A 114,537-nucleotide genomic window follows, 5' to 3' on the forward strand; every position below is an offset into this window, starting at 1 on the left:
GTGAAAGCGGCCGAGCGAGAACCGAAGTCGTCGTGGAACGTGCCTGTGGACGCGGCGAGGATTCGCGCGATGTCGGCATCGGCGCTGCCCGCCGAGATCGTGGTCAGATCGACCACGGCCTGTCGCGCCGCTTGCAGATACGCTGCGCGATCGGCTTGTTCTCTCGTCGCGGTGCGATGTTGGAGCACGAGTGTCGCCGTGATGGCCGCCAGCGCGACGATGACGACGGCGGCTGCGACCCGGGTCAGCATTCGCCTGCTGAGCATTCGGCGTAGACGGCCAGAGCGATCCGCAGACTCGGATGCGCCGTCGGTGCCGTCCGTGCTGGAGGGTCGGACTGATTCCGTGGACTGCGCTGATTCCGTGGCTGTATCGGTCGCTTCCGGGGACAATGACTCCTCGGACCGGTCAGCGGTTGCGGAACGCACCCGCCTCGCTGCGTCCTCGGCAACCGCCGCGTCGATGGAGTCGTCGGACGCTGCCAAATCGGTCGAGTCATCGGCGGCGACCGCGCCGGAGGAGTCCTGGGACGCTGCCGCGTCGGAAGGTTTCGCCTGCTTCGGCTCGTCGGCGTCGTCGTTGTCCGCCATCCGCAACTCTCCAATACATACTCTGGTGTACCGTCTGTGCGTACTATAAAGTACGGTCCGCGATTGCGACGCAGATCGCACCGACGTGGATCGCATTTTCGGTGGGAAAAAGATCAGGAGGCCGACGTTGGCCGGAACTGTCGAAGAACACTTCCAGCGCATGCCGTATCGCCCGGCGCAGGACGGGAAGGTGGAGATCCACTCCGGACTGAGCCGTCACTATCCGACCCTGCACGGCAATCTCGTGACGCCCCAGGGGTTCTCGCGTGATCTCGTGGTACTGATGGCGCATCCCGCGTCGAATTTCCTGTCCCACTTCCTGCTCGACGCGTTCGCCTCGGCCGGGATTCCGATCATGGGCATGAACACCCGCTACTCGTCCAATGAGCCCGCACTGCTGATGGAGCGTGCGGCGGAGGATCTCGGGACGGGCGTGCGGTGGCTGAAGGAGCGGCACGGCTTCGAGCGTGTGGTGCTGCTGGGATTCAGCGGCGGTGGGCCGCTGGTGTCGTTCTATCAGGGGCAGGCGGAGCGGCCGACCATCACGCAGACTCCCACGGGAGAGCCTGTCGCGCTGCAGGATTCGATTCCGGCGGACGGCGTGATGTTGGTCGGCGCACATGCCGGGCGCGCACGGGTGCTGCGGAACTGGATCGATCCGGCCGTGGTCGACGAGTCCGATCCGTATCGCACCGATCCGTCCCTGGATCTCTACGACCCCGCCCGGCAGCTGCCGCTGGATCGGGACTGGGTGGCGCAATATCGGCAGGCCCAGCTTCGCCGCATCGAGCGCATCGACGCCTGGGCACTCGAACAGTTGGAGCTCTCCAAGGATCGGCCCGGCGCTGATCCCGGACGTGTGGTGCACCGCACGGTGGCCGATCCGCGCTTCGTCGACTCGACGCTCGACCCCAGCGACCGCAAGCCCGGGAGTATGTACGGCGATCCGAGCATCGCCAATCAAGGAGCAGGTGGGCTGGCCCGGTTCGTCACCGCGCGCAGCTGGCTGAGTTCGTGGAGTGTGAACCATTCGCGCGCCGACGCACTCACCGATCTCACCTCGGTGCACGCGCCGACGGTGGTGATGTGCCTGCGCGGCGATCAGGCCGCCTTCGTCAGCGATTCGCGCGACATGCACGCCGCCAGTGCGGATCCCGACGCGGAGCTGATCGAGATGGCCGATCTGAACCACTACCTGGTCGATCAGCCCGAGGGTCTGCCGACGATCGTGCGGCGACTGCGGTCCTGGCTCGACGACCGTGTTCTGAGCCCGTCATCGACGGTGGCACAGGGTAACTGAGATGCAAACCGAATCCGAGGAGGATCCGATGACGGTGCAGGCCCAGCCCACCCGGGCCGGGGAGCCGACGCGCTGCCCGAGTGCCTTCCGCTACTGGGAGGCGCGCCGCACCCCCGGCGTGCGGCGGCTCGAGCGAATCTTCGCCTCGCTCACCGGCCGAGCGCTGTTCCCGACCGACGACCAGGCGCGTGCGCTGTGCGCGGACCTGTTCAGCGGCGATCCGGTCGCCGAACGGTTCGTCGCGGAGGTCATGCACGGCGAGACCGGAGCCCAGCGCGGTCGCGAGATGCTCAACCAGGCACTGAGCACCGGAATCGCCACGGTGCCCGACGCACCCGAGGCCATGCGCGAGCTGTTCGCCGAATTCGAGACCGTGCCGGACTGGGTGCGGCCGGAGCTGGTCGAACAGGGTGCGGCCATCTGGCGGCGTTGGGGCACCATGCTTTTCAGCTTCGCCGGTGCGGAAACCCTGGAGATGTACACCGAATCGGCCGTCGCCACGCCGTTATCGCTGGCCGGTGGATACGCCGGTGACAGTGCGCTGCGCCGGTTCCTGGAGACCTGCCGATTCTGGATGGACGTCTCCGAGCCCGGTGGTCTGCTCACCCTCGGCGCGCAGGGCCGCGCGACGGCGCTGCGGGTGCGCATCATGCACGTCTCGGTGCGCGCCCGTGTCGCCGAGCATCCCGAATGGGATATCGAGAGGTGGGGTCTGCCGATCAGCCAGACCTATCAGCTGCTGACCCTGCTCGGCGGCAGCGTCACGCCCGGACTCGGCCTGTGGGCGTTGGGATACCAGACCACGCCGTCGGAAATCCGTGCGCTGCTGCACTTTCAGAAGTACATGGGTTATCTGCTGGGCGTGCGGGTGGCCTGGTATCCCGAAACGGTGCTGGACTCACTGCGGGTGCTGGCCATGACCATCGCCTCGCGCTCGTACGACGCCGGACAGCACGGCGCGGAGCTGATCGAGTCCTATCCGTCGGCCTTCGCGCCTCGCGACGGCCACCGCGGGCTGACCAGGCTGCGCGAGATGTACAACTTCCGGATCAACTCGGTGTATTCGGCGATGTACATGGCCCCGGGCACCCGGCGCAAATACCGTATGCCACCGGCATTTCCGTGGATCGCCATCCCGATCGCCCGATTCCCGCTGATCACGGCCATGGAGCTGGCCCGCCGGGTCAGTCCGGCGTTCGCGCGGCAGCACGAGAAGCTCATGCTGTGGCATCGCGAGAACTGGTACCGGGCCCAGATGCGGGGCCGCGAGGCGAAATTCGACGCCAGCGGCGCACTGCGGCGATGAATCCGATTCTCTCCCGACGAAAGTGACCATGCGTACTACGGACATCATCGAAGCGTGGAACGGTCCGGGTCGCCGCGACGGCGAGCTGACCGCGGTCGAACCGCGCCACAACGCATTACATCCCTCGGCCAGCAAGCTGGCCTTCGAGCACTGGTATTTCGATGCTCGGCTGGACACCGGACACGTGGTGGTCGGATTTCTGACCAAACGCCGTCCCGAGGATCTGCCCGGGGCCAAGCCGTGGGTCGAGCTGATCGTCTACGGTCCCGACGGGGATCGGCGGCAGGTGGCCAAGCGGTATCCGCGCACCGCGGCGAGTTTCGGCGAGGACTTCTTCGACGTGCGCATCGGAGACAACCACGCGCACACCGAATTCCGGGACGACGGACTTCCGGTCCATCACGTGCATCTGGCCGAGGACGGTCTGGTGTTCGATCTGCAGTTCCACAACGAGCTGCCGAGTTGGATGCCGGGCAAGGGCGAGACGCAGTTCGACGCGCAGAACTCCTTCGGCTGGGCGGTCGGTGCGCCGCGCGCCCGCGTCACCGGAACCGTGCGGATCGACGATACGGTCCTGTCGGCCGACGGGCGCGGATATGCCGACCACAACTGGGGCGTCGGCGACATGAAGAAGATCATCGACCGCTGGCACTGGGGCAGGCTGTACGACGAGGAGTACTCGCTGCTGTTCGCCGACGTGCTGACCCAGCCGCGGCGCGGATCGCACGAGATCGCGCCGCTGATGCTGGCCCGCGACGGGCAGATCGTCCTGTCCACGGGCGAGACCGTACTGACCGAGGGCCCCAAGCGATTTCATCCGGTCGCGGGCCGGGAATTTCCGGAGTGGATCGAACTGCGCGTGCCGGATCGGCTGGATCTGCGGCTCACGGTCGAATCGGTCATCCACGCCCACGACATCATCGACGATTTCCCGATCGTGCGATCGCGGCTGATCAAACCGCTGGTGTATCGGGCGATCGGGCATCCGGCGTACTTCCGCTTCCAGTCCGCGTTCGAACTGTCCGTGCACGAGGACGGGCACACCGAGGTGCGCAAGGGGACCACCCTGCACGAACTGGTGGCGTTGAAATGACCGCTCCTGACGAGAGCGCCCGCGCGGGTCTGCGGTATCTCGCCGGATTCGGTAATCAGCATCAGACCGAGGCCGTCGAGGGTGCGCTGCCGCGCGGGCAGAATTCCCCGCAGCGCGCGCCCTACGGGCTCTATGCCGAGCAGATGTCGGGCACCGCGTTCACCGAACCTCGGGCGGTGAACCGGCGCAGCTGGCTGTATCGCATCCGGCCCTCGGCCGCTCATCCGCCGTTCCAGCGTGTCGAAAGTCGGACTTTCCGCAGCGCACCGCTCGAGGGCGTCGCCAATCCGAATCGGCTGCGCTGGGATCCGCTGCCGCGCAACGGTTCCGGGGTCGATTTTCTCGACAGTGTGTACACCGTCGCGGCGAACGGCGATGTGCTGCGACGGCAGGGCATCGCGGTCCACCTGTACTGCGCCACCGCGTCCATGGGCAAGCGGTACTTCGGCAATGCCGACGGTGAGTTGCTGATCGTCCCGCAGGACGGGGACATTCTGCTGCACACCGAATTCGGCCGACTGCTCCTCGCGCCGGGACAGTTCGCCGTCGTGCCGCGAGCGGTTCGCTTCCGGGTCGAGATTCTGGATTCGGTTGCGGCGGGATATATCTGCGAGAACTACGGCAGCCCGTTCACCCTGCCCGAACTCGGTCCCCTCGGCGCGAACGCGCTGGCGCACGCCCGGCACTTCCGCTATCCGGTCGCGGCGTACGAGGACGTCGAGGACCGGGTCGAGGTGGTGCAGAAGTTCGGCGGGAACCTGTGGTCGGCCGAATACGACCACTCACCCCTGGACGTGGTCGCCTGGCACGGCTCGCACGCGCCCTACCTGTACGACCTGGAGGATTTCAATGCCTTCGGCACCGTCGGCTACGACCATCCCGATCCCTCGCTGTACACCGTGCTGACCTCACCGTCGGATACCCCCGGTCAGGCGAATGTGGATTTCGTGGCCTTCCCGCCGCGCTGGATGGTGCCCGAGCACACCTTCCGCCCGCCGCATTTCCATCGCAACGTGATGACCGAATTCATGGGTCTGGTTCGCGGCGTGCATGATTCGAAGGCAGAGGGTTTCGTGCCGGGCGGCGCCAGCCTGCACAACATGTGGGCCGCGCACGGGCCCGACCGCGAAACCTTCGAGACCGCCAGTGCCGCCGAATTGCGGCCGCAGAAGCTCGAGGGCTCGCTGCCGTTCATGTTCGAGACCCGCTGGCCGTTGATCGTCACCGAGCACGCCTTCGACGCGTCGCATCGCCAGCGCGACTACGACACCTCCTGGGCCGGTCTGCGCCGGCACTTCCAGGCACCCGACTGAATCATCAAGCCCCCCAATATTTCTGCGATTTCCCGGAGCGCCACATGACCGCGACCCGTCCCACCTACGAACTGCCCGACCCGACGCTGCGGATCGGGGGCCGCAACCTCGACGCCCGGGATCGGAAGACATATCGGTCCCACAACCCGGCCACCGGTGATCTGGTCGTCTCCATCGCCGCGGCCCAGCCCGAGGACGTGGACGATGCCGTGGCCACGGCTCGCCTCCAGTTCGAGGAGGGCGAGTGGTCGCGCATCAGCGGCGCCGAACGCGGCCGGATCCTCACCCGCGCAGCGGATCTGATCGAACAGGACGCGGAGAATCTCGCGGCCCTGGAGGCGATCGAGATGGGCAAACTGTTCCACGATTCGGTGGCCGGTGACATCCCCTGTGCCGCACAGGCATTCCGCCATTTCGCCGGATGGGCGGACAAGGTCACCGGAACCACGGCGCTGCTACCGGATTTCGGTCCGCAGAAGCGATTCGGCTACACCCTGCGGCAACCGCTCGGCGTTCTGGGCGCGATCACGCCGTGGAACAATCCGGTGCTCATCGCGGCCTGGAAACTCGCCCCCGCCCTCGCGGCCGGGTGCACCGCCGTGGTGAAACCCGCCGAGGACGCGTCGCTGTCCACCATTCGTCTGGCGGAATTGCTTGCCGCCGCGGGGATTCCGGATGGTGTGGTCAATGTGGTGCCCGGACTCGGTGAGGTCGCCGGTGCCGCGCTGGCCGCTCATCCGGGAATCGACAAGATCTCCTTCACCGGCAGCCCGCGGGTCGGTCGGCAGATCCAGAGCCTGGCGGGGGACACCTTCCGCAAGGTCACCCTCGAGCTGGGTGGTAAAGCGCCGCAACTGATCTTCGCCGATGCCGACCTGGAAGAGGCGATGCCCTGGATCGCGATGGGCAACTTCTATCATCAGGGGCAGGTCTGCGCGGCCGGAACCCGTGTGCTGGTGCACGAATCGATCTTCGATCAGGTCGTCGAGGGGCTCGTGGCGGCCGCGGAGCAGGCGCGTCCGGGCGATCCGTTCGACGCGGACAGCACCATGGGCACGATCGTGAACGCCAAACAGCTCGACCAGATCTTGCGGTACGTCGATATCGGGCGGGACGAGGGCGCGGAGCTGATCACCGGCGGCAGTCGCCTCGACAAGCCCGGATATTTCATGCAGCCCACGGTCTTTCGCGGCACCAACGATCTGACCATCGCCCGCGAGGAGATCTTCGGCCCGGTCGCCACGGTGATCGGCTTCTCCACCACCGAAGAGGCCGTCCGCCTCGCCAACACCACCAAATACGGCCTCAACGCCATGATCCACACCCGTGACCTGTCCCGCGCCCTGACCGTCACCGAACAGCTGCGAGTCGGCACGGTGTGGGTGAACGGCTGGGGCGTACCGGATCCCGCGCTGCCGTGGGGCGGGCGCGGGGGCAGCGGTATCGGTCGCGAACTCGGCCGCAGCGGCATCGAGGCGGATACGGAAGAGAAGACCGTCCACATCGGGCTGTAGTCGCAGGCTCAGCGGATTCCGGTGAGCTTGTCCGGGTTGGTGATCGAGTAGATCGCGGCGATCCGGGCGCCGCCGGCATCCGGTTCGATCACGACGGCCGCCAGCGGGCTGTCACCGGAGAACACCAGCGCGCACGGATCTCCGGCGACCCAGCGGTACCGGATGTCCACGCCACCGGACGGCAGGTCTGCGGCCACGGCCGTGAAGATCGCCGCCACAGCCTCGCGACCGTGGACGGGCCGCAGGCTGCGCGCCGGACCTCGGCCGCCACTGTCGGTCCACAGCGTGACATCGGGTGCCAGGACCTCGAGCAGCGCCGGGAGGTCACCGCCGAGCACCGCCTCGGCGAAACGTTCGGTGACCTGAGCCCGGATCTCCGGATCGGCGGGGTGGCGGGGCTGCGGGCTGTGCAGATGGCGGCGAGCCCGTGCGGCGGCCTGGCGGACGGCTGCGGGTGTGCGCCCCAGGATGTCCCCGATCTCCGTGTGCGGGAATCCGAATACGTCGTGCAGGACGAACACCGCCCGCTCGAGCGGGCTCAGCGACTCCAGAACGACCAGAACCGCCGTGGACAGCGATTCCTTGCGCACGAGCGCGCTCGCCGCGTCGTCCTCGTCGACCACGATCGGCTCGGGCAGCCACGGGCCGACATACGTCTCCCGGCGTCGGCTCACCTCCACCCGTCGCGCGAGCGCCTGATTCGCGGCGGCACGCACCAGGTAGGCGCGGGCGTTCTCGATCGGCGGCGCGTGCGGGTCGCGATGCCGGGCCGCCCAGGCCAGCCACACCTCCTGCAATACGTCCTCGGTGTCCGCGACGCTGCCCAGCATGTTGTAGACCACGGAGAACAGCAGTTCGCGATAGCTCAGGAATCGTTCGGTGACCTCGTCGTCGGCCCGGTGCGGTGCTCGGTACGTCACGGCATTCCTCTCCTCGTCCGTCACTACCGAAGAGGTCCTCGCAGCCCGTTGTGTGACGCGATACCGGCAGATGTGTCGTGCATCACATCAGACTTCATGATGTCACGCATCGAGTGTGCGGCGGCTCTGTGGTGGTGATCCGGGAGGTTCCCGGGCGCAGGACGGAGACACCGATGGACACGAACGAACGCGCACTGCTGGTCCGCCACGACGAGGCCGAAACCCTGGACACCATGGGGGTGCGGCTGTACGCGGATCACGACACGACAGGTGGCGTGCTGAGCGGCAACCGCGCCTACCTCCCGGCAGGCACCGATGGTCCGCCGCCGCACTTCCACACCGGCTCGGCCGAACTGTTCTTCATGCTCGGCGGGCGGCTGCGGGTCCTGGCCGGTCAGGAGATCCTGGACATCGCCGAGGGAGATTTCCTGCTCGTGCCCGCCCACATGACCCATGCCTGGGCGGCCCCGGACGATTCGGCCGCCGACGTGCTGGTCATCTTCACCCCGGGGATCGAACGTTTCGACTATTTCCGGCTCGGCGACCGCATTCGCAAGGGCCGGGCCGACCCCGCCGAAATCCTCGCCACCCAGGAGAGATTCGACAACCACTTCGTGGACAGCCCGGTCTGGCGGCAGGCCCGCGGCATCGACGCCCGTCCGCTGCTGAACCCGTCGGACCATCGCGCGGACTTGCTGTCCAGCAACGTCTTTCGAACTCGACCGGAAGCGTGATCAGAACAGGAACACCGAACCGCCGGACCTGCGCGGCTCGAGTCGCCAGCGACGCAGCCGAATTCAGCTCACGCCAGGCGGTGAGCACTGCGTCGAGCTGGTCGGGGGAGTGACGGCCGCGGCCGCATCGGGCGGATCGCCCATGAACGGGGAGGCGCCGAATTTCGAATCGCCGTAGCACAGGTGGAAGGTCGGCTCGGCGTCCTCGTGCACCCAGCCCGCCACGTGCGCGGTGGCCGCGAAGATCGCCTCGTGGCCCGGATACGGATTCGCGAACCAGCCCTCGACGGTGGCGAGTTCGGTCGGCAGATCCCATTGCACGGCAAGGTCGTTCGGCGGAATCGCCGCCTGGATCTCCGCGACGCTCTCACCCAGCCGATCCTCGTACGAACGCCTCGCCCACGCTCGGCACGTTGATACTGCCGGTGAGGTAGAAACTCATGACTCGTCTCGTCTCAGATCAGCACGCCCAGCCGGGGCGGCCGGGTGCCGTGCAGGGTGTGGTTGCCCAGATGGACGTACTTCCAGCGGGCCGGATCGTGCAGCGAGTGCACCCGCACATTGCGCCAGTGCCGGTCCAGGGCGTACTTGCGGTCGGTGGCCGAGGTTCCGGCCAATTCCAGGACGCCCCCGGCGATGTCGACCGCGAACTCCTGTGCCAGCGCCTTGGCCGCGGCGATGCTGAGCGAGGCCGCTGCCGCATCGTCCCGGGTGAGTTCCGGTGCGCGTTGCGCCGCGTCGATCAGATCCGTGCCGTGGGCCAGCAGTGCCTCGAGTGCGTACAGCCGCGCGGTCAGCTCACCGAACCGCCGGACGATATGTGGCTCCTGCGCGGCGCTGTCCACGCCCGCCTCGAACCACGGGCGGCTGCGGGTCCGGACGAACTCCGCGCCGTCTTCCAGTGCGGCACGGGCGATTCCGATGTCTATTGCCGCGTGCAGAGCCTGGTCGAACGCACCCAGAACCGACGGCTCCGCGCTCCGTGGATCCGGTGCGGGGCCCTCATCGATCACGAACTCGTCCGCGACGACGACGTTGTCCAACCCGACCTCGCCACTGGCCGTGCCGCGCTGGCCGAACGAACTCCAGCGATCCAACGCCAGATTCACCCCCGGTGTGTCCGAACGCACGAAAACCGTTGCCGTGCTGACCGGTTCGGTATCGGTGATCCGCGCCGAAACCCCGATCCACCACGCGCCGAGCGCACCGGTGGCATAGAACTTGCGCCCGTTCAGGACCCAGCCGCCCTCGTCCCGCCGCCGGATCGTGGTCAGCCGCTCGGCCGCGGTCCGGGTGCCGCGCTCGGCGGTGGCGTTCCCCAACTGAGCTCCGCCCAGGATGTCGGCATACAGCCGCGGTGCCGGTGCGGTATCGCCCAGCTCTCGAATCCCCTGTCCGAGAACATAATGCGACAGCAGCAACTGTCCGACCGCGGAGTCGGCCCGCGAGAGCCTGCGCAACACCTCCACGACCACCGAGAGCGGCAGATCCGGCCCACCGTGCTCGGCCGGAACCCCGATCCCCAACAACCCCGACGCAGCCACCAGCCGCAACTCTTCCAACGGCGGCACATCCTCCAACTCCCGCCGCACCGCCCCCTCGACGACCTCGGCGGCCACCGCATCCGCAGCCGCCAACGCCTCCTGGGCGGTGGTGAGCAGCGGAGGGGCTACGGTTTCAGTGCTCGACATATGCTGGGCTCCTGTCTGTAGAACTGCACGGAATCGGCGCTGGCGATGGGCCAGCGGCGGCTCGGTATCGACATCCGGCCGTCGCGTCGGCCGGTTTCGTTGGGCTGGTGACTATCTCGGTCGAATTCGTGCTCGAACGGTAGGTCGGTCGGGGCACGGATCCCAAGGGTGTCGAGGGATGCTGTAGGGGCGTTCAGCAATGCTGTAGGCGGTCCTTACCGCGCAGCCGGATGCCCTCGGTGCGGATCAGGCCGACGAATGCGGCGAGTGCGGAACCGGGGTCGGGGGTGGTGGTGATCGCGAGGCCGACGCGGCGGGCCGGGCGCGTTCCGGCGACGCGTCGTACCGCGACGTCGTCGCGAGATCCGGCCGCGGCCAGGGAAGGCACGAGCGAGACGCCCAGTCCGGCCGCGACCATGCTCTGCACCGTCGTGTAGTCCTCGGAACGGAAAGCGACCGTCGGCACGAACCCGGCTCGCCGGCACGCACCCCGAAAGACCCGGGTGTCCGGACAGCGGCCGGTCGCGGAACTGATGATCCACTGGTCCCGGGCCAGCGCGGTGAGCGGGACGTCGGTGGCCCCGGCGAACCGATGCCGCTGCGGGAGCACCACGTAGAACTCGTCGTCGTACACCGGCACCGCGACCACGTCCGGATACAGCGGACGTTCGCCGGGAACCTCGGTGATCAGCGCCAGATCGGCCTTGCCGTCGCCGAGCAGCGCGACGCCGTCGTCGGGATCGGCGGTGATGAGCTCCACCGGCACACCGGGAAATGCGGCGCGGAACCGCATCATCGCCCGCGGCAGGATCATCGCCGCCGCACTGGCGAACGAGGCCACCCGCACCCCGCCGGACCCACCCGGCGCGAAAGCGGCGACAGCTCGTTCCGCCGCGCCGACCGCACTCAGGATCGTCCCGGTGTGCGCGAGCAGTTCGGTCCCGGCCGGAGTCGGCCGCGCACCGGTCGGACCGCGGATCAGCAGCGGCACGCCGAGCTCGCGTTCGAGTGCCGAAACCTGTTGGGAGATAGCGGATGTGGTGTAGCTGAGCACGGTCGCGGCGGCACTGAGCGAGCCGCAGCGAACCACCTCGTCGAGAACGCGCAGGCGGCGGACGTCGAACATGCGCTCACGCTACGACGCGCGCTTCGGCCTGCCCATCGTTGTAATCAGCGCGAGGATTTCCGCCGTCAGTACGCCGCGGCCGGACCTTTCGGTGCGATCCCGTGGTGCAGTTCGGCCACGTCCGGGTGGGCGCGGGTGCGGGATTTCCAGGCGTTCGCGCCGTAGTTGTCGAAGATGGGATTGTCCGGATCGGCCTCCACGCCGCGGGCGTGCGCGGCCAGCTCCGGCGGCAGGTCCACGATCGGGATCCGCGCGTCCAGCCCGGGATTGAGGAAATACGGAATCGAGATCCGGTCGGTGCCCGGTTCCGGCGCGATCACCCGATGCCTGGTCGCGCGCAAATATCCGTTCGTCGCGACCTCGAGCAGTTCGCCGATGTTGACGATGAACGCGCCGGGCAGCGGTGGCACGTCCAGCCAGCGATCGGGTTCGATCTCCACTTGCAGGCCCCGGGATTCCGGCTCGACCAGCAACAGTGTCAGTACACCGGAATCCTTGTGCGCGCCCACGCCCTGCGGATTGTCGACGTTGCCCGGATAGCGCACGACCTTGATCAGCGTGGCCGGGCGATCGGCGAACGCCGCGTCGAACAGATCCTCCTCGGAGCCCAGCGCGACAGCCCAGTGCCCTAGCAGTCGACGTCCGACCGCAGCGAGTGTGCCATCCCAATCCTGGAGTGCCGCACGGAATTCCGGCAACGCAGAGGGCCACAGATTCGGGCCCTGCAACCGCCGGTACCCCTCGGCGCCGGGGATGACCGGACGTTCCGGACCGATATCCACCTGCTCGCGCCAATCGACCGCGCCGTTCGTGAGCTCACCGCCCAGCCGCGAATACCCGCGGAACTGCGGACTGCGCAACTGGCTGATCTCCTGTTTCGCCTCCTGCGGCAGCGCGAAGAAGCGACGCGCCACCGCGAGCAGATCATCGATCTGCCGCTGCGGCACACCGTGGCCGGTCAGATAGAAGAATCCGGCCTCGTGCGTCGCGGCGAGCAGCGCCGCGCGGAATTGCGCGGTGTCGGCGTCGGCCAGATCGAGAACAGGGAGCATAGGCCCACTGTGACCGATCCGTGCAGCCCACGCACCCGTCTGTGCACCTTGTGCACGCGGTTGAAGAAAGTCTTCAGGGTCTCATTCGCCGGTGTGCGGGGTGACCGGCGGACGACCGCGCAGCAGCGAGGCCATCGCGCTGACCAGCGCCATGATCGCCGCGGTGGTGAACACGATCACCAGACCGTGGTGGAACGGCCCGGACACCAGTTGCGGGAAGAACGTCGTTCCGGTCAACGCGTCGGCATTCGCCGGGGTCAGGCTGTTCAGCACGTCGGGCCCGAGCAGATGCGCGATCGGGTTGTTCCCCAGGAAGGCGGAGAACAGGCTGCTGACCGGCGGGAGCGAGGCGAGCTGATCGGCGGTGCCCGAGGACACGCCGTGGGATTGCAGCCCGCTGGACAGGGCATGCGGCAGGCCCGAGGCCAGCCCGCTGATCATCAGCGAGAAGAACACTCCGATCGACAGCGCGGTACCCGAATTCTGCAGGGTGGCACGCATTCCCGAGGCCACGCCGCGCCGTCCGGCGGGCACGCTGCTCATGATCGAGGAGGTGTTGGGCGCGGAGAACATACCCTGTCCGAACCCGCTGGCCAGGATCAGCAACGCGAACGCCGGATACGGGAACACCACCGGAAGGGCCATCAGCCCCAGGAACGAGGCCGCCACGATGAGCAGCCCGACGGTGGCGAACAGTCGCGCCCCGTACCGATCCGACAGATAGCCGCACAGCGGCCCGGCGATCAGGAATCCCGCGGTCAGCGGCAGCATGTAGATTCCGGCCCACAGCGGGGTGGACTCGTAGGAGTAGCCGTGCAGCGGCAGCCAGATCCCCTGCAACCAGATGATCAGCATGAATTGCAGGCCGCCGCGCGCGATCGAAACCAGCAGCGCGGCAAGGTTTCCCGCCGCGAAGGCGCGAATGCGGAACAATCCGAGCTGGAACATCGGTTGTCGCACCCTGGTCTCGATCACACAGAACGCGGCCAGTAGCAGCACACCGCCGGCCAACGCCGCGATCACCCACGGATTGCTCCAACCGGTGGCGTGCCGCCCGTACGGCTGGATGCCGTAGGTGATGGCCGCGAGGATGATGCTGGTGCCGATGGTGAACGTCGCGGTACCGGCCCAGTCCACCCGAGCGGGCTGGCGCGCGCCGATCTCGCGCAGGCTGCGATACGACCACACCGTGCCCACGATGCCGACCGGGACGCTGACCCAGAACACCGCGTGCCAGTCGATCGCGGCCAGCACGCCACCGGCGAGCAGACCCAGGAACTGCCCGGCCAACGCCGTGATCTGGTTGACGCCCAACGCCATTCCGCGTTGCCTGGCCGGGAAGGCGTCGGTGAGGATGGCCGCGGAATTGCCGGTGAGCATGGCGCCGCCGAATGCCTGCACCATCCGCCAGCCGATCAGCCACAGCGCGCCGCCGGACCCGTGCATCGGGTCCATCGACAGTGCCAGCGACGCGGCGGAGAAGACCACGAATCCCGCGTTGTAGATGCGCACGCGGCCGAACATGTCGCCGAATCGGCCGAGCGTGACCACCATGACGGCCGAGACCAGCAGGTAGCCCAGGATCATCCAGAGCAGATAGCCGATATTGCCCGCGGCCAGCGGATCCAGCCCGATGCCGCGGAAGATCGCGGGCAGCGAGATGATCACGATGGAGGCGTCCAGGGAGGCGATGAGCACGCCGAGGGTGGTGTTCGACAACGCCACCCACTTGTAGCGGTCGCTGATGGCAGGTCGCTGTAATTCGGTGGTACTCATAGACGTTCGGCAAGCCTCTCCAGCAGCGGGACCGCATCGAGCAGCCGGCGGCGTTCGGCCGCGGTGAACTCCGCGGTGAGCACCTGGCTGATGCGCTGGGTGGATTCGGAGCGACGGTCGTCCAGGATGCTGCGACCGGCGCTGGTCGCCGACATCACCACCCGTCGGCCGTCCTCGGCGTCCGGGCGGCGAGCGACCAGCCCACGTTCCTCCAGTGCGGCCAGGGTCGTACCCATGGCCTGCGGCCGCACCCGTTCCAGCTCGGCCAGCGCACCCGGCGTCGCGGGCCCCTGCCCGTCCAGCCGGGCCAATACCGACACCTCCGAGAGCGTCAGCTCACCCGAAGCATGCCCCTGCCGCAGCCGCCGGGTGATCCGCCCGACCGCGATCCGCAGCCGAGCGGCGGTACCGCACAGCTCCGCGCCGTCCCCGGGTTCCTCATCCATGGGTAGTAACAATAGACTTATAAATCCAGGATGACGAATTTTTCGGTCAGCGGTGTGTGCTCATCTTGGCGACATCGGTTATGGCCGTTGCGAATTCGCGCGGGGCCTCCTGTGGGACGTTGTGCCCGATACCGTCCAGGACGCGGTGGTCGTACGGTCCGGTGAACAGGGCGCGGTATCCGGCGCCGCTCTTCGCGGGGCCGTCGAAATCGCTGCTGATCGTGATGGTGGGGACCGTGATGACGGGTTTGGCGGACAGGCGGCGCTCGTCCTCGTCGTACTGCGGCTCCCCGGCGGCCAGGCCCAGCCGCCAGCGGTAGTTGTGCACCACGATGTCGACGTGGTCCGGATTGTCGAAGGCGGCGGCGGTCAGGTCGTAGGTCGACTCGTCGAAATGCCATGTGGGCGAGGCGGTCTGCCAGATCTGCCGGTTGAAATCCTTGGTGTAGCGGCGGTAGCCGAGTACGCCGCGCTCGGTGCTGAAGTAGTACTGGTACCACCAGCCGTATTCGGCCTTCGGCGCCAGCGGCTGGGCGTTGGCCGCGACGTCGGTGATCAGGTAACCGCTCACGGCCACCAGGGCCGAGCACCGCTGCGGCCACAGCGCGGCCACGATATCGGCGGTCCGCGCGCCCCAGTCGTACCCGCCGAGGATCGCGGACGGGATCTTCAGCGCGTCCATCAGCGCGATGACGTCCCGGGCGACTGCGGCCTGCTGGCCGTTGCGCACGATGTCCTTCGACAGGAATCGGGTGGAACCGTAGCCGCGCAGATACGGGACGATCACCCGCATACCCTGGGCGGCCAGGATCGCCGAGACGTCGGCGTACGCGTGGATGTCGTACGGCCAGCCGTGCAGCAGGATCACCGGCGTCCCGTCGGCCGGGCCCGCTTCGGCGTAACCGATGTCCAGAACCCCGGTGTTCACCTGCTTGATCGGGCCGAGCGTGTGCTGTGGCGCGGCCGGGGGCGTGCCGGTGTGCTGCCGGGCGGGGGACGGCCCGCACGCGGCCAGTGTCGCCGTGCCCGCCAGGGCGGTGGTGAAGCGGGCGAAATCCCTTCGGCTGAAACCGGTCACGGTCGATCTTCCTTCCGGATCGTGCATGCGTCGTGGTCGGCGCTGCTGGTATTCATCACACCCTGTGCGAGTCATCGAGTCCAACGATTGCTTCAGATCTAAGTGATCACTGAAATTGATAAGCTCGAGCCGTGGAGTTACGGCAGATCGAGCACTTCCTCGCGGTCGCGGAGGAGATGAGTTTTTCGCGCGCCACCGAGCGCGCACATGTGGTCCAGTCGGCGCTGTCGTCCTCGATCGCGAAACTCGAACGTGAACTGGGTGTCCGATTGTTCGATCGGACGCGTCAGCAGATCCGGCTCACCGCGGCGGGGGAGCGGTTCCGGGTGCATGCCTACGAGATCGTGCGAGCGACTCGCGCGGCGGCCGAATCGGTCGTCGAATTCCATGGAACATTGTCCGGCACAGTTGATTTCGGAGCACTGATCTCCTACGGCCCATTGGATGTCGCCGGTGCGCTCGGCGAATTCCATCGCGCGCACCCGTTCGTGCGCCTGCGGCTGCGGCTGAGTCAGGCGGGCGCTTCGGCCTACCTGTCCGCCCTGGTCGAGGGTTCGCTGGATCTGGCCTTGGTCTCGATGCCCAATCGCTTTCCGCCGCAACTGGATCTGCGACTGCTGTTCGAGGAGCCGATGGTCTTCGTCTGCCGCACCGACCACCCTCTCGCCGACCGCGCCCGCGTCGACGTGGCCGAACTCGCCGAGGAGGAACTCGTCGGCTTCCCACCCGAATTCGGCCTGCGCAGACTGATGGACGAGGCATTCCACACCGCCGGAGCCCGCGCGCACACCCGATACGAGGTCCCCGCCGGATACGCCGCCATCGCCGAGCTGGTCGCCAACGGCCTCGGCACCGCCTTCATGCCGCCGTCCGAGGCCCGTCGCTTCCCGGCCCTCCGCCAGATCGATCTCGCCGACCCCGTCCTGTGGCGGGTCTACCTCGCCTCACCTCCGGCCAGCCAGATGACCCCTGCCACAACACGTTTGGCGGACACCCTGCTGGACGCCGCTGCTCGCGCCCGAACGGTGTGATCGGCACAGTGGAACGTTTCCACTACCTGTTCGAGCGACTCAGCGGATTACCCATCGATGCCAGCTCCGCCGCAGCCAACGACAGCCACCATTTCCGCACGCGCACAGCCGATTTCGTCCGCAACCTCACCCCGCAACTGACCCATGTCCTGGACGAGCACGCTCGAGAATTCCTCACCGTCCACGGCATCGATGACGAACCACCCAGCTGGCAACCACCCACCCACCTCCTGAACGACCTATCACTACCCGGCCCCGATCCCACCGACATCGACCTCGCACGCCTGCACCATCTCATCCGCATCGAGGAACACACCCCCGGCGAAACGGCGGACATCCTCGGCACCACAGCCGACACCATCCGGCATCTGCTGGAACTGCACCCCGCCCCGCTCACCTCCGAAAGCCCGAAGACCTCCGCCTACCTGACCGCGAAGACGGCCCTGACCCCGGACACACTCGCCAACCTCTACCTGCACCAGCACCTCAGCACCGCCGACATCGCCACCCGAGTCGGTGTCGATGCCACCGTCATCGCCCGCCTGGCCCGCGACTACCACATCCCGGTGCGCAAACCCGGACGGCCATTAACCACCCACGTCGAGCGCGACTGGCTCCACGAGCAATACACCACCCAGGGCCGCACCCTGACCGAACTCGCGAACGAAACCGGCATAGCCCGGGGAACCATGGCCACCTGGGCCCACCGCTACAACATCCCCCTGCGCCGGCAAGACAGCTACATCAACCGCAGAACCACCTGCACCGCCGCGGAAATCGAGGCCGCACCAGCACTACTACAACCAGCACTGGCCGCGATCGACGGCCTCAGCCGACTCGAACAGTTCGCCGCCGCCAGTCACCACCCCACCCTCGCCAGCGTCGCGGAGAACCTCGGCATCCACGCCGACGTTCTCCGACGCCGAATCCGCGAACTCGAACTCGACCTGGGCGGCGAACTCCTCAACCGCGCCCACGCGCAACGCCCCATGACACTCACACCACTCGGACAAGCCACCCTCGACACCCTCAAACAGAACCGACCGTCCAGCACCACTCCGAGGCCAGGCCACCGTGCATAAAAGACCCTCCAACATCGAACCGATTACGATGTCCAGGTGCCCGATCCGCTGCACTTCGACACCCACGCCGAGATCTACGATCGGGCCAGACCGCCCTACCCGACCGCGCTATGGCAACGACTCCACGACGACGGGCTGCTGCGCCACGGCACCCGCGTCATCGAACTCGGTGCAGGCACCGGACTGGCGACCGGACCGATGCTTCAGGCCGGCGCCTCCGTCACCGCCATCGAACCTGGCCCAGCCCTCGCTGCCCGACTGCGCCACCGCTGGCCGGACACAACCATCTACATCGACAACGCTGAAACCGTGCCTCTGCCGACAGCCACCTTCGATCTCGCCGTCGCAGCGACAGCCGCGCATTGGTTCGAACTCGGCATCGTGCTGCCGAGACTTCATCGCACGTTAGTGCCCAACGGGCACTTCGCGGTCTGGCGCAACGTCTTCGGCGACCCAGCAGCCCCCGTCACCAAGTTCCGGCAACAGGTCGCCGAGATCACCGCACATCGCAGCGACCAAGCGCCGCCGCGCAGACCAGCAGAACTCGACACCGACACCTGGGTCGAGCGCTTGACCAGCAGCGGGCACTTCATCACCACGCACGTCGAACAGTTCTCCTGGACAATCGAACTGAGCACCGAACAGATCCACGATCTGTTCACTACCTTCAGCAACTGGAACGCTGCCGAAGTCGACCAGGCAGCCCAAGCGGTCGCCGACCTTGGCGGCTACGTCGTCGAGCACTACTACACCCCGCTGATCATTCTTCAACGCACCCCCACACCTGACGACCAACCACCGGCCTGGGAAATGCCATCGAAATGAGACAACCGCCATAGGCCACCCCCTACACGTTGCCATTCACCAGCAGCGTCACATCCTTCGAGCACCCGCTTCTCGCACCCGATACTCTCGAACCGGTGATCGTCTGGCTGAACGGAACCTTCGGAGCCGGGAAAACCACCACCGCGGCAGAATTGGCAGCACTGCTGCCCGGGTCGAGGATCTTCGACACCGAGGAAGTCGGCGTCATGCTCCGCCATGTCCTGGCCTCCGAACCCGTTCGAGACTTCCAGGACTGGCAGCCCTGGCGCGGGCTGGTCGTGGCCGCTGCGACCCAGATCCTCGACTACGTCGGCGGCACCCTCATCGTTCCCCAGTCCGTCCTGGTCCACCAATACTGGCAGGAGATCCGCACCGGGCTGACCAACGCCGGGATCCCGATCTGCCACGTCGTACTCCACGCCGACCGCGACGAACTCATCCGCCGCATCGCCACCGACCCGACAAAGCCGCACTCACAATGGCGGTTCGACCACCTGGATGACTACGACGCCGCCCGCACCTGGCACAGCCAGGAAGCACACGTCATCGACACCACCAGCCGGGCACCACATCAAGTGGCGAAACTCATTGCGGCACAGGCAGATCAAACCCGCTCAGTAACGACTGGCCGAAATCCTGCCTCATAATCAACGAGATCGACCGCACCGCAGCAGTTCACGAAGGTGAGACAGCCACTTTCGCGCCCAAACCTGGGAGGCGGTGGTCGACATGTCGGCGGCAGAGGTGTCCGAGTTCGAATCCCGTTCCGGGCTAGGGGTTTTCGAACCGGGGGTACCGCCGGACTGGCGACAGAAGTACTGGAAGGACGTCGGTAACTCCGCTGTGCTCCAGCAGGACACCGGCAACGAGCACTCGCCGCGGCCGGGGTATCCATCACGGTGGGTAGTGGTCCACAACAGCGGCGGGGACACTCGGCGAGTGTTCATCCGCACCGAATGCTGAACCGATCGCAGAACGGCGATTCAGCTCGCCCGCAACGACTACCACACAGGCATACCGTCGTCGAGGGGTAGTCGGGTGCGATGTCCCGGATCTGCGCCCCGGCCTGTAGGCTGCGGTGCGCGCTGCTATCACACCTCAGTCCGATTCCAGGTCATACCAAGGGATTACATCGAACGAGATTCCGGTCGATAACTTCGAATCGTCACTCCCGCTCTCGACGCACAAGCAGCTCCCGCTGAAATCGAAGCTCCGATCGGCATCGGTCGATCGGCATCGAGGACGGGCGAGTTGGCATCTCCGCCCCAGCTCTCAGGAAGATCTCATGACCACACCAGCCTTGGTTCCAGAGTCGTCTCCACGATCAGCGCGGCCCGGAGCCGACGGTGATTACGCCCGTCTGTTGCGCCGGATCTCCGACGCGGGACTGATGACCCGGCGCCCTCTCTATTACACGGTCCGGCTCAGCCTCGTCGGGATCGCGTTCGCGGGCAGCTGGGCGGCTTTCGTCCTGGTCGGTGACTCGTGGTGGACGCTCATGGTTGCGGCGTTCATGGCCGTGACGTGCGCTCAGGTCGCCCTGGTCATGCACGATGTCGCGCACCGCCAAGTCTTCCGGCTACGGCGGCCGACGGAGATCGTGGGCCGGGTCGTCGGCAACGCCGGAATAGGCCTGGCGTACGGCTGGTGGCAGGACAAGCACACCCGGCATCACGCCAACCCGAACCACGAGGAACTCGACCCCGATGTCACACCCGACATTCTCGTCTGGTCACAACGGCAAGCACGGGCCAGCCGCGGCGTGGCTCGTCTCGTCGGGAGAGCACAGGCGTTCCTGTTCTTCCCCCTGCTGATGCTGTTGGGCCTGAACCTCCACCTGTCCGGCGTCCGTGCGCTCGCAAGCCGACCGGTCAAACACCGCGGACTGGAAGGCGCGCTGCTGTTCGGCCACTTCGCCGCCTATCTGGCCGCACTGTTCGCGCTTCTGCCCGCCGACAAAGCGTTCGCGTTCCTCGCTGTCCACCAAGCGATGTTCGGCCTGTACATGGGCTGCATCTTCGCCCCGAACCACAAGGGCATGCCGACTCTGACCGGCGACGATCGCCCCGACTACCTACGCCGGCAAGTGCTGACCTCCCGCAACGTGCGGGGCGGCGGGTTGACCGATCTCGCCCTCGGCGGACTCAACTATCAGATCGAGCACCACCTGTTCCCGAGCATGCCGACACCGAACCTGCGTCACGCCCAGGTGATCGTCCGCGACTACTGCGCCGAAATCGGTGTGCCCTACCACGAGACCGGGCTGATCTCCTCTTACCGCGAGGCACTGAAGCACCTGCACCATGTCGGCGAACCCCTGCGCACCAGCGGCCCACAGCAGAACGCCGGATGAAAGTTCCCGCACCACACCGCGTCTCACGTCCAGCCCGCTATTCGAGGTAATCCCGAAGCAACTGTGAGCGCGATGGGTGACGTAGCTTCGACATCGTCTTCGACTCGATCTGGCGAATCCGCTCACGGGTGACGCCGTAGACCTTCCCGATGTCGTCGAGCGTTCGAGGCTGCCCATCATCCAGGCCGTAACGCAGGCGCATGACGCCGGCTTCGCGCTCGCTGAACGTGTCGAGTACCGACCGCAACTGCTCCTGTAGCAGGGTGAACGCTACCTTCTCGACGGCTACGACGGCCTCGGAGTCTTCGATGAAATCGCCGAACTGGGTCGCGCCCTCGTCACCGAGCGTCTGGTCCAATGAGATCGGTTCCCGTGCGATTTGCCGAACCTCGAGAACCTTCGCGGGTGTAATGCCCAATTCCGCGGCAAGCTCCTGGGCTGTTGCCTCGCGGCCCAGCTGCTGCAGCAGTTCGCGCTCCATACGCGCGAGCTTGTTGATGATCTCCACCATGTGCACGGGGATACGTATGGTGCGGGCCTGGTCGGCCATGGCGCGAGAGATCGCCTGCCGAATCCACCATGTGGCATAGGTCGAGAACTTGAATCCTCTGCTGTAGTCGAACTTTTCGACCGCCCGCACCAGACCCAGGTTGCCCTCCTGGATCAGGTCGAGGAAGGCCATACCCAGCCCGCTGTACCGTTTGGCGATCGACACCACCAGCCGCAGGTTCGCCTCGAGTAGATGATCTTTGGCCGCGATGCCGTCCTGTGCGAGCCAGGTCAGGTCTCGGCGCCGTGCGATCGTGAGACTCGAGGGCTCCTCGCATTCGGCCTGCAGTTTCTGCACCGCATACAGACCGACTTCGATCCGGACCGCGAGATCGACCTCCTCGGCCGCGGAGAGCAGGGGAACTCGCCCGATCTGCTTCAGATACGCCCGTGTCGAGTCCCCGCCGGCGGTGAGCTCGGCTTCCTTGCGCGCCCGACGCAGCGCCGGAGACTCGTCCTCATCCCAGATGTCGTGCGCAACGTCATCGTGCTCCGCCGAGGTGCCGGTGGAATCTTGGCCATTTGGTTCGCCTGCGGTCGTTGCCACATTCGCCTCTCCGAGTGATTCGGGCGGCATCGCGATTCGAGAAACAGGACCGCAGAGAGGCCTCGAGCGGCTCGGCAATCACCGGGACCAATGACCAGCGTACTGGTCGATAGATGTCTCCTCGGCAGCGATTCGGATTCGGCCCAACCGGGTGTCGGGGTGGTGGCGCTGCGAGCGGGCGTCGCTCCTGCCGGTCGCTGCTCGACCGCTGGCCGGAACACGATGCGAGGGATCGGCGGAGATTATGGCATAGTAAGAGGCGAGGACGGGCTTCTTACCAAAATTTGCCCGGCTCACTACAGAAAAGAAGTTGTTTACAGCATGGCTCAAGGCAGTGTGAAGTGGTTCAACGGTGAAAAGGGCTTCGGCTTCATCGCCCAGGACGGAGGCGGCCCGGACGTCTTCGTGCATTACTCGGCCGTGAGCGGCTCGGGTTACAAATCCCTCGATGAGGGTCAGCGTGTCGAGTTCTCGGTGGAGCAGGGTCAGAAGGGCCCCCAGGCCGTGGACGTCCGCGTCATCTGATTCATCGCGCTTCGTGAAAAGCTTCGCACCGATCAAGGGGCGAAGCTTTTTTTGTTGGACGGCCGAAGCACCGGCTCGCCCATCGGCGTGTCGGCCTCAGCCCGCCATCGCCATCGCCCGCCACGCCTTTCTGGCACGTGAGCGGGCTCGCGGAGCGGCGTTTTCGATTCGCCGACGCGCCTCGGAGGCGCTGATCCGCAGCAGATCACTCAACAGGTCCGCGGTGTCCCGGTAGCCGGTGTCGGCGGCGAGACCACGGCGCTCGGCCTCGGCGACGGCCGCGACCATGGCCGCGCCCAATCGACGCCGGCGGCGTTCGGTCTCGACGAGGGTGCGCAGCAAGTCGACATCGGCCAGTTCCGACCAGCTCCGTGCCGGAACATCAGGTGCCAGTGCAGTCGAATGTGTGTTCACCTGAGGCACCCTACATCATTCTCGAACATTTGTTCGATAACCGGCTTGTCTAGGGCGTCGAACTTCTTGGCGGGGTTACTCGGTTCACGCTCCGAGCGAGACGTTCTCCTTCCATGAGGGCCGTGACAGTGCGGCAAGACTTCGGTACCGTTCGGAACAGAAGTGCCGAGCGGGACCGAAGAAGGGGATCATGTCCGACGCCGACCTGCGCGAGTTCTACCTGCGCTACATCGGGGCGCTGAACGCCCACGAGATCCACCGTATGGACGAGTTCATCAACGACGAGACCACCCTGAACGGCGAGCCGGGCACTCGGGACCAGGTCATCGCTGTGCTGAACGGCGACATCGACGCGGTCCCGGACTTCCACTGGGAGCCCCGGGAGATCGCGGTCGATGGTGATCGCGTGGCCGCCCGTCTGACCAACACGGGCACACCCGCCAAGGAGTGGCTCGGCGTGGCCCCCACCGGCGCCTCGTTCGAGATCGTCGAGTACGCCATCTATCAAGTTCGTGACGGGCGGTTCGTGCACATGACGGCCCTGCACGACGCCGAGACCCTGAGGCGGCAGCTCGGTGCCTGACCGCCGTAAGCCGATCGGCGTCGGCATCGTCGGCCTGAGCGCCACGGGAGGCTGGGCGGCCGGGGCTCACCTGCCCGCGCTGAGCGCCGTAGACGGGATCGAGCTTCGCGCGCTGGCGGCGAGCTCCGAAGCCTCGGCCCAGGCCGCGGGAGTGGCGTATGGCGTACCCGCGTACACGTCGGTCGAGCAGCTCGCCAGCGACGAGAACGTCGACCTCGTCGTTGTCGCCGTCAAAGTGCCTCAGCACCGCGAACTCGTGTTGCCCGTGCTGAAGGCGGGAGTGCCGGTGCTCTCGGAGTGGCCGCTTGCCGTCGACCTGCGCGAGGCCGAGGAGATGGAGCGTGCCGCCGGGACGACACGCTCCTTCGTCGGTCTTCAGGGACGCTCCTCGCCTACCTTCCGCTGGCTGGCCGACCTCGTGTCCGAAGGATTCGTGGGGGAGGTGCTCTCCGCCACCGTCGTGGCGTCTTCGACCGAATGGGGCACTCCGGTGTCCCCGGCCATGGTCTACACGCTCGATCGCAAGCTCGGGGCCACGATGCTGACCATCGCGTTCGGACACGCGATCGACCTGGTGTCGATGGTCGTCGGCGAGCTTCAGGAAGTGGTTGCTACGACCACGACCCGGCGCCGCCAAGTGCCCCTCGGGCGCACCGGGCAGGTCGTTCCGATGACCGCCGAGGACCAGATCGCGATCTCGGGCACCGTGGCGGGCGGGGCGATCCTATCCGTCCACCACCGTGGAGGCGCGGCATCGGGTGCAGGGTTCTCTCTGGTCATCGATGGCACGGAGGGAAGACTCGAGATTACCGCCGCCGAGTTCCCGCACATCGGTCCGGTCACAGTGTATGGCGCACGCAACGACGGTCGGCCGACGAAACTCACGCTGCCCAGCGGCTACGACGACTACCCCGCCCTGGCCGGAACGGTGATCCACACGCTGGTGCACGCCTACGCCGCGATTCGGGACGACCTCGTCCACGGAACGGCTATCACCCCGGACTTCACCCACGCCGTCAAGCGCCACCGACTCCTTGACGCGATCGTACGGTCCGCCGCCACAGGCCGACGACAAGCCCTGCACCCTTACGACCTTCGTGCGCAGTAGTTGATGGTGCGTGACCTGGGGTTACCTGGTGAGTCCGGCGGACTTGTCGGACACGAGGCCGGCGATGGCGTTGATGATCGCAGGGAGGAGTTCGCGGCGGCCGGTGTGGACCGCAATTGCACTGCACACCACACCCGGCGTCCTCGTTGCAGAGTCGAGCGCGGGTTATTGCAGTCCGGATCGGGTGTCAGAAACTGTGATGCTCCACCGTCCGCCGGTAACTCTGCTCCCGTGGTGAATGTCGCGCCGAACGCGAGGTACTCCACAGCGGTGGCGATCTCCTCGGACAACCCGAAGCGCCGCATCGGATTACGGCTGCGGAACTCTTGTTTCGAGGACAAACTCGAACTCATCGCAACCGGTCACTGCGTCGCGGTCCTGCCCGCGGGCGACCACCGCGCCACCAACCGCGACGATATCGCCGTCGTACCCCTCGCCGGCATCGAGCCGTGCGAGGTCGTGCTCGTCACTCGCGCGCATGCCTGCTGATCGAACCAATGGAAGCCGGCCATGCGATCCCACCTCGTCGGCTAGCCCGGATATCGCCATCCGGGCAGCGCTTCGTCGCAGACCGGTTGCTCGGTTCACGCTCCGAGCACATCGAGCTGGTGAGATTTCACGCGGGAATTCTCAGCGGCTCGCTCGTAGTATGCGGACCGGGCGCAGTGACTGGGGTGGTTCGCCCTCGAATTCCGCGGATCCCTCGAGGTATCCAGCGATGAGGTCCGTGGCGGAGTGGTCTTCGACGTCGGTGAAGCCGAGCGCGCGCAACTGTGCGGCGATGTGGTCAGGAGTGAAGTAGCTGAACCATGGTTCGCCGACAGCTGCCGCTCGGTGTGCGCGCTCCTGCAGTTGTACGCGTTCCTCGTCGGTGTCGGCCGCCTGCAGGTAGTCGAAGATCACCTCGACCGGCTCCGATTGACCAGCAATGTATTCGAGGGTAGTGCGGGCGGCGTCGGGAGTCAGATAGAAGACGACACCGAGCCACACGAACACGGCCGGATCGGTCCGGATGAATCCGGCGGCCTCCAATCGTGTTGCCAGTGTGTCGGTTTCGAAGTCGACCGGCACGAAAGTCAACCGCTCGGGCTGGTCGATACCGGATGCGGCGAGGCGTTGGTGTTTCCACGCTTGGGTAGCGGGATGGTCGACCTCGAATACCCGCAGACCGGGATACGGGTTGCGGTAGGCGAAGGTATCCAGGCCCGCGCCGAGGATCACGACCTGTCGCACGCCGGCAGCGACGGCCTCGGCCACACGATCCTCGGCGAAACGGGCACGAGCAGCGAAGAACAGGCGGCGCGGCCGATCACCGACACCCAGCCGCAGGATTCCCGAATCCACACCGCTACCGGGACGATCCGCTGCGGGCCGGCCCAAATCGGTCAGCTCATCCACAGTGACACCCAGCAGACGTGCCGCCAGTGGATCGGTAAGAATCCTTGGCCGGTCAGCGATTTGATGATAGGCACGGGCATAAGCAGTCACGAGCGCTGTCCGGCTGGGTCCCTCATTGTCCATACTCGAGAAGCTACTCACGAACAGTGCGCGAGCAACACCTCGTGTTCGACGAGGCGCGCCTCGGTGAGCTCGGACAGCCGACGGGTCAGCACGCTCGAGGAGAGGTTGCCGCATGCACAGCATCCCGACGGCCTGTCGAAAGCGAACTTGCGGGTTCCGCAGCGGAGGTCCTATCGTCACCTCGACCCGATAGGCGCTCTCCAGGAAACACAGTCGCAGAGTGGGAGCCCCGCCTCATCCGAGTAGGCGTGGGTGGGCGACGCGATTACGCACGCCCATCTCCTACGGAGGATTTCATGCATATCGGTCTCGGCCTTCCCATCGCTGATCCCAGCACGCTGCCCGAATGGGCCCGCCGCGCAGAAGCCGCCGACTTCTCGACACTCGGCCTGCTCGACCGCCTCGTCTACGACAACCCGGAACCGCTGATCACCTTGGCGATGCTCACCGGTGCCACCAGCCGAATCCGCCTGCAGACCGAGGTGCTGATCGCACCGCTGCGCGATCCCGCATTGCTCGCCAAGCAAGTCGCCACGCTCGACGTGATGTCCGGCGGCCGGTTCGTGCTCGGTCTCGGCGTCGGCGGTCGCGACGACGACCACGAGGCCAGCGGTACCGATATGCGCGCCCGAGGCCGCCGCCTGGATCAACAGCTCGGCGTCATGCGACGCCTGTGGTCCGGTGACCGGTTCAGCGACAGTTGTGGTCCCATCGGACCCGCACCCGTCACGCCCGGCGGTCCCGAACTGCTGTTCGGCGGCTTCGCGCCCGCCGCCATCGACCGCGTGGGCCGCTGGGGTGGCGGGTTGCTCGCCGCCGCTGCGCCCTCCTGGGCCGGCAACCTCGTGGATCTGGCCCGCAAGTCCTGGAGCGACCACGGCCGCTCCGGCTCGCCGCGCATCGTCGCCCAGCTGAACACGGTCCTCGGCCCACAATCGTTGATCGATCAGGCCCGGGGAGCCATTCTCGACTACTACGAGTTCAGCGGCCGCGCCGGCTACATGGCCGACGGGATGCTCACCACCCCGGACCAGATCCGTTCCGCCATCCGGCAATTCGAAGATCTCGGCGCCGATGAGGTCATGCTCTACTGCTACGGCACCGATCCCGACCAGGTCGACCGTCTGGCCGATGCCGTGCTGTGAAGGCCCGAAGCCGGGCCCGCGCGGACGACGACGCTTCCGGCATCCGGATGGGGCGTTGATGACCCGAATCGCTCGATAATCGGCATGTGCGGACGGCCTGCTCGTCACACGTCGACAAGGTCATCGCTATCGTGAACGACAAGGTCACCGTGCAGTCGCAACTAGACCGACGTGGCCGAGTCGACTCGCGGATCGGAAAGAGCGGCGTCGAATCATGGCAGAGGACCTGACCGTGACTCGGGTGTTGGTGATACCCGCGTCCGAGTTACGCGAGCGGTTCTCACGGTCGTCCGGTCCGGGAGGCCAGCACGTCAACACCACCGACAGCCGGGTAGAGCTGTCGTTCGACCTCGCCAACTCGCCCTCGGTGCCGGATGGGCTGCGCGCCCGGATGCTCGACCGGCTGGCCACCCGTCTGGTCGACGGGGTGGTCACGATCGCCGCATCGGAGCAACGCGCACAGCTGCAGAACCGCGCGGCCGCCCGCGAACGCCTGGCCTCGTTACTGCGTGAGGCCGCTGCCGCCCCGCCACCTGTTCGCCGCGCCACCAAGCCCTCGCGCGGAGCGAAAGAACGTCGTATCTCCGCGAAGAAGCGGCGCGGCGTCATCAAACGCAACCGCCGGGCCTCCCTCGACGACTAACCGACGGCAGCGCCACAGGTCGGGTATCGGCGGCACAATCGTTGTCGAACGGGCCCGTGCTCCCGAGTTCGAGCCAGATGCTCGGGGGTCGGCGGGCTGAGTTCATCGTGGTTGTCGGCGTGCGCGGCGCCGTCGTTGCAGGCCGGGGTGTACGCCGGGAGGCAGGCCCGCGTGGGCGGCGATGCGTGCTGTTCTTCCGCACCGTGCACCAGGCCATCGCAGTCCGCCGTGAGGAGGTGGTTGCCTGATCCGCCGTTACGAGCTGAAACGTCCGCCATTCGGTATGCGCATGGCTTGTCTCCTCGGCGCAGTCGCCGGCGCCGGTCCCGATCTCCCGCCGAATCTCGGTGCCTGATCGCGGATCAGGCTCGGAATCGTTCTCGCAGTGGGCGATCGGTGGGGGTGCTGGGGTAGATGCCGCGGTCGATGAGGCGGGGCACGACCTCGTCGATGAACTCCCGGATGGCTGTCGAGCCCGCGGCGAACATGAGGTTGAAACCGCCGATGTTGCCGTCGTCGTGCCAGGCCGCGAGGTCGTCGACGAGGTCGTCGTAGGTGCCGACGAACTTGCGGTGCGTCGCCCCGCCGCGGCCGACCGCCTGTGCGACGACCTCGCGCACGGTCACATCGGGGTGCTGCTGAATCCAGTTGTAGAGCCCGACGTAGTTGCCGAAGGTGCTCTTGATCGTCTCCTCGACGTCTTCGGGGCGCGGTAGCAATGTGGTGGGGAACGGTTCGGCGAGGTCGCCGAGCGGAACGTCGATGCCGAACTGTCCCAACGCGAATGGTGCGAGGGGTTCCCAATCGACGTGACTGTCCAGTTCCCGCAGTTTCTCCTCGGCCTCTTTCGCGGTCCGGCCGAGGTAGGGGATCAGGCCGGGGACGGCCGGGACCGAACCCGGTGTCCGGCCCTGTTCGATGAGCGCCTTGTCCAGTGCCTCGCGGTAGACCGCGGCGCTGGCACGAGTGGAGGAGTTGGTGAACACCATCTCGGCATGTTTGGCGGCGACCTCGATGCCGGGGCCCGAGCCGCCCGCCTGCGCGATGAGCGGCCGGTGCTGGCGGCTGGGCGCGATGTTGAGTGGTCCGGAGACTCGAAACAGGTTGCCCTGGTGGTCGATCGGGTCGGCGTAGAACCGGGTGAGGCCGTCGGGATCGCGGCGCATCGCACGGTTGTCCCACAAAGCTCGCAGGACCTGGAGGAACTCGTCGGCGCGTTGATAGCGCTCCGCGCGATCCAGATGGTGTTGCAGGCTGTAGTTCAGCGCGAAGCGATCGACCACCGAGGTGACGGCGTTGTATCCGGCGCGGCCATCGGAGGCCTGGTCGAGCGAGGCCAGCAGCCGGGCCAGGGTGTACGGGTCGTAGAAGGTCGTCGACGCCGTTGCGATCAGGCCGACGTGCTTGGTGTGCTGGGAGATCGCGGTCAGTGCGGTGATGGGCTCGGCCGGCCCGCCGTCGAATGCCGGAGACCCCTGCATGCCGGGGATGTCGCCGACGAACAAGGCGGTGAACAGACCCTCGTCGCCGAATGCGCCGTATTCGAGCAGGCGCGCGAAGGTGCTGCGTTCGGGAACGCCCTGCGCCCGTTCGTATTTGTAGGCTCCCTGGTGCAGGTTGAGGTCGTTGGCTACCAGGTTCAGATGGAGATGGCGTTGCTCTGGCATGGGCGGCTCCTGTCGTGGCATCCCCAGGGTAGGGGCGCGTCGTTCGAGCGGCGTCAGCTTTCTCGGGCAGGCGTGCAGAAATCAATGAGAGCGCTGGCTACCTGGTCGGGCGCGTTCTCGGTCGGGATGTGTGCGGCTTCCGGGATGCGTACGAGTGTGCTGTGCGGGATCTGCGCGACGAATTTCTCGGCGTACTCGACCTTCTCGAAGCGGTCGTCCTCGCCCCAGATCAGCAGCTTGGGCGTTGGGGAATGTTGCAGTGCGGGAACGAGATCCAGGGTGTAACGGCTATCGGCGGCGGCGACCATGGACAGCCAGGAGCGGCGGACCCTCGGATCGGTCCACGGATCGAGATAGTCGGCGATCCGTTGGTCGGTGGCGGCACCGGCCAGGTCCCTCGTGACGGCTGTTCGGCGGGCGGTGAGGAGGTCATCGCCGGTGGTCGCCGCAACGGCCCCGGGGTCCTGGAAGCGAGCCACGTGGGGCGCGGGCCAGGAGTCGTAGGCGACCGAGTTGAGCAGGGCCAGCCGGGACACCACAAGCCGATCACGGGCGAGGAGATGCTGAGCGACGGCTCCGCCGATGTCGTGGCCTGCCACGGCGATCGGCCCGGAGAGTTGCAGCGCGGACACAAACCGCACCACCCACTCCGCAAGGGCCGGAACCGAGGCCATGTCCGGGGTGAGCTCGCCTCCTGAGCGCCCGAGCCCGGGAAAATCGACCGCGATGGGATGTAGCCCTGCGCGGCCGAGGTGGCCCAACACCGGAAGCCACACTCTGCTCCAATACGTGCCGTGCAGCAGCAACACCGCAGGGCCGCCCGGCCCCGCGGTCAGGTAGCTGGCCGGTTCTCCATCAACCCGAACGGCGTTCCGCGATACCGCTGTTTCTGTGCTTTCACTCATGGGACCACTGTGACCCGACGCCTATCTCCCGGCCGAGAGTCCGAAAAGACATCCCTGGGTAGATTCTTGCCATGAACCGTCATCGGGTGGTGGCCCTGCTCAACCCGCCGCAGTCACCGTTCGAACTCGCCTGTGCCGCAGAGGTCTTCGGCACCATCCGGCCAGATATTCCGGTTCACTACGACTTTCGGATCTGCGCCGAGCATCCCGGCCCGCTGCGAACCACCGTCGGCCACGCGATGCTCGTCGACGCGGGGCTGGCGGCCCTGCGGGAGGCAGATACCGTGGTCGTGCCCGGTTGGCAGCCGGCCGGGGCGCTGGTGTCGCCGGCGGTCATCGACGCGTTGCGGGCTGCCCACCAGCGCGGGACGCGGATCGCCGCCATCTGCACGGGAGCGTTCGTGCTCGCACAGGCCGGACTGCTCGACGGCCGCCGCGCCACCACTCACTGGCGTCACACCGCCTTGCTCGCCACGACATTCCCCGAGGTTCGGGTCGACCGAGACGTGCTCTACGTGGACCATGGCGACGTGGCGACCAGCGCCGGAACCGGTGCGGGCATCGACCTGTGCCTGCACCTGGTGCGCTGCGACCACGGCGCGGCATATGCCGCCCAGATCGCCCGGAACATGGTGCTGCCGCCACACCGGGACGGCAACCAACTCCAGTACGCCACACAGCCCGCCCCGGCCAGGGCGGACGAGTCGTTGTCGCCCCTACTGGCATGGGCCACCTCCCAGCTCGACACCCCACTGACCATCGGCCGACTCGCTGGACGCGCCGGACTCTCGAACCGAACACTCGCCCGGCGATTCACCGAACAGCTCGGCACCAGCCCTGGACGATGGCTGCTCGGCCAGCGCCTCGACGCGGCACGGATGCTGCTGGAAACGACCGATCTCCCGGTGGAGGCCATCGCCACCCGTGTCGGACTTGCCTCAGCGGTCAACCTGCGCCGCCACTTCCGTGCCCATCTCGCCACCACCCCGGGTGCATACCGTCGAACCTTCGGCGAAACTCAGCACTTCGAACCCACCCCGAACACTCCGGGAGGAGCGGATGTTCGAAGTGGCGCGCACTTGTAGGATTCTCTTGTGTTGGAACAATTCCGAGTGCAGCGGGCCGTGGCCGCCCCGGCGGCCGAGATCTTCGCCATTCTCAGTGATCCGCAGGGGCATGTCGCCATCGACAGTTCCGGCATGCTGATGGCGGCGAGCGGAGAGGTCGTCACCGCAACCGGTGACACCTTCGTCGTGCACATGGACCGCGAAGCTCTCAACGATTACCCGCTGGGGCTGTACGACGTGACCGTCGAGATCGTCAGGTTCGAACCGGATCGGGAGATCGCCTGGACCATTCACGGTCAGCGAAGGTGGGAACACATCTACGGCTACGAGCTGGAACCGATCGAGGCAGGCACACTCGTGACCTCCTACTACGACTGGTCGGCGGTCCCGCAGGAACTCAAGGACCGAGCCGGTTTCCCGATCATCCCGGAAAGCGCGCTGCGCGCGACCCTCGGCATTCTGGCTCGCACGGTCGCCCCCGGTAAGCCGCGACCGGAACTGCCTGCGCGATAACGCAAACCGGCCGGGCCGGTTGTGGTGGGCGCCATCGAGCGAACGCTCATCGGCGTCTCCGTGCGGATGCCTGTCGACATGCCCCGACAGGTCTCGAGCCGTCCATCCCGGACAGGAGGGCACCGCGGCACCGGGATCTTGTCGTGCCGCCGTCAGCAACGCGCCGCTTCGGCGAGGATCAGTTCGAGATACCGGCGAGAATCCATCTACGCTCGGGAGTCGATCGTCGCTGTCGATGCCGTTCCGCACGATCGCCTACGGAACCGGGGTCATTTCCGGGTGCAGCAGGGTGGCCGGGGATTTCGGGAGATCGTCGTAGCGACCGAGTGTCGTGTCGAAGAAGGTGCGCAGGTAGCCGCGCTGTAGATCGAGCGAGTCCTGCGGGGTGATGGTGCCGACCATCTCGGGGGTGAAATCGGCGGGAATGACGCCCGCGGCGGCCAGGGCGGGAACTATCAGCTGGTTGTCGCAGAACGAGTGATGCTGCGAGCCGTCGAGCCGGAATTCCAGTTTCGGTCCGCGATCGGCGGCCCAGAACTGCTGCCAGCTGCGGTCCTGGGCTCGTCCGTGGTCGGTACTGCCGATCAGCACGAACGGGCGGTCCAATCCATCGGTGAGCACCGAACCCCACAGGGTGCCATCCAGATCCACCCCTGCGGCGACGCGCCGATCGTCATGCATCACCTGGGCCGCGGTGGCGCCACCGAGTGAATGCCCGAACATCGCGATCTTCGAAAGGTCGAATATTCCGGCGAGATGCGCGGGTAGCGGATGCCCGTCGGCGTCCGGGTCGGCACCCGCGCCGAGGTCAGCGAGTCGGTCGAGGACGAATCGGGTGTCGGCGACGCGGACCCGCATCGCCTGTTCGATCTGTGCCTTGGCCTGGTCGATATTCGCGGCTCGCGGCAGGACGCTCTTTTCGAGCCGTCCGCCGGGGAATTCGGTCGCCAACGATTCGTAGGTGTGGCTCATGGCGACCACGACGAATCCATGACTGGCGAGATCCTCGGCCTGCGCGGTACTGGCCTCCCGCGGCATGCCCAAGCCCGGAGAGAACAGCACGATCGGCCGCCGCCCACCGGCGCTGTCTGCCGCCGCATCGACCCGACCGTGGCTGGGCGCCAACGTCCACGACCCCGCCATCGGCGCACCGATCTTGGTCAAGCCCGCCGTGTAGGCCGTGGTCACCTGTTCGGAAGCCCAGGGCCGCACCGGCGTTGCCGCTCGATCGGCGGTGGGGTACCAGATGCTGACCATCAGCTCGCGGGCACGAGCCGGGACATACGGATCGTGACGAGACGGATCGACCAGATGCAGATCCACCACGCCGATCGCATCGGAGCCGGTCGGCTCGGGCAGGGTGACGACCGCCGATACCTGTCGCGATGGCACCGGTTCGGCTCGGGCAACGGCGTCAACCGCGGCCGAGGTCAGCAGCAGAATCAACAGACAACGAAATACCCTGCCCAACAAGACAATCCCCCAAGTCTCGACCGCCCTCGACCGGTTCAGCCTAGCCGAAATAATCTCCGCGGGAATGGCACCCCGCTCGAGAGGGGCGCCCTCCGCAGCCGATTTCGGGCGTTCAGGTGAGGATCTGGGCGAGTTGGTCGGTGGCGTGGACGAGCCACTCGGGCTCGCCGTGTCGCCGACCCCACATCGCTTCGCGGACCGCTCCGACCTGCGTCCAGCGTCTCGCGCGCTCGGTGTCGAGTTCGGCTGCGTCGCAATAGATATCGAGGTAGCGCAGGACGGTCCGGCGCATGTTCGAGGAACGGAAGACCTCGGTGAAGCGGGGGCTGCGGATCACGTTGAGGGCGTCGTGTGCGGGGTCTCCGACCCAGGTCTGGGGGTCGATCGCGAGCCAGGGTTCGCGATCGGAGGCCAGGATGTTGGCGTCGTGCAGGTCTGCGTGGACGAGGATGTCGGGCTGGTCGGGGCCGAGTTCGCGCAGGGTGGCAACGGTGGCGTCGAGTACCTCGCGTGGTACTGGATTGCCGAAAGCTGCTGCGGTGGTGAGGATCTCGTGTTCCCACTGATCGATCTTCCCGGCCAGCCGAGGTAGCCCCGGTGGTGCCGGTACGGCCAACCGGTGTGAGAGTCTGCCCTGGATGGTGAGGGCTTGTTCGTGATCGGTGACGGTGGCGAGGGTGCGCTGGGACGCTCGTTCCAGCAGCATGGCGAAATTGTCGTCGTCACGCGCGAACAGCCGCGTGGCGCCATTCCCCGCCCAGGTCGCGTACGCATCCGGGTCGTGAACGTTGCCCGGGTGCGGGAACGACACCTTGACCACCGCGGGTGTCCGGTCCGGACGTCGCACCGGAACGACGATCCCGACCTGGCCGTGCATCACCGGCCCCGTAGGCGTGCACGACCAACGCTCCAGCAGCACATCCACCAAGCCCGGCAGGGCGGCTACCCACGCCCGCCCGCGTTCGCCTTCGTTGGCCGACTTGATCCGAACGAATTCCTCCGGGACCTCGATCATGAGACGACCCTACGTGCGCTACGCCGGCCGTATCGTCCGGCGAGTCGGCGAACTCCAGTCCGGCCGGACGCCGGATCAGTGCTCGCCGGAGAAGATCTCCCGAACCTCCCGTAGCGCATAGAAAACCAGGACGTAACCGGCGACAGGGTCTGCCCACCACCATCCGGCGATGCTGTTGAGCAGCAGGCCGAGCAACACGGCGGCTGCCAGTAATCCGTCGATCAGGGTTACTCGGCCCTCGGTCGCCAGCACCGGATTCCCGAGTGCGGCACCCGTGCGAGCCTTGCCCGCTGCGAGTGCGAACATTGTCACCGCCGTCACCCCTGTCCACACGATTCCCAGCAGGGAATGGTCGGGATGGAATCCGGAAGCCAGCACCACTGTCGACTGGACCAGCAGGTATACCGCCAACGCCGCGAAGCCGACGCCGATCAGCCGCAGCGCCGGTCGCTGACGTGCCTGCCCGGTACCGGACAGCTCCCAGACCACCACGGCGGACGCGCCGATCTCGATCAGCGAATCCAGTCCGAATCCGGCCAATGCCACCGATCGTGCCGAGATCGCGGCAACGGTCAGCACCACGATGCCGATCACGTTCCAGCTCAAAGTGGCGTACTCCAAGGCGAATCCGCGCCGCAGCAAGCCGGTGCGAGTGCTGTCGTCGATATCGGTCACCCCCGCAGTCTCACACACTGTCGGCGGGGATCTCGTTGCGAGGATCTGGGCAACCGAAATGGCATCGCGCAGTTCGAGTTCCCTGCGTCAGCAGCTTTCCGCTGATGTATGACTGCGGTAGCGTCGACCGCTGAGCGGGCCAGGTCAGCGGAGGCTGATCTCCACGCTCGCATGCGATCCCGCGGACTCGCCCTCGGGGCCGAACAGGTCCACCGTGACCGAGCGGGTGTCCGGTCGGGCGCGCAGTTTCGCGGGCTGTCCGCAGAACAGGGGAGCGCGGTTGCGGTGACTCAGTCGTACCGGGCGTCCGGGCCACGCGCCGAGTCGTCGGACCTCCGCCGCGGCCAGGGTGATCAGCGGGCCGTGCACGACGAGTCCGGGATAGCCCTCGACGCGGGTGGCGTACGGCCAGTCGTAGTGGATGCGGTGGGCGTTGGCGGTGGCCGCGGAGAATCGCATGAGCAGGGTGGGATCTGTCGTGAATTCCCAATCTGTTTCGTCGCTGCGGCGGAACGGGCTGCCGACCGGGGTGAGGGCTGCGGCGTCGGCCACCGGCGCCTCGGTCGCGCTCGGTGTGCCCGCTTCGCGGTAGATCAGATCCTGGCGTTCGGTGAGGGCGAGCTCGCCGCCGTCCCGGTAGAGCCGAATACTGACCACCACGACGACGAGTCTGCCCGAGCGGCCGGACTTCTCGGTCACCGAGTCCACCCGCGAGATCCGTCGCACGGTCTCGCCGATGCGAATATCACTGTGCCAGTGCACCTCTCCACCGGCGAACATCCGCCGGGGCAGATCCACTGGCGGCAGGAAGGTTCCCCTGGCCGGATGCCCGTCCGAACCGATCTCGGTGGACACGGGCCAGCTCGGCAATGCTACCCAGTGCCACATCGGCGGCAGTTCGTCACCCGGACCGGGCGCGGGCAGACCGTTGTCGAACAGGGCGGCCAGTGCGGTGACCGGTCCCGGATCGATCGTCTCGGCGGTGGTGACGGTATGCGGTTCCCACTCGGCCATCACATGAGCCTTCCACCGGTGACCTCGAGTACCGTGCCGGTCATATAGGAAGACAGGTCGGAGGCGAGAAACAGTGCCACCGAGGCGATTTCGTTCACCTCCCCGGCGCGGCCCAGCGGAATTTCGGCCATTTTCTGCTCCCACGCCTTCTCCGGCATCGCCTCGGTCATCGCGGTGCGGATCAGGCCGGGCTGGATCGCATTGACCCGAATGCCATGGTGCGCAACCTCCTTGGCCGCGGCCTTGGACAATCCGACGATGCCTGCCTTGGCCGCCGAATAGTTCGTCTGGCCGACCATGCCGACCTTGCCCGAGAGCGAGGACAGGTTCACGATCGCGCCGCTCTTGCGCTCGCGCATGATCGCCGCGGCCTTGCGGGTGCCGTTCCAGGTGCCCTTGAGGTGCACGGAGACAACCTGATCGAACTGGTCCTCGGTCATCGTGCGCATGGTCGCGTCGCGGGTGATACCGGCGTTGTTGACCATGACGTCCAGCCCGCCGAAGGTGTCCAGCGCGGCCTGCAGCAGTGCGTCCACGTCGTCGGCATTCGTCACGTCGCAGCGCACGCCGATCGCCGTCTCGGGCCCGCCCAGACATTTCGCGGCGTCGGTGACGGTGCCGGAATCCAGATCGCCCAACACGATTCGGGCGCCCTCGGCAACGAACCGTTCGGCTATCGCGTAGCCGATGCCCTGGGCCGCGCCGGTGACGACGGCGATCTTGTTCTCCAGCAATGGTTCGGACATGTCGAACTCCGTTTCCTCAGGTGCAGGGTACGTCGTCGCGGGGTGCGCTCACACGCGTTTCCCGGCCTCGCGGATCAGTCCGCCGCCGATGATCAGGCGCTGAATCTCGCTGGTGCCCTCGTAGAGTCGCAACAACCGCACGTCGCGGTAGATCCGCTCGACCGGCACGTCCCGCATATATCCGGTGCCGCCGTGGATCTGCACCGCGAGATCGGCGGTCCTGCCTGCCATCTCGGTGCAGAACAATTTGGCCGCCGACGGCCCGATCCGTCGATCCTCCCCGCTGACGTACCGCCGCGCCGTCTCGCGCACCAGCGCCCGCCCGGCCATCACGCCGGTCTGCTGATCGGCGAGCATCGCCTGTACCAGCTGGAATTCGCCGATCGGCCGCCCGCCCTGCGTCGCCGACGCGGCGTACGCGACCGATTCGTCCAGCGCCCGCTGTGCGGTGCCGACCGCCAGCGCCGCGATATGCACCCGGCCGCGCGCCAGCGACGTCATCGCCGCCCGGTAGCCGACCTCCTGCGACCCGCCGACCAGTGCGCTCGCCGGTACCCGCACGCTGGAGAACACCACGTCGGAGGTCCACGCGCCCTCCTGGCCCATCTTGCGGTCCTTGACCCCGACCTGCACCCCGGGCGTATCGGCGGGAACCAGGAACACCGCGATACCCGGACCGGACTCGTCGGCCGGACGGGTCCGCGCGAACACCACGAACAGGTCCGCGAGCGGAGCGTTGGTGATGAACCGTTTCTGCCCGTCGATCACCCAGTCCTGGCCGTCACGAGAAGCCTTGGTGCGCAAACCTGCCGGATTCGAGCCCGCGCCCGGCTCGGTCAGCGCGAACGAGGCCACCACCTCACCCGACGCGATCCGCTCCAGCCAGCGCTGTTTCTGTTCGTCGGTGCCGAAACCCACCAGGACCTGTCCGGCGATGCCGTTGTTGGTGCCGAACATCGACCGCAATGCCAGTGAGGTGTAACCGAATTCCATCGCCAGTTCGACGTCCTGGGTCAGATTCAGGCCCAGCCCGCCCCACTGCTGCGGGATCGCGTACCCGAACAACCCCATCTCCGCGGTCTGTTTGCGCAGATCCGCCGGGATGGCGTCGGCATCCATGATCTCCTGTTCGCGCGGCACGACTCTGGTCCGGACGAAGTCGCGTACCTGGGCGAGAATCACGCCGAAATCCTCGGAGTCCACTTCGGGGTCGCCGGTGACCAATACAACCTCCACGAGCAAGGGAGAGCGCGGCCGTGGACCACGCGATGGCAGTGCGCGTCGGACACGCCGGTTGCCACTGCCGCTCCCGGGTACGCGATTGTTCGTTGCGATATGTTATGTCGAATTCATCGGTCGGGCAATGCATCTCGCGACCACGAGCAGCGTCAGATCCGGACTGGGCGTGCGCCGCGTCGTCGTGGCCGCATCTGGTAGAGGCGGTACCAGGCCAGCGCCAGGAAGATCACCGCCAGCGCGATGACGAACCCGATGTCCATCAGCCACGTGCCGAGGCTGTGGTTCCACAACGGGTCGGCTCCGCCTTTGTGCGGTGTCAGGGTATCGAGGTCGATGGTGGCGGCTCCCGCGCCGAAGCCCCAGCGGGACGGCGACAGGTAGGCCAACTGTTCCAGCACCGGTGTGCCGGGCAGCCGCACCAGCCCGCCGGTCAGCACCAGTTGCGCCATCGAGATCACGATCAGCAGCGGCAGCGTCTTCTCCGAGGTGTTCACCGACACCGACACCAGCAGGCCCAGTGCCAGCGACGCGATGCCCAACACCGCCATCGCCAGGATCAGTTCCAGATCGACCGGCAGGAATATCCCGGACGGCGGCATCTTCTGACCGATGGTGCCGATCAGGTACAACACCACCGTCTGCAGAACGGTGATCACGCTCAGGACAAGAAGTTTCGAGGTCAGATAGACCCCTGCCGACAGTCCCGCCGCGCGTTCTCTGCGGTAGATGGTCTGCTCTTTGACGATCTCGCGAATCGAGTTGCCGGTGCCGATGAAGCATGCGCCGAAGGCCAGGATCATCAGCTTGGTCGGGGCATCGGTATTGCTGCCCGGGTCGCCGGCGAAACCCGCCCCACCCGGCACGGCGGCGATCAGACCGCCGAGCAGCAGCGGCATCACACCCAGCAGCACCAGATAGCTTCGATCCGAGGCGATGACCGCGAGATAGCGTCGGCACAGCGTGCTGAGCTGACTCAACTTGGACTGTGATGCGGGCGGTGGCGCCGGCGGCGACTGGACTTCGGCCGGACCGGCATCGTCGGTCAGCCCGACCGCCACATAGTGCCCGAAGCGCGGCGAAGCCTTGAACTCACCGGCCCAGTCGCGCTCCTCCTCGTGGTCGAATGCCTGGAACACCTCGGCCCAGGACGGCTGTGCGAACTGTTGCAGACCCTCCGCGGGCGGTCCGTAGTAGGCCAGCTTGCCGCCGGGCACCAGAACCAGCAGGCGGTCACACGAATCGAGGTTCGCGACACTGTGCGTGACGACGATGACCGTCCGCCCGTCGTGCGCCAGTTCCGACAGCATCTCCATGACCGTCTTGTCCAGGCCCGGGTCCAGGCCGGAAGTCGGCTCGTCCAGGAACAGCAGCGACGGTTTGGTCAGCAACTCCAGTGCGACGCTCACACGTTTGCGCTGGCCGCCCGAGAGCCTTTCGATGCGAGTGTCCGCGTGCCGCGTCAGACCGAGTTCCTCGAGCACCTCGTCGACCCGCTGCTCCCGCTCCTCGCTGCGCGTGTCACCGGGGAACCGCAGTTCCGCCGCGTAGAGCAGCGCGCGTCGCGTCGGGAGCTGGTTGTGCAGGATGTCCTCCTGGGGAACCAGTCCGATCCGGTGCCTGAGCTCGTCGTAATCGGTGTAGAGGTCGCGGCCGTCGTAGCGGACCGTCCCCTCGGTCGCGGGCCGCAACCCGGTGACCGCGCCGAGCAACGTCGATTTGCCCGCTCCACTGGGTCCGATGACGCCGACCAGCGAGCGCTGCGGGATCGGGAAGCTCACCTCGTCGAGCAGCACCTTGCCGTCCTCGGTCCGCACGATGAGGTTCTGCACCGAGACCGAGACGTCACCGGTGTCGACCGACTCGCGCAGTTCCTCGCCGACCAGCCGATAGGTGGTGTGTCCCATACCGATCGAGTCGCCTTCGGACAGATCCGCGACATCGACCCGGGCGCCGTTGACGTAGGTGCCGTTGTGACTGTCGAGGTCGACGACCCGATACTTGCCCTCGCCGATCACCCGCACTTCGGCATGATGGCGCGAGACCATCAGATCGGGCACGACGATGTCGTTGTCGGCGGAGCGGCCGACCCGGAGCGTGTCCGTGATCCGGACGACCGCGCCGGGGTGGTCGACCGGCGCCGAGGATCGCGAAATCCGGCGATCCGACGGGAGCAGCGTGAAGGTTGCCTCGTCGTCGAGGTTGTAGCCGGGATCCGGGACGATCATCGTCGCTTCACCGATATCGCCGCCGGAATCGTGCGCGGGGCGCGTCTCGGGCATCTCCACCGAACACGCCAGCTTCTCGCCGTCCACGGCATGGCCGAGCTGGAACGTCTCGTCGTGGTCGATGATCATCCGCTCGACGCGGTGTCCGTCGAAAAAGGTGCCGTTGAGGCTGCTCGCGTCCTCGATTTCCCAACCGCCCGATCCGCGTTCCAGGACGGCGTGCAGAGAAGACACCCGTGGATCGCTCACAACGATATCGGCTCCGGGATCGCGGCCGACGTTATATGCGCCTCCGGCGCGTAGTCGATAGACGCGTTCTCTCGTCTGCACCACAAGAACCGCTGACTCGGCGAATTCGGTGGAAGACTGCTTATCCGCCATAGCTGGAGTATACGACCGCGCGGCGAGCCCGTCGCGGAAAATCTCGGGCTTTCAGGAACAACCTCGCTGGTCCGGAGGTTGCCGATTGTGCCCTGTGACGTGCTGGTCCGCGCCATCTCGTCGATACGGCGACTGCGTCGAACATAATTTAGTGCCCTTCCGGTGACTTTCACATCTTGTAATCGGTTGCCATTTATGTTCGCGCGCCCGACTCGGCCAGCGGGATGGTGTCGGACGCTTCGACAAAATACATTTGTAGGTAACCGAACCGGTTCGCGAATACGCAAATTCCCACCCCGAAATATCGGTATTACGGCAGACCCGGGACACCCCGGCACGCCGGCGCCCGGTCACCGTGGCAACCTGTCCGGACGCGGCGCGTGGCAACTATCGTCGACATACTCGGAACGCAAGCCGCTGATGAGGAGGTGACGATGCGGTACGACGAATACCGGGCGCACGACGCGATCGGGCTCGCCGAGCTGATCGCTCGGGGCCAGGTGCGCGCGGCCGAATTGCTCGAGTTGGCGTTGGAACGTTGTGCGCAGGTCGATCCGGCGATCAACGCGGTGAGTCTGCTCATGCAGGAGAACGGTCGGCGACTGGCCGCGCGGGGAGATCTCGCGGGGCCGTTCGCCGGGGTGCCGTTCCTGATCAAGGATCTGGCGCAGGATTACGCCGGATATCCGACGTCGGCGGGCACCGGGCCGCTGCGGTCGGTGCCCGCGACCGAGCACAGTCTCGCGGTGCGTCGTTGGCTCGAGGCCGGGCTGGTGATCTTCGGCAAGACCACGACCCCGGAATTCGGTACCAAGGGCATCACCGAGACCAGGACCTTCGGTGTGACCCGCAATCCGTGGAACACCGAACGCACGCCGGGTGGATCCTCGGGTGGGGCGGCCGCGGCGGTCGCCGCGGGCATCGTGCCGGTGGCGGGCGCGAGCGACGGCGGCGGGTCCATTCGTATTCCCGCCGCCTGCACCGGACTGTTCGGGCTCAAACCCGGGCGCGGACTGATTCCCAGCGGTCCGGGACTGGGTGATCCGCTGTTCGGCGCGGTCAGTCAGGGCGTGCTCACGCGCAGCGTGCGAGACAGCGCGGCCATGCTCGACATACTCGGCGCACCCGATCCCGGTGCGCCCTATCTGGTTCAGCGGTCCGAACGCCCGTATCTCGACGCGGTGCAGGATCCCGTGCGTCGTCTGCGGATCGGATTCATGCATGCGGCTCCGCAGGGCACGCCGGTCGATCCCGAAGCGGTCGCCGCGGTCGAGGATGCGGCCAACCTGCTGGAATCGCTGGGACACACTGTGGAGCCTGCCGCTCCGAGTATCGACGGGCGGCGTCTGGGGATGGACTTCATGACCGTCTGGACCGCTTGGTGCGCAGCGGAACTCGCCGAAGCCTGTCGCGAAACGGGAGCGTCCGCCGCCGATTTCGATATCGACACCCAGGTGCTCGCGGCAGCCGGTCGTGCGGTGCCGTCCCCGGAACTGCTGCTCGCACAGGCCCGTTGGACCGAATACACCCGGGCCCTGGCCGACTTCCACGAGACCTACGACCTGCTGCTGACGCCGTCCCTGGCCGAACCCCCGTTGCGCATCGGCCAGAACCGCACCCCCGCGATCGCTGATTCCGTGCTGCCCCCGCTGCTGCGGCTGGGCGCGGGAAAGATATTGTCCCGCACCGTTTTCTACCGAGACCTGGTCACCGCCAACCTGGCGGCGGTCCCGTTCACCCAGCTGGCGAACATCACCGGCCGTCCCGCGATGAGCGTGCCGACGCACTGGACCGCGGACGGTCTACCGCTGGGCACGCAGTTCGTGGGCGGATTGGACAGCGAGTATCTGCTCCTGCAACTCGCCGCCGAAATCGAAACGGCCCGACCGTGGTTCGACCGCCACCCGCCCGAATCCGAACTCCTCGGAGCGGGTGCTGCCGCGGAGCGGACACCGCGGTGAGTGTCGGAATGCGGTCCGAGAGCGCCGGTGCGACTACTCGCGCCAGCCGGTGAGTTCGACGCCCTTGGCCGTGTCGACCCGGAAGCCGAGTGAAATCTCCGCTGTCGCTTCGGGTTCCAGGGGGAGTCGCCAGGTCAGCTCGCCCAGGTCGGTGCGTTGGTGTGGATCGGGGCGGCAGGTGAGGTCGCGGACCACGATGGCCTCGTCGCGTGAGACCGGGATGCGGTCAAGGACGGTGACGGTGGTGGCGCGGCGGCCGTAGTTGCCGACGGTGATGCGGTAGCGGACCTCGCGCCGGGTCGCGCTGCCGATGACGCCCTTTCCGGCGGTGCGGCGCACCAGTTCGCGTTCGGCCCGGATCCGTTCGTCCACACCGAGATTCAGCTCTATCTCCTCGCCGGGCGCCCAGATCTCCAGGGGCGTCGTGCCGACGAACTCCGAGTCGTGGAACACCGAGGCGCGGCCCGGCCGCAGCGTGTGCTCGGAGGTGTTGACCGCGGTGGCCCGCAGATACACTTCCTGACTCTGCGCGGGTGCGGTGATGTGATCGAGGGTGGCATCCAGGTCCAGGACGGCCACTGTCGTGCGGTGCGCGGTAGCATCGCTCGGGACGGCGATCCGCTGGGGCGGACGGTATGTGGTCGCCGCGGCTCCGTGTTCTATTGCGGGGGCTGCCGGTTCGGCCATCGCAGCGTGCAATACCTTGGCGCGCGGCATCATTCCGGGTGCGGGCGGTCCGCCGGCCGCAGCGCCGTAGGCGACCGGCTCGGGCGGGCGCAGGCGATCGAGGAACCACGCCTGCGGCTCGGGCAGTCGCGCCGAGATCGCCGGGCGGGCGGTGGACAGGGCCAGTTCGCACTGGGGCCAGTCCTCGCCGGTGTTCTGGGTGATCTCCGCGTACCAGCCGAGCGTGAGTCCTTCGCCGCGCAACCGGATGTCGTAGGTCGAGACCCAGCGCGCGTCGTCGACGACGTAGGACAGTTCGAGTTCGAGCTCCCCGGCCTCGTGCACGTCGAGGGAGACCGCCACCTGCTGACGATCCGGAGTGCGCTGCCGGTGATGTTCGGCGAGATCGCGTTCCGCCGCGCGCAATTCCTCCTCCCGATGCTCGTGCTGCCGGTGCAGCTCCCGCTGCCGTGTGAGCGTCGCGCCGAGTTGCTGGGCGAGCGAATCACTCAGCCCCGCAACCCGATCCGGCTCGATGTCTCCTGACGCGAGTGCTTTGGCGAACGCGGCGCCGGATCGGCGCCCGAGGCTGGTCAGCAATTCCATCCGGCTGTCCTCGACGGTGCGGGCGTCGGCCAGCTCCGCGAGTCCGGACCGGATCTGTTCGGCGCGCTGCTCGAGCTCCTGGACGACCGCGTCGGGCGAGCGTGGATTGCGCTGCATCGCCACATCGACCCCGAGGACTGCCGCCGCCCCGCGCCCGCTCACCCGCACCGAGTCCCGGACCAGCCCCAGTGGCAGCCCGCCGACCTCCACCGCCTGCTCTCCGGCCTCCACGATGACGGTCGTGCGCCGGGTGATTCGCGCCTGCCCGGGATAGACGGTCACGGCCACGATCGGTGCGTCCACCATGCTCATTCCGCGAGGCTACCGTGCTCGGTGCGTCGTGAGGGTGATGGCGAGCACCAGGTTGGCGATCAACGCATCGGCGAAATCCGCGACCGAGCCGTTGCGATGCAGCCGGTCGATCGGCTCGCCGCGGCGCCGCCGCTGGAGCGCCTGGGAAATCGCCGAGTCCGTGGCCTTCCTCGCCGGTCCCGGCCGCTGGGGGAACGGTCAGGTCGTCTTCACCAACGGCGGCATCGGCTGAGTGATCGGCACTGGATCGATGATGCCGCGTTCGCGCGTCGATCAATCCGCTCATGTCATGTCTCGCAGGTGAATTCGGACTTCTTCACCGGTGATGACGTTGGATGCCGGTCGGCATGGACCGTGATGGCGGTGGGGTCACCGCTTTCGGGTTTCGCGCACTCAGACGTCGAAGAAGACTGTCTCTCCCGGCCCCTGCAGGCGGATGTCGAAGCGATAGCCGTCGGGGGATGTGGTGGCGCACAAGGTGGAGCGGCGGTCCTGCGGGACGGTGGCCAGGATGGGGTCCGTGGCGTTGGTTGCGGCTTGGTCGGGGAAATAGATCCTGGTGACGACGCGGTGCAGCATGCCTCGGGCGAAGACCGACACGTCGATGTGCGGGGCCTGCGGGCGGCCCTCGCGGGTGGGTACGGGGCCGGGCAGCACGGTGTGCACGGCGTATTCGCCGAGGCGGGTGTCGCTGCGTCCCAGGCCGCGCCAGCCCGGGTGACGTCCGCGCGGGTCGTCGGGGTGGTCGAAACGTCCGTCGGGGGCGGCCTGCCAGGTTTCCACGAGGGCGTCGGGAATCGGATCACCCGCGCCGTCGAGGATTTCGCCGCGGATCCAGAACGCTCCGGGTGTGCCGTCGGGCACGACCATGCGCCCGGCGCGGCCCCAGTCCAGGCCGATGGTCAGGAAGGGGCCGACGGTCTGCGACGGCGTCCCGGGCAGTTCGACGGTGTCGTTCAGGGTGGAGTCGGCGCGCTCAGGCATGGGACTCCTCGAACGGGGTCTGCTCGCGCCCGCGCAGCACGATGTCGAATTCGAAGGCCAGCGCCCAGTTCGGTCGGGTGCGTTCCAGGCTGAAGCGCGAAATCAGCCGGGGCCGTGCGGATTCCGGAGTCGCATTGAAGATCGGATCCTGGGCGAACAGCGGATCGCCGGGGAAGTACATCTGGGTCACCAGGCGCTGGGTGAACGCGCGGCCGAAGACCGAGAAGTGGATGTGCGCGGGCCGCCAGGCATTGTGGTGATTACCCCAGGGGTACGCGCCGGGCTGGATGGTGACGAATTCGTAGCGGCCGTGTTTATCGGTCAGGGTGCGGCCGACACCGTCGAAATTCGGGTCCAGCGGCGCGTCCCAGCGGTCCCCGATGTGCCGGTAGCGGCCCGCGGCGTTGGCCTGCCAGATCTCGATCAGCGAATCCGGAATCGCCCGCCCGTTCCCGTCGAGCAGCCGTCCGAACACGATGATCTTCTGCCCGATCGGATCTCCGCGATGCCGGAAGGTCAGATCATGCTCCCCGGGTTGCACCGCATCGTGGCCAAGGACCGGACCGGTGATCTCGGTCAGCGTGTGCGGCAACATGATCAGCGGTTCCCGGGGGTGACGCCGCGCGGTCGAGCGGTAATCGGGGGAGTCGAGCGGGGGATGGGTGCCGGGCGGATCGGGGCGGTATCCGGCGACGTCGATACTCATGACAGTCCTTCGATCGGAATTCCGGCGTAGTTCTCGGCGAGTTCGGTTGCCGCGGAATCGGATTGCACGACGCGCTGCAACTGCGCGAGTTGCAGACGGGCGTCGAAGTCGTCGCCGTGCCGGTGCAGCATCGTGGTCATCCACCAGGAGAAGTGGGTGCAGCGCCACACCCGCCGCAGGGCGATATCGGAGTACTCGTCCGCGAGCCGGGTATCGCCGCCGGCGAGCCAGGTGGCGATGGCGCGGGCGAGCAGGGCCACATCGGCGATCGCGAGATTGAGTCCCTTCGCGCCGGTCGGCGGGACGGTGTGCGCGGCGTCACCGGCCAGGAACAGGCGTCCGTGCCGCATCGGCGAGGTCACCATGCTGCGCATCGGCAGTACGCTGCGGTCGGTGATCGCGCCGGTGGTGAGCGTCCAGCCGTCCAGGGCGAAGCGGGTGGCCAGTGCCTCCCAGATCCGGTCGTCGCTCCAGGCGGTCAGGTCCTCGTCGGGCTCGACCTGAAGGTAGAAGCGGCTCACGGTATCCGAGCGCATGCTGTGCAGTGCGAAACCGTCCGGATGCCAGGCGTAGATCAGCTCGTCGGTCGAGGGGGCGACGTCGGCCAGGATGCCCAGCCAGGCGAACGGGTAGGTGCGCTCCCAGGTGCGGCGATGCCGTTCCGGGACGAAATATCTACTGGGACCGTGCGATCCGTCGCAGCCCGCGATGATCTCGGCCTCGATCCGCTGGGGGCGGCCGTCGGCATCGGTGAACGTCACCGTGGGCGAATCGGAGTCCACATCGTGCAATTCGACATCGGCCGCCTCGTAGAACGACAGCTGTCCCGCACGCTCGCGCGCGGCCATCAGATCCTTGGTCACCTCGGTCTGTCCGTACACCCACACCGACTTCCCGGCCAGGTCCACGAAATCCAGATGATGCCGCTCACCCGGCCACTGCAGATGGATCCCGCGATGTTCGAAACCGTCGCGGGCGATCCGATCCCCGACACCGGCCTCGCGCAGCAGCTGCACGCTCCCGGATTCCAGAATACCCGCGCGGATACGGGATCTCACGTACTCGGCGCTGCGCTGCTCCACCAGCACGGAGTCGATTCCGGCCGCGTCGAGCAGTTGCGCCAGCAACAACCCCGCCGGTCCCGCGCCGATGATCGCTACGCGAGTGCGCATGATTGTCCTCTCACTCGGCCGGGCACGGTTCAGCCCGGGAACTGTGCATGTTCGGTGGCCACGGTGACCCATCGGGTGTTGGAGAAAGCTTCGATGCCCCAGCGTCCGCCGAAACGGCCGTAGCCGGAGGCCTTGAATCCGCCGAAGGGAGCCTGGGGTTCGTCCATGATGGTCTGGTCGTTGATGTGCACGATGCCGGTCTGCAGACGTGCGGCCACGCGCAGGCCGTGCGTGGTGTTCTCGGTGATCACGCCCGCGGACAGACCGTTCTCGGTGTCGTTGGCCTTGGCGACGGCCTCGTCGTCGGTGGTGAAGGTATCGATCGCGCAGACCGGGCCGAAGGATTCGGTGTAGTGCAGTCGCGCGTGCGCGGGCACGTCGCTCAGCAGCGTCGCCGGATAGTGGGCTCCGGTCGGATCTCCGCCTCCGGCAAGGAGTTTCGCGCCATCGGCGACCGCGTCGGCGACGAGTCCGGCCACCCGGGACGCGGCCGCGGCGCTCATCAGCGGACCGAGCGCGACCGCAGGATCGGCCGGATCGCCCGCCGGTAGTGCGGTGAGTGCGGCGGCGAGCTTGGCGCCGAACTCCTCGGCGAGGGATTCGTGCACCAGCAGGCGATCGGCGGACATGCAGATCTGTCCGGCGTTGAGACATACGGAGAACGCGGCCGCGGCCACGGCGTAGTCCACATCGGCGTCCGCCAGCACGATCACCGAGTTCTTGCCGCCGAGCTCGAGCACCGCGGGCTTGAGGTGTTGTGCGGCAAGGGTTCCGATGATCCGGCCGACGGCGGTGGAACCGGTGAAGTTCACCGCGCGCACGCGGTCGTCGGCGATCAGCGTCTCGGCGATCACGGGGGCGTCGGCGGGGTCGTTGGTGATCACGGCGAGCACGCCGTCGGGCAGTCCGGCCTCGCGCAGAATGTCGGCCAGGAACAATCCGCTGGACATCGGCGCGGCCTCACTGGGCTTGAGCACCACGGTATTTCCGGCCGCCAGCGGTGCGGCCAGGGCGCGCACACCCAGGATGATCGGGGCGTTCCAGGGTGCGAAGGCCGCGACCACGCCGACCGGCTGACGCACCGCCATGCCCAGGAGGCCGGGTTGCTGAGTGGTGAGCACCTCACCGCGCGGTGCGGTGATCGCGGCGGCGGCCTCGCGCAGGGTGTTCGCGCCCAGCCACACGTTGAACCCGGCCCACCCGGCCGTAGCGCCCACCTCGCCCGCCATGATCCGGGTGGCCTGCTCGGCCCGCGCCTCGAGCAGATCGGCGGCGCGCAGGAATATCGCGCGTCGTTCGAAGGGGCTCAGCGCGGCCCAGTCCGGAAATGCGTTGTCGGCGGCGGTGATCGCGGCGGTCACGTCCGCGGGATCGGCCGCGGCGACGGTGGCGTACACGGCTCCGGTGTGCGGGGTGGTGACGGAGATGGTCCGGCCGCCTCGCGCGGGCAGGTCCGCGCCGCCGATGATCAGGTCACGGGCGAAGGTCATGATGTCTCGATTCGGTACTGCGCGGTCGCCGAGACCGGCTGCGGGCAGACCGCACGTCCTCGGCGTCGTTATCGGTGACAGCCTGACGATGATGTGTCCCGCGCCACTACCGCATTTCCATTCAATGGATGAGATTCAATGGTCCGCGCCGAGTGCCCGAGAGATGCCGCGGGCGGTCGCCTGCACGGCGGGTGCGATGCTGCGGGCGGCGTCGTCGTGGGGGACGATGGCCGCCAGCGCGGCGACGACGAGTCCGCGGACCGTGCGCACGGGCGCGGCGATGGAGGTGGTCGTCTCGTCGAGATGTCCGGGGCAGAAAGCGATTCCGGTTCGACGGATCTCGCCGAGCAAGGCGCGCAACGCCTTCGGGTCGGTGACGGTGTGCGGGGTGAACCGAGTGAGCGGTCGGGTGAGGATCGAATCCTGGAGTTCGAGTGGGCCGTTGGCCAGCAGCACCAATCCCGGAGCCGAGGCGTGCAGGGGCAGTCGTCCGGCGTATCGGCTCAGGTTGCGCACCGATCCGGGGGCGGACAGGCGTTCGATGTAGAGCACCTCGCTGTCCTGTAGGACGGCCAGTTGTACGTGATTGCCGATCACCGCGTGCAGATCCTGCATGAACGGCATCGCCATCTCGCGCAGGCCCAGGGTGGGCGAGGCGCGCGAGACCAGTTCCCAGATCCGCACGCCGATCCGGATCCGGCGATCGGCGTCCCGGCGCAGCCAGCCGTAGCCGATCAGCTCGTTGACCAAGCGTGAGGTGGTCGCCACCGGCAGGCCCGTGCGACGGGCCAGTTCGGAAACCCCGATGGCGGGCATATCGGCGTCGAACGCCTCGAAGATCCGCACCGCCCGGGACAGTACGGATTCGCCGCTGGGTGATCGGGCCATCAGCCGCCCGCGACCCGGCCGATCGGCTCCTGCGCCATACGGCCACCCTAGCCGCCGAGGCCCGATGCGAAGATGGCGTTCGTGACCGCAGCCGACGACGATGCCGAAGCGGCCGCCCCGCCCTCGACGCTGTATCTGATCAAACAGCTGGAACTGGCGGTGCGGGCGGTGATGGACGACGCCCTGCGCCCGCTGGGCCTGACCACATTGCAGTACACGGCGTTGACGGTGCTCGAGCGGCGCGGCGGGCTGTCCTCGGCGCAGCTGGCGCGCCGAGCGTTCCTGCGGCCGCAGACCATGCACGTCATGGTGCGCACGCTGGAGGAGCGCGGACTGATCAGCCGGGACCGGGATCCGGGCAACCGCAGGGTGCTGGTGACCGCGCTGACCGACCGCGGACGTGAGCTGCTGGATCGGGTCGCGCCGCACATCGAGCAGATCGAATCCGGTCTGCTCGCGGATATGAGCGCGCGGCGCGGGACGGAATTCCGTGCCGCGTTGCGACAGGGCGTGGTCGCGCTGACCGCCGAGGCCGCGGCGCGCGGCGTCTCGGCGACGACGCCCGCCGACGAGTAGTCCGGGAACTGTTGACGGCGAACGAATCCGGCGGCACCATAGGAGCCAAATCATCAGTAATACTGATAATGGAGCGCCGATGACGACAGCGACCGAGCCCTGGGGCGAGACCGTCAGCGTGGAGTTCGAGGAGGGCATCGCCTGGGTCACGCTGAACCGCCCGGACAAGCGCAATGCGATGAATCCGGCCCTCAACACCGAGATGTGCCGGGTGCTGGACCATCTGGAGGCCGATCCGCGCTGCCGGGTGCTGGTGCTCACCGGTGCGGGCGAATCCTTCTCCGCCGGAATGGATCTGAAGGAGTACTTCCGCGACGTCGAGGCGACCGGGGATCTGGCGCTGCAGTATCGGGTGCGCCGGGAGAGCAACGAATGGCAGTGGAAACGCCTGGCCTACTTCGCCAAGCCGACCATCGCGATGGTGAACGGCTGGTGCTTCGGCGGAGCCTTCACCCCGCTGGTGGCCTGTGATCTCGCGATCGCCGACGAGACCGCGAAATTCGGTCTGTCCGAGGTGAACTGGGGCATTCCGCCGGGCAGCGTGGTCACCAAGGCGCTGGCCGCGACGGTGCCGCAGCGCGACGCGCTCTACTTCATCATGACCGGCGAGACCTTCGACGGTGCGCGGGCCGCGCAGATGCGGCTGGTCAACGAGGCGGTTCCGGCCGAGCGTCTGCGCGAGCGGACCAGGGAACTGGCCGCCCGCCTGGCCGGACTCAATCCCGTTGTGCTGCATGCGGCGAAGGTCGGCTACCGGTTCGCCGCGGAGATGAGCTGGTCGCAGGCGGAGGACTACCTGTACGCCAAACTGGATCAGACCCGGGCTCTGGATGCGGACCACGGCCGGGAGAAGGGCCTGTCCCAGTTCCTGGACGACAAGAGCTACCGACCCGGGCTCGGCGCGTTCGATCCCGCCGGACAGTAACGGCCACAACCGAAACGGCATCGACCGAGTGAGGATGGATCGTGCGGAATCGGGGACTCGGCTCGTGGCCCGCCCGGCGGGCCCGGATGACGCCGGACGCGGTGGCGGTGATCGGCGCGGGCCGGTCGATCACCTTCGCGCAGTTGTACCGCCGGGTGGCGCGGGTCTGCGGTGAACTGCGGGCCGCGGGGGTGCGCGCCGGTGACCGGATCGCCTATCTGGGGCCGAATCATCCGGCCTATCTGGAACTGCTGTTCGCGGCCGGGGCGCTGGGCGCGGTCTTCGTCCCGGTGAACTTCCGCAGTGCCGCAGCGGAAATCGATTACATCCTCGGCGATTGCGGTGCGCGGGTGCTGTGTCACACCGAGGCGTACCGGGACGTGGTGGGGGAGTTGACCGTCGAGGTACGGACGATCTGTGTAGCCGCCGACGAGCTGCTCGAGGACGATGCGCTCGTTCCCGACGAGCCGGTCGGCCTCGAGGATCCCTGCCTCATCATGTACACCTCGGGCACCACCGGGCGGCCCAAGGGTGCGGTGCTCACGCACGGCAACCTGACCTGGAACTGCCTCAATGTCCTGGTCGAATCGGATGTCGCGGTAGACGAGGTGGCGTTGGTGTCCGCGCCGCTGTTCCACGCCGCCGCACTGGGCATGCTGTGCCTGCCCGTGCTGCTCAAGGGCGGCTGTGTGGTGCTGTTGGAGAAGTTCGATCCCGCAGTGGTTTTCGATGCGATCGAACGTCATCGGGTGACGCGGATGTTCGGGGTGCCCGCGATGTACGACGCGCTGGCCGCGCTCGATCGCTGGGACACCGCGGACCTGTCCAGTATCCGGGTGCTGCTGTGCGGTGGAGCACCGGTGCCGCACAACACCATTCGGCGCTATCTGACGCGCGGGCTGACCTTCGTGCAGGGATACGGGATGACCGAGGCGTCACCGGGGGCGCTGCTGCTGGACCCCGCACATGCGCAGACCAAGGCCGGATCCGCCGGTGTGCCTTCGTTCTTCAGTGATGTCCGGGTGGTCGACGAGCGGGGTGATCCGGTCGCGGACGGGGAACGCGGCGAGGTGATCGTCAGCGGACCCAATGTGATGCCCGGCTACTGGAATCGCCCCGCCGAGACCGCGGAAGTGTTGCGGGAGGGCTGGTTCCACTCCGGCGATGTCGCCACCGTCGACCCGGACGGCTACGTGTACATCGTGGACCGGATGAAGGACGTCATCATCTCCGGCGGGGAGAACATCTATCCCGCCGAGGTGGAGAACGTGCTGACCGCGCATCCGGCCGTGGCGTCGTGCGCGGTGATCGGCGTCCCGGACCAGCGCTGGGGCGAGATCGGCCGTGCCGTCGTCGTTCTCGCGGAGGGGCAGAACGTGGATCCGCAGACGCTGCTCAGCTTCGCCCGCGAGCGGCTCGCCGGATACAAAGTGCCCCGATCCGTCCACTTCGTGGACGAACTGCCCAGAGGCGGATCCGGCAAGGTACTGAAGTCGGTGGTACGCGACCTTTACGGGTGATCTCTCACGAACCGTCTCGACGTGGTTCGGCTGGATCGGCGGTTCGACCGAACTGCCCGGCTCGCTCGGGAATCGGGTGCGGTCGACCGACCGGCCCTGATGCGGGGGAGCCCGTGGCGGCCGCCGATCCGGATGTCCGGCGGCCGCCGCGCTGATTCAGCTCTGTGGGACCAGCGATTCCGAGCGCTGAACGGTCCCGGTGATCCCGGACGCATCCTGTCCGGCCAGCAGAACCGCCGCGCGGGCGATCGTCTCCGGCGGTTCGATCATGCTCTCCGGGATCTCCCGGCCACCGCCCGCGGCCTGCCAGCCCTCGGTCAGCACTACCCGGGACGGGCTCAGGCAGTTGACGGCGATGTTGTCGCCGCGAAGATCCGAAGCCAGGCCCAGGTAGAGGCGTTCGGCCGCGGCCTTGGAGACCCAGTAGGCGTTCGCGCCGCGATCGATCATGTCCACGCCGGTCGTGGTGATCGCCACGAGCGAGCCGCCCCCGCGCGCCTTCAGATGCGGGATGACGGCCTTGGTCACCAGGAATACGCCGGTCACGTTGACGTCCAGGCAGCGCTGCCAGCGCTGCAACGGCGTCGTCTCGATCGGTCCCATCCACAGCACACCGGCGTTGGCGACCAGGACGTCGATACCGCCGAACGCGGAAACCGTTGTGGCGACGGCCTGTTCGACCGACTCCTCGTTCGACACATCGCACGGGACCGGCAGCGCTCGCCCACCCGCGGCCTCGATCCGCTCGGTGACCGCGCCGATCGTGCCGGGCAGCCGTCCCTCGGTCTCCGAGCGCGCGGCGACGGCCACCGATGCCCCGGCGGCCGCGAGTCCCTCGGCGATGGCCGCTCCGATGCCCCGGCTCGCACCCGCGACGAAGGCCACCTTGCCCGCGAGCGGCCCACCCGGACCCCGGTCGTCGCCGGGGCCTCGGGTGCCGGATTCGGTGACGCTCACTTCGGCGGGAAGCGCAGCGCGCCGTCGAGCCGGATGGTCTCCCCGTTGAGGTAGTCGTTCTCGATGATCGACTGCGCCAGCTGGGCGTATTCGGTGGAGCGGCCCATCCGCTTGGGGAAGGGCACCTGCGGGCCCCAGTACTGCTCGAGCTTGTCGGCGGACTTGCCGTAGGCGGGCGTGTTGACGGTGCCGGGGGCGATGGTCACGACCCGGATGCCCAGGGGCGACAGATCGCGCGCGGCGACCAGCGTCATACCCAGTACGCCACCCTTGGCCGCGGAGTACGGCAGCTGTCCGATCTGGCCTTCGTAGCCGGCGATCGACGCGGTGTTGACGATCACACCGCGGCCACCCTCTTCGAGCGGTTCGGTCCGGGCGATCGCGGCGGCGGACAGCCGCAGCACGTTGAACACCGCGGTCAGATAGAACTCGATGGTCGTGCGGAACCCGTCCAGCGCCAGCGGGGAGCCGTCCTTGCCGACGAGCCGTCCGCCGCTGGCCGGGCCACCGTGCGTGTCGACCGAAATGCGAAGGGGCCCCAGTGATTCGGCCTCGGCGATGGCCGCCAGCACCGAGTCCTCGTCGGTGGCGTCGGTGTGCACGTAACGGATGCCGAGCTCGGTGGCCAGCTCCTTGCCCTTGTCGTCGGCGACGTCGGCGACGACCACCTTCGCCCCCGCCGCGTGTAACCGCCGGACGGTCGCCTCGCCGAGGCCACCGGTGCCGCCGACCACGATCGCTGAGCTTCCACTGATCTGCATGTCGTTACCCTCTCTTGAAATCACTACTCTCTGACTGAGAGAATAATGTTCTCATGAACATCAGCATGATCCTAGACATGGCCGTCTCCGCGGAGACGGAAGCCACAGAACCCGGGCCCCGACCGGTGATCACGGTCGGGGACCGCTCGATGAGCGCGCAGGAACTGCGCGCGTATGCCCGGCGGCTGGCCGACCGGGTCCGGGACCGCCCCGCGGTGCTCTACCTGGGCTCGAGTCATCTGGCCTATCCGGTCGCCCTGTTCGGCGCGGCCCTGGCCGGGGTGCCGTTCGTCCCGCTCAACTACCGGCTCGGCGAACAGCAGCTCGCGGCGCTGCTGGACAAACATCCGGGCGCGCTGGTCCTGCGCCAGGAGGATCTGGACGCACTGGTCGAGGGTGAAATCACCGCGGAGCAGGACGAACTCGACGCGCCGTGGGACGAGAACGCCGTCGCCGCGATCATCTACACCAGCGGCACCACCTCCGAACCCAAGGCCGCGCTGCTGCGTCATCGGCACCTGATGGCGTATCTGTTCAACACCATGGAGTTCGGCGGCTCCGAACCCGGGCACGCCTCCCTGGTGTCGGTGCCGCCGTATCACATCGCGGGCCTGACGAATCTGCTGTCCAACCTGTACTCCGGTCGCCGGGTGGTGTACCTGCCGGCCTTCGACGCCGAACGCTGGCTCGCCACGGTGCGCGAGGAGAAGATCACCCACGCGATGCTGGTGCCCACCATGCTCGCGCGCATCGTCGGCGCGGTCGACGGAGACGATGCGGCCACGCCCGGACTGGCCAGCCTGGCCTACGGCGGTTCGCGCACCCCGCGTCCCGTGCTCGAACGCGCCCTGAAGGTGTTCCCCGACACCGGATTCGTCAACGCCTACGGACTCACCGAAACCGCCTCCTCGGTGGCTGTCCTGGGCCCGGAGGATCACCGCGAGGCGTTCGCCTCGCAGGATCCGGCCGCGCGGGACCGGCTCGGCTCGGTCGGGCGCGCACTGCCCGGTATCGAGGTCGAGATCCGCAGTGAGACAGGTGATCCCGTTCCGGCGGGCGAATCGGGTCTGGTGTTCGTGCGGGGCGAGCAGATCTCGGGGGAGTACGGGGGACGCAGCGCGCTGGACGCCGAGGGCTGGTTCCCGACCCGTGACCTGGGCCGCCTGGACGCCGAGGGTTACCTGTTCATCGAGGGCCGCGCCGACGACACCATCATCCGCGGCGGGGAGAACATCGCACCCGCCGAGATCGAGGACGTGCTGCTGGATCATCCGGGTATCCGGGAGGCCGCGGTGATCGGCGTGCCCGATCCGGAATGGGGTCAGCGCCTGGTGGCCGTGCTGGTCGGCCAGGGCGATCCCGAGGAGATCAAGGGATGGGTGCGCTCGCGGCTGCGCTCGTCCAAGACCCCGGACACCATCGTGTTCCGGGCCGAGCTGCCCAAGACAGAAACCGGAAAACTGGTGCGCCGCACCCTGGTCGCCGAATTGGAGAACACTCATGCCTGAAGCCGTCATCGTGTCCGCGCTGCGCGCCCCGATCGGGACCGCCCGCAAGGGCACCCTGCGCGACACCAACGCCTTCGACCTCGCCCATCACGTGGTGTCCGCGGTCGCCGGGGAGGTCGATGCGGACCGCGTCGAGGACGTGATCCTCGGCGAGGGCCGCTACGGCGGCGGTGTCATCGCCCGGCACGCGGCGATCACCGCCGGTCTGACCCCGGCCTCGGGGATGGCGCTGAACCGGCACTGCGCAGCCGGGATGTCCGCGGTGCAGACCGCCGCGGCCGGTATCCGGGCCGGGATGAACGATCTGGTCATCGCCGGTGGAGTGAACTCGGAATCCACTGCACCGCAGGCCAAGTGGAAGGTCGGCGAGGACGAGTGGAACGAGCGGTGGGTTTCGCCGTCGCATCCCGAACGTCCGGACGCGCCGACCCTGGACATGTCGATCACGGTCGGCTGGAACACCGCGGTCAAGGCGGGGCTGACCCGCGCGGATATGGACGAGTGGGCGTTGCGGTCGCATCGCAACGCGATCGCGGCGATCGACGAGGGCCGGTTCAAGGAGGAGATCGTCCCGATCCGGACCCCGCACGGACTGTTCGAGGTCGATGAGCACCCGCGCCGGGAAACCAGTCTCGAGAAGCTGGGCGGGCTGAAGGTGTTGCACCCGGAGATCGAGGGTTTCAGCATCACCGCCGGTAATGCGTCGGGTTCCAACGACGGCGCCGCGGCCCTCGCGGTGGCCAGCGACAGCCTCGGGCTGCCGGTGCTGGGCTACATCCGGTCCTGGGCGTCGGTCGGCGTCGATCCGGCCGTGACGGGTCTGGCTCCGATCGACGCGATCACCAAAGCCGTCGCCAAGGCGCGGATTTCGCTGTCGGAGGTGAAGCTGTTCGAGATCAACGAGGCGTTCGCCTCGGTGCCGGTCGCGGCGATCCGGGCGCTGGATCTGGATCCGGACGCGGTCAACTTCAGCGGCAGCGGCTGCTCGCTGGGGCATCCCGTGGCGGCCTCGGGCGCTCGGATGATTGTCACGCTGGTGCACGAATTGCGCCGTCGCGGAGGCGGATTCGGTATCGCCGCGATGTGCGCGGGCGGCGGTATGGGTTCGGCGACGGTGATCGAGGTACCCGCGCCGTGAGGCGGCGGTAGTACATGCAGACCGTCGCCGAACTCATCGATGCGGCCCGCACGGGATCGTTGCGGGCCGCGGGGAGGCTGCTGAGTCTGGTCGAAAGTGACCGGCGAGCAGAGGTTCTCGCGCAGTTGGGGGAGTGTGCGCCGGTGCGGGTGGTCGGGGTGACCGGGCCGCCCGGCGCGGGCAAATCGACCACGATCGCCGCGCTGGTCGCGGCCTATCGCGAGCGTGGTCTGCGGGTGGCGGTGCTCGCGGTGGATCCGTCCTCCCCGTACAGCGGGGGTGCGCTGCTGGGGGACCGGATCCGCATGGCGCAGCACATCGATGATCCGGATGTGCTGATCCGTTCGGTGGCCACGCGCGGTCATCTGGGCGGGCTGGCCGCGGCGGTTCCGGCGGCGATCGCGCTGCTCGGCGCGCTGGGGTACGAGCTGATCCTGCTGGAGACGGTCGGGGTCGGGCAGTCCGAGATCGAGATCGCGGCGGTGGCCGATCCGACCCTGGTGATCCTGAATCCCGGTGCGGGAGACGCGGTTCAGGCCGCCAAGGCGGGTCTGCTCGAGGTCGCGGACATCCTCGTGGTGAACAAGGCCGATCGTGACGGTGCGAGCCAGACGGTACGTGATCTGCGCCAAGAGGTTTCGGTGCCGATCCTGACCGCGGTCGCGGCGCAGAACACCGGTATCGCGGAACTGGCCGAGGCCATCGACGCGCATCATCGCGCGGATACCGGTGAGCGTCGCAGTGCTCGCGCGCGGGCGCAGATCCTGTCGCTGGCGCAGAGCAGATTGCGTGGTGACGCCGCATTGGACCGGCTCGCGGCCGAGGTCGCCGCCGGTACGTGCGATGTGTATACCGCTGCGGACCGTCTGCTGTCCCCTCGTGACCGCCCGGATGTTCACACGAACGGAAATGATGTATACATTAAATGAGAATTAGATTTCCATCCGCGGTTTCGGACACCTGACCCATCGGGTCGACGCGCCGTCGCGGGTGACAAGACAGATGGAGGACGGCACATGGCCAAGGCGCTCGCGCCCGAAGCATCCACGTGGCCCGCGGACAATCCACAGCTCGTCGGCACCCGGTGCGGTTCGTGCAGTGCGGTGACGTGGCCGCGGCAGGCCCGCTGCCCGCGGTGCAGCGGACCGGATATGTCCGAAGTGCTGCTGCCCACCCGCGGCACGCTGATCGCTTGGACGACACAGGGTTTCGTCCCGAAACTGCCCTATGCGGGCAAGGAGACCGCCGACACCTTCGAACCGTTCGGCATCGGCCTGGTCCAGCTCGGCGATCAGGTCCGGGTGGAATCCCGCCTGACCACGGCCGATCCGGACGCCTTGAAGCCCGGTATGGAGCTCGAGCTGACCTTCGTCCCGCTCTACGTCGACGAGAGCGGCGAAGAGGTCGTGACCATCGCATTTCAACCGGCCTGAAGGAGCCTGACATGAACGACGTTGCCATCATCGGCGTCGGCCTGCACCCGTTCGGCCGATTCAGCAAGACCGCCATCGAAATGGGCGCCGACGCAATCCAACTCGCGCTCACCGACGCGGGCGCGGAATGGAAGGACATCCAGTTCGGCTTCGGCGGAAGCTACGAGGTGAGCAATCCGGACGCGGTCACCCGGCTGGTCGGGCTGACCGGGATTCCGTTCACCAATGTGTTCAATGCCTGTGCCACAGCGGCCAGTTCGATCGAGCAGACCGCCGAGGCGATCCGTTCGGGGCGTTACGACATCGGCATCGCGGTCGGCATGGACAAACATCCGCGCGGTGCGTTCACCGACGATCCGGCCAAGCTGGGCCTGCCGGGCTGGTACGCGGAGAACGGGCAGTTCGTCACCACGAAGTTCTTCGGTATCAAGGCCAATCGCTACATCCAGGATCACGGCATCTCCCAGCGGACCCTGGCCAAGATCGCCGCGAAGAACTTCCGCAACGGTGCGCTGAATCCGAATGCCTTCCGGCGCAAGCCGATTCCGGAAGACGAGATTCTGAACTCGACGATGCTGAACTATCCGCTGACGCAGTACATGTTCTGCTCGCCCGACGAGGGCGCGGCGGCGGTGATCATGTGCCGCGGTGATCTGGCGCAGAAGTACACCTCGAACCCGATCTATCTGCGCTCCACCGCGATTCGCACGCGGCGCTATGGCGCCTACGAGGTGCACAGCACCTGGGCGGCCATCGACGAGGACGTCTCGCCCACGGTCTACGCCTCGCGGGCGGCGTTCGAAACCGCCGGAATCGGTCCCGAGGACGTCGACGTCATCCAGCTTCAGGACACCGACGCGGGCGCGGAGCTGATCCATATGGCGGAGAACGGATTCTGCGCCGACGGCGATCAGGAGAAGCTGCTGGCCGAGGGCGCCACCGAAATCGGCGGCCGCCTCCCGGTCAACACCGACGGTGGCCTCATCGCCAACGGTGAACCGATCGGAGCCTCCGGTATCCGCCAGGTCTACGAGTTGGTCCAGCAGCTGCGCGGCACCGCGGGCGACCGCCAGGTCCCCGGCAACCCCCGTGTCGGCTACGCCCAGGTCTACGGCGCCCCCGGCACAGCCGCCGCGACCGTGCTGAGTCTGTAGTCTGCATCGAACCGGCCGATCGGGCAGCGGCGATACCGCTACCCGATCGGCCGTTCCGCGCTCGAATCCTCTCTGACACAGAGGTGTACGTCATCGATGCGTGCGATGCGTGCGATGCGAATTCGGGTGCGGGGCCCGCATCGTGTCCGGGGCCGAGTGTGGCGGCCCGGAACCGATCCGCGAGCGGTGCTGCGCCGCGGTGCGGAATGTGAATCGGTCGAGTTGTCAGGACCGGTCGAGGCGGGCTGCCAAGCCCTCCAGGAGTATTGCTGTGCCGCCGCGGAATTCGTCGGCGGGCGTCATGGTGTGCGCCAGGTCGGCGGTTTCGGCGAGAAGCGGGAATTCGTCGGCCGGGGCCGAGGCGAGGAGAGCGGTTCCAGGACCGATGAGCGAGGCATAGTGCTCGTTCTGGAGGTAGCCGAGCAGGAAGCCGACGATCGTGCGCTGGGCGATGACGCGCTCGGACCCGGTGAATCCGGCGTCGGTGAGCACGGTCAGCATGGCCTCGATCCAGCGCAGGCTGCCGGGTGCGGTCTGGCGGTGCCGCAGGGTCAGGGGGATCGCGGCGGGATGTGCCGAGGCCGCGGCGCGGAGGCGATCGAGCAGGAGTTCGACCCGCTCGCGCCAGTCCGTATCCGGGGGGAGTGATACCTCGACGGGGTCGAGAATGCGGTTGGCGACGAGGATTTCGAGCTCGTCGCGATCCGAGACGTAGCGATACAGCGCCATCGTCGCCATCCGCAGTTCCTTCGCCACCGCTCGCATGGTGAGCGCGGACAGGCCGTCGCGATCGATCACCGTCAGGGCGGCGGCGGCGAGATCGTCGGTCGTCAGGGAACGGGGCCGGGGCACGGATTGACAGCGTACGGGATACGCGCATACTGGAGGTAGGCGTAGCTTGTACGCTTACGAAGGGAGTTGCCATGTCGCTGTCGTCGTCGGTGCCCGCCCGGACGCTGACAACCATTGCCGGGTCCGAGATCGGGATCCCCGATCCGGATCGGCTGGTCCATCTGCAGTTCCGCCGGTTCGCCGGATGCCCGGTGTGCAGCCTGCACCTGCGCTCGTTCGTGCTGCGCCGCGACGAGATCGCCGCCGCGGGAATTCACGAGGTGGTGGTATTCCATTCCAGCGCAGCGGAATTGCGCGCACAGACCGCCGCGGTGCCGCTGGATCTGATCGCGGATCCCGGCCGCGCCCTCTACCGCGAGTTCGGCGTGGAGTCCGGCTATCGCGCCCTGCTCGACCCACGCGCCTGGCCCGCGATCGTGCGCGGCGTCGTCCGCGAGCTCGGGGCGATCCGCCGCCACGAGAAGCCGCCGCCACCCTCCAGCCCCGAAGGCGGCCGATTGGGCCTGCCCGCCGATTTCCTGATCGCACCCGACGGTGCGGTGCTCGTCGCGAAGCGCGGAGCCCACGCCGATGACCAGTGGTCGGTGGACGAACTCCTCGCCCATGCCGCCCACGTGACACGAGCGTCGCGATGACGGCCTCCGAAGCGATCGTCGGCATCCACGCCGAGGCCGACCTGACCGAATTTCTGACCCGCTACCCCGAAGAGATGGCGTTCGGCGACCAGGACCCCGGACGCATCCTCGATCGCTGGTTCGCCCCCGGCTTCGTCTTCCGTAACGACGGCCTGGCACTGGACCGCCAACGCCTGATCGATCACGCCCGCCCGGCCCGCCGCAACGCTCGGGCACTGCACATCGAGGTGCACTCGAAGATGCTGTCGGGCAACGGAATCGCCGCCCACTACACCCTGACCGCGACCATGCGAACCGGACACGTCATCGCCACCGAGATCTACCTGGTCGGCAGGCTCGCGCAGGACGGGAGTATCACCGGCATCGACCAGTGCACCCGCATTCTGACCACGACCTGAGGTGTGCCGGCGGTGTCCTATTCGAGTAGGACGTTGCGCAGCCGCTCCAGGTCGGCGGGGCCGAAATCCAGGCCGTCGGTGAGGAATCGGTCGAACGTGCCGTAGGTGGTTTCGACGGCGGTGAAGGCCGAGCCGATGTAGGAGGGGTCCTGGTAGAGGAGTTCGCGCATGGCGTCAGGATCCTCGATTTCGCCCGACTCGGCGCCGCGGGTGATCCATGCCTGGTAGGAGGGCCAGACGTAGTCGTTGGTGGCCAGATAGTCGGCCAGTACGTCGTCGTGGGGGACACCCAGGGCGGTCAGCACGATCGCGGCCATCCAGCCGGTGCGGTCCTTACCGGCGGTGCAGTGGAACAGTAAGGGATCGCGATCCGGGTCGGCGATCAGGTGCAGGGTGCGGGCGAAGGCCGCGCGGTACTCCGGCTCGGTGATGAACTGCCGGTTGATCGTGCGCATCACCTCCGCTGCCCGGCCGCCGCCCAGATCCGGTTTGCCACTGGAGAATTCGCCGACAGTCGCGCCCAGGGTGGCGGTGATGTTCCCACCGGCGATCGGGAGTTCGATCCGGTCGACGCCGGCCGGCAGGCGATCCGGTCCGGCGCCGGTGATCTCCCGAGGGCTGCGGAAATCGACCACCGTGCGCAGGCCGAGCCCGGCCAGGACGTCCACGTCGCCGTCGGTGAGTTTGTGCAGTGCGTCGGCGCGGAACAGTCGTCCGGCGGTCAGCCTCCGGCCCTCGGCGGCGACGAATCCGCCGAGATCCCGGACGTTGACCGCGCCCTGCAGTTCGATCAGGCTCATACCGTCACGGTAGCCGGGCCGCCGCGCCCGCGCCGATCGGTTTCCGTTCAGCGGCCGGTCCCGCGAAAACCGGGACCGGCCGCCCCGTCCAGGGACATGATCTAGGGCGACCACGACGCCGAGCCGCAGGACGAGCCGATGACCGACACCCAGTCCGACAATGCCGAACTGCGGCGGGCCCGAGCACACACGCTCGGCGACATTCCCCGGCGCACCGCACGCCGCGTCCCGGACAAACTCGCGCTCGTCGACGGCGAGGTGCGACTGACCTTCGCGGAACTGGACGACCGCATCGATCGCGCGGCCGCGGCCCTGGTCGAGGCGGGCCTGACTCGCGGTGAGCGCCTGGCGATCCTCTCGCACAACTGCTGGCAGTATCCGGTGCTGCTGTTCGCGGCGGCGCGATTGGGCATCGTGGTGGTGCCGATCAACTTCATGCTGGGCGCGGGCGAGATCGCCTTCATCCTCGAACACAGCCGGGCCGCCGGGCTCGTCACCGAGGACGTTCTCCTGGAACAGGCCGAGCAGGCCGCGAACGCGACCGAGAGCCCGATCCGGGTCCGGGCGGTGATCGGCGCACCCGCCGAGGGCTGGACCGATATCGCCGAGTGGACCGGCCACGATCGCGCCGAACTGCCGGATGCGGTGATCGAGGACGACGAGGTGCTGCGGCTGATGTACACCAGTGGCACCGAATCGCGGCCCAAGGGCGCGATGCTGTCCAGCCGCAGCCTGATGTGGCAGTACGTGAGCATCCTGGCCGACGGCGGAATGGAGGGCCACGACATCGAGGTGCACGCGCTGCCGCTGTACCATTGCGCGCAACTGGACTGCTTCCTCGTCCCGGACATCTACCTGGGCTCGACCAGCATCATTCTGTCCCGCCCCGATCCGGACGAGCTGCTGGCCACCATCGAGCGCGAAGGAGTCACGAAACTCTTCGCCCCGCCGACGGTCTGGATCGCGCTGCTGCGTTCGCCGAGCTTCGACACCGCCGATCTGAGTACCTTGCGCAAGGGGTACTACGGAGCATCGGCGATGCCCCGGGAGGTGCTGCTCGAATTGCAGCAGCGCCTGCCCGGCGTGCGGTTGTGGAACTTCTACGGCCAGACCGAGATGGCGCCCATGGCCACCGTGCTGCAACCGGAAGATCAACTGGCGCATGCCGGTTCGGCCGGAGTCGCCTCGCTCAACACCGAAACCGAGGTGGTCGACGACCAGGACCGTCCGGTACCGCCGGGCACGATCGGTGAGATCGTGCATCGCAGCCCGCACGCCATGTCGGGATATCTGAACGATCCCGAGCGCACCGCGGCGGCATTCAGCGGCGGCTGGTTCCACTCCGGCGATCTGGGTTACCTGGACGAGGACGGCTACCTGTACGTGGTCGACCGCAAGAAGGACATGATCAAGACCGGCGGCGAGAACGTCGCCAGCCGCGAGGTCGAGGAGGCGCTGTACACCCACGCCGACATCGCCGAGGTCGCGGTGTTCGGTGTGCCGCATCCCAGGTGGATCGAGGCCGTCGTCGCCGCGGTCGTTCCCCGTGCGGGCACGGACCTGGACGCCGAAGCCGTGATCGCCCACTGCCGGGACCATCTGGCGGGCTACAAGACCCCCAAATATGTGGTGATCGTCGCCGAGCTGCCCAAGAACCCGAGCGGCAAACTCCTCAAACGGCAACTACGCGAACAGTTCTCGGACATCGCTACAGCAGACGCCGCCATCTGAGCGACCCGGGCGCCGCGTGGGATGGCGCCCAGTGGTCAGGACGCCGTTCGGGGGCCGGTGGTGGCGATCAGCGCGTCCACGGCGTCGGCGGCCGGAGTGGGGCCGTCGGTGAGTTCGACGATCACGCGGTTCAGGCCGGGCCGATGCAGGGCCGCATCGATGAACGCGGCCACGCCGTCGCGGTGGACGTCGCCGTACTCGATCGCGAGACCCGCTGTGACACAACCATTTCCGGGCTCGTCGCGCAGCGTGCCCGGACGCACGATGAGCCAGTCCAGATCGGTGTGCGTCAGATAGACGTCGGCGGTCTTCTTCACCCGCATGTAGTGTTCGAAACCCTCGGTGGTCGCCCTGCCGCGACCGGCGTCGGGGAACACCGAGACCAGGACGAATCGCGTGACCCCGGCGCGGCGGGCGGCCTCGGCCGCCTTCTCCAGTCCGGCGCCGTCGATCGCGCTGGTCTGGTCCTGCCCGGTGCCGTGCGCGCCCGCGGAGAACACCACCGCATCGTGCCCGCTGAACTTCTCGGCGAGTTCGTCGACACTGTCGGCGATCAGGTCGCCGGTCAGCGGGGTCGCACCGGTTTCGGCGATAGCGGCGGCCTGTTCGGGGCGACGGTGCATACCGGTCACCTCGTCGCCGCGCGCGTGTAGCAGTGCGGCCAGCGGTCGTCCGACGCCTCCGGCGGCGCCGATCTGGAACACCTTCATCGATGTGCCCTCCTTGTCCGAAATGGTGCATGCCGACTGTTCGATCATCAGGCTAGTCGCCACCCGCCCGCGACCGGATGACCCGGCTCGCCGACGAATTCCCGCACAACTCGGTGAATCGATGTGATTGATTCCGTACCATTGATACATGGTGGGAGAACTCGGTGAAGCCGACGAGCGGATACTGGACGCGGCACTGGATCGGATGCTGTGCAACGGCATTCGCGAGGCCGGCATCGAGGAGGTCGCGCGCTGCGCCGGACTCGCCGAATCCGATGTGCTCGCCCGGTTCCCCACCCTGGAGGATCTGGTGGACGCGGTCCTGTCCCGCGAGGTGCTGCGCATGCTGGCCGAACTCACCACGGTGAGTGTGACCACGGACGGGATCGACGCCCAGATCGAGTCGGTCTCGCTGCACATTCTCGGGCGCATCCGTTCGCATCCGCTGGTGACCCGGCTGCTCGAGGTGGCACCGGGTGAGAGTCTGGGTTTCTACACCGTGCGCGGCGGGAAGCTCGTCTCCCTGGGCAGCCGCTATATCGTGACCATCCTCGAACATGCGCAGAGCGCCGGGCTGATCGATCGATACGATCCGCAACCGGCTGCGGAAATGCTTGCCCGCCTGGCACATTCGCTGCTATTCGTGCCGGACGGCGGGACGGACTTCCGCGACGCCGAGCGCGTGCACGCCTTCGTACTGGACACCATCGTGCCGCTGATCGAACACGGCCTGCCGACGCTGCAGATGGATCACGCGGTCGATGGCGCGGAGTAGCCGGCGACCGGATTCGGGCACCGGATGCTCAGCGGCTGCGGGCGGCGGGTTTGGTGCGCGACTTGGCCCGCCCGCCGGTCGCGGAGCGCGTGGGTAACCCGTGCTTGACCAGCGGCACGATGCTGGTGGCCACGAACGCCCGCACCTGCTCCTCGTCCCGGAAATCGATCTCGCCCGCCGGGGTCAGCAACACCGAATGCGCCAGGCGGGCAAGCAGTTCCGCGACCGGTCGGGTGTCGTAGTCGTCGATCGCGCCGCTTTTCTGGGTGGTCTCCAGGACCTGCACGATGTACCGGATGCCGATCTTGACCGACTCCTGGCCGCGCACGGTGTAGAAGTCGAGGATCTCCTCGGGCGCCACATCCAGTAGCTGGGTGACCAGGGGATGGGCGTGGGTCTGGGTCAGCACGTAGACGATGGTCTCCTCGATCTGGTTGTCCACGCCCTTGGTGGCGGTGGCGATCGTGGTGACCTCGGCCAGCGTGCGCTGGATCTCGCGGGCGAGCATGGCGTCGATCAGGTTCTCCTTGGTGGTGAACCGCCGGTAGATCGTCACCCGGTTGACGCCCGCGCGTCGCGCGATGTCGTCGAGGCTCGCGCGCCGGATGCCGACCTGCAGCACCCGGGTCAACGCCGCGTCGAGAATTCGTTCGTCCATATCGTCCCGTGCTGCTGCCATGCATCAAAGGTACATAATTGGTTTCTTCGCTGCGTAACAGTGATGTCACGACTGGCGAGACCCCCGCGACCATGTCGCGGGGCAGGCTTAATGGGAACTACGTTGTCGCCCAACATAGTTCGCGGCTCTTGGTAATCATCGTGCACGCCGTTGCGCCGACCGAGCGGCCCGGAGAATACGGTCCGGGCCGCTCGGATCGGTTGCGCGCCCGGGACTAGGAGTCCCAGATCTGCTTCTTACCCTGCTTGTAGAGGCCCGCGTCCTGTTGCCGGATGCCGTCGAACTCCTTGATGGTCTTGTGCGGCCAGATCGTGGCCTTCTTCGAGGTCGACCCGGAGGCGGTGAGGATGGCGTTGGCTGCCATCCGGCCTCCCTCGTTCGCACCTTCCATGGTGGCGAGGTCGATCTGCGACTGGTTGTAGTCGCCCGCCAGGAACATGTTCGGGATCTTGGTCGGCCCGGTGGGACGGATTTCCCAGGACCCGGCGGTATTGATCAGCAGCGGGTCCTCGTTCGTGTACTTCGAACCGTCCCACTTCATTCCGGGATCCAGATTCCAGCCCACCAGATTGTTGGAGTGGATCTTGTCGGCCGTCGCGCAGACCTGGTACCAAGCCTCCTTGGCGACCTCTTGCGGGCTGCACTGGTCGGCCCGCTTCTTGTTCTGGACCCCCGGCGTACGCCAGTCGGAGATATCGACCGACAGAATGCTTTTGACGGTACCGTCGCCGAAGTCCTTGGAGAAGTCCGGGTGGAGCTTCTTCCAATGGTAGGTCTGCTGGATGCCCGACATCCGCCACGGCGACTCGATCCAGAGGATATGGCCGGGCGACTCGAGGGTGTCCGTATTGAGGTAGAACTGGATGCCGGTCATCCAGTCGCAGAACAGCTCCTTGATCCGGCCCAGTGCGGGATCGATGGCCAGGATGTCCGGGCTGAACAGTGTGCTGACCTTGTCGGGCGGCAACGCGACGACGAACCAGTCCGCCTCCACGTTCTTGGTCGCCCCCGAGGCGTCCTTGATGACCGCCGAGGTGATCTTGCCGTTCTGCACGTCGAGTGATTGGCAGGCCGAACCGAGCTGCATATCGACACCGAGTGCCTTGAGCTGCGCGACCCACGGATCGATCCACACCTCGTTGGTCGGCCCGCACAGACAGTTGTCGAAGGTCTTGCCTTTGACATGCTCGTTGCGGCCGAGGAAGGACAGCAGGATGCACTCGATCTCGCCACAGATCGTCTTCGCGCTCGCGAGATTTTCCTTCGCGGCCACGAAGTCTCGGCAGATACTCGAGACTATGAGCTTCGCGGTCGGACTGGAGCCCGGGCCGAGACCGCAGAATTTGTCGAACGGTACCTTCTCCCACTGCCCGATACGGCGTTCGTCGGAACTGCCGAGATACACCACCCACTTTCGGATGATGTTGTACATTTCACCGTAGGGGATTTTGGGAATCCAGGTCATACCTCCCAGCAGCGTATCGAGGATCCAGTTGATATTCGCTGCCTCGAGCACATCGCCGGTCCAGAACCCGCCGGGGATCGTGAGGTTGCCTCCCCTCTCGTCGATACCCACGCTCGGGACCGTGACGAGATTGTCCATGACACCGTTCTTGTTGCCCGGGAACGGAATCCGGGCCATGGTGTCCCACGTGACCTGGTAATAACCGGGGAAGAAGCGGTACCCGTGCTCACCGGGCACGGGCTTGCGGCCACCGGAAACCGGCATCGCACTATCCGTACTCCGTGCCTTACCGCCCCAGGCTCGCGGCTCATAGATGGTGACGTGGAATCCACGCTCGGATAGTTCGTGGGCGGCGGTCATACCGGCCACGCCGCCACCCAGGACGACGACCCGGTTGCTGCCGGGCGCTGTCGCGGTGGTGTTCATCGCTGCTGACGGCGTGGTGGTCGGCGTCTGCGACGGCGTGGTGGTGCCGGACGCAGTCGTGGTGGGCGTCGGGGTACCTGACGGGGTCGTTGTGGTCGTGGGCTGCGCTTGCGCAACTCCCGCCGAGGCGGCAGCCACGGCCAGCGAGCCGGCAGCTGCGCCCTTCAATACCTTTCGGCGGTTTACTTCGGAGTCGGCCATTGAATTCCGTCCTCATCGACAGCAGGCCAGCGGTCGAGTTCTGCCAACTATATGCACGAGTAATCCGGGAGGTCAACAATGTGTCTCGATTTGGTGCATTGTTACAATGGCGGGCAGTTCGGCCTTTTCCGTCCGGACACAGATGTGGTGCCCATCCTCATATCGAGCGAGGATGGGCACCACATTTCAGGCAACAACCGCGGCCGCCGGACCGCGGCGGATCGGATTATCCCGGGACGCAGAGCGGAATGCTGGAAAGCGTAGTCAGACCACACGATCCGGCATTGAGGGCGAAACCGCCCAGGGCCGGGAGCGAGCCGACCGATCCGGAGCTCGAACCCAGATCCGGGAGGCCGGAGCTGAGGAAATTCGGCACACCCGCGGTGGAGTTGTACAGTTCGCTGCCGTCGTCGGCCACGAACGACGCCCCCGAGGGCGCCGGCTCCGCGGCCGCCGCGGCACTCACGGCACCCGCACCCATCGACAGACCGCCGGCGACGACGGCTGCCACACAAAGCTTTTCAATGACACGCATGATGACCTTCAACCTTCTGCGCGGCTGAATTGATGAGAATGACGGCCGGACCGCCCGAGGCCCTCGGCGATCCGGCACTCGCGTTCGATCCGGCTAGCTGCAGCCGGGAATGGCCGGAACCGAGGAGCCGATCACCGAGGCCCCCGAACCGGTGATACCGGTTACGAGGGCGCAAACCAACTGCACCCCATTGTCGACCACGGACGAGCCGGTGGACGGCGTCGAGGAACCGCCGCCGAGGATGTCGGCATTCGCGGGTCCGGCAGCCAGAACCAACCCGCCGGCGATGGCGACTGCGGCACATGTCTTCTTCATTGCACTCATAACCTGACAACTCTCTGCGCGGCGGACTTGAATGGTCGAGAGAAAGACTATCCAAGTTCCACTGCATCGCAATATTATCGTGACGATGCACAAAAGCCGATGGGCTCGCACCCGCATCGGCCCAGGTGGCCGATTATCGATCGAAAACTACGGTTACAACATATTCGGGCAGAACGCTGTGCATCGGCACAGTCTCCCTGCTCGTGTCCCGGGAGTCCGCAGCTGACCGTTATCCTCGGGGCATGTTCGGTGGGATCGGCTGGCCCGAATTCATGATTCTGCTCGTCGCGGCGCTCGTTATTCTCGGTCCGGAACGGCTTCCCGGCGCCATCCAGTGGACCATGAACGCCTTCCGGCAGGCTCGCGATTACGTCGGGGGCGCGGCAGAACAGCTGCAGTCGGAAATCGGTCCCGAGATGGATCAGTATCGCGAGTCCATGGCGCAGCTGCGACAACTACGCGAAATGTCCCCGCGCGATCTCGCCACCAAATACCTGCTGGACGGCGACGATTCGATTCTGACCGGTGAATTCGACCCGGTTGCGGAAAAGCCGGCCGTTCCGATCGCTCCCGAAGCGCCGAGTGGGCCCATCGACGGCAGTGCGACCATCGAGTTCAAGGAGACGATCGATCCCGCCAACGGCGGCGTCGTCGACGCCGCCGACTGGGGCTTTCCGGTCGCACCCGTCCCCGCCGCGGACGAGCAACCCCGATTCGACATGGAAGCCACCTAGGACATCCGCGAGAGATTCCGGGGTGCTACCTGTGCTTACGTCGTCCGCTGGCATTGACGAGGTAAGCGATCCGATCTCCTCACAGTAGGTGTTGTGGCCGTGCACTGTGAATATTCGAGATTCTTCGGAAATGCCTGGCTCGCGAATAGGGGGGATATCCGAACTTATTGTGCATTGTCACGAGCGGTATTGCCCCGGATGAAATCCCGGATACTGTGTTCGGTGCAATGTAAATCAGCCGCGCAGAGGGTTGAGTGAGCTATGAAAAAGTTTGGAAAGTTGATGGCTGCGGCAGCATTCGCGGGCGGAGTGGCATTGTCGGCCGGGCCGGCCACCGCCGCCGTGCTGACCGTGACCCCCGTGGACGACAGCTCCGGATCCTCGTCCATGATTCCCGGGCTCGACGGCGGGTCGTCCATGCTTCCGGGGCTGGGCGGCACGACTACCCCCGCACCGTCGACGACCACTCCCGCACCGTCCACGACGACTCCCGCACCGTCGACGACGACTCCCGCACCGTCGACGACGACTCCTTCGCAGGCCCCGACCGTGCCCACGACTCCCGCATCGTCGGCGAATCCCGTCGCTTTCAACACCGGCTCGGCGATGATCGACTCCGGAATCGGTATGTTGTGCTCCCTCACCGGCTCCGCGGCCGGCTCCGCCGGTTCCTCGGGTACTGCACTGCCGGGCTGCTAGAAGCCTGGTTCCGACATTTTCGACAACTGAGGAACCGAGCGGCCCGGTGTAGTTCACCGGGCCGCTCGGCCTTCGGAAGAGGAGGTTGATCATGGGTGCACTGAGTCCCACACATGTGTTGATCGTCGTGGGCGTACTCGTCGTTCTGTTCGGGGCCAAGCGATTGCCCGAGGCAGCCCGCGGGGCGGGACGTTCGCTGCGCATCTTCAAGAGCGAAGTGCGAGAGATGCAGTCGGACAGCGGCGAATCGCCGAGTGCGCAGGAACCCGGGCCGGCGCCGGATCGGGCGGCGACCGCGATCGCCGGGCCCTTGCCTGCCGCGGCATCGCCGTCCTTCGATGCGGGTGTGCAGCAGGCGCAGCCGGAGCCGCATCCGGCGGCACCGGAGCAAGGAAAAGTCTTGTCCGAGAAGTGATCTCTCAATCCGTCATCGGAGAGAACGACTTCCGGCCGGGGTGTTCGTGTCCGTCGTCGCGGCACCGCGCGGCCCACGCCGACGCCCCGGCCATTCGAATATCGAGGGATGCAATGGTTTCCGACCTGTTCAAGGTTGCCGCTCGACGGGCCGTCGCGACAGCGCTGGCCACGATGTTCTTCATGGTGCCGATCCCCGGCGCCGCCGCACCGCCGAAACCGTCGGCGGTCGCCTCGATCATCGAGGACGGGCGTACCTGGCATTTGAAGGTGTACTCGGCGGCGATGGGTAAGCAGATCGCTGTCGACGTGCTACGCCCGGCCGACACCTCGCGGCCCGCGCCGAATCTCTACATGCTCAACGGCCTGGACGCCGGCGAGGGGCCGATGAACTGGCAGAAGCAGACCACGGCGATACAGTGGCTCGGCGACAAGCCGGTCAACGTCGTCCAGCCGATCGGTGGCCGCGGCAGTTACTACACCGACTGGGAGAAGCCGGATCCCCGTCTGGGCGTCAACAAATGGAAGACGTTCCTCACCGAGGAACTGCCGCCGCTACTGGACAGGACCCTGCATTCCACGGGGTTGAACGCCCTGACCGGCCTGTCGATGTCCGGGACGTCGGTGCTGCAGCTGGCCGAGGCCAAGCCCGGCTTGTGGAAATCCGTTGCCGCCTACAGCGGATGCGCGCAGATCTCCGATCCGATGGGGCGGTCGTTCGTCGATCTGGTCATCGGCCTGTGGGCGGGCGGCAACCCGCTGAACATGTACGGCCCCGCCGACAGCCCGCTGTGGGCGCAGAACGACCCGCTGCTCAACGCGGAGAAGCTGCGCGGCACGCTGCTCTACATCTCCAGCGGGAACGGTCTTCCCGCGCCACGCGACGTGCAGAACTATCAGAAGCAGGCCCGTGGCGGACCTGCCGGCGAGGTCAACCTCGGTCTCGGCATGCTCATCGAGGCAGCGGCGGATCAGTGCACACACAATCTGCAGACCCGGCTCGACGCGCTGCACATCCCGGCAACCTTCCAATTCACCCCGACCGGCACCCACTACTGGCCGTATTGGGAAGAGGCACTGCATAATTCGTGGCCGCTGCTGGCCCGGGGGATGGGTCTGAAAGGCTATTGATCCTCGTGCGTCACCCGCGCGGCCACCACCGTGCCCACGGCCGTTGTCGCCGTGGGCCATCGGAATCTCAGGCGCCCGCAGACGCGCTGATCGCCGGGTCCGCTGACGTCGCGGCCCGGCAGTAGGCGCGAACGATCAAGGCCGCCTGTAGATTCCACAGACCGGGCTGGGTGAGCGGATCGTATCCGGTGAATTCCTCGATGCGGCGCAGCCGGTAATCGATCGTATTGCGGTGCAGATTCATCAATCCGGCGGTATCACGCCGGTTGAGATTGGTCTGCAGGTGGGTGAGCAGGGTCTGCAACAGGTGCGGGTGGTCGTCCAGCGGGTCCAGGATGGTGGCGAGCCGGTCGCGTGCCGGGCCGGGCCGGGTGATCTGGTACTCCAGCGCCACATCGGCGAAGCGGTAGAGACCGGCCGAATAGCCCAGGCGTCCAACGAGATCCAGCAGATCGTGCGTGTGGTCGGCGAAGTCCGCCAGGGCGGTGCGCGGTGCGAAGGACACCGTCGCGGTCACCGGCATGTGCGCCGCGACCGACAGTTGTGCGATCAGCTCCTCCAGGGCGGCGTCGTCCGCCTCGCGGGACGGTATGAGGATGGTCCCGCCGCAATCCCCGAGAGTCGAGAGCACCGGCAGTTCGCACCGGTTGGCCAGGGCCGTGCGGATGCCCCACATGGCGCGCTGGCGCATATGCGCCCGATCGCCGGGAAGTCCGGAATTATGCTGTGAGGCAATCGTTATCGCGAGGACCGCGTAGGTCTCCTCGACATGCTGTACCGAGTCGTCCGGCAGATTCCCCAGGGTGGCCGCGATGACGTGGAAGGGTACGGCCGGTGCCATCGCGGCCGGCCGCAGCTCGGTGACGCCGGTCTCGGCGATCGTCGAGGCGACCATTTCGCGAATCTCGATGAACCGCTTGGTCGTCGCGACGAGCTGCTCGTCGTGGGCCGCGGCCGTCCGCGAGATCTGCTCGAAGCTCTCGCGTGCCGCCCGCTGCATGGCCGCAGTGCAGTGCTCGGTGGAAAGTCCCTGTGCCACAGCCGATTCAACTGCGCAACGCAGCCGATCGAGAGTGTCCGCGACCCGCTCGGGCTCGTCCGGCGCACGGAGTAGATCGGTGAGCACCGTGCGGCAGATCCGCAGGATCTCCGCCTGCTCGGCGGGGACGAGGTGATCACGGCGCGACTGGCGCTGATCACTGATGGATGGGAGCGGATAGTGGACGTCAGCAGTGACGGACATTGTGTACTCCATTCGACGCTCGGTTCGGCCGCGAGGGCCGGGGCCGGTCGGTAGTCCCGGTTGTTCTCTCGGAGTGAAGGACAGAATAGCCCCGAATGAAACAATGCATCAATACCTGATGCATCGACTGTTTCACTGACGAGAGATTCGAGTGATTCGTGCTGAGCGCGGCATCGAATATTTGGATCCGGTCACAGTCCCCACTGTCACGATGAACCAACTATGGCTGTTTCGTTGACCGGTGATATCGGCTGTGCGTACTATGCGGCGCATTTCGCCCGCGGTCCGGCGTAGCCGAGGGGTGTTCGAATGTTGTTGTGCAAGTGTGGATATCGAGTTTGCCGAGACGAGCCCGGGAATCGTCGTAAGAATTCCAGCGTTCCGGCGACGGTATTCCGCCGGGGGACTCGCCCGACATAGCTTATGGGTGTGGCACCGCACTGCGCGGCCGGTGCCACACCCTCGCCCGGCGGTACCCCACCATTTCAGCAGCAGGCCCACGGTCGGGGCCGCCGGGCGAGTTCCACATCAGGCGGCGTGCCCGATATGGTGCGCCGAATCCCCGATGATCGCGGCATCCGAGCCGATCAGGGTGCGCAGGAATCTCTCCTGGGTCCGGCGTCCGCGAATCGCCGCACGCGCCACCCCGCCCGGCACGATGCGGGCGGTGACCGAGCGAATCAGATTGATCGGTATCCGCAGCAGCGGATACCACGGCAGGACATATCCGGGCAGACCCAGTTTCCGCATGGCCGAGGGGCCCAGGAACAGGCTCGACACCGACAGGTGCTGCAACCGGGCGATGCGCCCGCGCAGGCCCGGCAGGTTGGGGTAGTGCCAGCCCAGCGGATCGTCGGCCATCGGCACCGCCAACTGCGGCGAGGTCTCGTCCGGATTGGTGATGGCGGTGAGGCAGTGGTACAGGACTCGGACCGAATCTCGAAAACTGTTGGGCAGCAATTGATCATCCACCCCGATCAGCCAGCCCACGTACCGGGTCAGGTGTGCGGCGGCCTCGAGATCCCGCGGCGGGGCGAGCAGACCCATGGCCATGGCGCCGACGAACGGTGCGATCAGCGCGCCGACCAGCGTCGCGGCCATATCGGTCTGATTGATCGGCAGTCCCCACTCGTCGTCGCGCCAGTCCGGCATCGCCGCGACGTGCCGCCGGACCAGTGCGTGGATGAACCGCACGTGGATCGTGGAGCGATATCCCGGGCCCAACGGCGCCATCCCGCCCTCGCAGGTGACATCCAGTGCCCACTGCAGGGTTTCGGCGAATCGCTTGGCCGGGCCCTTCTCCAGCGCGCCGGTGCGCAGCAGCGTCTTGTTGAATCCCGAGGCCAGATATCCGCCGAGGAACGACACGTCCCGGGCGATGTACAGCCCGTCGGCCCCGCCCAGGCGGAAGACCAGCTCGCCGCGCGCGACCTTGTCCCGGTCCAGCCACGGCGGCGGCGTCTCGATGTGAACGAAGAACGCGCGCAACGGTTCCGGTGCGTCCGGTATCGCATCGATACCCTCGCGCAGGGCGCGTTCGAACAGCGGGCGGGTGCGGTCCATCCCCTCCTGGTACATCCAGTCGACGAGTTCGTCCATCCGCTGATCGCCGACGGTCAGGCCCTCGCCGAGTTCGGTCCAGCGCGCGGGCGAAGGTTTGGCCAGTCCCAGCATCAGGGCGAAAGGTCGCAGGCCGGGAACGGGACGCGGCCCGGCGGGGTGCCGGAGTGGAACGGTTCGATTCATCTGGTGCTCTCCTTCGAGCTCGTGGCGATCCCGTACTTCACCATCGGCACGATGGTGGTGCGGACGAAGTGATGCGTGGCCTCGTCGGCGGTGAAGTCGACTCCGCCGGTCGGGGTCAGCATGAGCGAATGGGCCAGGCGGGCAATCATTTCCGCGATCGGCTCACTGTCGTATCGGGCGATGAGGTTCGCGTGCTGGGCCCGGTCCAGCAGGCCGGCGATATAGCCGATGCCGAGTGCGACCATCTCGCTGCCGTGCACGGTGTAGAAACCCAGCGCCTCCTCGGGGGCGACGTCGAGCAACTGCCTGACCAGCCGGTGCATCCGGGTCTGGCGCAGGACGTACAGCACGGTCTTTTCGATCCGTTCGTCGATGCCCTCGGCTCCGGTGAGGATCGAGCCGACCTCGGCGAGCATGCGTTCGGTCTCGCGCTCGAGCACGGCTTCGATCAGTTTGTCCTTGCCGGAGAAACGGCGGTAGATCGTGACGCGGTTGATGCCCGAGCGTCGGGCGATGTCGTCGAGACTGCTTCGTCGTATTCCTACCTGCAGGATTCTGGTCAGGGCCGCGTCCAGAATGCGCTGGTCGACCTCGTCTCGACGCTTCGGCATGCACCAACGATACTAATATTGTTACATTGTGTCAAAATATTGCCAGACGTTGAATCAACTATTGATGCTTTGTTGCATCGGCGTTAATCTGGTCCGCATCCGACACAGGGCAACCAGAGGACGGGGGCCGTCAGTGCTACGCAACACATCCCATGCCGAAGCCGTCGGAGAGGTGCGCGGTGGACCGAACCGCATGCGGCAGAAGCTATCTCGGGACGATCCGGATCAGGACGGTGTCCCGCAATCCATGGTCGCGGTGCTGACCCATCTGCAGCGGCTGCGCGCCGCGGCCGGTGATCGGGTCGGGGCCGTGGCGACGATGAGCGCGGCGTTGATGAGCGGGGAGAGCGTCGGCGCGGTCGCCCGCGCCGCCGGAATTCCGGTCGCCGACGCGTACACCGTCGTCGCTCTCGGGATCGCCGGTGAATCGCTGCGCCGGATCCCGGTGCAGGACGAGTCGGACACCGGCGCGGCGCGGCTGGCACGGGTGCAGGAGGCGGTGTACGCGGTCTGCGGCGAGCAGGCGTTACCCCTGCTGGGCGTGCACGGCGGCACAGTGCTGGTGCCGGTTGGCGAACACGGCGATCTGCCACCGGAACTGGCGCCGCAGCTCTCGCGCGCGGCGCACGCGCCGGTCGTCGCGGTCGCGGTGCCCGCGCAGGCCCCGGGGATTCCGCGGGCGACCGTCGTCGCGCACGAACTGCTGGAGATCATCCATCGGCTGCACTATCCGCCGCGGCTGTATCGCTTCCGCGAACTGTCCCTGGAATATCAGCTCACCCGGCCGGGTCCGGCGACGGAATATCTGCAGACCGTGGTCGAGCGGATCGCGGCGCATCCGGATCTGCTCGAGACGCTGCGTCTGCACATCGACAACGGATTCCAGCGTCAGACCACCGCCCGGCTACTGAAGATCCATTGCAACACGGTCGATTACCGGCTGCGGCGGATCCGGGAGCTGACCGGTCTGGATCCGAATTGGCCCAGCGGGCTGTGGTATCTGCAGTCCGCGCTCATCGTCCACGCCTACCACTGCGCGGACCTGCCCCCGCGCCCCCGCGCGCGGACCGCCACTCAGGAGCGAATGTGAGGAAAACCAGCAGACCCCGGCCGTCGGTCGCGATCGTCGGCAGCGGTTTCAGCGGACTGGGGCTGGCGATCCGGCTCCAGCGCGCGGGTTACACCGATTTCACCATCTACGAGAAGGCCGACGGGGTCGGCGGGGTCTGGCGCGACAACAGCTATCCGGGCGCGGCCTGCGATGCGCCCTCGCATCTGTATTCCTATTCGTTCCAACCGAATCCGGACTGGTCGCGACGTTTCGCCGAACAACCCGAGATCCTGCGGTATCTGGAGAACTGCGCCGAGGACAACGCGCTGCTGCCGCACATCCGCTTCGGCACCGAGATCGTCGCGGCACGTTTCGATCCGGACGCGGTGCGGTGGGTGTTGACCACCGCCGAGGGGGAGGAGTTCACCGCGGATCTGCTCGTGGCGGCCTGCGGACAGTTGAGCCGGCCGTCCTACCCGGCGATCGCCGGGCTGGACGAGTTCACCGGGCGGGTATTCCATTCGGCGCGTTGGGATCACGATCACGATCTCACCGGGCGAGATGTCGCGGTGATCGGAAACGGCGCCAGCGCACTGCAGTTCGTGCCGCATATCGCCGAGCGTGCGCGGACGGTGACGATCCTGCAACGTCAGCCGTACTGGATCAGCCCTAAACCGGATCGGGAGTATCCGACGCTGCGCAAGCTGTTCAACCGGCGGATTCCGTTGTTGCAGAGAGTGTCCCGGCTCGGCATCTTCTTCTGCTTCGAGATGGTCCTGAACCCGATGCTGATCTCCCCGCGCGGGCGGCGCATCCTGTCCGCGCCGATCCGGGCGTGGTGCCGGTGGAATCTGCGCCGGGTGTCCGATCCGGCGCTGCGGGCCGCGCTGACGCCTCGGTACGAGGTCGGGTGCAACCGCATCCTGACCTCCAACGAGTACTACGACACGCTCAACCGGCCGAACGCCCGTATCGTCACCCGGCCGATCGACCACATCGGCGCGCGGTCGGTGATCGACGCCGACGGGCGGGAGCATCCTGCCGACACGATCGTTCTCGCAACGGGTTTCCGTTCGCACGATTTCGTCGCGCCGATGCGGATCGTCGGCCTGCACGATCAGGATCTGGACAGCGCGTGGCAGCAGCGGCCACGGGCGTTCCTGGGGCTGTCCGTGCCCGGATTCCCGAACTTCTTCCTCATGTACGGGCCCAATACCAATGTCGGCTCGGGGTCGATCGTGCACATGCTGGAGAGCCAGATGAACCACATCATGCATGCGGTGGAACAACTTTCGCGCATCCGGTACCTCGAGGTGCGCGCGGAATCGCTGGACCGCTTCGACGAGCGGGCACAGGAACGTCTGGCGACCACGGTGTGGAATACCGGCGGTTGCCACAGCTGGTACGTGGCCGACACCGCGACCGGTCCGGTCAACACCAACAACTGGCCCGGATCGATGCGCGAATACCGCCGGCGCACCCGCCGACTGGATCTGAACGACTACCGCACCACCCCGGCCGTGCCCGGCGAATCGGCCGAACGACCGTATACGGCGAGCGATGCGGCCGGTAGGCTCGGGGCGAGTCCTGCTCGAGAGGAATAGACATGGATACTCGCACCGTCGCACGGCAGTGCACCCTCTGTGAGGCGCACTGCGGGATCCTGGTCACCGTCGAGGGCGATCACGTCGCCCGAATCGAGGGCAATCCGGACGACGTGCTGTCCCGCGGCTACATCTGCCCGAAGGCCACGGCGATGGGCGGGCTGCACCACGATCCGGACCGCCTGCGCACGCCGGTGCGGCGGGTCGGCGATCGATTCGAACCGATCGGCTGGGACGAGGCGTTCGCGGAGATCGGTCGGCGACTGCGCTCGATCCGCCAGGAGTACGGGGCGAGCGCGATCGGCATGTACCTGGGAAACCCTGCGGCGCACAGCACTTCGGGGCTGTACGGGATTCTGCTGCGGATCGCGCTGCTGACCCGGAACTTCTATTCCGCGTCATCGATCGATCAGTTCCCGCAGGAGTTCGCGGCCTGGCAGATGTTCGGCTCCAACGTGCTCATGCCGGTTGCCGACATCGACCGCACCGACCGGCTGGTGATCCTGGGTGCGAATCCGGCGGTGTCCAACGGATCGGTCACCACCATGCCCAATGCCCGTCAGCGCATCAAGAATGTGCGGCAGCGGGGCGGGAAGGTCGTGGTGATCGATCCGCGGCGCACCGAGACCGCGCGACTGGCCGACGAGCATGTGGCAGTGGTTCCGGGCGGGGACGTGTACCTGCTGCTGGGCATGTTGCACGTCATGATCGAGGAAGATCTCTGTGATGCCGCGGCGCGCGCCCGGTGCACCGGCTGGGACGAGCTCAGGGCCCTTGCGGCACAATGTGATCCGGAGACGGCCGCACCGCGTGCGGGCGTCGACGCGGACACCATTCGCCGACTGGCGCGCGAGCACGCCGCCGCACCCTCCGCGCTGATCTACGCGCGGATCGGGGTGTGCCAGCAGGTGACCGGAACACTCACGCACTGGCTGGTGAACACCATCAACGCGGTCACCGGGAATCTGGACCGGCCCGGCGGGCAGATGTTCGCGACCCCGCCTGCCGATGCGGCGCCGTATGCGAAATATCTGCGGGTGAAGCACGGCGCGTGGACCGACCGCTCGGGCCGGTACAAGTCGTTCCGGGCGGAGTTACCGGTGGCGGCGCTGGCCGAGGAGATCCTCACCGAGGGCCAGGGGAAGATCCGGGCGATGGTCACCTACGCCGGGAATCCGGTGCTGTCCACGCCGCAGCGGGGGATGCTCGGCGAGGCGCTGGATTCGCTGGATTTCTATGTGGCCGTGGACATGTACGTCACCGAGACCACCCGGCACGCGGACATCATCCTGCCGCCGGTCTCGCCGCTCGAGCGCGCCGATGTGAACCTGCTGTTCCCGGTGTTCAGTGTCCGCAACAACCTGCGGTACGACGCCGCGGTCTTCGAACCTCCGGCCGGAGGCAAGGAGGACTGGGAGATCATGGCGCGAATGATCACCGAGGTGCTACCGCTGCCCGTGCGACGGTTCACCGCGCCGGTCGTGGACGCAATGTTCGCCCGGCTCAGTCCGATTCGCCTTGCCGGGGCCGCTGTCGCCGCCGGTCCCTACGGTGTGCTGCGACGTGGACGTAAGGGCCTGACGATCGGCAAGTTGCGCGCCATGCCCGGTGGGGCGGATCTCGGGCCGCTGCGTCCGCGGCTGGCATCGATCATCGCCACCCGGGATCGGCGGGTACACCTCGCCCCGCCGGAATTCCTGGCCGCGGCGCGCGCCCTGCTCGAACGCGATCGCGACGCCGGGGCGGACGGCTACGATCTGCGCCTGATCGGCCGACGTCACCTGCGCAGCAACAACTCCTGGCTGCACAACGTCCCGGCGATGGTGAAGGGCCGCGACCGTTGCACCGCGCTGATGCATCCCGTGGATGCGGCCGAGCGCGGTCTCGATGACGGTGAGCAGGTGAGCGTCACCTCGCGTACCGGTTCGATCGTGGTGACGCTCGAGGTCAGCGATGAGATCCGCCGGGGAACCGTTGCGGTTCCGCACGGTTGGGGTCATCGGGAACCCGGCGTCGGTTGGCGGCTGGCTGCCTCCCTGCCGGGCTCGAATGTGAATCTGCTGCACGATCCCGCACTGGTCGATCCGATCTCCGGTACTGCCGCGGTGAACAACACCTGGGTCAGTATCGCCAGTGCGGCCGGAGCGCAGGATGACACGTCCGTCGTCGCCGAGAACGTTCCGACGCCGACCGCCTGAGGACGCCGGGGAAGCCGGCTTACTTCGTCAGTGCGGCAACCGCTTTCGCGGCGCTCTGCGCTGCGCTCTCCATGGTTGCGGACCAGTCGGTGCGGGTCCAGTCCCCGGCGATGACCAGGTTCGGGACCGAGGTGCGCTGGTCGGGGCGCAGCCCGTCGGTGCCGACGGCCTGGGAGAAGGTGGCCCTGGGCATCTTGACCACCTGCGCGTGCACGACACGGGCCGCCGCGGCGGCCGGATAGTGCTTGCGCAGCAGTTCCATCTGCTCGGTGATGATCTCGTCGTTGCTCTTGTGGATCTGCTCGTAGGCACCGCTGGTGGTCAGGCAGTACAGCCACGCGCCCTCGGCGACGCGTCGATGCATGCGCTGCCGGTCGAACACCTCGTCGATGACGCCCGTCCCGCCGATGATCGCCTCCATCGCGGCCTTGGTGCCCAGCGGCCGATCCAGGTAGAGGTTGGTGCTGACGATCGGCGTGTAGCCCAATTTATCTGCCGCAGCGTACAACTCGGCGTGCTCGGGCAGCCCGTCGAGCAGTCCGTGGATGCGCGAGTTCGGCACCGCGACGACGACGCCGTCGGCCGGAACCACGGTGCCGTCGGCCAGGCGCACACCGGTCGCCCTGCCGTCCTCGATGACGACGCGGTCGGCGACCGCCCGATACCGCACCTCGACCCCGTAACGTTCGAACACCCGCTGGGCCCCGGTGATGAAGAGGGTGTCCAGATCGACCACCGGATAGCCGATGCCGACCGCGTGACGATGCCGAATCCCTTGGCGGATACCGGTTGCCAGCACATCGGCGAACACCTTCGCCGACTCGCGGTCCACCCGTTCGGCCGCGATCCCCAGCGCCAGCCAATCCCACAGGGCCTCACGGGCTTTGGCAGGCATGCCGACTCGCTCGAACCACCGTTCGGTGGTGATGTCGGCGAGATCCGCAGGCTGGAACAGGGCTTGGCGGCCCAGTCGCAGCGTTGCCCGCAGCGCGCGCAACCGTTCGAGCGGGTTCGCATCGGGGTGCGCCCCCAGCAGTGTGGGCAGTGCGCGGATTCCCTTGGTGTGCATCAGAACCGAACGACCGCCGGGCCAGCGCAGGGCGCCGCCGTGCGGGAATTCCACCAGATGGTCGGTGCCCACGCTGCGCAGGTAGCGGAACAGGTGCTCGTATCCGGTGGCCAGGACGTGCTGGCCGTTGTCGGGCAGATCGTCGACCTCCGGCACGCGCAGCGCCTGGGTGCGTCCGCCGAGCCGGGCGCGCCGCTCGAGCAACGTCACCCGATGTCCGGCCTCGGCGAGCCATACCGCGGAGGCCAGTCCGGCCAGCCCGCCACCGACGATCACGTATCGGCGGGTGTTGTCCATCTGCGACCTCCAGGTCGAAGAGATGCGAAAGGGCAGACGATCACGGCGACCCCTGCTCCGAGTATGCGTCAAAGATAGGGTTGATGTTTCACTGCTGCAACCATGGATGTCGGCGACTACCAACCGGATCGGCGGTCGATGGTGACGCCGCACAGGCGGCGCAGCGCGATTGCGGCCGCCGGCTCGTCACGTCCGAGGACACGCTGATGGCGGGGATCGGGATCGCGGCCGGTAGCCTGAGCGACCATGGCACGGGATGAACGTGGTGTGACAGCGCAGAGTGAGGACTTCGCCGCCTGGTACAACGAGGTGGTTTTCAAGGCAGGTCTCGTGGACCGGGGCCCGGCCAAGGGCACCATGATCATCCGACCGTATGGCTATCGACTGTGGGAGCAGCTACAGGGCGAACTGGACCGGCGGATCAAGGACACCGGCCACGAGAATGCCTATTTCCCCCTGCTGATTCCGCAGAGTTACCTCAGTCGCGAGGCCGAACACGTCGAGGGCTTCTCCCCGGAGCTGGCGATCGTCACGCACGCGGGCGGTAAGGAACTCGACGAGCCGCTGGTGGTGCGGCCGACCTCGGAGACCATCATCGGCGAGATGATGGCCAAGTGGATCGGCTCGCACCGGGATCTGCCGCTGCTGCTGAACCAGTGGTCCAATGTGGTCCGGTGGGAGATGCGGCCGCGAATGTTCCTGCGCACCACCGAATTCCTGTGGCAGGAAGGCCACACCGCACATCTGGACCGCGCGGACGCGTTGCGCGAGACCATGCTCGCGCTGGACATCTATCACGAGGTCGCCCGGGACCTGGCCGCGATGCCGGTGGTGCCCGGGGAGAAGACGCCGGGCGAGCGGTTCGCCGGTGCGGTCGCGACCTACACCATCGAGGGGATGATGCGCGACGGGCGCGCCCTGCAAGCGGGGACCTCGCACTACATGGGCACGAACTTCGCCACGGCCTTCGGCATCCGGTACACCGGTGAGCAGGGTCGAGAAGAGTTGTGCCACACCACATCCTGGGGGATGAGCACTCGGATGGTCGGTGGCATCGTGATGACACACGGGGACGACAAGGGGCTGGTGTTCCCGCCGCGCCTCGCGCCGTATCAGGTGGTGATCGTGCCGATCGTCCGGGGCGAGGACACCGAGGTCGGCGCGGCCGCGGAACGATTGGCCGGTGCGTTGCGCGAGGTGGGCGTGCGGGTGCACGTCGATGCCCGTCCGCAGCTGACCCCGGGATTCAAGTACAACGAGTGGGAGATGCGCGGTGTGCCGATCCGCCTGGAACTCGGCCCGCGCGATCTGGCGAACGGCACCGCGATGATGGTGAAACGTCTGGGCGGAGAAGGCAAACAGGCGCTCCCGTTGGATTCCCTGCCTCTGCAGATCCCCGTGATCCTCGAGGAATTCCAGTCCTACCTGCTGGCCCGCGCCACCGCATTCCGCGACGAGCACACCCGAATCGTCGACGCCTGGGAGGAATTCACCGAGGCCGTGTCGACCGGCTGGGCGGTGGCATTGCACTGTGGCACCCGCGAATGCGAGGAGCAGATCAAATCCGCCACCGCCGCCACCCCGCGCTGCATCCCGACCGACGGCGAACCCGCCACCGGGACGTGTGTGCGGTGTGACGCGCCGTCGGCCTACGGGAAACGGGTCATCTTCGGCCGGGCGTACTGATCGGTGTCCGGCCCTGCACGCCGGGGCCGGACGCTGTGCCGACGGCGCGTCAATTCTGCGCGAGGCTGGGCATCGGCCGGTGAGTCGCGGCTCGGTTGTGCGACAGGGAGATTCATCCGGGAGTCGATATGTTTTGCCCGATCGACGCTGCGGCGCTGGCGGCGATCAGGTCGCGTAGCCAGCTGTGGGCCGGGTCGGCGTCCACCCGTGCGTGCCAGGACATCACGGCGCGGATCGGCGGCAGCGCGAAGGGGAGTGGGTGGACGGTCAGGCCGGGGTGTGCGGCGCGGCGGGCGAACGAGGCCGGGGCGACCGTGGTGAGGTCGCCCGCGGCGACCGCGCGTAGCGCGATATCGATCGTCGGGACCGAAAGCACTACGCGCCTGGACAATTGGTGCGTCGCGAGGATGTCGTCGATCGGGTCGCGCAGGCGTCCGCGCCGAGATACCACGACCTGATCGATCGCCGCGAATTCCTCGAGCGTGCCGGGAACGTCGGGGCCGGTGCGGACCAGGGCGAGGTGGTCGGTGGCCACGACGCGGGCGCGCAGATCCGGCTCGTCGGGTTCGTCGGCGCTCAGGCGCACATCGATGCGCCCCTGGCGCAATTCGTCCGATGTCGTGCCGGATTCGCCGAGGATCCGCAGCCGGACGCCGGGTGCGTCCCGGCGCAGGCGGGTGAGCAGGTCCGCGGCCATCGCATTGGCCAGCACGTCGTTGCACTGGACGGTGAAGGTGCGTTGCATGGTCGCGGCATCGAAATCCGTTGGCGGGGTGAGGATCGCGTGCGCCTGCTCGACCAGGGTGTGCAACTCGTCGCGGATCTGCTCGGCGTACGGCGTCGGGAGCATGGACCGGCCCGAGCGGACCAGGATCGGATCGCCGGTCACCCGGCGTAGCCGGGCGAGCGTGCGGCTCATCGCCGGTTGGGACAGCTGCATGCGATCCGCCGCCGTGCCGACGCTGCGCTCCGCGAGCAGGACGTCCAGGGCGGTGAGCAGATTCAGATCCACATGCATGTGACGCATAGTAAAGATAAAAAGGATGCATTTGCAATCATATCTGCCCGATCGTTGAATTGATCTCGACACCAGCGGATTTCGGCAAGGGGAGAAGATCATGCGAGTAGTCGTCGCGGGCGGCGGACTGGTCGGGTTGACGGCGGCAGCCGCGCTCGGGCGGCTGGGGCACGAGGTGACCGTCGTCGAGCAGGCGCCGGAGATTCGCGCCGCGGGTGCGGGAATCGGTCTGTGGGAGAACGCACTTCGCGAATTCGATCGGCTCGGCATCGGTGCGGCCGTGCGGGCGGTGGGGCACGAGATCGATGCGTGGTTCTTCGATCAGGCCGGTCGTCCGGTGCGCGCCGCGGGATACGGCGACTACGAGCACCGGTTCCTGCTCGTGCCGCGGCCGGAACTGAACGTTCTGCTGGCCGATGCGATCGGCCTGCAACGGATTCTGCTCGGCGATCGGGTCACCGGATTCACCGAGACCGGCGACGGGGTGCGCGTGCTGCTCGAATCCGGGCGTGGTCTCGAGGCGGATCTGCTCGTCGGCGCGGACGGCGTGCACTCCAAGGTGCGGGCCGCACTCGTACCCGACAGCGCCGCGCGGCGCCATTCGGGGCATTACGCCTGGCGCGCAGTGGTTCCCGCGGGCGCGGAACGTCCCGAGGGGACGGTGCTGACGGTCGGTCGCGATCGCACGCGCGGCGGATACTCCCGCCTGTCGGGTGATCGAACGATGTGGATGGTCAACCAGTTCGAGGTCGGGGAGTTGCGTGGCACGCCGCGCGAGCGCGCCCTGGCGCGGGCGCACAACCTCGCCGAGAGCGGCTGGCACGACGATCTTCTCCGGATGATCGAGGCCACCCCCGAGGACGCGATCCTGGAGAATCCGATCCTGCTCGTCCCGGAGCTGTCGCACTGGACCGATCCGCACGTGGTGCTGATCGGCGATGCGGCGCACGGACTTTCACCGCACATCTCCGCCGGGGGCACGCTCGGTGTCGAGGACGTCGGCGTGCTGTGCGCCTGCTTGTCCGCCGACGGGGATCTCGCGAGCGCCCTGAGCGAGTACGAGCGCCGTCGCGCGGAACGGTTCGATCGGGTCCGGGCCTTCTCGACCGAGGTCGAATTCGCCGCCGACGCGGGCGAGTTCGCGCAACGGTACGCGGCGTTCAGTCACTGGATGCTGACCACTGCTCCCAACCGCGAGAACTGAACGCCGGAACCGAGACCGGACGGTTCGTCCGGCGGGGCGCCGAATTCCGGCCCGCCACAACCGGTTCGAGGAAGTTATCGGTTGCTGGCGAGCTGTGGCGACCGGCTCTCGGCCCGGCGGGCCACGCGATATCCGAATTAGCCGCCGGAGTGCTCACCGCGGCCGGGAATCGCCTGTGCGGGTGCGCGGTACGGTGGCGTGGTGGATGTTCTCGATGACGCGGCGATCGAATCTCGGCTGCGTGCGGCGTCTTCCGACTGCTGGGGCACCCTGTGGTCGGCGGCGGACAAGATGCTGGCCTCCGAAGGCCCGCAGTCGGAGTGGATCTTCAACTCCGGGCAGCAGCCGTACATCCGCTACAGCGACGAGGTGAACGTCTTATTAGCCGCGCTGGACGGCGCGGGCGTGGTCGTCGAATTCCCCTGGCGGCAGTGGGACGGTCTGAGCCGGTACGAGACCGGGCTGGGCCTGGCCGACGCGCCGGTCGCGGAATCGGTTCGGGTGCTGAGCATGATGATCAATTCGGAGCGTTTCGTCACCGGCACCATCGCGCACCTGCTCGAGGACGGCACCCTGGCCACAGCCCTGGAACGCCTGCGGACCTGGCACGGCGAGCAGCCGGTGCTGGTGCCCGCGCGCAGCGGGCGCGCCGACGAGCGGCGCTGGAGCCGGTGGCGGCTGCGGCGACGTTCGTGAGCGCGGGGCGTGTCCGGCGGCGCGGCCGGACACGCCGCTCAGGACCGCTCGCCGGGTCCGCCCGCCTCCGGGTCGAGCACCGGCAGATCCCCGGATTGCGCTGCGGCCCGGATGGATTCACGCATCGAGGTGCAGTACGGCAGCGGCGCTCGGGACAACTCCGCCGCGGCATGCCGCTCCACGCACGCGGCCGTCGCGGCGGCGTTCCACTGGACGCTGGTCTGCGCCCACGTGCTCTTGCGCGCCAGCACCCCCGCACCGCACTGCCCGCACCGCACCGGTGACATCGGTGCGGTGCGCAGCCGCTCGTCCGCGGGTCCGGTCACGAAGCCGCCTCGGCCTGTCGCGCGACGTTCTCCCGGACCTGCTGCTGCCACGCCTCGACCGGGCGGGTGGTGTCGAGCTCGAATTCGAAGCGGTCCACCATCTCCGGGGTCACCTCGGCCGCGTCCACATAGAACTGCTGATACCAGCGGCGCAGTTGATAGACCGGGCCGTCCTCCTCGCACAGCAGCGGATTGTCGATGCGCGCCTTGCGTTTCCAGATCGCGACATCCTGCTCGAATCCGGCCTTCACCGAATTGCCCAGCGCGATCGCGGTGGCCATCGCCTCGTCGGCGGGCAGCGTCTCGGACTTGCGCACGATGATGCCGTACTGCAGCACGAAGGAATTCGCGTCGATCGGATAGTGGCAGTTGAGCAGAACGGTCTGATAGTCGCCGTCCTCGAAGTGGTACACCAGATCGTCGATCATGAACGAGGGCCCGTAGTACGCGGCGACCGAGGTGGTGCCCAGCGGTTTGGGTTTGCCCTCGGGGGAGGGCAGATCGTCGCGTGCCCCGCCGTTGAAGTACTGGGTGGCGACGTGTCCTTCGAAGACGTTCCGGAAGTACGTCGGCAGCGAACCGTGGATGTAGAAGAAGTGCGCCATATCCACGATGTTGTCGATGATCTCGCGGCAGTTGGTGTTGACCACCGTGGTGTACCAGTGCCAGTCGGTCCATTCGTCGCTGCCCGCGCCCTCGATGCGCGGAATGGTGATCTCGGCGGGCGGCTTCTTGCCTTCCGGATCGTTCCAGACGAACAGCAGGCCGTCCTGTTCGAGTGTGGTCCAGGCGCGCGTGCGGGCCAGCGGCGGCACCCGCCGGGCGTAGGGGATCTGCTTGCAGCGTCCGTCGCCACCCCAGCGCCAGTCGTGGAACGGGCAGGCGATCTCGTTGCCCTTGATCTCACCGTCGGACAGATCCCCGCCCATGTGCCGGCAGTAGGCGTCGAGGACGTTGATCGTGCCGTCCGCGCCGCGGAACACCACGAGCCGGGTGCCGAATGCCTGAATGGAGTGCGGTTCGCCGTCGGAGAAGTCCCGGACCAGGCCCAGACAGTGCCAGCCGCGGGCGAATCTGGCCGGCGCCGCCTCGGCTCGGATCTGGCGAACCTCGTCGTGCACGGTTGTCATGGCAACCTCCTGGAGTGCGTGCGTGCGGAAATGGGCTGGTACGGCCCTCAGATTCGGGCCGATCCGCATGACCTCGGTTATAACACCGCCAACTGCCTTGCCGGGCAGTCAGTTTCACTGACCGGACGGAGGTCGCGGCACGGCGATCCGGGCGGTCGGTACCTTGCGACGCGGTGCGCGAGAGGGCGTGCGGGCGTTGCGCATCCGACAACCACCGGTTGTTCCCATGGGTGCGGAGCCGCCGACGCGCTCGCTAGGATGCACAACCGGCCGGAGTAACGGGAGGTGTGGTGACGGATCTCGATCTGGCGGCGGTGCGGGCGTTCGTGACGGTGGTGGACGAGGGACAGTTCGGTCACGCGGCGCGGGTACTGGGTATCACGCAGCAGGGCGTGTCCAAGCGGGTCGCGAAACTGGAGAGTCAGCTCGGGGTGAGCCTGTTCGATCGGCTCGGCTCGGGCAGCGCGGTGACGGCCGCGGGGGCGAAGGTGCTGCCGCACGCCCGCGCGCTGCTCGCGGTCGCGCAGGACACCGTGGTCGCGGCGCGGGCGCAGGTGCGACCACTGCGGGTCGCGGTCCAGGGGGAACGGCACGTCGCCTCGGTGTCGATGCGGTACTACCTGGACCGCAATCCGGAGGCGGACGTCGAGATCGTGATGTCCACCGCGTTCCGGTCCGGTCGGGACGCGCTGCTGAACGGCCGCGTCGACGCGACGTTCGCGCGGCAGCACGGGGGACCGCGCGCATTGCCGCCGGGAATCGGAGCCGTCCCGGCCCATCTGGAACCGCTGCACCTACTGGTCGGCCGCGATCATCCGCTGGCCGCGCAGTCGGCGGTCACGCCTGCGCAGATCGCGGCCTATCCGGTCTGGGTTCCCGGAGCTTCGGTGCCGTCCGAATGGGCCGATTACTACCGGGAGTGGAGCGAATTCAGCGGCGTCGAGATCGTCACCGGCCGGGTGCCGGGCGGTTCGCCCGAACGCGAGGACGATCGCGAGAAGGGGCGCGGCCCGTTCGGGCTCGAGGCCGTTCTGGAACGTCTCGCGGCCTCGGACACGCTGGCGAGCTTTGCCGGGGACGGTTACCGCTTCCCGTGGCATCCGCACATCCGCCGCCTGCCGATCTTCGATCCCACTCCCGCTTATCCGCACGCGCTGCTGTGGGCCGGCGCCGGTGCGCATCCGGGGCTGCCGCCGCTGATCGCGCACGTCCGGGAGAACTACAACGGCGATATCGGTGCGGACTGCTGGATTCCCGAATCGGACCGGCCCCTCTTTCTGCCCGCCCCGCCCGTTCCGGCGTCGACGGCGCACCGGGCGGGCTGACGCACACTCATCAGGACACATGTCCGGACATGATTGACAGCACACGGCCGACATGCCACCGTGGCTGGGCCCGGATCGGAGTTCGACGACGATCCGGGTGAAAAGCGGACGGGAGTGTGTGATGGGGTTCCTGGAACCGGATCTGCCGGTGATCGATGTGGCGGAGTGGAGCAAGGGCACGCGCGGCGAGCGGATCCGGCCGATGGCGCGGCATTGGGCGGAGGTGGGCTTCGGGACGCCGGTCGTCCTGCATCTGGCCTACGTCGGCAAGATCCTGCTGTACATCCTGTTCGGCTGGCTGATCGTGCTGTCCACCAAGGGAATCGACGGATTCCTCGACGTCGGCCGGTGGTGGTCGGAGCCGATCGTGTTCCAGAAGGTCGTGCTCTACACGCTGCTGTTCGAGGTGATCGGGCTCGGCTGCGGGTTCGGGCCGCTGAACAACCGCTACTTCCCGCCGATGGGATCGATCCTGTACTGGTTGCGGCCCCGCACCATCCGGCTTCCCCCGTGGCCGCGGCGGGTTCCGCTGACCGCCGGAACGGCCCGCACGCCGGTGGACATCGCGCTGTACGCGGCGCTGCTGGTGGTCACGGTGATCGCGCTGCTGTCCGACGGCACCGGGCCGATGCCCGCGCTGCACACCACGGTCGGGCTGCTGCCGGTCTGGCAGATCGTGCTGATCCTGGTGCTGCTGGCGGTGCTGGGCCTGCGCGACAAGGCGATCTTCCTGGCCGCGCGCGGCGAGGTCTACGGCTCGCTGACCCTGGCCTTCCTGTTCGGCGCCGACTCGCTCGTCGCGGCGAAGCTGGTGTTCATGGTGATCTGGATGGGTGCGGCGGTCTCGAAACTGAACCGGCACTTCCCGTTCGTCATCTCGACGATGATGTCCAACAATCCGCTGATCCGGCACCGGTCGCTCAAGCGGATGTTCTTCGAGAAGTTCCCGGACGATCTGCGGCCGGGGCGAGCCTCGCGGATCGTGGCGCACAGTGCCACCGTGGTCGAGCTGTGCGTGCCGCTGGCGCTGTTCTTCACCCACGGCGGCGTGCCGACCGCGATCGCGGCCACCGTCATGGTGTGTTTCCACCTCGGAATTCTGACCGCGATTCCGATGGGCGTGCCGCTGGAGTGGAACGTCTTCATGATCTTCGGGGTGTTCGCACTCTTCGTGGCGCACGCCGATCGCGGACTCGCCGGTCTGCAGCATCCCGTGCCGGTGGCGCTGTTCTTCCTCGTGATCGCGGGCATCGTCGTCGCGGGGAATCTGTTCCCGCGCTATATCTCCTTCCTGCCCGGCATGCGGTACTACGCGGGCAACTGGGACACCACGCTGTGGTGTGTGAAGCCCTCGGCCTCGGCCAAGATCGGGGCGAACATCGTCGCGATCGCCAGCATGCCCCAGGCACAGCTGGAGAAGTTCTACGGCAAGGACCGCGCGCAGATCCCGCTGTATCTCGGATATGCCTTCCGCGCCATGAACACTCACGGCCGGGCGCTGTTCACCCTCGCGCACCGGGCGATGGCCGACGGCAACGAGGACGACTACACGATCACCGACGGCGAGCGCATCTGCAGTACCGCGATCGGCTGGAACTTCGGTGACGGTCACATGCACAACGAACAGCTCATCGCCGCGTTGCAGGAACGCTGCGGATTCGAACCCGGCGAGGTGCGCGTCGTACTGCTCGACGGTCAGCCCATCCACCACCAGACCCAGCAGTACCGCCTCGTCGATGCTGCCACAGGCGAATTCGAGCGCGGGTACGTCCGGGTCGCCGATATGGTGACTCGGCAGCCGTGGGCCGATGACGTGCCGGTGCAAGTGGCCGAGTGACACCCTGGAAGGGGTCCTCGGGACCTTTCTGAGCGGCGAGGCCCGTCGTAGGCTGTTCGCCGGAGGATCGGCTGACTTGCCGGGTGCATCCGGTAGCGGTCGGGCTGTGCGTGCGGGGACTGCGTCCGGCGAGCGGTAAGCCGAAGATGTTGCGGCACAAGCACCCTGGCTGTGGCGCGGCGCCGCCGGCCGGGCGGCGGCTGCTCGTTGAACAAGATCACGATTCGGTAGCGGATACCCAGTCACGGGAATATGACTTTTCATATCCTTTGCTGATTCTTTACGATTGTCGCGACCCGCTTCTGCGGGGTCTTCCCGCGGCCGCTACGCGACACGACGGTGTCCGGGCCGCATCAGTTCCGCCCTGCTCTCGATGCCAGTACATGTTCGGCCGATGAACCGATCCGGTTGCCCCGGTTCGGCGAAGGAGACATATGTCCAACGACACCGATCCGGCCCGACGGATACCGTTCCCCGGCCTGTCGGAAGTGTTCCGCCACGACCTACCTGCCTCGATCGTGGTGTTCCTCGTCGCTCTACCACTATCGATCGGCGTCGCCGTGGCCACGGGGGCGCCCGTGGCCGCCGGGCTGATCGCGGCCGTGATCGGCGGCCTGGTCGCCGGATTATGTGGCGGATCGACGTTGCAGGTCAGCGGCCCGACGGCCAGTCTGACCGTGGTGGTCGCCGAGAGCATCCACCAATTCGGCTGGGCGGTAACATGTTTCATCACCGCTGGTGCGGGAGTGCTGCAGATCCTGTTCGGGCTCAGCAGGATCGGGCGTGGCGCCCTGGCGATCGCACCAGTTGTGGTGCACGCCATGCTCGCCGGGATCGGCATCGTCATCACGTTGCAACAGGTCCACGTGCTGCTCGGCGGACAGTCGCTGAGTTCGTCGTGGGACAGCATCGTGCAGCTGCCGCATCAGCTGGTCTCGGTGCACCCCGGCGATGCGCTGGTCGGCGTGCTGGTGATCGCCATCCTGCTGGGCTGGCGGTATCTGCCGACCGCGATCCGGCGGGTGCCCGCACCTCTGGTGGCGGTGGTGGCCGCGACCGCCGTGGCGCAGGTGGTGCCGACCAGCATCGCGCGAATCTCGTTGCGCGGCCCGCTGTTCCAGGACATCTCCCTGCCCGCGCTGCCGTCCGGCGGCTGGGGTGCGGTGGCGCTGACGATGATCACCATCGCGCTGATCGCGAGTGTCGAAACGCTGCTGTCGGCGGTCGCGGTGACCAGGCTGCGGCCGGGTACGCGCTGTGATCTGGACCGGGAACTGCTCGGCCAGGGCGTGGCCAACATGACCTCGGGTCTGCTGGGCGGACTGCCCGTCGCGGCGGTGATCGTGCGCAGCATCACCAACGTCAACGCGGGCGCGCGGACTCGCGTCTCGACGATGCTCAGCGGCGTGTGGGTGTTGATCTTCGCGGTGGCGTTCGTCGATGTGGTGCAACAGATTCCGAAGGCGGCGCTGGCCGGGCTGTTGATCGTCATCGGCATGGGTCTGGTGAAACTGGCGCACATCCGGCTGGCCCGGCGCAGCGGCGATCTGATCGTCTACGCGGTGACCGTGTTGGTCGTGGTGTTCTGGAATCTGTTGCTGGGCATGCTGACCGGGCTGGTGCTGGCCTTCGCGCTGCTGCTGTGGCGGGTGGTGCGGGTGGTCGTCGCGGCCGAACCGGTCGGCGGAGCCGATCGCTGGCTGGTCACCATCGACGGCACCTGCACCTTCCTGGCCGTACCGCGCTTGACCGGTGAGCTCGCGCGGGTGCCGGCGGGCGTGCCGGTCACCGTGGAGCTGACCGTCGACTTCCTCGACCACGCTGCCTCCGATTCCCTGCACGAATGGGCCAAGGACCACGAAAAGACCGGTGGAACAGTGGAATTCGTGGAGATGGGCGCGGCCCGCATCGCCGATCTGGCCTCCGGTCCACCCGCGCGCGGGCATGCCCGGCGGCTGCTGACCGAGACGCTGGGCCCGTGGCGGCGCACCCCGCTGGTCGATCCGATCGCCGCCGGCATCACCGCCTACCACCGCGGCCACGCGCATGTGATGCGGCCGCACCTGGGCGCGCTGCACGATGTGCAGAACCCGGATTCGCTGTTCGTGACGTGCTCGGACTCCCGGCTGGTCCCGAACGTGTTCACCAGCAGCGGGCCCGGTGATCTGTTCACCGTGCGCAACATCGGCAATCTGATCCCGGAGGGCGGGCAGGACAGCTCGGTCGAGGCCGCGATCGTCTACGCGCTGGACAAACTCGAGGTCCGGTCGGTGGTGGTGTGCGGGCATTCGGGTTGTGGCGCAATGGATGCGCTGTACCACGAGCGGGTCACCGGATCCGGGTTGGACGACTGGCTGGCGCACGGGCGTGGCACCCTGGAGCAATTCCGGCTCGGGCACCCGGTCGCGGCGGCGGCCGCGGCGGCGGGATTCGGAGAGGTCGATCGACTGGGCATGGTGAACGTCGCGGTGCAGCTGGAAACCCTTGCGCGCCATGAACGGATCGCCCGAGCGGTCGCCGAACGCGGTCTGGTGCTGTCCGGACTGTTCTTCGACATTCGCACCGCCCGGGTGCTGGAGATCACCGCAGACGGGATCGCCGAATTCACCGATGCCGCAGATGGATTCGAGGTGGACATGCGAGAACCGGTGGTAGCGCAGTAGGTCCCGCGGCGGCCCGGGGGATCCGGGGCGTGCTCACCGGTTCTAGTGCAGTGTTAACCCACTGGAATTCTTTTTCTCAGACTTTACTAAGACTTTACTAATAGTCTAGCCGAGCTTCCGGCGATCTGTCGACAACGGTGTCCGCAGCGTGCGTTGGGATGCCTGGAGTACATGCCTGGTGAAGGAGAATGATGTCCACCACCGTCGACACGTCCCCACGATCTACCGCTCCGCCCGGTCCCTCGCGAGCCGAGCGCCGCGCCTCTCTGATCCGCTACGATCTGCCTGCCTCGATCGTGGTATTCCTTGTCGCCCTGCCCCTTTCGCTCGGTATCGCGGTGGCCTCGGGCGCACCCATCGCCGCCGGACTGATCGCCGCCGTGGTCGGCGGTCTGGTCGTCGGCGCCCTCGGCGGGGCCCGGCTGCAGGTCAGCGGTCCGGCCGCGGGGCTGACCGTGGTCGTGGCCGCAAGTATCAGCGAATTCGGCTGGAAGACCACCTGTTTCATCACGGTGGCGGCCGGTCTGCTGCAGATCGTCTTCGGCCTCAGCAGAATTGCGCGCGCCGCGCTGGCCATCGCGCCCGTCGTGGTGCACGCGATGCTGGCCGGCATCGGCGTCACCATCGCACTGCAGCAGGTGCACGTGCTGCTCGGCGGCGCCTCGCACAGCACGGCGGCGGAGAATCTGAGCGAACTGCCCGGTCAGTTATTACATCTGCGCGGCGATGATTTCATCGTCGGCGCGGTCGTGATCGCGATCATGGTGGCCTGGCGCTGGGTGCCGCAACGCGTCCGGATCATTCCGGGTCCGCTGGTCGCCGTCGCCGTGGGAACCGTGCTGTCCCTGGTGCTTCCGGGCAATCCCGCACGATTGGCCATCGACGGTTCGGTGTTCGACGCGATCGGGCTGCCGCAGCTGCCGAACGGCAACTGGGGCGCGGTGGCGATGACAGTGCTGACGTTCGCGCTGATCGCCAGCGTCGAGAGCCTGCTCTCGGCAGTGGCCGTGGACAAGATGCACACCGGCCCGCGCACCGATTTCGATCGCGAGCTGGTCGGCCAGGGCAGTGCGAACCTGGTCTCGGGTCTGCTGGGCGGTCTGCCGGTCACCGGTGTGATCGTGCGCAGCGCGACCAATGTGCAGGCGGGAGCGCGCAGCCGTGCCTCGGCGATCATGCACGGGTTCTGGGTGCTGCTGTTCGCGGTGGTGCTGGTCGGCGTGGTCGAGCAGATTCCGAAGTCGGTGCTGGCCGGACTCCTGGTCGTGGTGGGTGTTCAGCTGGTCAAGATCGGCCACATCCGGCTCGCCCGGCGGACCGGTGACCTGGCCGTCTACGCGGTCACGATTCTGGGAGTGGTGTTCGCGAACCTGCTCGAGGGTGTGCTGATCGGGCTCATGCTGGCCTTCGCGCTGCTGCTGTGGCGCGTGGTGCGGGTGAGCGTGCACGCCGCGCCGCTCGGCGAATCCGGCCGTTGGCTGGTCGGCATCGACGGCACCTGCACATTCCTGGCCTTGCCGAAGCTGTCCTCGACGCTGGCGAAGGTCCCCGCGGGTGCGGAGGTCGTCGTCGAGCTGAGTGTGGACTTCCTGGACCACGCCGCCTGCGAGGCCCTGCAGGAGTGGGCGCGCCAGCACGAAAGCAACGGCGGCACGGTCGAATTCGCGGAGATCGGCACCGCGCGGATGGCCAGTGTGCTGGACGGCCCGCCGCGCCGGGGCAAGGCCCGTGGACCGCTGGAGGAGGTGCTCGCACCCTGGCGCGACCGGGGCGCGCACGCGATCACCGCGGGTGTGGCGGCCTATCACCGCGCGCACGCCCATGTGGTGCGCCCGCATCTGGACGAGCTGCGCGATGGGCAGGATCCCGACTCGCTGTTCCTGACCTGTGCCGATTCGCGAATCGTGCCGAACGTGATCACGCACAGCGGTCCGGGTGACCTGTTCACCGTCCGCAACGTCGGAAATCTGGTCCCCGCGCACGGTGCGGACGTGTCCACCGAGGCCGCGCTCGAGTTCGCGGTGGACAAGCTCGGTGTGCGGACCGTGGTGGTCTGCGGGCATTCCGGCTGCGGTGCGATGCAGGCCCTGCTGCGTGACGACGCGGTCACGACCCCTGCCAGCGGCCTGAGCAACTGGCTCGCGCACGCTCACCCGAGCCTGGACCGCTACCGTGCCGGACATCCGGTCGCCGCCGCCGCGGCAGCCGCCGGATACGACGAGGTGGCCCAGCTGAGCATGGTGAACGTCGCGGTGCAGTTGGAAACCCTCGCCGACCATCCGCTGGTGCGCCGGGCCGTGCGCGAGCGCGGCCTGGTGGTGTCGGGCCTGTACTTCGACATCGCCACCGCCCGCGTCCTGTCGGTCACGACGACCGGAATCGCGGAGATCACCGATATCGATCGCGCCGGTGTCGCCGGATAGGATCGACCTGCGGCCCATCGGGTGAGGTTGTGCCACAGGAGGATTCGAAGACCCGTGGCGCACGCGCCCGGTGCCCGGCGACGGCGATGGCCCCACGCTCGCGGAATATCTCGCGGGCGCGGGGCCGTCGTCACGACTCGGCGCGCGCGTCGTGCGTGCCTGCGGGAGAGCGCGTGTCGCGGGGCCTAGGCTTGACGAGGTCCTGCGGCGCAGTCCTCTGCGGCGCGCACCCGGACCATCGGTCCGGGCCGGGCGGATTCCTCATCGACCTCGGCTCTCGGGCGTGCCAGGCTGGTAGATGACAAATTCGGTGGATCGGAGTCGAACGGACATGGTTGCGGTCTCGGCGGGGACGGTGGTGCCCGGCGTCGTGCTGACGCGCCCGGAATGGCTGGCGGAGCGAATCTCCGATATGGGGATCTCGTGGGGTACCGGCGATACGCGGGTCTCCGGCACGTTGTGGTGGTGTATGGCCGCGTCCTCGCTGATCGATCCGGTCGTGGCCGCCTACGCATCGGGGCTGACCGCGCCGGACATGGTTCTGGAACATCTGCGGTGCGAGGTCCGGCCGGACGGCGGAATCGAGCGGGTGTTCCCGGCTGCGACGTCGGGGGATTCGGCGGCGGGGGCGGGCTCGAGCGATGATCGGTCCCGAGAAGGCCGTGGAAGTTGTTGCACCGGAATCGATTCCGGTGCTGCCGAGAGTGTCGCGCGGAACCTCCAGGAGACGTTGGCGCGGATCATCCCCGCGGTCGCCGAGGTCTCCGGGGCGGGAGTGGCCGCGCTGTGGGCGATCGTCGCCGACGCCATCGGTAATCGGGCGATCGACGCGGGCGATGCCGAGGCCGGGGCGCGGCTGGCCGGACAGGTCGCGGGGCGTCTGCCGGTGCCGCGGTTCATTGATGTCGGTGAGCGCACGTTCGTCCGGCGCATCTCCTGCTGCCTGGTGTTCGAGGTACCCAACTGCCAGATGTGCACCAGTTGCCCGAAGCGACCCGCCGCCGAACGACAGGAACTACTCAGCGCACTGGCCGCACGCGGCTGAGGCGTGGCCCGCCTGCGATCCGGGCCCGCAGGCCGGTCCATCGGCGCGAGCACGGCGGGCTCCCGATAGCATGGTCGCGCCGGGGCGCATCCGCGTACCGGCTGGACCCAGGTCCACTCGCGGGAATTCCCCGCAACCGACATTGTGCGGGCAACCGCCCGTGAACACGACGCCAAGGAGAGCGCAGCCGTGACCATCTCAGCCCGCATGACCCCAGCCGCCCTCGTTCGGGTGCCGGCCGGGACGACGGCGGGCGCCGCGGTGCGTGAGGCGGGTCTGCCGACGAAGGGCCCCGACACCGTCGTGGTCGTGCGCGACCCGGAGGGCAACCTCAAGGATCTGTCCTGGACCCCCGACGAGGACGTCGAGGTCGTGCCCGTCGCCGCCGACACCGAGGACGGCCGCAGCGTCATCCGGCACTCGGCCGCCCACGTGCTGGCCCAAGCCGTGCAGCAGGAATTCCCGGAGGCCAAGCTCGGCATCGGCCCGCCGATCAAGGACGGCTTCTACTACGACTTCCAGGTCGATCGTCCCTTCACCCCCGAGGATCTGGCCAAGCTGGAATCCCGGATGAAGAAGATCGTCAAAGGCGCGCAGCGGTTTTCGCGGCGCGTGGTGGAGGTCGAGGACGCGCGCGTCGAACTCGCCGGCGAGCCGTTCAAGCTGGAATTGATCAGCGACAAGTCCGGAATCGACGATCCGGAGGTCATGGAGGTCGGCGGCAAGGAGCTGACCATCTACGACAACCTGGATCCGCGCAGCGGGGAGCGGGTGTGGGGGGACCTGTGCCGGGGACCGCACATTCCGACCACCAAGTTCATTCCCGCGTTCAAGCTGACCCGATCCTCCGCGGCCTACTGGCGGGGTGATCAGTCCCGCGAGGATCTGCAGCGCGTCTACGGCACCGCATGGGAATCGCAGGAGGCGCTGGATGCCCACCTCGCCCTGCTCGCCGAGGCGGAGAAGCGCGATCACCGCAAACTCGGCCTGGAACTGGACCTGTTCTCGTTCCCGGACGAGCTCGGCTCGGGCCTGCCGGTGTTCCACCCCAAGGGCGGCATCATCCGCAAGGAGCTCGAGGAGTACTCGCGGCAGCGGCACATCGACGCGGGCTACGAGTTCGTGAACACCCCGCACATCACCAAGGGGCATCTGTTCGAGGTCTCCGGCCACCTGGACTGGTATCGGGACGGCATGTTCCCGGCCATGCACCTGGACGCGGAGTACAACGAGGACGGCAGCGTCCGCAAACCCGGCCAGGACTACTACGTCAAGCCGATGAACTGCCCGATGCACAACCTGATCTTCCGGGCGCGCGGCAGGTCCTACCGCGAGCTGCCGCTGCGGCTGTTCGAATTCGGCTCGGTGTACCGGTACGAGAAGTCCGGTGTGGTCCACGGCCTGACCCGGGTTCGCGGGATGACCCAGGACGACGCGCACATCTACTGCACCAAAGAGCAGATGCACGCGGAGCTGACCAACACGCTGAACTTCGTGCTTTCCCTGCTGAAGGACTACGGCCTGGACGACTTCTACCTGGAGTTGTCCACCAAGGACCCGGAGAAGTTCGTCGGCTCGGACGAGATCTGGGAAGAGGCCACCGAAACTCTCGAGAAGGTCGCGGGAGCCTCGGGCCTGGAGTTGGTGCCCGATCCGGGCGGCGCGGCGTTCTACGGCCCGAAGATCTCGGTGCAGGCCAAGGACGCGCTGGGACGTACCTGGCAGATGTCGACCATCCAGCTCGATTTCAATCTGCCCGAGCGGTTCAACCTGGAGTACACCGCCTCCGACGGCACCAAGCAGCGGCCGGTCATGATCCACCGCGCCCTGTTCGGCTCCATCGAGCGCTTCTTCGGTGTGCTGACCGAGCACTACGCGGGCGCGTTCCCGGCGTGGCTGGCGCCGGTGCAGGTGGTCGGCATTCCGGTGGCGGAAGCCTTTGCGCCGCACCTGGATCGGGTGATCGAACAACTGCACGACCAGGGTGTGCGCGCCCAGGTCGACCGCAGTGACGACCGCATGCAGAAGAAGATCTTCAACAACACCGCGCAGAAGGTGCCGTTCATGCTGCTGGCCGGGGAACGGGACGTCGCCGCCGACGCGGTGAGCTTCCGGTTCCGCGACGGAACCCAGGTCAACGGCGTCCCGGTGGCCGACGCCGTGGCCACGGTCGTGGACTGGATCGAACGTCGCGAGAACCCCTCACCCACCGCGGACGGATTCGAGATCCGGACCGGTGGGGTGTGATCGGACCCAGCATGGATTCGGAACAGATCGTGGATACCGGCGCGGGCGACCCGGACCGGCTGCAACGGCTGTGGACTCCCTACCGGATGTCCTACATCACCGGTGCGGTCGGGGATCGCGAGGCGCGCGAGCGTGAGACGAAGGAACCGGGCGAGCGGTCCGCGCCCGGACATCCGTTCATCGAGATCCCCAAGATGTCCGATGAGGACGGTCTGGTCATCGCCCGTGGGGAATGGGTTTACGCGGTGTTGAACCTGTATCCCTACAATCCCGGGCACATGATGGTCGTGCCGTATCGGCGGGTGGCCGATCTCGAGGCGCTCACCCTCGAGGAGAGCACCGAGCTGATGGCCTTCACACAACAGGCGATCCGGGTGATGAAGAAGGTGTCCCGGCCCGAGGGCTTCAACGTCGGGCTGAATCTGGGCGGTGTCGCGGGCGGTTCGCTCGCGGACCACCTGCACCAGCACATCGTGCCCCGCTGGGGTGGGGACGCCAATTTCATCACCGTCGTCGGCGGGGTGAAGGTGATGCCGCAGCTGTTGCGGGAGACCCGGGCCCTGCTGGCGGGCGCATGGAAGGAAGACTCGTAGCGTGCTGAGCTTCTTCGGACGTGAGACATTCGCCAAAGCGACTGCGCCGCTGGGCAAAGCGCTGGTGAGTACCGGGCTCACGCCCGATGCCATGACGTTGATCGGCACCGCGGCGTCGATCATCGCCGCGGTGACGCTCTTTCCGCTGGATCACCTGTTCTGGGGAACGATGGTGATCTGGCTGTTCGTCATGTTCGACATGCTCGACGGGGCGATGGCCCGCGCCCGCGGCGGCGGCACGAAATACGGCGCGGTGCTGGACGCCTCCTGCGACCGGGTGGCCGACGGGGCGATCTTCGGCGCGCTGGCCTGGTGGTCGGTGTACAACCAGCACAGCGAACATCTGTTCGCCGCGACGCTCGTGGTGCTGGTGACCTCGCAGGTGATCTCGTATGTGAAGGCGCGCGCGGAGGCCAGCGGCCTGACCGCCGACGGCGGCCTCATCGAGCGGCCGGACCGGCTGGTGATCGTGCTGGTCGGCGCCGGATTCACCGGCATCGGGCAGTATTTCGGCGTCGGCTGGCTGGTCTACGCGGTGTATGTCGCGATGTACATTCTGGCGGTGCTGAGCGTGGTCACGGTGTTCCAGCGGGTGCTGGCGGTACGCAATTCCTCGGGTGCGCGCGATCTGCTCGTATCCAAGGGCGCCGGTGGAACGCAGCCGGGCGCGGCCGAACCCGGCCCGGCGAAATAGGGGGCCGCATGACGGATCTGAAGTCCGCGCTGACCGACAAGGCGTACGCGGCCGGATGGCGACTGGTCCGTGCCCTTCCCGAAGGCACGGCGCGACGGTGGTTCGACCGTGGCGGCAACTGGGCGGGCAACCGCGCGAACCGGGCCGCGCACCGCACCGGCGACCCGAATCAGTTGCGCCGCAACCTGGCCCGAGTGCTCGGCGTCGCGCCGGCCGCGGTCCCCGACGAGTTGATTCGCGCGAGCATGCGCTCGTACGCCCGGTACTGGCGCGAGGCGTTCCGGTTGCCGAGTATGGATCATGCGGCTGTGGGTTCGCTGCTCGTCGAGCAGGTGGAGAACCTGCACGCGGCACTGGCCCGCGGCCGCGGTGTGGTTCTCGCGCTGCCGCATTCGGGCAACTGGGATATGGCCGGGGTGTGGCTGGTGCAGAACAACGGCACCTTGACCACGGTGGCCGAGCGGCTCCAACCGGAGTCCCTGTTCGAGCGCTTCGTGGCGTACCGGGAGAGCCTCGGGTTCGAGGTGTTCCCGCTCACCGGAGGTGAGCAGCCGCCGTTCGCGCAGCTCGCGGATCGCCTGCGGCACAACGGGGTGGTGTGCCTGATGGGTGAGCGCGACCTGACCGGCAAGGGAGTTCCGGTGACCATGTTCGGCGAACGCACCTGGCTGCCCGCGGGTGCTGCCAAGCTCGCCATCGAGACGGGCGCCGCCTTGATCCCGGTGCACTGCTGGTTCACCACCGACGAGTCCGGCCGCGAGTCCTGGGGCATGAAAACCGAAACGGCACTGGACACTTCGGGCGGCGTCGCGGCGGCCACCCAGGCGCTGGCGGATCGGTTCGCGGCCAATATCGCCGAGCATCCCGCCGACTGGCACATGCTCCAGCCGCTGTGGGAGGCCGACCTCTCCGAGGCCCGGCTGGCCCGCATCGCGGCGGCGCAGGCCGGACGCACCGCGGATCCGGTGCAGCACAGGGAGGATCGCGCGGCGCAGGACGCGGTGCCCGGCGACGGTGGGTCATGAGGATCGGCATGGTCTGCCCGTACTCGTTCGACGTACCGGGCGGGGTGCAGTCCCATGTCGTGGAGTTGGCACAGGTACTGATCGAACGCGGGCACCGGGTCAGTGTGCTGGCCCCGGCCTCGGAGGAGACCCAGCTGCCGGACTTCGTCGTCTCGGCGGGCAAGGCGGTGGCGATCCCGTACAACGGCTCGGTGGCGCGTCTGTCCTTCGGACCGACCGCCTACAGCCGGTTGCGGCGCTGGATCGCCGAGGGTGATTTCGACGTGCTGCACATCCACGAGCCCAATGCGCCCAGTCTGTCGATGCTGGCGCTGAAGGTCGCCGAGGGGCCCATCGTGGCGACCTTCCACACCTCGACCACCAAATCCCTTGTGCTGAGCACCTTTCAGGGCGTGCTGCGGCCGTATCACGAGAAGATCAGCGGCCGGATCGCGGTCTCGGAGCTGGCTCGCCGCTGGCAGGTGGAGGCCCTGGGCGGGGACGCGGTGGAGATTCCCAACGGCGTGGACGTGCCCGCGTTCGCGCACGCGCCGCTGTTGGGCGGGTATCCGCGCGAGGGCGGGACCGTGCTGTTCCTGGGCCGCTACGACGAACCGCGCAAGGGGATCGCGGTGCTGTTGGGTGCGCTGCCCGCGCTGGTGCGGCGGCATCCGGAAGTGCAGATCCTGATCGTCGGGCGCGGCGACGAGGAACGCCTGCGGCGCGAGGCCGGGGTACACGCTTCGCATCTGCGGTTCCTCGGTCAGGTCTCGGACGAGGACAAGGCCTCGGCGATGCGCAGTGCGGACGTGTACTGCGCGCCGAATCTCGGCGGCGAGAGTTTCGGGATCGTGCTGGTGGAGGCGATGGCCGCCGGAACCGCCGTCGTGGCGAGCGAATTGGACGCGTTCCGCCGAGTGCTGCGCGACGGCGCCGCGGGCAGGCTGGTCCCGGTGGGTGATTCGACCGCACTGGCCGACGCGCTGAACGAACTGCTCGGTGATCGGCTCCGTCGGCAGGAACTGGTGCGCGCGGCGAATCAGGTCGTCGGGGAATATGATTGGCCCGTCGTGGCCGAACAGATTCTGCGGGTGTACGAGACGGTCACGGTCGGCGACACCCGAGTCAGGACCGCCGGATGATCACTTTCTCCGCTACCACGATTCTCGTCCTCGCGCTGATCGCCGCGTTGATCGTCGCCGCGGGCGTGTGGGCGTACTCCACGGCCAATCGGCTGGACCGGCTGCACGTGCGCGGCGATCAGGCGCGCGACGCGCTCGAGGCGGCCCTGTCGCGACGCGCGGTGGTGGCCCGCACCGTGGCGATCTCGATGGCCGGACCAGCGGCCGATCCGGCGGTGACCGAGCGGTCCAAACGGCTTGTCGCCCTGGCGGATCGGGCCGAACGCGCGGACTGGCGCACCCGTGAGACCGCGGAGAATCAGCTCGCCGCGGCATTGTCGGCGCTGGACATCACGCAGTTGCGCCCGCAGTTGGTGGCCGAGTTGGCCGACGCCGAGGCACGGGTGCTGATCGCGCGACGCTTCCACAACGACGCGGTGCGCGACACCCTGGCCCTGCGCACCCGCCGCCCGGTGCGGCTGCTGCACCTGGGCGGTACCGCGCCGCTGCCGACCTACTTCGAGATCGCCGAGCGCGTCACGGCCGCGGCGACCACCGGACTGGATGTGGACACCGTGCGCACCTCCGCGCGGGTGATCCTGCTGGACGAACAGGATCGGGTGCTGCTGCTGCGCGGTCACGACCCCCGGACGCCGGACATGCCGTTCTGGTTCACCGTCGGCGGCGGTATCGAGCCGGGGGAGACCCTGCGCACCGCCGCGGTCCGCGAACTGTGGGAGGAGACCGGATTCGCGCTGGACTCCTCGCTGCTGCGCGGTCCGCTGTGGCGGCGGGTGGCGGTGTTCCCGTTCGACGGTGAGCTGATCCGCTCCGAGGAGTTGTTCTTCGTCGCGCGTGCCAAGAATTTCACCCCGTCGGCGGCCGATCCCACGACCTGGGAACGGCACTGCGTGACCGCCGACAAGTGGTGCACGCCCGAGGACATCGCCGAACTGGACCACCAGGGCGAAGCGGTGTACCCCTTCCACCTGGATCAGCTGCTGCCCGAGGCGATCGCCGCATCCTCCGCGATGACCGATCCCGAGGTCCGCTCCATCCGCTAGGCCGCCCGGCACTGGCTCGCCGATCGGGCGGCAACTGCTCACGGAGTGTTAACCAGCCGTGGTGATACCCATTATGTTCGCGCTCACGTCCGCAGGACACTGTGTGGCAGTCGGATCGTGTGGGTAGTGAGAGTTGTCGGTGGACATGGTGATTGACCACGGAATTGCGCGGAGCCATCGGCTCGGCGGAGTGTTACCGGATGAGCGCGGCCGGTTCGGGCGCTACGGCGGGCGGTATGTCCCCGAGGGGCTGATGGCCGCACTGCTGGATCTGGAACGAACCTATCTGGCGGCCAGGAACGATCCGCGTTTCATCGCCGAACTCGACGAACTGCTGCGCGACCGAGTGGGGAGACCGACTCTGCTGCACCGGATTCCGCGGTTCGCCGGAGCGTTGCGGGTGCCCGGTGTGCGGGTCTACCTCAAGCGCGAGGACATGACGCACACCGGCGCGCACAAGATCAACAATGCGATCGGGCAGGCGCTGCTGGCCCGGCGGATGGGCAAACGCCGGATCATTGCCGAGACCGGTGCCGGGCAGCACGGCGTCGCGGTGGCAACCGTGTGCGCGATGCTCGGTCTGAGCTGTGTGGTCTACATGGGCGCGGACGATATGGCGCGGCAGGACTCGAACGTCGTGCGGATGCGGCTGCTCGGCGCCGAGGTGCGCGCGGTGAGCACCGGCGGCCGGGGCCTGAAGGAGGCGGTCAGCGAATCGGTGCGCGACTGGGTGGCGAATCTGGACACCAGTCACTACGTGTTCGGCACCGCGGCCGGGCCCGCGCCCTATCCGTGGATCGTGCGCGAATTCCAGACGGTGATCGGCCGGGAATCGCGTGCCCAGATCCTGAAATCCGAAGGGCGACTGCCGGATTACGTGCTGGCCTGTGTCGGCGGCGGGAGCAATGCGGTCGGCATGTTCCATCCGTTCGTGGACGATCCGGGCGTGCGGCTGATCGGGGTGGAGGCCGCCGGGCGCGGGGGGCACGAGCATGCGGCGACGTTGAATTTCGGTCGTCCGGGCGAGGTCGACGGCTCGTACAGCTATCTGCTGCAGGACGAGGACGGTCAGATCAGCCGCACCCACAGCATTGCCGCGGGTCTGGACTATCCCGGTGTCGGGCCGGAGCTGAGCCATCTCAAGGACGCGGGCCGGGCCGTGTTCGGCACGGCCACCGACGCGCAGGCGCTGCGCGGGCTGCGCGCGCTGAGCCGCACCGAGGGGATCCTGCCCGCCCTGGAATCCGCGCACGCCCTCGGCTATCTGCTGGACGTGGCCGACCGCGGTGAACTGCCCCCGGATTCGGTGGTCCTGGTGTGCCTGTCCGGTCGCGGTGACAAGGATCTGCACATCGCCGCCGACGGGCTGGATGCCCTCGAATCGGATCTCAGAACGTGAACTTGTTGCCGTAGGCGGTGGTCTGCACGCTGCCCTGCGGCGTGGCGACGGTGGTGGTCACGAACGGGACCGCCTCCACGGGTGAGGCGCACTGGGCGACGTTCACCGCGGCGTTGGAGAAGGTCAGATGGTAGGGAAACCGGGTGTTGCTGTCGAGGGCGGCGGTCGCGGTGGTCGCCGTGGTGACCTGGCCGGGCGCGATGGTCGCTTGCAGGACCTCTTGTACGCCGAGCAGACCGGCGACATTGGGTGCGATGCCCACGGCGGACGAGCTGCTGTTGGTGGGTGGCGAGGTCGTGGTGGGGGTCGGGGTCGTGGTCTCTGCTGCGCTCGTGGTGGGCGCTGAGCTTGTCGTGGGTGTCGGCGTCGTGGTGGCTGCCGCACTTGTGGTGGGTGCCGAGGTTGTGGTGGGTGCTGGTGCTGTGGTGGCTGCTGCGCTGGTGGTGGGCGCTGGGCTCGCGGTGGGCGCTGCGCTGGTCGTTGGTGCTGGGCTCGCGGCTGGTGCCGAGGTTGTGGTGGGTGCTGGTGCTGTGGTGGCTGCTGCGCTTGTCGTGGGTGCTGGTGCTGCAGCGGCTGCTGGGCTCGCGGTGGGTGCCGGGCTCGTGGTGGCTGCTGCGCTCGTGGCGGGTGCCGGGCTCGCGGCGGGTGGGTTGCTCCCGATTCTCCGGGCTGCCGCGCTGGATGGGCTGTTGATCGTGAGGCTCGGGGTGATGCCGGCGGTCAGGGCCTGATTGGGCTCGATCCCCACCTGGACGCCCCCGGCCGTGCTGACCCCGCACCCCAGCAGGAATCCCGCGACCGCACTGCCGGAGATGATCGGAACACCGGTGACCGCGACCGAGTAGTTCCCGCTCACCTGGGTGGCGTGCGAGAACGTCATGAGGTAGCTCGGGGTCCGATCGCCCGGCGGGGCCACTCCGATGCGATCGACCGAGGCATGCAGATGTAAACCCGATCCATCGACATCAGCGGTGGTGATGGTCTGCGCGTTTCCGAGCCGGGCGCCACCGGCCCACAGGCCGAGCACCAGCACACTTGCCGCGGCAAGGGTGGCGGAGCGTCGCATAGCGGGATCCTGTTCTCGAAGCGGACGTGCACAAATGCGGTCTTTCGGAGAGCGAGGCGTGCTGCTATCAGCTGGAAATCATAGGTGACTCGAGCGGTAAATCCCTGGTGGTGGACGGGCGTGCCGGAGGCCGATTCCTATCCGTCGGCTCCGCGGCCGTTCGCGCCCGCGGCCGATGAAAATCTGTGAGATGCCTCATCTTCCGCTAGGGTCGAGGCGCGGTTCGCCGTTCGCCGCACGGCGGTGAATCGGATGTGTGGAGGTGAACGCCGTGACCATGTCATATCTGCTGCACGACTTCCTGTTGCCGTATCTCGGTGAGGAAGCCGCGACCTACTGGGCGACGCTGTTCGTCATCGATCCGGCGGGGTGATCGCGTAACGACGCGGTAGCCGGATGCGGCTCAGGGGCCGGATGGGCAGTCCAGTGGTCTCCGACTGGCTATGAAGTGGCCTGATCGGGCCGCCTAGAATCGTGTCGTTCGATCATGAACGATCCGATTCGCCCAGCACCCAGGAGTTAGCCGTGACGACGCCCGAAACCGCCCCGACGACCGGTACCGCCCGCGTGAAGCGCGGTATGGCCGAGATGCTCAAGGGCGGGGTGATCATGGACGTGGTCACGCCGGACCAGGCCAAGATCGCCGAGGATGCCGGTGCGGTGGCCGTGATGGCGCTCGAGCGGGTTCCCGCCGACATCCGCGCCCAGGGCGGCGTGTCCCGGATGAGCGATCCGGACATGATCGACGGCATCGTCAACGCCGTGTCCATTCCGGTGATGGCCAAGGTCCGGATCGGTCATTTCGTGGAGGCGCAGATCCTGCAGAGCCTCGGCGTGGACTACATCGACGAGTCCGAGGTGCTGACCCCCGCGGATTACTCGCACCACATCGACAAGTGGAACTTCACCGTCCCGTTCGTGTGCGGCGCGACCAACCTCGGCGAGGCGTTGCGGCGAATCACCGAGGGGGCGGCCATGATTCGCTCCAAGGGTGAGGCCGGCACGGGCGATGTGTCCAATGCCACCACGCATATGCGCAAGATCCGCGACGAGCTGCGGCGGCTGAGCTCGCTGCCCGAGGACGAGCTGTTCGTGGCCGCCAAGGAACTGCAGGCTCCGTACGAGCTGGTCCGTGAGGTCGCCGCGACCGGCAAGCTGCCGGTGGTGCTGTTCACCGCGGGTGGTATCGCCACTCCCGCCGACGCCGCGATGATGATGCAGCTGGGCGCGGAAGGCGTGTTCGTCGGCTCGGGCATCTTCAAGTCGGGCGATCCGGCGCAGCGCGCGGCGGCCATCGTCAAGGCGACGACCTTCCACGACGATCCGGATGTGCTGGCGAAGGTGTCGCGTGGTCTGGGCGAGGCCATGGTCGGCATCAACGTCGAGGAGATCCCCGAGCCGCACCGCCTCGCCGAGCGCGGTTGGTGATCGGCGATCTGATCCGGTTCTGATCGAGCCCCGGCCCCATGTGGGTCGGGGCTTTTTGCTGTCATCCGGCCTGTTCAGCGCGTTTCTGATCGGTCCGCTTGTCAAGCGGAACAGTGATCCGTATCGTTAACGGAGCGAGGTTCCGATTTATGGAAGATGTCGAAAGGACCGATGAACGATGCCGCAGACGACCCGTCCGAGTTTCGGAATCATGACCGCTCCCCAGCAGGTGGACTATTCGGACATCCAGCGAGTGTGGCGGGAGGCGGACGGGATCGAGCAGATCGAGCACGCCTGGCTGTTCGACCACTTCATGCCCATCGCCGGAGATCCGGACGGCCCGATCTTCGAGGGCTGGACACTGCTGTCCGCACTGGCCGCGCAGACCTCCCGGTTGCGGCTGGGGCTGCTGGTGACCAGCAACCGGTTCCGGCCACCGGCCGTGCTGGCCAAGATCGCCGCGACGGTGGACATCGTCTCGGGCGGCCGCCTGGACTTCGGCATCGGAGTCGGCTCGCGGCCCGACATTCCCACGGCCCGACGCGAATACGACGGGCACGGCTTGCCGTACTACGACACCGCGCACGCGGTCGGGAGTTTCGCGGAGGCGTGCACGGTGATCCGGCGGCTGTGGACCGAGGACGAGCCGTTCGATTTCGATGGTGAATACATCAAATTGAGTGGGGCGCTGGGCAATCCCAAGCCCGTGCAGCGCCCGCATCCGCCGATCATGATCGGCGGCCGTGCGGCCGCGACGCTGCGCGTGGCCGCCGAGCATGCCGATCTGTGGAACATCCCCGGCGGCGATATCGCCGACGCCGTCCAGCGCAGCGCCCTGCTGGATCGCTACTGCGCCGAGATCGGCCGGGATCCGGCCGCGATCACCCGCTCGATCTTCCTGCCCGTGTCCTATGACCACCCCGAACGCACCCGGGCCGCGGTCGACGAGGCGCTCGAGGCGGGCTTCGGGCATATCGTGCTGGGGCTGTCGAATCCCTATCCGGCCGGAGTCGCGCGCTGGATCGCCGAGGAGATCATCGGCTCGCGTGCCGAGGTGCCCGCGCCGACCGGTGCCTGAACGAACCCTTCCGAGATGTTCTGTGCCGGAACTTGTTTCACCTGGAATTCTGGTCTCGGACCTGCAGGGCCGGACGGTCGCGGTGGTCCCAGGCGACCAGGATGTCCGGCTCCTCGTGCGCGTCGCGGCGGTGCCGCAGCAGTGCGGCGACGATGAACGGCTCGGCTTCGGCGCGGCGCAGCGCCCCCTCGGACAGGCGGAGCTCGACGGTCAGATCGAAACTCAGCCCTCGATCCAGCAGCATCGGACCCGCGACGAGCAGAATCGTCTCCGGGTTCGCGGAAATCGTTGTGGCGCGGGCGGATCTGTCGGTGCTCTCGTCCCAGAGGGCGGGCAGCCAGCGACCGCGCTCGCGCAGCGCTTGCAGCACTTCGCGATTCAGGCCCGCATAGTCGAACCAGGCTGTGCGGTAGGACATCTCGTCGCGACCGAACTCCAGGCGCAACGACGCCGGGCGGACGTAGTCGTGCAGTGACACCGTCGCACAGGCCCGGCCTCGGGTGCGGATCCGGTCGGCGACGATCTCGGCGAAACTCAGCGGATCCGCCGGATCGGCCCCGTCCACGGCGACAACCGCGTATCCCGGCAGCGCGAGGGCTCGGTCCAGCACGACCTCGACCAGCGCGTCCACGGTGACAGGGGAGAAACTCGGCACCGGACCATCATGCCGGGCGGCCGGTTTCGCGGAGAGTCGGCCATCGGCGTGGGTTCGCCATCGCTTAGCCTGAGCACGGCGACTTGCGGAAGGACGGATCATGGCGACGATCGAAGAGGCGTTGGAGCTCGAGCGGCTCGAGCGGGACATCTTCCGCGGCGCATCGCTCAAGACCCAGCTGCCTCGCACATTCGGCGGGCAGGTTGCCGGACAGGCGCTGGTGTCGGCGGTGCGCACGGTGGAACCCAAATACCAGGTGCATTCGCTGCACGGGTATTTCCTGCGTCCGGGTCGGCCGACCGAGCCGACGGTCTACGAGGTCGAGCGGATCCGGGACGGTCGCTCGTTCTGCACGCGCCGGGTGACCGGGATCCAGGACGGTCAGGCGATCTTCACCATGTCGGCCTCGTTCCACGTCGGAGACGAGGGGCCGCAGCATCAGGACATCATGCCGCAGGTGCCGCCGCCGGACGATCTGCCGGACGCGGAGAAATCGATGAGCCCGGAACGTCTGTGGGCCATGCGCGAATGGGAGCACTGGGACATCCGCCCCATCCCGATCGACCAGGTCACTCAGCGCGACGGCTTGATCTCCCAGCAGCAGGTGTGGTTCCGCTACCGCCACCCGCTGCCGGACGATCCGCTGTTCCACGTCTGCACGCTCGCCTACATGAGCGATATGACCCTGCTGGGCTCCTCCAAGGTCACCCATCCGGACGAGCCGACCCAGAACGCGTCGCTCGATCACGCCATGTGGTTCCTGCGGCCGTTCCGCGCCGACGATTGGCTGCTCTACGACCAGAATTCACCGTCGGCCGGATTCGGTCGCGCGCTGACCGGCGGCCGGATCTTCACGCGGCAGGGCGAATTGGTGGCGGCGGTCGTCCAGGAGGGACTCATCCGCACCCTTCGCGTGGACTGATCGGCGCTCAGGCGGGCTGGACGCGCAGGTGGCACACGACGGTATCGGGTAGGCGGCGCAGCTGGCGTTCCAGTTCGTCGCTGCGGTGGCTGGGCAGTACCCGGCCCCATCCGGCGGGCGGGTCCACCTCCGCGATCAGCACCACCTTGCGGCGTCCGTCGAAGTTGTCCCGTACGTAGCGAGCCACCGGAGCGCCGACGCTGCAGTCCCCGGCGTCGATGATCTCCAGCCGCACCTCCGGATGCCACGCCTCCCACGCCTTGGTGAACACGGTGGTGTTCTCGCCGGGCAGGCAGACGTGCACCGCGACGATGTCGTGGCCGAGCGAGAGCGCCGCGGACAGCGCCTCGCGACTCAGTTCCGAGACCTCCGAGACCGGTACCACGATGACGGTGCCGGTGGCGCGCGGCGGCGCGGGCAGACATCCGGTCCCGCGGCAGCCGTCGATCCGGTTGTACTGCTTGCGAATTCGTTCCATCACCAGGACCAGCAGCGGCAGCACGAACACGATCAGCCAGGCGCCCGAGGTGAATTTCATCGCGGTGGTGACGATCGCGGCGACCAGGGTGAGCATCGCGCCGAAACCGTTGAGCGCCAACCGCCATCGCCAGCCGCGCACGTGATCGCCCAGCCAGTGCCGGACCATACCGGCCTGCGCGATGGTGAATCCGACGAAGACGCCGATCGCGAACAGCGGAACCAGCGCGTTCATATTGCCGTCCGCCGCGATCAGCAGCACGCCGGACGAAATGCCCAGGGCCAGAACGCCGTAACGGTAGACCTCACGCGGGGTGGCCACCGCGAACCGGTGCGGCAGGCAGTTGTCCTCGGCCAGGATCTTGGCCAGGGTCGGCAGGCCGCCGTAGGAGGTGTTGGCGGCCAGCGCCAGCAGGACGACAGTGGCGAATTGCACAATGTAGTAGGCGATTCCGTGACCGAGCGCGGCCGCGGTCAGCTGGGACAGCACCGTGGTCCCGTCCACCGGGTGGATGGAGAACTTGCCGATCAGCGTTGCCAGGCCGAGCAGCATCACACCCAGCAGGACACCGAGGGCGACCTCGGCGCGCTGGGCCTTGCGCACGCGCGGCTGCTCGAAACTGGGTACCGCGTTGGCGATCGCCTCCACCCCGGTCAGCGCGGAGCAGCCGCTGGAGAATGCCTTGAGCAGCAACAGGATTCCGATGGTGCGGGCGCTGGTGACCGTGGTCGCGGCGGTGCTCGCCACGGCCGGTTCCGATCGCAGCAGCCCGGCCACGATCACCACCAGGACGCCTATCACGAAGACCGCCGTCGGGGCCATGAACGCCCGCGCGCTCTCCCGGATGCCGGCCAGATTCAACGCCGTGATGCCCAGCAGGACCGCCAGGCAGATCCACACGGTGTACGGCAGCAACGCGGGAATCGCCGAGGTGAGCGCCGCGACGCCCGCGGCGATCGAGACCGCGACGTTCAGCACGTAGTCCACGATCAACGAGGCCGCCGCGACCAGGCCGGTCCGATGACCCAGATGTGCGCGGGCCACGGCGTATGCCCCGCCGCCGTTGGGGAAGGCCGCGATCACCTGGCGGTAGGAGGCGATCAGCACGGTCAGCAGCACCACGATGGCCACCGTCACCGGCAGGGTCATCCCCAGTCCCGCGCTACCGGCCGCCGCCAGCACCAGCACGATGGATTCGGGGCCGTACGCCACCGAGGCCATCGCATCCAGGGACAATCCCGCCAGTCCGGTCGCCACGGTCAGACCGCGCCGGGGCGACGAGGTGTCCACCGGCCCGCCGGGCGCGGGCGCGGTATCGGGCAATACGTCAGTCACCTGCGCGAGTGTTCCCCCGCGGGGCCCGTTTGTAACAGCGCACTTGCGAAGTTTTGACGGACGGGTGACCAGAACCACATCCGCGCCCGGCCGCACGAGGTCCCTGCCCGCGTGCTCGTATGCTCGACTGGTGAAACCGATCATCGGAGTGCTGGCGTTGCAGGGTGACGTGCGCGAGCATTTCCACGCCCTCGCCGCCTGCGGCGCCGAACCGGTGAACGTGCGCCGCGAATCCGAGCTGGCCGCCGTCGACGGCCTGGTGCTGCCGGGCGGCGAATCAACCGCGATCAGCAAATTGATCGAGGTCTTCGGGCTGCTCGAACCGCTGCGGCAACGGTTGCGCGACGGGCTGCCCGCATACGGCTCGTGTGCGGGAATGATCCTGCTCGCCGATACGGTCCTGGACACCCGGCCCGATGCGAAATCGCTGTCGGGCATCGATATGACCGTGCGGCGCAACGCTTTCGGCCGTCAGGTGGATTCGTTCGAGACCGATCTGGACTTCGAGGGCATCGAGGGCGATCCGGTGCGCGCGGTGTTCATCCGCGCGCCGTGGGTCGAGCGTGTCGGTGCGGGGGTGCGGGTTCTGGCGACGGTACCGTCGGGGCCTGCGGCCGGCCGGATCGTGGCGGTGCGCCAGGGCAGCGTGCTGGCCACCTCGTTCCATCCGGAGGTGACCGGCGATCTGCGGGTGCACGGCATGTTCGTGGACATGGTCCGCGAGCGGACGGCCGCTCGGCTCGGCTGAGCCGCCGGTCCGGGCGCCGCGAACGTTCCCCTGGGGCGTTGGTGGGCGTCCGGTATGACCTGAGACACCGGGCAGTAGACTGACACGGTTAGCTGCGCGAATCTCGAGCACACCGACGTGAAGGAAGTAGGGGAATGAGCGGCCACTCCAAATGGGCCACCACCAAGCACAAGAAGGCCGTCATCGATGCGAAGCGTGGCAAGATGTTTGCCAAGCTGATCAAGAACATCGAGGTCGCGGCGCGGACGGGTGGTGGGGACCCTGGAGGAAACCCGACTCTGTACGACGCCATCCAGAAGGCGAAGAAATCCTCGGTCCCGAACGACAACATCGAGCGCGCCCGCAAGCGCGGCAGCGGTGAAGAGGCCGGCGGCGCGGACTGGCAGAACATCACGTACGAGGGATACGGCCCGAACGGGGTCGCCGTGCTGATCGAATGCCTCACCGACAACCGCAACCGCGCCGCCGGTGAGGTGCGTGTGGCGATGACCCGCAACGGCGGCAATATGGCCGATCCGGGTTCGGTGGCGTACCTGTTCCACCGCAAGGGCGTGATCACGCTGGAGAAGAACGGCTTGAGCGAGGACGACGTCCTGATCGCCGTGCTGGACGCGGGCGCCGAAGAGGTCAACGATCTGGGCGACTCGTTCGAGATCATCAGCGAGCCCGGCGATCTGGTCGCCGTGCGCACCGCGCTGCAGGAGGCCGGTATCGAATACGACTCGGCCGATTCGGGTTTCCAGCCGTCGGTCTCGGTCGCGGTCGACGCCGAAGGGGCCCGCAAGGTGTTCAAACTCGTCGACGCCCTCGAGGACAGCGACGATGTGCAGGACGTCTACACCAATGTGGACGTCAGCGACGAGGTGCTCGCCGAACTCGACGCGTAGTTTCCGTTCCCCCGAAGGCCGCCCGCAGCGAATGTCGCGGGCGGCCTTCGGCTTCGGATCAGGATGCCATGTTCGTGCGGAATCGTTCCTTGATGAACGACTCGAGCGGATGACCCGCGACGGCGACCAGCAGCAGCGACCACAGGCCGACTCCGGGCCAGGCCAACGCGATGATCAGTGCGATACATGCCGCGA

The 114,537-nt window shown here is 67.4% G+C and carries 105 protein-coding genes and 4 pseudogenes (2 of these 109 cut by a window edge); 61 read left to right on the top strand and 48 right to left on the bottom strand.

Annotated features, from left to right (window positions below; genetic code table 11):
• Positions 1 to 266 carry the 5' portion of an Rv1363c family protein gene (locus K7711_RS23140; RefSeq protein WP_222971532.1) on the bottom strand. 220 nt of this gene lie to the left of the window's left edge, so only the first 266 of its 486 coding nucleotides appear in the window; the start codon lies at positions 264 to 266; its stop codon lies beyond the left edge, outside the window.
• Between the two features lie 451 nt (positions 267 to 717).
• Here K7711_RS23140 and K7711_RS23145 point away from each other — a divergent pair, with 451 nt between their 5' ends.
• Genes K7711_RS23145 through K7711_RS23165 form a run of 5 tightly spaced genes read left to right on the top strand, consistent with a single transcriptional unit; the run spans position 718 to position 7,116 of the window.
• The gene (locus tag K7711_RS23145) at positions 718 to 1,890 is read left to right on the top strand and encodes an alpha/beta hydrolase (protein ID WP_235747627.1); all 1,173 of its coding nucleotides are present in this window, start codon (positions 718 to 720) and stop codon (positions 1,888 to 1,890) included.
• A 28-nt stretch (positions 1,891 to 1,918) separates the two neighbouring features.
• Entirely contained in the window at positions 1,919 to 3,196 is a 1,278-nt protein-coding gene (locus K7711_RS23150) for an oxygenase MpaB family protein (protein WP_222971779.1), read from the top strand.
• Between the two features lie 28 nt (positions 3,197 to 3,224).
• Positions 3,225 to 4,289: a DUF7064 domain-containing protein gene (locus K7711_RS23155; RefSeq protein ID WP_222971533.1), complete on the top strand. Its 1,065-nt coding sequence runs from the start codon at positions 3,225 to 3,227 to the stop codon at positions 4,287 to 4,289.
• Positions 4,286 to 5,602, top strand: coding sequence for a homogentisate 1,2-dioxygenase (gene hmgA, locus K7711_RS23160; protein WP_222971534.1), 1,317 nt, complete (start codon positions 4,286 to 4,288; stop codon positions 5,600 to 5,602). The genes K7711_RS23155 and hmgA overlap by 4 nt, the downstream gene beginning before the upstream one ends.
• Before the next feature lie 44 nt (positions 5,603 to 5,646).
• Positions 5,647 to 7,116 carry an aldehyde dehydrogenase family protein gene (locus tag K7711_RS23165; protein ID WP_222971535.1) on the top strand — a complete coding sequence of 490 codons (1,470 nt, stop codon included), beginning with the start codon at positions 5,647 to 5,649 and terminating at the stop codon, positions 7,114 to 7,116.
• A gap of 8 nt (positions 7,117 to 7,124) precedes the next feature.
• On the opposite strand, the gene K7711_RS23170 is transcribed toward K7711_RS23165, so the two are convergent.
• Positions 7,125 to 8,036 (bottom strand): sigma-70 family RNA polymerase sigma factor, encoded by a 912-nt coding sequence (locus K7711_RS23170; RefSeq protein WP_308014902.1) that lies wholly within the window; start codon positions 8,034 to 8,036, stop codon positions 7,125 to 7,127.
• A 173-nt stretch (positions 8,037 to 8,209) separates the two neighbouring features.
• Here K7711_RS23170 and K7711_RS23175 point away from each other — a divergent pair, with 173 nt between their 5' ends.
• A complete protein-coding gene (locus tag K7711_RS23175; protein ID WP_235747628.1) occupies positions 8,210 to 8,770 on the top strand; it encodes a cupin domain-containing protein in 561 nt (186 codons plus the stop codon).
• Positions 8,771 to 8,884: 114 nt separating this feature from the next.
• Here the strand turns inward: K7711_RS23175 and K7711_RS23180 are convergent.
• From K7711_RS23180 to K7711_RS23210, 7 genes and pseudogenes are all read right to left on the bottom strand, one after another.
• Positions 8,885 to 9,160, bottom strand: a pseudogene (locus K7711_RS23180) (hypothetical protein); the annotation flags it as partial.
• A gap of 65 nt (positions 9,161 to 9,225) precedes the next feature.
• Positions 9,226 to 10,461: an acyl-CoA dehydrogenase family protein gene (locus tag K7711_RS23185; RefSeq protein ID WP_222971536.1), complete on the bottom strand. Its 1,236-nt coding sequence runs from the start codon at positions 10,459 to 10,461 to the stop codon at positions 9,226 to 9,228.
• 193 nt (positions 10,462 to 10,654) lie between these two features.
• The gene (locus K7711_RS23190; protein ID WP_222971537.1) at positions 10,655 to 11,587 is read right to left on the bottom strand and encodes a LysR family transcriptional regulator; all 933 of its coding nucleotides are present in this window, start codon (positions 11,585 to 11,587) and stop codon (positions 10,655 to 10,657) included.
• A gap of 65 nt (positions 11,588 to 11,652) precedes the next feature.
• Entirely contained in the window at positions 11,653 to 12,639 is a 987-nt protein-coding gene (locus K7711_RS23195) for an isopenicillin N synthase family dioxygenase (protein WP_222971538.1), read from the bottom strand.
• An 81-nt stretch (positions 12,640 to 12,720) separates the two neighbouring features.
• Positions 12,721 to 14,415, bottom strand: coding sequence for an MFS transporter (locus K7711_RS23200; protein ID WP_222971539.1), 1,695 nt, complete (start codon positions 14,413 to 14,415; stop codon positions 12,721 to 12,723).
• Entirely contained in the window at positions 14,412 to 14,861 is a 450-nt protein-coding gene (locus tag K7711_RS23205; protein WP_222971540.1) for a MarR family winged helix-turn-helix transcriptional regulator, read from the bottom strand. Before K7711_RS23205 ends, K7711_RS23200 begins: the two co-directional genes overlap by 4 nt.
• A 46-nt stretch (positions 14,862 to 14,907) precedes the next feature.
• On the bottom strand, positions 14,908 to 15,939 hold the full coding sequence (locus K7711_RS23210; protein WP_372460178.1) for an alpha/beta fold hydrolase: 1,032 nt from the start codon (positions 15,937 to 15,939) through the stop codon (positions 14,908 to 14,910).
• A gap of 131 nt (positions 15,940 to 16,070) precedes the next feature.
• On the opposite strand from K7711_RS23210, the gene K7711_RS23215 reads away from it, so the two are divergent.
• The 5 genes from K7711_RS23215 (at position 16,071) to K7711_RS23235 (ending at position 21,230) form a co-directional block, all read left to right on the top strand.
• On the top strand, positions 16,071 to 16,970 hold the full coding sequence (locus tag K7711_RS23215; protein WP_222971541.1) for a LysR family transcriptional regulator: 900 nt from the start codon (positions 16,071 to 16,073) through the stop codon (positions 16,968 to 16,970).
• Positions 16,971 to 16,978: 8 nt separating this feature from the next.
• A complete protein-coding gene (locus tag K7711_RS48985; RefSeq protein ID WP_222971542.1) occupies positions 16,979 to 18,052 on the top strand; it encodes a LysR family transcriptional regulator in 1,074 nt (357 codons plus the stop codon).
• 36 nt (positions 18,053 to 18,088) lie between these two features.
• Entirely contained in the window at positions 18,089 to 18,877 is a 789-nt protein-coding gene (locus K7711_RS23225) for a class I SAM-dependent methyltransferase (RefSeq protein ID WP_222971543.1), read from the top strand.
• A 95-nt stretch (positions 18,878 to 18,972) separates the two neighbouring features.
• Entirely contained in the window at positions 18,973 to 19,524 is a 552-nt protein-coding gene (locus tag K7711_RS23230; RefSeq protein WP_222971544.1) for a P-loop nucleotide/nucleoside kinase family protein, read from the top strand.
• Between the two features lie 638 nt (positions 19,525 to 20,162).
• Positions 20,163 to 21,230: a fatty acid desaturase family protein gene (locus K7711_RS23235; RefSeq protein WP_222971545.1), complete on the top strand. Its 1,068-nt coding sequence runs from the start codon at positions 20,163 to 20,165 to the stop codon at positions 21,228 to 21,230.
• A 37-nt stretch (positions 21,231 to 21,267) separates the two neighbouring features.
• On the opposite strand, the pseudogene K7711_RS23240 reads toward K7711_RS23235, so the two are convergent.
• Positions 21,268 to 22,332 (bottom strand): annotated as a pseudogene (locus tag K7711_RS23240) (RNA polymerase sigma factor); the annotation flags it as partial.
• A 315-nt stretch (positions 22,333 to 22,647) separates the two neighbouring features.
• Between K7711_RS23240 and K7711_RS23245 the strand changes: the two are divergent.
• On the top strand, positions 22,648 to 22,851 hold the full coding sequence (locus K7711_RS23245) for a cold-shock protein (protein WP_222971782.1): 204 nt from the start codon (positions 22,648 to 22,650) through the stop codon (positions 22,849 to 22,851).
• A gap of 96 nt (positions 22,852 to 22,947) precedes the next feature.
• Here the strand turns inward: K7711_RS23245 and K7711_RS47750 are convergent, their stop codons facing one another.
• Positions 22,948 to 23,265, bottom strand: a complete 318-nt coding sequence (locus tag K7711_RS47750) for a DUF222 domain-containing protein (protein WP_308014903.1) — start codon at positions 23,263 to 23,265, stop codon at positions 22,948 to 22,950.
• A gap of 190 nt (positions 23,266 to 23,455) precedes the next feature.
• Here K7711_RS47750 and K7711_RS23255 point away from each other — a divergent pair, with 190 nt between their 5' ends.
• From K7711_RS23255 to K7711_RS23265, 3 genes are all read left to right on the top strand, one after another.
• The gene (locus K7711_RS23255; RefSeq protein WP_222971548.1) at positions 23,456 to 23,848 is read left to right on the top strand and encodes an ester cyclase; all 393 of its coding nucleotides are present in this window, start codon (positions 23,456 to 23,458) and stop codon (positions 23,846 to 23,848) included.
• Positions 23,841 to 24,956, top strand: a complete 1,116-nt coding sequence (locus K7711_RS23260; RefSeq protein ID WP_222971549.1) for a Gfo/Idh/MocA family protein — start codon at positions 23,841 to 23,843, stop codon at positions 24,954 to 24,956. The genes K7711_RS23255 and K7711_RS23260 overlap by 8 nt, the downstream gene beginning before the upstream one ends.
• A gap of 231 nt (positions 24,957 to 25,187) precedes the next feature.
• Entirely contained in the window at positions 25,188 to 25,445 is a 258-nt protein-coding gene (locus K7711_RS23265) for a hypothetical protein (RefSeq protein ID WP_222971550.1), read from the top strand.
• A 141-nt stretch (positions 25,446 to 25,586) separates the two neighbouring features.
• Here the strand turns inward: K7711_RS23265 and K7711_RS23270 are convergent, their stop codons facing one another.
• Positions 25,587 to 26,477, bottom strand: a complete 891-nt coding sequence (locus tag K7711_RS23270; RefSeq protein WP_222971551.1) for a class I SAM-dependent methyltransferase — start codon at positions 26,475 to 26,477, stop codon at positions 25,587 to 25,589.
• A 296-nt stretch (positions 26,478 to 26,773) separates the two neighbouring features.
• Between K7711_RS23270 and K7711_RS23275 the strand changes: the two genes are divergently transcribed.
• Positions 26,774 to 27,622, top strand: a complete 849-nt coding sequence (locus K7711_RS23275; protein WP_222971552.1) for an LLM class flavin-dependent oxidoreductase — start codon at positions 26,774 to 26,776, stop codon at positions 27,620 to 27,622.
• 214 nt (positions 27,623 to 27,836) lie between these two features.
• Positions 27,837 to 28,265: an alternative ribosome rescue aminoacyl-tRNA hydrolase ArfB gene (arfB, locus tag K7711_RS23280; protein ID WP_222971553.1), complete on the top strand. Its 429-nt coding sequence runs from the start codon at positions 27,837 to 27,839 to the stop codon at positions 28,263 to 28,265.
• 362 nt (positions 28,266 to 28,627) lie between these two features.
• On the opposite strand, the gene K7711_RS23285 is transcribed toward arfB, so the two are convergent.
• Both K7711_RS23285 and K7711_RS23290 read right to left on the bottom strand, forming a co-directional pair.
• Positions 28,628 to 29,932, bottom strand: coding sequence for an NtaA/DmoA family FMN-dependent monooxygenase (locus K7711_RS23285; protein ID WP_222971554.1), 1,305 nt, complete (start codon positions 29,930 to 29,932; stop codon positions 28,628 to 28,630).
• Between the two features lie 53 nt (positions 29,933 to 29,985).
• Complete coding sequence (locus K7711_RS23290; protein ID WP_222971555.1) at positions 29,986 to 30,837, bottom strand: alpha/beta fold hydrolase; 852 nt, start codon at positions 30,835 to 30,837, stop codon at positions 29,986 to 29,988.
• 71 nt (positions 30,838 to 30,908) lie between these two features.
• Between K7711_RS23290 and K7711_RS23295 the strand changes: the two genes are divergently transcribed.
• The gene (locus K7711_RS23295; RefSeq protein WP_222971556.1) at positions 30,909 to 31,922 is read left to right on the top strand and encodes a helix-turn-helix domain-containing protein; all 1,014 of its coding nucleotides are present in this window, start codon (positions 30,909 to 30,911) and stop codon (positions 31,920 to 31,922) included.
• A gap of 9 nt (positions 31,923 to 31,931) precedes the next feature.
• On the top strand, positions 31,932 to 32,417 hold the full coding sequence (locus tag K7711_RS23300; protein ID WP_222971557.1) for an SRPBCC family protein: 486 nt from the start codon (positions 31,932 to 31,934) through the stop codon (positions 32,415 to 32,417).
• 255 nt (positions 32,418 to 32,672) lie between these two features.
• Here K7711_RS23300 and K7711_RS23305 read toward each other — a convergent pair whose 3' ends face one another.
• The 7 genes from K7711_RS23305 to K7711_RS23335 form a co-directional block, all read right to left on the bottom strand.
• On the bottom strand, positions 32,673 to 33,863 hold the full coding sequence (locus tag K7711_RS23305; RefSeq protein ID WP_222971558.1) for an alpha/beta hydrolase family protein: 1,191 nt from the start codon (positions 33,861 to 33,863) through the stop codon (positions 32,673 to 32,675).
• Positions 33,864 to 34,002: 139 nt separating this feature from the next.
• Positions 34,003 to 34,905, bottom strand: a complete 903-nt coding sequence (locus tag K7711_RS23310) for an aminoglycoside phosphotransferase family protein (RefSeq protein ID WP_222971559.1) — start codon at positions 34,903 to 34,905, stop codon at positions 34,003 to 34,005.
• A 75-nt stretch (positions 34,906 to 34,980) separates the two neighbouring features.
• Positions 34,981 to 35,580: a cation efflux transmembrane domain-containing protein gene (locus K7711_RS47755; protein ID WP_222971560.1), complete on the bottom strand. Its 600-nt coding sequence runs from the start codon at positions 35,578 to 35,580 to the stop codon at positions 34,981 to 34,983.
• Positions 35,581 to 35,724: 144 nt separating this feature from the next.
• Complete coding sequence (locus tag K7711_RS23320) at positions 35,725 to 36,594, bottom strand: HTD2 family dehydratase (protein ID WP_222971561.1); 870 nt, start codon at positions 36,592 to 36,594, stop codon at positions 35,725 to 35,727.
• On the bottom strand, positions 36,594 to 37,340 hold the full coding sequence (fabG, locus tag K7711_RS23325) for a 3-oxoacyl-ACP reductase FabG (RefSeq protein WP_222971562.1): 747 nt from the start codon (positions 37,338 to 37,340) through the stop codon (positions 36,594 to 36,596). The genes K7711_RS23320 and fabG overlap by 1 nt, the downstream gene beginning before the upstream one ends.
• A 48-nt stretch (positions 37,341 to 37,388) precedes the next feature.
• On the bottom strand, positions 37,389 to 38,576 hold the full coding sequence (locus tag K7711_RS23330; RefSeq protein ID WP_308014904.1) for an acyl-CoA dehydrogenase family protein: 1,188 nt from the start codon (positions 38,574 to 38,576) through the stop codon (positions 37,389 to 37,391).
• Positions 38,577 to 38,728: 152 nt separating this feature from the next.
• Positions 38,729 to 41,185: an FHA domain-containing protein gene (locus K7711_RS23335; protein ID WP_222971563.1), complete on the bottom strand. Its 2,457-nt coding sequence runs from the start codon at positions 41,183 to 41,185 to the stop codon at positions 38,729 to 38,731.
• Between the two features lie 434 nt (positions 41,186 to 41,619).
• Between K7711_RS23335 and K7711_RS23340 the strand changes: the two genes are divergently transcribed.
• Complete coding sequence (locus tag K7711_RS23340) at positions 41,620 to 43,146, top strand: amidase (protein WP_222971564.1); 1,527 nt, start codon at positions 41,620 to 41,622, stop codon at positions 43,144 to 43,146.
• Positions 43,147 to 43,179: 33 nt separating this feature from the next.
• Here the strand turns inward: K7711_RS23340 and K7711_RS23345 are convergent, their stop codons facing one another.
• Positions 43,180 to 44,730: a mucoidy inhibitor MuiA family protein gene (locus K7711_RS23345; protein ID WP_222971565.1), complete on the bottom strand. Its 1,551-nt coding sequence runs from the start codon at positions 44,728 to 44,730 to the stop codon at positions 43,180 to 43,182.
• Between the two features lie 37 nt (positions 44,731 to 44,767).
• On the opposite strand from K7711_RS23345, the gene K7711_RS23350 reads away from it, so the two are divergent.
• Complete coding sequence (locus K7711_RS23350) at positions 44,768 to 44,962, top strand: hypothetical protein (RefSeq protein ID WP_222971566.1); 195 nt, start codon at positions 44,768 to 44,770, stop codon at positions 44,960 to 44,962.
• A gap of 161 nt (positions 44,963 to 45,123) precedes the next feature.
• Here K7711_RS23350 and pcaG read toward each other — a convergent pair whose 3' ends face one another.
• From pcaG to K7711_RS23375, 5 genes are all read right to left on the bottom strand, one after another.
• On the bottom strand, positions 45,124 to 45,714 hold the full coding sequence (gene pcaG, locus K7711_RS23355; RefSeq protein ID WP_222971567.1) for a protocatechuate 3,4-dioxygenase subunit alpha: 591 nt from the start codon (positions 45,712 to 45,714) through the stop codon (positions 45,124 to 45,126).
• A complete protein-coding gene (gene pcaH, locus K7711_RS23360; RefSeq protein ID WP_222971568.1) occupies positions 45,707 to 46,420 on the bottom strand; it encodes a protocatechuate 3,4-dioxygenase subunit beta in 714 nt (237 codons plus the stop codon). The genes pcaG and pcaH overlap by 8 nt, the downstream gene beginning before the upstream one ends.
• The gene (locus K7711_RS23365) at positions 46,417 to 47,592 is read right to left on the bottom strand and encodes a 4-hydroxybenzoate 3-monooxygenase (protein WP_222971569.1); all 1,176 of its coding nucleotides are present in this window, start codon (positions 47,590 to 47,592) and stop codon (positions 46,417 to 46,419) included. The genes pcaH and K7711_RS23365 overlap by 4 nt, the downstream gene beginning before the upstream one ends.
• A gap of 29 nt (positions 47,593 to 47,621) precedes the next feature.
• Positions 47,622 to 49,082 carry an aldehyde dehydrogenase family protein gene (locus tag K7711_RS23370; RefSeq protein ID WP_222971570.1) on the bottom strand — a complete coding sequence of 487 codons (1,461 nt, stop codon included), beginning with the start codon at positions 49,080 to 49,082 and terminating at the stop codon, positions 47,622 to 47,624.
• A 135-nt stretch (positions 49,083 to 49,217) separates the two neighbouring features.
• A complete protein-coding gene (locus tag K7711_RS23375; RefSeq protein WP_222971571.1) occupies positions 49,218 to 49,970 on the bottom strand; it encodes an IclR family transcriptional regulator in 753 nt (250 codons plus the stop codon).
• A gap of 81 nt (positions 49,971 to 50,051) precedes the next feature.
• Between K7711_RS23375 and K7711_RS23380 the strand changes: the two genes are divergently transcribed.
• From K7711_RS23380 to K7711_RS23390, 3 genes are all read left to right on the top strand, one after another.
• Positions 50,052 to 50,546: a MarR family winged helix-turn-helix transcriptional regulator gene (locus tag K7711_RS23380; protein ID WP_308014905.1), complete on the top strand. Its 495-nt coding sequence runs from the start codon at positions 50,052 to 50,054 to the stop codon at positions 50,544 to 50,546.
• Positions 50,547 to 50,625: 79 nt separating this feature from the next.
• Entirely contained in the window at positions 50,626 to 51,471 is an 846-nt protein-coding gene (locus K7711_RS23385) for a p-hydroxycinnamoyl CoA hydratase/lyase (RefSeq protein ID WP_222971573.1), read from the top strand.
• 41 nt (positions 51,472 to 51,512) lie between these two features.
• Positions 51,513 to 52,991, top strand: coding sequence for an acyl-CoA synthetase (locus K7711_RS23390; RefSeq protein ID WP_222971574.1), 1,479 nt, complete (start codon positions 51,513 to 51,515; stop codon positions 52,989 to 52,991).
• Positions 52,992 to 53,147: 156 nt separating this feature from the next.
• Here the strand turns inward: K7711_RS23390 and K7711_RS23395 are convergent, their stop codons facing one another.
• Positions 53,148 to 53,948, bottom strand: a complete 801-nt coding sequence (locus tag K7711_RS23395) for an SDR family NAD(P)-dependent oxidoreductase (protein WP_222971575.1) — start codon at positions 53,946 to 53,948, stop codon at positions 53,148 to 53,150.
• A complete protein-coding gene (locus K7711_RS23400; RefSeq protein ID WP_067890354.1) occupies positions 53,945 to 54,709 on the bottom strand; it encodes an SDR family NAD(P)-dependent oxidoreductase in 765 nt (254 codons plus the stop codon). The genes K7711_RS23395 and K7711_RS23400 overlap by 4 nt, the downstream gene beginning before the upstream one ends.
• 53 nt (positions 54,710 to 54,762) lie before the next feature.
• On the opposite strand from K7711_RS23400, the gene K7711_RS23405 reads away from it, so the two are divergent.
• From K7711_RS23405 to K7711_RS23425, 5 genes are all read left to right on the top strand, one after another.
• Positions 54,763 to 56,217: a class I adenylate-forming enzyme family protein gene (locus K7711_RS23405; protein ID WP_222971576.1), complete on the top strand. Its 1,455-nt coding sequence runs from the start codon at positions 54,763 to 54,765 to the stop codon at positions 56,215 to 56,217.
• On the top strand, positions 56,210 to 57,355 hold the full coding sequence (locus K7711_RS23410; protein WP_222971577.1) for a thiolase family protein: 1,146 nt from the start codon (positions 56,210 to 56,212) through the stop codon (positions 57,353 to 57,355). Before K7711_RS23405 ends, K7711_RS23410 begins: the two co-directional genes overlap by 8 nt.
• 14 nt (positions 57,356 to 57,369) lie before the next feature.
• Complete coding sequence (gene meaB, locus K7711_RS23415; protein WP_222971578.1) at positions 57,370 to 58,284, top strand: methylmalonyl Co-A mutase-associated GTPase MeaB; 915 nt, start codon at positions 57,370 to 57,372, stop codon at positions 58,282 to 58,284.
• Between the two features lie 87 nt (positions 58,285 to 58,371).
• Complete coding sequence (locus K7711_RS23420; protein WP_222971579.1) at positions 58,372 to 58,788, top strand: Zn-ribbon domain-containing OB-fold protein; 417 nt, start codon at positions 58,372 to 58,374, stop codon at positions 58,786 to 58,788.
• Between the two features lie 11 nt (positions 58,789 to 58,799).
• Positions 58,800 to 59,942, top strand: coding sequence for a thiolase family protein (locus K7711_RS23425; RefSeq protein WP_222971580.1), 1,143 nt, complete (start codon positions 58,800 to 58,802; stop codon positions 59,940 to 59,942).
• A gap of 225 nt (positions 59,943 to 60,167) precedes the next feature.
• On the opposite strand, the gene K7711_RS23430 is transcribed toward K7711_RS23425, so the two are convergent.
• The gene (locus K7711_RS23430) at positions 60,168 to 60,794 is read right to left on the bottom strand and encodes a TetR/AcrR family transcriptional regulator (RefSeq protein ID WP_222971581.1); all 627 of its coding nucleotides are present in this window, start codon (positions 60,792 to 60,794) and stop codon (positions 60,168 to 60,170) included.
• A 71-nt stretch (positions 60,795 to 60,865) separates the two neighbouring features.
• Between K7711_RS23430 and K7711_RS23435 the strand changes: the two genes are divergently transcribed.
• Both K7711_RS23435 and K7711_RS23440 read left to right on the top strand, forming a co-directional pair.
• Entirely contained in the window at positions 60,866 to 61,429 is a 564-nt protein-coding gene (locus K7711_RS23435) for a peroxiredoxin-like family protein (RefSeq protein ID WP_222971582.1), read from the top strand.
• Entirely contained in the window at positions 61,426 to 61,827 is a 402-nt protein-coding gene (locus tag K7711_RS23440) for a hypothetical protein (protein WP_222971583.1), read from the top strand. The genes K7711_RS23435 and K7711_RS23440 overlap by 4 nt, the downstream gene beginning before the upstream one ends.
• Positions 61,828 to 61,844: 17 nt before the next feature.
• On the opposite strand, the gene K7711_RS23445 is transcribed toward K7711_RS23440, so the two are convergent.
• The gene (locus K7711_RS23445; RefSeq protein ID WP_222971584.1) at positions 61,845 to 62,627 is read right to left on the bottom strand and encodes a tyrosine-protein phosphatase; all 783 of its coding nucleotides are present in this window, start codon (positions 62,625 to 62,627) and stop codon (positions 61,845 to 61,847) included.
• A gap of 138 nt (positions 62,628 to 62,765) precedes the next feature.
• Between K7711_RS23445 and K7711_RS23450 the strand changes: the two genes are divergently transcribed.
• The gene (locus K7711_RS23450; RefSeq protein ID WP_222971585.1) at positions 62,766 to 64,358 is read left to right on the top strand and encodes an acyl-CoA synthetase; all 1,593 of its coding nucleotides are present in this window, start codon (positions 62,766 to 62,768) and stop codon (positions 64,356 to 64,358) included.
• A gap of 35 nt (positions 64,359 to 64,393) precedes the next feature.
• On the opposite strand, the gene K7711_RS23455 is transcribed toward K7711_RS23450, so the two are convergent.
• Entirely contained in the window at positions 64,394 to 65,068 is a 675-nt protein-coding gene (locus tag K7711_RS23455; protein WP_222971586.1) for an SDR family oxidoreductase, read from the bottom strand.
• A gap of 148 nt (positions 65,069 to 65,216) precedes the next feature.
• On the opposite strand from K7711_RS23455, the gene K7711_RS23460 reads away from it, so the two are divergent.
• Positions 65,217 to 65,843 carry a TetR/AcrR family transcriptional regulator gene (locus K7711_RS23460; protein ID WP_222971587.1) on the top strand — a complete coding sequence of 209 codons (627 nt, stop codon included), beginning with the start codon at positions 65,217 to 65,219 and terminating at the stop codon, positions 65,841 to 65,843.
• A 28-nt stretch (positions 65,844 to 65,871) separates the two neighbouring features.
• Here K7711_RS23460 and K7711_RS23465 read toward each other — a convergent pair whose 3' ends face one another.
• From K7711_RS23465 to K7711_RS23480, 4 genes are all read right to left on the bottom strand, one after another.
• Positions 65,872 to 66,522 carry a TetR/AcrR family transcriptional regulator gene (locus K7711_RS23465; RefSeq protein ID WP_222971588.1) on the bottom strand — a complete coding sequence of 217 codons (651 nt, stop codon included), beginning with the start codon at positions 66,520 to 66,522 and terminating at the stop codon, positions 65,872 to 65,874.
• Positions 66,523 to 66,736: 214 nt separating this feature from the next.
• Positions 66,737 to 68,614, bottom strand: coding sequence for a hydroxysqualene dehydroxylase (locus tag K7711_RS23470; RefSeq protein ID WP_222971589.1), 1,878 nt, complete (start codon positions 68,612 to 68,614; stop codon positions 66,737 to 66,739).
• Positions 68,615 to 68,840: 226 nt separating this feature from the next.
• Positions 68,841 to 69,149 (bottom strand): hypothetical protein, encoded by a 309-nt coding sequence (locus K7711_RS23475; RefSeq protein ID WP_222971590.1) that lies wholly within the window; start codon positions 69,147 to 69,149, stop codon positions 68,841 to 68,843.
• A gap of 93 nt (positions 69,150 to 69,242) precedes the next feature.
• On the bottom strand, positions 69,243 to 69,464 hold the full coding sequence (locus tag K7711_RS23480) for a hypothetical protein (protein ID WP_222971591.1): 222 nt from the start codon (positions 69,462 to 69,464) through the stop codon (positions 69,243 to 69,245).
• Between the two features lie 251 nt (positions 69,465 to 69,715).
• Between K7711_RS23480 and tatB the strand changes: the two are divergent.
• From tatB to K7711_RS23500, 4 genes and pseudogenes are all read left to right on the top strand, one after another.
• Positions 69,716 to 70,081, top strand: a pseudogene (gene tatB, locus K7711_RS47760) (Sec-independent protein translocase protein TatB); the annotation flags it as partial.
• 408 nt (positions 70,082 to 70,489) lie between these two features.
• Positions 70,490 to 70,906 (top strand): hypothetical protein, encoded by a 417-nt coding sequence (locus tag K7711_RS23490; protein WP_222971593.1) that lies wholly within the window; start codon positions 70,490 to 70,492, stop codon positions 70,904 to 70,906.
• Positions 70,907 to 70,997: 91 nt separating this feature from the next.
• A complete protein-coding gene (tatA, locus tag K7711_RS48495) occupies positions 70,998 to 71,321 on the top strand; it encodes a Sec-independent protein translocase subunit TatA (RefSeq protein WP_222971594.1) in 324 nt (107 codons plus the stop codon).
• A gap of 113 nt (positions 71,322 to 71,434) precedes the next feature.
• Complete coding sequence (locus K7711_RS23500; protein WP_222971595.1) at positions 71,435 to 72,451, top strand: alpha/beta hydrolase; 1,017 nt, start codon at positions 71,435 to 71,437, stop codon at positions 72,449 to 72,451.
• A gap of 67 nt (positions 72,452 to 72,518) precedes the next feature.
• Here the strand turns inward: K7711_RS23500 and K7711_RS23505 are convergent, their stop codons facing one another.
• The 3 genes from K7711_RS23505 to K7711_RS23515 form a co-directional block, all read right to left on the bottom strand.
• Positions 72,519 to 73,694 carry a helix-turn-helix domain-containing protein gene (locus K7711_RS23505; protein ID WP_222971596.1) on the bottom strand — a complete coding sequence of 392 codons (1,176 nt, stop codon included), beginning with the start codon at positions 73,692 to 73,694 and terminating at the stop codon, positions 72,519 to 72,521.
• A gap of 528 nt (positions 73,695 to 74,222) precedes the next feature.
• Positions 74,223 to 75,440 (bottom strand): oxygenase MpaB family protein, encoded by a 1,218-nt coding sequence (locus tag K7711_RS23510; RefSeq protein ID WP_222971597.1) that lies wholly within the window; start codon positions 75,438 to 75,440, stop codon positions 74,223 to 74,225.
• Positions 75,437 to 76,051 carry a TetR/AcrR family transcriptional regulator gene (locus K7711_RS23515; protein ID WP_222971598.1) on the bottom strand — a complete coding sequence of 205 codons (615 nt, stop codon included), beginning with the start codon at positions 76,049 to 76,051 and terminating at the stop codon, positions 75,437 to 75,439. The genes K7711_RS23510 and K7711_RS23515 overlap by 4 nt, the downstream gene beginning before the upstream one ends.
• Positions 76,052 to 76,244: 193 nt before the next feature.
• On the opposite strand from K7711_RS23515, the gene K7711_RS23520 reads away from it, so the two are divergent.
• From K7711_RS23520 to K7711_RS23530, 3 genes are read left to right on the top strand one after another with little or no spacing between them, the layout of a single operon-like run.
• Entirely contained in the window at positions 76,245 to 77,141 is an 897-nt protein-coding gene (locus K7711_RS23520; RefSeq protein WP_222971599.1) for a PucR family transcriptional regulator, read from the top strand.
• Entirely contained in the window at positions 77,138 to 78,706 is a 1,569-nt protein-coding gene (locus K7711_RS23525) for a flavin-containing monooxygenase (RefSeq protein WP_222971600.1), read from the top strand. Before K7711_RS23520 ends, K7711_RS23525 begins: the two co-directional genes overlap by 4 nt.
• Before the next feature lie 2 nt (positions 78,707 to 78,708).
• The gene (locus tag K7711_RS23530) at positions 78,709 to 80,904 is read left to right on the top strand and encodes a molybdopterin oxidoreductase family protein (RefSeq protein ID WP_222971601.1); all 2,196 of its coding nucleotides are present in this window, start codon (positions 78,709 to 78,711) and stop codon (positions 80,902 to 80,904) included.
• A gap of 19 nt (positions 80,905 to 80,923) precedes the next feature.
• On the opposite strand, the gene hpnE is transcribed toward K7711_RS23530, so the two are convergent.
• Complete coding sequence (gene hpnE / locus K7711_RS23535) at positions 80,924 to 82,270, bottom strand: hydroxysqualene dehydroxylase HpnE (RefSeq protein ID WP_222971602.1); 1,347 nt, start codon at positions 82,268 to 82,270, stop codon at positions 80,924 to 80,926.
• A gap of 246 nt (positions 82,271 to 82,516) precedes the next feature.
• Between hpnE and proS the strand changes: the two genes are divergently transcribed.
• Complete coding sequence (gene proS, locus K7711_RS23540) at positions 82,517 to 83,956, top strand: proline--tRNA ligase (protein ID WP_222971603.1); 1,440 nt, start codon at positions 82,517 to 82,519, stop codon at positions 83,954 to 83,956.
• Between the two features lie 112 nt (positions 83,957 to 84,068).
• Here proS and K7711_RS23545 read toward each other — a convergent pair whose 3' ends face one another.
• A complete protein-coding gene (locus tag K7711_RS23545) occupies positions 84,069 to 84,974 on the bottom strand; it encodes a LysR family transcriptional regulator (protein ID WP_235747630.1) in 906 nt (301 codons plus the stop codon).
• 58 nt (positions 84,975 to 85,032) lie between these two features.
• Between K7711_RS23545 and K7711_RS23550 the strand changes: the two genes are divergently transcribed.
• Both K7711_RS23550 and K7711_RS23555 read left to right on the top strand, forming a co-directional pair.
• On the top strand, positions 85,033 to 86,178 hold the full coding sequence (locus K7711_RS23550) for an FAD-dependent monooxygenase (protein ID WP_308014925.1): 1,146 nt from the start codon (positions 85,033 to 85,035) through the stop codon (positions 86,176 to 86,178).
• Between the two features lie 201 nt (positions 86,179 to 86,379).
• Positions 86,380 to 86,874 carry a DUF6508 domain-containing protein gene (locus K7711_RS23555; protein ID WP_222971605.1) on the top strand — a complete coding sequence of 165 codons (495 nt, stop codon included), beginning with the start codon at positions 86,380 to 86,382 and terminating at the stop codon, positions 86,872 to 86,874.
• A 38-nt stretch (positions 86,875 to 86,912) separates the two neighbouring features.
• On the opposite strand, the gene K7711_RS23560 is transcribed toward K7711_RS23555, so the two are convergent.
• Both K7711_RS23560 and K7711_RS23565 read right to left on the bottom strand, forming a co-directional pair.
• The gene (locus tag K7711_RS23560) at positions 86,913 to 87,161 is read right to left on the bottom strand and encodes a ferredoxin (RefSeq protein WP_222971785.1); all 249 of its coding nucleotides are present in this window, start codon (positions 87,159 to 87,161) and stop codon (positions 86,913 to 86,915) included.
• A 35-nt stretch (positions 87,162 to 87,196) separates the two neighbouring features.
• The gene (locus tag K7711_RS23565) at positions 87,197 to 88,330 is read right to left on the bottom strand and encodes a 3-ketosteroid-9-alpha-monooxygenase, oxygenase component (protein ID WP_222971606.1); all 1,134 of its coding nucleotides are present in this window, start codon (positions 88,328 to 88,330) and stop codon (positions 87,197 to 87,199) included.
• Positions 88,331 to 88,620: 290 nt separating this feature from the next.
• On the opposite strand from K7711_RS23565, the gene K7711_RS23570 reads away from it, so the two are divergent.
• The 12 genes from K7711_RS23570 (at position 88,621) to trpB (ending at position 105,745) form a co-directional block, all read left to right on the top strand.
• Entirely contained in the window at positions 88,621 to 89,655 is a 1,035-nt protein-coding gene (locus K7711_RS23570; protein ID WP_222971607.1) for a LysR family transcriptional regulator, read from the top strand.
• Positions 89,656 to 89,776: 121 nt separating this feature from the next.
• Positions 89,777 to 91,492, top strand: coding sequence for a DUF3556 domain-containing protein (locus K7711_RS23575; RefSeq protein ID WP_222971608.1), 1,716 nt, complete (start codon positions 89,777 to 89,779; stop codon positions 91,490 to 91,492).
• A gap of 434 nt (positions 91,493 to 91,926) precedes the next feature.
• Positions 91,927 to 94,155 (top strand): SulP family inorganic anion transporter, encoded by a 2,229-nt coding sequence (locus tag K7711_RS23580; protein ID WP_222971609.1) that lies wholly within the window; start codon positions 91,927 to 91,929, stop codon positions 94,153 to 94,155.
• A gap of 191 nt (positions 94,156 to 94,346) precedes the next feature.
• Positions 94,347 to 96,578, top strand: a complete 2,232-nt coding sequence (locus K7711_RS23585) for a SulP family inorganic anion transporter (protein WP_222971610.1) — start codon at positions 94,347 to 94,349, stop codon at positions 96,576 to 96,578.
• A 331-nt stretch (positions 96,579 to 96,909) separates the two neighbouring features.
• Complete coding sequence (locus tag K7711_RS23590; RefSeq protein ID WP_235747631.1) at positions 96,910 to 97,623, top strand: (2Fe-2S)-binding protein; 714 nt, start codon at positions 96,910 to 96,912, stop codon at positions 97,621 to 97,623.
• Positions 97,624 to 97,830: 207 nt separating this feature from the next.
• Positions 97,831 to 99,870 carry a threonine--tRNA ligase gene (thrS, locus tag K7711_RS23595; protein ID WP_222971786.1) on the top strand — a complete coding sequence of 680 codons (2,040 nt, stop codon included), beginning with the start codon at positions 97,831 to 97,833 and terminating at the stop codon, positions 99,868 to 99,870.
• An 11-nt stretch (positions 99,871 to 99,881) separates the two neighbouring features.
• A complete protein-coding gene (locus K7711_RS23600) occupies positions 99,882 to 100,463 on the top strand; it encodes an ATP adenylyltransferase (RefSeq protein ID WP_222971612.1) in 582 nt (193 codons plus the stop codon).
• Between the two features lies 1 nt (position 100,464).
• Positions 100,465 to 101,157: a phosphatidylinositol phosphate synthase gene (gene pgsA / locus K7711_RS23605; protein WP_222971613.1), complete on the top strand. Its 693-nt coding sequence runs from the start codon at positions 100,465 to 100,467 to the stop codon at positions 101,155 to 101,157.
• A gap of 8 nt (positions 101,158 to 101,165) precedes the next feature.
• The gene (locus K7711_RS23610) at positions 101,166 to 102,182 is read left to right on the top strand and encodes a phosphatidylinositol mannoside acyltransferase (RefSeq protein ID WP_222971614.1); all 1,017 of its coding nucleotides are present in this window, start codon (positions 101,166 to 101,168) and stop codon (positions 102,180 to 102,182) included.
• Positions 102,179 to 103,303 (top strand): glycosyltransferase family 4 protein, encoded by a 1,125-nt coding sequence (locus K7711_RS23615; RefSeq protein WP_222971615.1) that lies wholly within the window; start codon positions 102,179 to 102,181, stop codon positions 103,301 to 103,303. The genes K7711_RS23610 and K7711_RS23615 overlap by 4 nt, the downstream gene beginning before the upstream one ends.
• Entirely contained in the window at positions 103,303 to 104,346 is a 1,044-nt protein-coding gene (locus K7711_RS23620) for an NUDIX hydrolase (RefSeq protein WP_222971787.1), read from the top strand. The genes K7711_RS23615 and K7711_RS23620 overlap by 1 nt, the downstream gene beginning before the upstream one ends.
• A 145-nt stretch (positions 104,347 to 104,491) precedes the next feature.
• The gene (gene trpB, locus K7711_RS23625; protein ID WP_222971788.1) at positions 104,492 to 105,745 is read left to right on the top strand and encodes a tryptophan synthase subunit beta; all 1,254 of its coding nucleotides are present in this window, start codon (positions 104,492 to 104,494) and stop codon (positions 105,743 to 105,745) included.
• On the opposite strand, the gene K7711_RS49335 is transcribed toward trpB, so the two are convergent.
• Positions 105,735 to 106,007 carry an MspA family porin gene (locus tag K7711_RS49335; protein WP_372460184.1) on the bottom strand — a complete coding sequence of 91 codons (273 nt, stop codon included), beginning with the start codon at positions 106,005 to 106,007 and terminating at the stop codon, positions 105,735 to 105,737. The two genes, trpB and K7711_RS49335, sit on opposite strands and share 11 nt — an antisense overlap.
• A 23-nt stretch (positions 106,008 to 106,030) precedes the next feature.
• Here K7711_RS49335 and K7711_RS49340 point away from each other — a divergent pair, with 23 nt between their 5' ends.
• The gene (locus K7711_RS49340) at positions 106,031 to 106,438 is read left to right on the top strand and encodes a hypothetical protein (protein ID WP_372460185.1); all 408 of its coding nucleotides are present in this window, start codon (positions 106,031 to 106,033) and stop codon (positions 106,436 to 106,438) included.
• A 10-nt stretch (positions 106,439 to 106,448) separates the two neighbouring features.
• Here K7711_RS49340 and K7711_RS49345 read toward each other — a convergent pair.
• Positions 106,449 to 106,811: pseudogene (locus tag K7711_RS49345) on the bottom strand (hypothetical protein); the annotation flags it as partial.
• A 525-nt stretch (positions 106,812 to 107,336) separates the two neighbouring features.
• Between K7711_RS49345 and pdxS the strand changes: the two are divergent.
• Both pdxS and K7711_RS23640 read left to right on the top strand, forming a co-directional pair.
• Positions 107,337 to 108,239 carry a pyridoxal 5'-phosphate synthase lyase subunit PdxS gene (gene pdxS, locus K7711_RS23635; protein WP_222971617.1) on the top strand — a complete coding sequence of 301 codons (903 nt, stop codon included), beginning with the start codon at positions 107,337 to 107,339 and terminating at the stop codon, positions 108,237 to 108,239.
• A gap of 178 nt (positions 108,240 to 108,417) precedes the next feature.
• A complete protein-coding gene (locus tag K7711_RS23640) occupies positions 108,418 to 109,317 on the top strand; it encodes an LLM class flavin-dependent oxidoreductase (RefSeq protein WP_222971618.1) in 900 nt (299 codons plus the stop codon).
• Between the two features lie 37 nt (positions 109,318 to 109,354).
• Here K7711_RS23640 and K7711_RS23645 read toward each other — a convergent pair whose 3' ends face one another.
• On the bottom strand, positions 109,355 to 109,972 hold the full coding sequence (locus K7711_RS23645; protein ID WP_222971619.1) for a nucleoside/nucleotide kinase family protein: 618 nt from the start codon (positions 109,970 to 109,972) through the stop codon (positions 109,355 to 109,357).
• A gap of 100 nt (positions 109,973 to 110,072) precedes the next feature.
• Here K7711_RS23645 and K7711_RS23650 point away from each other — a divergent pair, with 100 nt between their 5' ends.
• Entirely contained in the window at positions 110,073 to 110,894 is an 822-nt protein-coding gene (locus tag K7711_RS23650; RefSeq protein WP_222971620.1) for an acyl-CoA thioesterase, read from the top strand.
• A 7-nt stretch (positions 110,895 to 110,901) separates the two neighbouring features.
• On the opposite strand, the gene K7711_RS23655 is transcribed toward K7711_RS23650, so the two are convergent.
• A complete protein-coding gene (locus tag K7711_RS23655) occupies positions 110,902 to 112,593 on the bottom strand; it encodes an APC family permease (protein WP_222971789.1) in 1,692 nt (563 codons plus the stop codon).
• A 241-nt stretch (positions 112,594 to 112,834) separates the two neighbouring features.
• Here K7711_RS23655 and pdxT point away from each other — a divergent pair, with 241 nt between their 5' ends.
• Both pdxT and K7711_RS23665 read left to right on the top strand, forming a co-directional pair.
• Positions 112,835 to 113,455: a pyridoxal 5'-phosphate synthase glutaminase subunit PdxT gene (pdxT, locus tag K7711_RS23660; protein WP_222971790.1), complete on the top strand. Its 621-nt coding sequence runs from the start codon at positions 112,835 to 112,837 to the stop codon at positions 113,453 to 113,455.
• 134 nt (positions 113,456 to 113,589) lie between these two features.
• The gene (locus tag K7711_RS23665; RefSeq protein ID WP_222971621.1) at positions 113,590 to 114,342 is read left to right on the top strand and encodes a YebC/PmpR family DNA-binding transcriptional regulator; all 753 of its coding nucleotides are present in this window, start codon (positions 113,590 to 113,592) and stop codon (positions 114,340 to 114,342) included.
• Positions 114,343 to 114,400: 58 nt separating this feature from the next.
• Here K7711_RS23665 and K7711_RS23670 read toward each other — a convergent pair whose 3' ends face one another.
• Positions 114,401 to 114,537: the final stretch of a TMEM175 family protein gene (locus K7711_RS23670; protein ID WP_222971622.1), read on the bottom strand. 517 nt of this gene lie beyond the right edge of the window; only the last 137 of its 654 coding nucleotides appear in the window; its start codon lies beyond the right edge, outside the window; it ends in the stop codon at positions 114,401 to 114,403.

The sequence above is a fragment of the Nocardia coffeae genome (genome assembly GCF_019890715.1).
Classification (GTDB): Bacteria; Actinomycetota; Actinomycetes; order Mycobacteriales; family Mycobacteriaceae; genus Nocardia; species Nocardia jiangxiensis.

Excerpts from the sequence above, each read along its gene's own strand:
- K7711_RS23465 (WP_222971588.1), bottom strand. The coding sequence starts at position 66,522 with ATGGCAGCAGCACGGGACGATATGGACGAACGAATTCTCGACGCGGCG.
- K7711_RS23440 (WP_222971583.1), top strand. The coding sequence starts at position 61,426 with ATGACGGCCTCCGAAGCGATCGTCGGCATCCACGCCGAGGCCGACCTG.
- K7711_RS23195 (WP_222971538.1), bottom strand. The coding sequence starts at position 12,639 with ATGCTCCCTGTTCTCGATCTGGCCGACGCCGACACCGCGCAATTCCGC.
- K7711_RS23405 (WP_222971576.1), top strand. The coding sequence starts at position 54,763 with ATGAACATCAGCATGATCCTAGACATGGCCGTCTCCGCGGAGACGGAA.
- K7711_RS23400 (WP_067890354.1), bottom strand. The coding sequence starts at position 54,709 with ATGCAGATCAGTGGAAGCTCAGCGATCGTGGTCGGCGGCACCGGTGGC.
- K7711_RS23650 (WP_222971620.1), top strand. The coding sequence starts at position 110,073 with ATGGCGACGATCGAAGAGGCGTTGGAGCTCGAGCGGCTCGAGCGGGAC.
- K7711_RS23580 (WP_222971609.1), top strand. The coding sequence starts at position 91,927 with ATGTCCAACGACACCGATCCGGCCCGACGGATACCGTTCCCCGGCCTG.
- K7711_RS23460 (WP_222971587.1), top strand. The coding sequence starts at position 65,217 with ATGGTGGGAGAACTCGGTGAAGCCGACGAGCGGATACTGGACGCGGCA.
- K7711_RS23175 (WP_235747628.1), top strand. The coding sequence starts at position 8,210 with ATGGACACGAACGAACGCGCACTGCTGGTCCGCCACGACGAGGCCGAA.
- K7711_RS23480 (WP_222971591.1), bottom strand. The coding sequence starts at position 69,464 with ATGAAGAAGACATGTGCCGCAGTCGCCATCGCCGGCGGGTTGGTTCTG.
- tatA (WP_222971594.1), top strand. The coding sequence starts at position 70,998 with ATGGGTGCACTGAGTCCCACACATGTGTTGATCGTCGTGGGCGTACTC.
- K7711_RS23270 (WP_222971551.1), bottom strand. The coding sequence starts at position 26,477 with ATGGACAATGAGGGACCCAGCCGGACAGCGCTCGTGACTGCTTATGCC.
- K7711_RS23190 (WP_222971537.1), bottom strand. The coding sequence starts at position 11,587 with ATGTTCGACGTCCGCCGCCTGCGCGTTCTCGACGAGGTGGTTCGCTGC.
- K7711_RS23585 (WP_222971610.1), top strand. The coding sequence starts at position 94,347 with ATGTCCACCACCGTCGACACGTCCCCACGATCTACCGCTCCGCCCGGT.
- K7711_RS23255 (WP_222971548.1), top strand. The coding sequence starts at position 23,456 with ATGTCCGACGCCGACCTGCGCGAGTTCTACCTGCGCTACATCGGGGCG.
- K7711_RS23275 (WP_222971552.1), top strand. The coding sequence starts at position 26,774 with ATGCATATCGGTCTCGGCCTTCCCATCGCTGATCCCAGCACGCTGCCC.
- K7711_RS23205 (WP_222971540.1), bottom strand. The coding sequence starts at position 14,861 with ATGGATGAGGAACCCGGGGACGGCGCGGAGCTGTGCGGTACCGCCGCT.
- K7711_RS23340 (WP_222971564.1), top strand. The coding sequence starts at position 41,620 with ATGCGGTACGACGAATACCGGGCGCACGACGCGATCGGGCTCGCCGAG.
- pcaG (WP_222971567.1), bottom strand. The coding sequence starts at position 45,714 with ATGCCTGAGCGCGCCGACTCCACCCTGAACGACACCGTCGAACTGCCC.
- K7711_RS23640 (WP_222971618.1), top strand. The coding sequence starts at position 108,418 with ATGCCGCAGACGACCCGTCCGAGTTTCGGAATCATGACCGCTCCCCAG.
- K7711_RS23350 (WP_222971566.1), top strand. The coding sequence starts at position 44,768 with ATGGCGAGCACCAGGTTGGCGATCAACGCATCGGCGAAATCCGCGACC.
- K7711_RS23655 (WP_222971789.1), bottom strand. The coding sequence starts at position 112,593 with ATGGCCTCGGTGGCGTACGGCCCCGAATCCATCGTGCTGGTGCTGGCG.
- meaB (WP_222971578.1), top strand. The coding sequence starts at position 57,370 with ATGCAGACCGTCGCCGAACTCATCGATGCGGCCCGCACGGGATCGTTG.
- K7711_RS23150 (WP_222971779.1), top strand. The coding sequence starts at position 1,919 with ATGACGGTGCAGGCCCAGCCCACCCGGGCCGGGGAGCCGACGCGCTGC.
- K7711_RS23410 (WP_222971577.1), top strand. The coding sequence starts at position 56,210 with ATGCCTGAAGCCGTCATCGTGTCCGCGCTGCGCGCCCCGATCGGGACC.
- K7711_RS23285 (WP_222971554.1), bottom strand. The coding sequence starts at position 29,932 with ATGCCAGAGCAACGCCATCTCCATCTGAACCTGGTAGCCAACGACCTC.
- K7711_RS23345 (WP_222971565.1), bottom strand. The coding sequence starts at position 44,730 with ATGAGCATGGTGGACGCACCGATCGTGGCCGTGACCGTCTATCCCGGG.
- K7711_RS23500 (WP_222971595.1), top strand. The coding sequence starts at position 71,435 with ATGGTTTCCGACCTGTTCAAGGTTGCCGCTCGACGGGCCGTCGCGACA.
- K7711_RS23435 (WP_222971582.1), top strand. The coding sequence starts at position 60,866 with ATGTCGCTGTCGTCGTCGGTGCCCGCCCGGACGCTGACAACCATTGCC.
- proS (WP_222971603.1), top strand. The coding sequence starts at position 82,517 with ATGGCACGGGATGAACGTGGTGTGACAGCGCAGAGTGAGGACTTCGCC.
- K7711_RS23365 (WP_222971569.1), bottom strand. The coding sequence starts at position 47,592 with ATGCGCACTCGCGTAGCGATCATCGGCGCGGGACCGGCGGGGTTGTTG.
- K7711_RS23470 (WP_222971589.1), bottom strand. The coding sequence starts at position 68,614 with ATGGCCGACTCCGAAGTAAACCGCCGAAAGGTATTGAAGGGCGCAGCT.
- K7711_RS23155 (WP_222971533.1), top strand. The coding sequence starts at position 3,225 with ATGCGTACTACGGACATCATCGAAGCGTGGAACGGTCCGGGTCGCCGC.
- K7711_RS23600 (WP_222971612.1), top strand. The coding sequence starts at position 99,882 with ATGGATTCGGAACAGATCGTGGATACCGGCGCGGGCGACCCGGACCGG.
- K7711_RS23200 (WP_222971539.1), bottom strand. The coding sequence starts at position 14,415 with ATGAGTACCACCGAATTACAGCGACCTGCCATCAGCGACCGCTACAAG.
- K7711_RS23310 (WP_222971559.1), bottom strand. The coding sequence starts at position 34,905 with ATGATCGAGGTCCCGGAGGAATTCGTTCGGATCAAGTCGGCCAACGAA.
- K7711_RS23490 (WP_222971593.1), top strand. The coding sequence starts at position 70,490 with ATGGCTGCGGCAGCATTCGCGGGCGGAGTGGCATTGTCGGCCGGGCCG.
- fabG (WP_222971562.1), bottom strand. The coding sequence starts at position 37,340 with ATGTCCGAACCATTGCTGGAGAACAAGATCGCCGTCGTCACCGGCGCG.
- K7711_RS23335 (WP_222971563.1), bottom strand. The coding sequence starts at position 41,185 with ATGGCGGATAAGCAGTCTTCCACCGAATTCGCCGAGTCAGCGGTTCTT.
- K7711_RS23545 (WP_235747630.1), bottom strand. The coding sequence starts at position 84,974 with ATGCATGTGGATCTGAATCTGCTCACCGCCCTGGACGTCCTGCTCGCG.
- K7711_RS23610 (WP_222971614.1), top strand. The coding sequence starts at position 101,166 with ATGACGGATCTGAAGTCCGCGCTGACCGACAAGGCGTACGCGGCCGGA.
- K7711_RS23515 (WP_222971598.1), bottom strand. The coding sequence starts at position 76,051 with ATGCCGAAGCGTCGAGACGAGGTCGACCAGCGCATTCTGGACGCGGCC.
- K7711_RS23235 (WP_222971545.1), top strand. The coding sequence starts at position 20,163 with ATGACCACACCAGCCTTGGTTCCAGAGTCGTCTCCACGATCAGCGCGG.
- K7711_RS23450 (WP_222971585.1), top strand. The coding sequence starts at position 62,766 with ATGACCGACACCCAGTCCGACAATGCCGAACTGCGGCGGGCCCGAGCA.
- K7711_RS23510 (WP_222971597.1), bottom strand. The coding sequence starts at position 75,440 with ATGAATCGAACCGTTCCACTCCGGCACCCCGCCGGGCCGCGTCCCGTT.
- K7711_RS23375 (WP_222971571.1), bottom strand. The coding sequence starts at position 49,970 with ATGGCCCGATCACCCAGCGGCGAATCCGTACTGTCCCGGGCGGTGCGG.
- K7711_RS23420 (WP_222971579.1), top strand. The coding sequence starts at position 58,372 with ATGGCCAAGGCGCTCGCGCCCGAAGCATCCACGTGGCCCGCGGACAAT.
- K7711_RS23445 (WP_222971584.1), bottom strand. The coding sequence starts at position 62,627 with ATGAGCCTGATCGAACTGCAGGGCGCGGTCAACGTCCGGGATCTCGGC.
- K7711_RS23505 (WP_222971596.1), bottom strand. The coding sequence starts at position 73,694 with ATGTCCGTCACTGCTGACGTCCACTATCCGCTCCCATCCATCAGTGAT.
- K7711_RS23425 (WP_222971580.1), top strand. The coding sequence starts at position 58,800 with ATGAACGACGTTGCCATCATCGGCGTCGGCCTGCACCCGTTCGGCCGA.
- K7711_RS23530 (WP_222971601.1), top strand. The coding sequence starts at position 78,709 with ATGGATACTCGCACCGTCGCACGGCAGTGCACCCTCTGTGAGGCGCAC.
- K7711_RS23165 (WP_222971535.1), top strand. The coding sequence starts at position 5,647 with ATGACCGCGACCCGTCCCACCTACGAACTGCCCGACCCGACGCTGCGG.
- K7711_RS23320 (WP_222971561.1), bottom strand. The coding sequence starts at position 36,594 with ATGGCCGAGTGGGAACCGCATACCGTCACCACCGCCGAGACGATCGAT.
- K7711_RS23245 (WP_222971782.1), top strand. The coding sequence starts at position 22,648 with ATGGCTCAAGGCAGTGTGAAGTGGTTCAACGGTGAAAAGGGCTTCGGC.
- K7711_RS23370 (WP_222971570.1), bottom strand. The coding sequence starts at position 49,082 with ATGACCTTCGCCCGTGACCTGATCATCGGCGGCGCGGACCTGCCCGCG.
- pcaH (WP_222971568.1), bottom strand. The coding sequence starts at position 46,420 with ATGAGTATCGACGTCGCCGGATACCGCCCCGATCCGCCCGGCACCCAT.
- trpB (WP_222971788.1), top strand. The coding sequence starts at position 104,492 with ATGGTGATTGACCACGGAATTGCGCGGAGCCATCGGCTCGGCGGAGTG.
- K7711_RS23665 (WP_222971621.1), top strand. The coding sequence starts at position 113,590 with ATGAGCGGCCACTCCAAATGGGCCACCACCAAGCACAAGAAGGCCGTC.
- thrS (WP_222971786.1), top strand. The coding sequence starts at position 97,831 with ATGACCCCAGCCGCCCTCGTTCGGGTGCCGGCCGGGACGACGGCGGGC.
- K7711_RS23385 (WP_222971573.1), top strand. The coding sequence starts at position 50,626 with ATGACGACAGCGACCGAGCCCTGGGGCGAGACCGTCAGCGTGGAGTTC.
- K7711_RS23455 (WP_222971586.1), bottom strand. The coding sequence starts at position 65,068 with ATGAAGGTGTTCCAGATCGGCGCCGCCGGAGGCGTCGGACGACCGCTG.
- hpnE (WP_222971602.1), bottom strand. The coding sequence starts at position 82,270 with ATGGACAACACCCGCCGATACGTGATCGTCGGTGGCGGGCTGGCCGGA.
- K7711_RS23290 (WP_222971555.1), bottom strand. The coding sequence starts at position 30,837 with ATGAGTGAAAGCACAGAAACAGCGGTATCGCGGAACGCCGTTCGGGTT.
- K7711_RS23520 (WP_222971599.1), top strand. The coding sequence starts at position 76,245 with ATGCGGCAGAAGCTATCTCGGGACGATCCGGATCAGGACGGTGTCCCG.
- K7711_RS23590 (WP_235747631.1), top strand. The coding sequence starts at position 96,910 with ATGGTTGCGGTCTCGGCGGGGACGGTGGTGCCCGGCGTCGTGCTGACG.
- arfB (WP_222971553.1), top strand. The coding sequence starts at position 27,837 with ATGGCAGAGGACCTGACCGTGACTCGGGTGTTGGTGATACCCGCGTCC.
- K7711_RS23575 (WP_222971608.1), top strand. The coding sequence starts at position 89,777 with ATGGGGTTCCTGGAACCGGATCTGCCGGTGATCGATGTGGCGGAGTGG.
- K7711_RS23565 (WP_222971606.1), bottom strand. The coding sequence starts at position 88,330 with ATGACAACCGTGCACGACGAGGTTCGCCAGATCCGAGCCGAGGCGGCG.
- K7711_RS23560 (WP_222971785.1), bottom strand. The coding sequence starts at position 87,161 with ATGTCACCGGTGCGGTGCGGGCAGTGCGGTGCGGGGGTGCTGGCGCGC.
- hmgA (WP_222971534.1), top strand. The coding sequence starts at position 4,286 with ATGACCGCTCCTGACGAGAGCGCCCGCGCGGGTCTGCGGTATCTCGCC.
- K7711_RS23185 (WP_222971536.1), bottom strand. The coding sequence starts at position 10,461 with ATGTCGAGCACTGAAACCGTAGCCCCTCCGCTGCTCACCACCGCCCAG.
- K7711_RS23475 (WP_222971590.1), bottom strand. The coding sequence starts at position 69,149 with ATGCGTGTCATTGAAAAGCTTTGTGTGGCAGCCGTCGTCGCCGGCGGT.
- K7711_RS23295 (WP_222971556.1), top strand. The coding sequence starts at position 30,909 with ATGAACCGTCATCGGGTGGTGGCCCTGCTCAACCCGCCGCAGTCACCG.
- K7711_RS23615 (WP_222971615.1), top strand. The coding sequence starts at position 102,179 with ATGAGGATCGGCATGGTCTGCCCGTACTCGTTCGACGTACCGGGCGGG.